Source organism: Dactylosporangium sp. McL0621 (genome assembly GCF_049995355.1).
Lineage (GTDB): Bacteria > Actinomycetota > Actinomycetes > Mycobacteriales > Micromonosporaceae > Dactylosporangium.
In genome coordinates this window covers 6,221,151-6,332,986 of the sequence record NZ_CP188259.1, presented here as the reverse complement: position 1 = coordinate 6,332,986, position 111,836 = coordinate 6,221,151, and the positions used below count along the sequence as shown (strand labels likewise).

Sequence of the window (111,836 nt, the reverse complement as noted above, 5' to 3'; positions counted from 1 at the left end):
CCGCCCGCGGGCTCACGGTCGCCGCCGGGGCCCAGCACACCGCCGAGACCGGCCGCCGGACCGTGTGGATCGTCGGCATCGCGGGGCTGCTCGCCGCCGCGGCCGGTCGGCGCCGAGTCCTCGGCCGCCCGGGCCGCCGCGGCCACCACCGCCACCGGGGACATCTCCCGCAGCGTGCAGACCTTCGCGGCCGGAACCGAGGAGATGGGCCAGTCGATCTCGGCCATCTCGGCCAGCGCCCAGGAGGCGGCCGAGGTCGCCACCGCGGCCCACGGGCTGGCCGCGGCCGTGACCGGGACGATGGACCAGCTCGGCGAGTCGAGCCGGCAGATCGGCGAGATGGCCGGCGTGATCAGCGGCATCGCCCGGCAGACGAACCTGCTCGCGCTCAACGCGAGCATCGAGGCGGCCCGGGCGGGGGAGAGCGGCCGCGGGTTCGCGGTGGTCGCCGGGGAGGTCAAGGATCTGGCGGCCGAGACGGCCCGGGCGACCGAGGAGATCTCGGCCCGGATCGGCGCCATCCAGCACGACACCGCGGGCGCCGCCGGGTCGATCGGGCGCATCGCCGAGGTGATCCGGCAGATCAACGACCTGCAGGTGACCATCGCATCGGCGATCGAGCAGCAGAGCGCGACCACCTCCGACCTGACCCGCACGATCAGCGGCGTCGCGGTCAGCAGCGACGACGCCTCGCGCGCGGTGGCCGCGGTCGCCGACGCGACGCGGGCCACGACGGTGACCGTGGCCGGCGTCGGCGCCGCGGCGGGGAGTCTCGCCCGGGTGTCCGAGGACCTCCAGGGCCTGGTGGGCCGCTTCCGCTACTGATCGGCCAGTGCCTTGCCCGTCTCGAGGAGGGACTTGAGGTCGCTGAGCACCCAGGCCCAGCCGCCGCCCGCGCCCATCTCCTCGAACTCGCCGGCCATGAGCCGGGCCATGTTCGGCGCGTCGGCGAGCTCGTGGGTCACGGTCAGCGCGGTGACGCCGTCCTTGCCCTCCTTCAGCTCGTACGTCAGCCGCGTGAACCCCTCCGCCGCGATGCCCGGGTCCATGAGCATGCGGAAGGTCTGCACCAGGCGGTGCGGCGGGTCGGCCTCGACGACCTCGCCGTCGGTGCCGATCTCGGGCGCGCCCATGGCCAGCATGCCCGGGTTGGACCGCCCGGCGATCGCGCCGCCCGGGCGCAGGTCCATCTCCGTGCGGCCGCGGTACCCGTAGCGGGAGTTCCACTCCGGCGAGGTGATCGCGGCCCAGACCCGCTCCGCGCCGGCCCTGATGTACACCTTGTAGACCTGTGTTCCGCTCATGCCACGACCTCCGCTTCGCTCCGGCCGTGGCATGCCGAATTCTGTGCTTGCCGATGACCGGCCACTCCGCTTCGCTCCGTACCGTTCATGTGTCGTCGCTCTCCAGTCCGCGCTTGAGGTCGAGCAGTGCCGAGGCGTTGTCGCTCGTGTACTTGTCGATCCAGCGGTCGTGGATCTGCCGGATCGGTACGGCGTTGAGGAAGTGCAGCTTCTCCCGGCCCTGGCGCCGGGGCACCACGAGGTTCGCCTCCTCGAGGACCTTCAGGTGCTTCATCACCCCGAAACGGGTCATCGCCAGCTCGGACTCCAGCTCCGTGAGCGTGCGGCCGTCGCGCGCGAAGAGCAGGTCGAGCAGGAACCGCCGGGTCGGATCGGCAAGGGCCTTGAAGACGCGATCGTCGTCCACGCCTCGAAGTTATGTGACCAAATGGTCACGTGTCAAGGGCGGTCACCCGGCGCGCCGCGATCGCGGCCTGCATGCGGCTCTGCAGCCCGAGCTTGGCGAGGATGCGCGAGACGTGGGTCTTCGTGGTCGCCTCGGCGATCCCGAGCCGGGCCGCGATGGCCGCGTTGGACAGGCCCTCGCCGAGGCACTCGAGCACCTCGCGCTCGCGGGCCGTGAGCAGGCCCACCGGCACGGCGACCGGCGTCGGGGCCTCGCTCGGCGGCCCCGCGAAGGCCCCGAGCACCCGCCGGGTCACGGCCGGCGCGACCACGCCCTCGCCCCGGGCCACGGTCCGCACGGCGCTCACCAGTTCGTCGGCGGAGGCGTCCTTCAGCAGGAAGCCGGCGGCGCCGGCGCGCAGGGCGCCGAAGAGGTACTCGTCGAGGTCGAACGTCGTCAGCGCCAGGACCCCGGTCACCCCGCCCGCGACCAGCTCCCGGGTCGCGGCGACCCCGTCGAGGCGGGGCATGCGCAGGTCCATCAGCACCACGTCGGGGCGCAGCCGCAGCCCGATCTCGACCGCCGCCGCGCCGTCGGGCGCCTCGCCGACGACCTCGATGCCGGGCTGCGAGCGCAGGATGAGCACGAGCCCGGCGCGTACGGCCGGCTGGTCGTCGGCCACGAGCACCCGGACGTTCACGCCGTCTCCCACGGCAGGCGGGCCTCCACCAGCCAATGATCCCCCCGCGGGCCGGCGGTGAGGGTGCCGCCGAGCAGCGCGGCGCGCTCGTGCATCCCGACGAGGCCGGCGCCCTCGCCGCGCTGCTCGTGCTCCGGCCGGCCCGAGGTGACCCGGATGCCGACGGCCGTCGGCTCGCGGTCGACCTCGACCGTGACCGGGCCGCCGTCGCCGTGCTTCATCGCGTTGGTCAGGGACTCCTGGACGATGCGGTACGCGGTGAGGTCGACGCTCACCGGCACATCCCCGGTCGCGCCGCGCACCTCGAGGCGGACCGTTAGCCCGGCGCGGGCGACGAGGTCGTCGAGGGTCGCCAGGCCTCCGGGCGGGTCATCGGGCAGGGCGGCCGGGTCCCTCAGGAAGCCGACCATCCGCCGCATCTCGGCCAGGCCCTGCACGCTGTTCTCCCGGATGACCGTGAGGGCGTCGCGGGTGCCGTCCCGGCCGAGGTCGGCCGAGAGCGCCGCGGTGGCGTGGATGGCCACCGCGCTGAGGTGGTTGGCGATGACGTCGTGCAGCTCCCGGGCCATCCCGGCGCGCTCCGCGGCGACCGCGTTGGCCCGGTCGGCCTCGGCCAGCCGCGTGACCTGCTCGGCCGAGCGGCGCGCGGCGGCGGCCTGGTCGCGGTGGTGGCGCACGTGGGTCCCGGTGAGGATCGGCACGACGGTGACGAGCGCGAGGAGCACGGCGAGCCCGACCGCGCGGACGTCGCGGACCACGACGAGGCAGGCGACCGCGGTCACCACGGAGCCGACGACGCTGCCGGCGAGCAGCAGCCGGGCCAGCCGCGCGCTGCCGTGCAGGCAGGCGTCGTAGAGCACCTGCGTGTACACCAGCGGGGTGGCGAGCGACGGCCCGATGACGACGTCGGCGGCGACCGCGGCGGTCCCGACGGCCACGGACGCCACCGGGGCGGCCCGGCGCAGCAGCAGGGCGCCGCAGCAGACCACGAGCGGCGCGAACAGCCAGCGCGCGTCGAGGCGGGCCTGGTACTGCCCGGTGACGAACATCAGCGCGCCGGCCGCGAGCCCGCTGCCGGCGAGGACCCAGTCGACCGTGCGCCCCTTCACCCTGCGATTCCATCACCGGCGCGGGCCCCGGCTCAATGAGACTTTCGTCGTACGCGGGCCCTGCTACCCGGCCGTCGCGAACTCGTAGAAGTCGCGGTGCTCGGGCTTGCGCAGCAGGAGCACGAGGCGCAGCGCGATGATGCCGAGCGCGACGACGGCGATGGCGTGCCCGCCGGTGAACCAGAGCGGGAACAGCTTGTCGGACGCGGCGGCGGCCTCGGCGTTGTCGGCGGCCGACGCTCCCCGCGAGTTGCCGCCGAGGCTGGCCGGGCTGTAGAGGACCGTGAAGAGGTTGACCACGAAGCAGGCGGGCAGCGCGTAGATGACCGCGAGCCGCGCGCCGGGCCGCGCCCGGTTCACCAGGAACACCGTCGCGACCCCCACCGCCGCGACGACGACGGCGACCGCGATGCAGAACACGAACCGCTGCCTGGTCCCGTCGTACGGCGGGTCGTCGATGACCGCCCAGCCGTACCGCCCGGCGTTGGCTACGAACGTCTGCCGGCCGAGCACCGCGATGACGGCGTCGGCCGCGGCGACGAACGCCGCGAGCCCGGCGAGGCGGTTGATGCGTGACCCGGCCATGTTCCAGTACCCCCGTGATCGATGAGACTCGCATCGTAGGACGGCGCCGGCGGCCGCGGGTTCAGCCGATCGTCTCGATGCCCGACACACGCTGGTCAGGCCCCGAGCCAGCCGCAGATGACGTCGCGGACCTGCTGGTTGCCGAAGTAGCCGGTGTGGGCCACGGCCGGCCGGGCGCCGGTCAGGGTCAGCGGGGCGTCGACCCGGTACTGCCCGGCCCGGTAGACGCCCTCGGCCGGCACGACGAGGTCGTTGGCGCCGGCGAAGAGCGCGTCGGCCAGGCCGTCGAGGACCTTCAGGGCCGGCGGCGCGTCGTCGCCGGGCTCGAAGTCGGCGGCGATCGCGTGCACCGCGACCCCGGCCGGGCGCGGCTCGTCGTTGAGGGCGGCCAGCCACGGGCCGCCGGGGTCCATGGCGGCGATGCCGGGCAGCCCTGCGAGCGCGCCGGTGGCGACGTCCTTGACGATCTCCAGTACCGGCTCGGCGGCGTCGTCCAGCCGGAGCGCGGTCATGTTGGTGGCCACGTCGAGCAGGTCGCGCAGCCGGTCGGGGCGGGCCAGCACGGTGCCGGCGTTGGGCGTGGCGACGTGGATGAGCCGCTCGACCAGCGGCGGCGGCCGGCGGGCGGCGGCGGCCAGCCCATGGTCGCCGAGCAGCCGCGCGACCAGGCCGCCCCGCGAATGGCCCAGCACGTGGAAGCGCAGCGGCCGGCCGGCCGGCAGCCGCTCCAGGAGCCGGCGCACGTTGGCGGCCGGGTCGTCGTGCAGGGTCGGATGGTCAAAGGCCAGAACCGCGCCGCCGTACCGTTTCTGCGCACGCGACTGGAAGGCCGGATCGGCCGCGAGGCCGGCGAAGCCGCTGTACCCGGTGCTGAACGTCCCGTGCACCAGCAGCAGGATCGGGTCGGTGCGCCCGTCGAACCAGCCGGCGTCCAGGGGCCGGGCCGCGTGCTCGAAGTAGGCCGGGCCGGCCTCCCACAGCCCGTAAGGGCGGTGGCGCCGCTCCCACAGCGCCGACACGGACCGGGCCACGCCGCCGGCGCTCCACTCGACCGGGAAGCGCAGCACGTGCAGGATCTTGCCCAGGCCGAAGCCGAGCAGGGCGCGCCGGGCGGCGGTCGGGGCCGGGGGCGCGTACTGCTCGACCGGGATCTCGAACGTCTGGGTGGCGGCGCCGGACCGCCGCGCCGCGGTCGTGGTCACCGGGCGCGCGAAGTGCCAGCGCACGATGCCGGTGTCGTCGGCCTCGAGGACGACCTGGGCCTCGTCGACCGGCGGCGCGGGGACGGTGAGCTCGACGGCGGCCCGGGTTCCGGCCGTGGCCGTGGCGCGTAGGTCGCGGACCGGAACCGACAGCTCGGTGCGCAGGCCGGCGCGCTCGAGTGCGGCGCCGAGCGGGCCCTCGATCTCGGCGCCGCCGAGCACGGGGGCGCGGGCCTCGCCGCCGGTGTGGCGCGCGGCGATGACGACGCCGAGGGGCAGCGCAACGATGTGGCCGGGCCGGAAAACGGGCATGGCGACTCCTTTGTCGCGGGCGCGGCTTCCATCGATGACCGTAACGCCGCGGAGCGGCCGGTCGTCATCGGCCGAACGGCCGCCGGTGCGACAAAGGATGTAGGCGAACCCTCAGTACTGCCGACGCGCCGGGCCGGTGCGGCGGCGAGGCTCGAGGGCATGCTTATCGCTTGGATCGTCGGATGTGAGATCGCCTTCTGGGTGCTGCTCGGGGCGGGGCTGGCGTGCCGGTACCTGCTGCGGCGCCGGCGGGCCGGGGCCGTCCTGCTCGCCGCGACCGCCCTCGTCGACGTCGTGCTGCTCGTCGTCGCCGCGATGGACCTGCGCGGCGGGGGTGTGGCCGGGCGCGCGCACGCGGTCGCGGCGGTGTTCCTGGGGTTCTCGGTGGTGTTCGGGCCCTCGATGGTGCGGTGGGCCGACGTCCGGTTCGCGCGGCGGTTCGCCGGGGGGCCGCCACCGCGGGTCATCCCGAAGCGCGGGCCCGAACGGGTCAGGTACGAGTGGCGCGAGTGGGGCAAGGCGCTGCTCGCCGGGGCGGTCGCGGTCGGGCTGCTGCAGGGCGGCCGGTGGTGGATGGGGGTGCCCGAGCGGACCGGGGCGCTGCAGGGGATGACGCAGTTCGTGGCGTTTGCGCTGGTGGTCTGGTTGCTGGGGTGGCCGGTGTGGGTTTCTGTGGTTCAACTCTTGACGGCCCACACAAACGGGCGTAAACAAAACACAAGCAAATCGAAACGGCGGTGAAACCACATCATGTACGCCGAGGAGCGGCAGCAGGCCATCGTGCGCATCGCCCGCGAGCAGGGGCGGGTCGAGGTGGCCGGGCTGGCCGACGAGCTCAACGTCACGTCGGAGACGATCCGCCGCGACCTCACCACGCTCGAACGGGCCGGCGTGTTGCGCCGGGTGCACGGCGGGGCGATCCCCGTCGAGCGCATCGGCTTCGAGCCCGCCCTCGCCACCCGCGACGCGGTGCTCGTGGAGGAGAAGGAGCGCATCGCCAAGCTCGCGCTCGCCGAGGTCCCCGAGGAGGGGGCCATCATCCTCGACGCCGGCACCACCACCAGCAAGCTCGCGAACCTGCTGCCCACCGACCGGGAGCTGACCGTCGTGGTCAACTCGCCGGTCATCGCCACCGCGCTGGGCCCCCGCGCCAACCTCAACGTGCTGCTGCTCGGCGGCCGGGTGCGGGGCAAGACCCTCGCCACCGTCGACGACTGGTCGCTGCGGCCCCTCGCCGACCTCTACGTCGACGTGGCGTTCCTCGGCACCAACGGCGTCTCGGTCGAGCGCGGGCTGACCACGCCCGACCCGGCCGAGGCCGCGGTCAAGCGGGCCATGATCCGCGCCGCCCGGCGCACGGTCCTGCTGGCCGACCACACCAAGCTCGGCAACGACTACCTGGCCCGGTTCGGGGAGCTCGCGGACGTCGACCTGTTCGTCACCGACGGCCGCGCCGACCACGACCTCGTGGGGGACATCGAGGCCACCGGCGTCCGGGTGGTGCGGGCATGAACGCGCCGCACGCGGCCAGACCCGGGGTGGTGCGGGCATGATCGTGACGGTCACGCTCAACCCGAGCCTCGACCGGGCCATGGACGTGGGCCGGCTGGCGCGGGGCGAGGTCATCCGGGCCACCGGGGCCCACCTGGACCCCGGCGGCAAGGGCGTCAACGTGTCCCGGGCGCTGCTGGCCAACGGCCTGCCGTCGGTCGCGGTGCTGCCCTGCGGCGGCGACGAGGGCGGCCAGCTCGTACGGCTGCTCAAGGCCGAGGGCGTCGAGGTCCTCGCCGTGCCGATCTCCGGCCGCACGCGCTCCAACATCACCCTCGCCGAGCCCGACGGCACCGTCACCAAGGTCAACGAGCCCGGCCCGAAGCTCGTGCGGGCCGAGTTCGACGAGATCACCGAGCGCGTGCTGACCCGGGCCGGCTCCGCGGACTGGGTCGTGCTCTGCGGCAGCGTGCCGCCCGGGCTGCCCGCCGACGCCTACGCGCAGCTGTGCCGCCGGCTGTGCGCGGCCGGCATCCGGGTCGCCGTGGACACCAGCGGCCCGGCCCTGCGCGAGGCCGCGACCGCCGGCGCCACGCTGCTCAAGCCCAACCGCGACGAGCTGGCCGAGGTCGTCGGCGCCCCCCTGGCCGACCTCGGCGACGTCGTCGCCGCGGCGCAACAGCTGCGCACGTGGGGCGCACAGACCGTCCTGGCCAGCCTCGGCGCCGACGGGGCGGTCCTCGTCGACGCCGACGGGGTCGTCACCGGCACCTGCCCGGTCGCCCGGCCGCGCAGCACCGTCGGCGCCGGCGACGCCCTGCTCGCCGGGTTCCTCGCCGCCGGCGCGCGCGGGGCCGCCGCGCTCGCCGAGGGCCTCGCCTGGGGCGCCGCCGCGGTCAGCCTGCCCGGCAGCAGGATGCCCGGCCCCGCCGACCTGATCCGCCACAACGTCACCATCCACCCCCGCCCGGACGAGCTCCGCCCGCTGCTCTCCGGTCCGCCCTCCTGAAGGAGACACCCCGTGTCGAGTTACACACCCCAGGTCACCGGCTCGGGATTCCGAGCCTCCGTGCAACGAGTCGGCGGCTACCTCGCCGCGATGGTCATGCCGAACATCGGCGCGTTCATCGCCTGGGGTCTGATCACCGCCCTGTTCATCCCGACCGGCTGGATTCCCAACGCGCACATCGCGCAGCTGGTCGGCCCGATGATCACCGTGCTGCTGCCGCTGCTCATCGGCTACACCGGCGGCCGGCTGGTGCACGGCCAGCGCGGTGCCGTCGTCGGCGCCGTGGCCACCATGGGCATCGTGATCGGCGCCGACGTGCCGATGTTCCTCGGCGCCATGATGATCGGCCCGCTGGCCGCGTACATCCTCAAGCTGTGGGACGGCCTGGTCGAGAACCGCATCCGGCCCGGCTTCGAGATGCTCGTCGACAACTTCAGCGCCGGCATCATCGGCGGCGCGATGGCCATCGGCGGCCTCTACGGCGTCGGCCCGGTCGTCGAGTGGCTGACCAAGCAGGCCGGCAAGGGCGCCGACTGGCTCGTCGGGCACGACCTGCTGCCGCTGACCTCGATCGTGGTCGAGCCGGCCAAGGTGCTCTTCCTCAACAACGCCATCAACCACGGCGTGTTCGGCCCGCTGGGCGTCGCCGAGGCGGCCGACAAGGGCAAGTCGATCCTGTTCATGATCGAGTCGAACCCCGGCCCGGGCCTCGGCCTGCTGCTCGCGTTCTTCCTGTTCGGCCCGCGCAACCTGCGCCCGAGCGTGCCGGCCGCGATCATCGTGCAGTTCCTCGGCGGCATCCACGAGATCTACTTCCCGTACGTGCTCATGAAGCCGAAGCTGATCCTCGCCATGATCTGCGGCGGGGCCGCGGGCGTCGGCACGTTCATGCTCACCGGCGCCGGCCTGGTCGCCACCCCGTCGCCGGGCAGCATCTTCGCGTACATGGCGGTCACCCCCAAGGGCGGCTACTTCGTCGTGCTCCTCGGCATCTTCGTCGCCGCCGCGGTCACGTTCGCGGTCGCCTCGGTCCTGCTGGGCTTCGGACGCGGCGAACCCGCGGAGGACCAGGCGATCGGGCCGGACGAGGAGACCGTCGTCAACCCCGACGAGGCCGAGAACGTGCAGGCCAAGCTCAGCCGCCAGGAGGCGTGAACCCGATGCCGAGCATCAACGGTACCGACATCAAGAAGGTCGTCGTCGCCTGCGACGCGGGGATGGGCAGCAGCGTGATGCTCGCCAGCCAGCTCAAGCGCCAGCTCGCCAAGAACGCGGTCGTCGTCGAGCACACCCCGGTCAACTCGATCCCGGCCGACGCCGACGTCGTGCTGTGCCACCAGGGCCTCGCCGCCCGGGCCCGGGTCAGCGCCCCCGACAAGGTGATCATCGCGTTCCAGGTGTTCATCGGCGACCCGGCCGTCACCCGCGTCGTGCAGGTGGTGCAGCGCGGCGGTGAACTCAGTGGGTGACCTGCTCGCCCGCGACGCGATCCGGCTCGGCGAGCGGGCCGGATCGCGGGACGAGGCCGTCCGCCGCTGCGGCGAGGTGCTGGTCGAGATCGGGGCGGTCGGCCCGGCGTACGTCGAGGCGATGCTCGAGCGCGAGCAGAGCGTCTCCACGTACATCGGCGAGGGCGTCGCGATCCCGCACGGCACCCTCAACAGCAAGGAGACCGTGGTGCGCGACGCCCTGGCGGTGCTCGCGTTCCCCGACGGCGTCGACTGGGGCGGCGAGGACGTGCGCGTGTGCGTCGCGATCGCCGCCGCCGGCGACGGTCACGTGGACATCCTCGCCGCGCTCGCCGAGATCCTCATGGAGCCCGACCAGGCGGCCCGCCTGCGCGGGGCGACCACCGCCGACGAAGTGCTCAATCTGCTGGTTATGGAGCGATCGTGAGAGTTGTACGGTTCCACGCCCCCGGTGACGTCCGCATCGAGGACGCCCCCGAGCCGTCGCCGGGCCGCGGCGACGTGAAGATCCGGGTGCGGGCGTGCTCGACCTGCGGTACCGACGTCAAGATCTTGAATTTCGGCCATCACCACATCGTGCCGCCGCGGGTCATGGGCCACGAGATCGCCGGCGAGGTCGTCGAGGCGGGCGCCGACGTGGACGGCTGGGAGCCCGGCGACCGGGTCCAGGTCATCGCCGCGATCCCGTGCGGGCGCTGCGGCGAGTGCCGCCGCGGCCGGATGACGGTCTGCCCCAACCAGGTGTCGATGGGGTACCACTTCGACGGCGGCTTCGCCGAGTACATGATCGTGCCGCCGAACGTGCTCGCCGTCGACGGCCTCAACCGCATCCCCGACGGGCTGAGCTTCGCCGAGGCCTCCGTCGCCGAGCCGCTCGCCTGCGTGCTCAACGGGCAGAATCTGGCCGGCGTGGGCGAGGGCGACGACGTGGTGGTCATGGGCTCCGGCCCGATCGGCTGCCTGCACGTGCGGCTGGCCCGGGCCCGCGGCGCCGCCCGCGTGTTCCTGGTGGACCTCAACCGCGAGCGCCTCGACCTGGCCGCGAACCTCGTGCGGCCCGACGCGGCGATGTGCGGCGCGGAGACGGACGTGGTCGACGCGGTGCTGAAGCTCACCGAGGGCCGGGGCGCCGACGTCGTCATCACCGCCGCCGCGGCCGGCGCGGCCCAGGAGCAGGCGGTGCAGATGACCGCGCGGCAGGGCCGGATCAGCTTCTTCGGCGGCCTGCCCAAGGACAAGCCGGTCATCGCCCTGGACTCCAACCTCGTGCACTACCGCGAGCTGACCATCGTCGGCGCCAACGGCTCCAGCCCCGCCCACAACAAGGAGGCGCTGCGGCTCATCGCCGACGGTGCCGTCCCCGTCGCCGACCTCATCACCCACCGGCTGCCGCTGGAGAACGCGCTCGACGCGTTCGGCATCGTGGCCCGCGGCGAGGCGATCAAGGTAACCGTCGAGCCGTAGGGGCTGTGTCGAAGTGGATGGCCGGGCTGCGGGCGGACTCAGACGCCGTCTGGACCCGCGCCGGTCACACCCCGATACAACCCCGGTATCGGGGCGCGCCCGGCGCGGCCCCAGCCGACGCCTGAGCCTCGCCTCGCTCCGACCCCCACTTCGACACAGCCCCAAGGAGGTACCCCCGTGCCCATCCGGACCGTCGTCGTCGGCTCGGCCAGCGGCCTGCACGCCCGCCCCGCCGCCCTGTTCGTCGCCGCCGCGGCGAAGCAGCCCGTCCCCGTGACCATCAGCACCGAAGGGGCCAAGAAACCGGTGCCGGCCCGTAGCATGCTTGGCGTGCTGTCCCTCGGCGCCAAGCAGGGCACGGAAGTCACCCTCGAGGCCAGCGGCGACGGGGCGGACGCCGCCCTGGACGAGCTCGCCGCGCTGCTCGCCCGCGACCTGGACGCCCCCGATGCCTGAGCTGTCCGGCATCGGCGTCTCGCCCGGGCGCGCGGCCGGCCCGGTACTGCGCCTGGCCCCGCCGCCGTCGCTGCCGCCCCCGCCCGCCGTCGTCGACGCGGAGGCGGAGCGGGCCGCGGTCCGCGCCGCGGTCGCCGCGGTCGCCGCCGAGCTCACCCGCCGGGCCGACGCCGCGGCCGAGGCGGCCGTCGCCGAGGTGCTGCGGGCCCAGGTGCTCATGGCCACCGACGAGATGCTGACCGACGCCGCCGACGCGGCGATCGAGGCCGGCGCGGCCGCCCCGCACGCCCTCGCCGCGGCCCTGGCCGAGCACCGGGCGGCGTTCGAGGCGGCCGGCGGCTACCTGGCCGAGCGGGTCGCCGACCTCGACGACCTGCGGGACCGGCTGGTCTCGGCCTGCCTCGGCCTGCCGATGCCGGGCATCCCGTCGCCCGGCCACCCGTTCATCCTGGTCGCCCGGGACCTGGCCCCGGCCGACACCGCGGGCCTGGACCCGGCGGTGGTGCTGGGGCTGGTCACCGCGGAGGGCGGCCCGACGAGCCACACCGCGATCCTGGCCCGGATGCTCGGCATCCCGGCCGTCGTGCGCTGCGTCGGCGTTGCCGGCATCGCCGACCTGACGGTCGTGTCGGTCGACGGCGCCTCGGGGGCCGTGGCGGTCGGGCTGTCCCCGGAGGAGGCGGCGGCCGTCAACGCCGAGGCCGTCGCGCGGCGTGCCCGGCAGTCGGCGTCGTCCGGGCCGGGGCGCACCGCCGACGGGCACCCGGTCGCGCTGCTGGCCAACATCGGCTCCGCGCGCGACCTGACCGGCGAGGTCGAGGGCGTCGGGCTGTTCCGGACCGAGCTGCTGTACCTCGACCGCGCCGACCCGCCCTCGGAGCAGGAGCAGGTCGCCGCCTACGCCGCGGTGTTCGCGGCGCTGCCCGGCCGGAAGGTCGTGGTGCGCACCCTCGACGCCGGGGCCGACAAGCCGCTGCCGTTCCTGCGCATGGCCGACGAGCCGAACCCGGCCCTGGGCGTGCGCGGCCTGCGGGTCGCCCGGCGCAGCCCCGAGGTCCTCTCGACCCAGCTCGCCGCGGTCGCCACCGCCGCCGCCGCGAACACCGCCGACGTGTGGGTGATGGCGCCGATGGTCGCCACCGCCGCCGAGGCCGCCGAGTTCGCCGCCGCCTGCCGGGCCCACGGCCTGCCCTCGGCCGGCGTGATGATCGAGGTGCCGGCGGCGGCGCTGCGGGCCCCGGCGATCCTGCGCGACGTGGACTTCCTCAGCCTCGGCACCAACGACCTGAGCCAGTACACCTTCGCCGCCGACCGGATGGCCGGTGACCTGGCGGAGCTGCTCGACCCGTGGCAGCCCGCGCTCATCGCGCTCATCGCCGCCTGCGCGGCGGCCGGCCTGGAGGCGGGCAAGCCGGTCGGGGTGTGCGGCGAGTCGGCCGCCGACCCGGACTTCGCGCTGGTCCTCACCGGGCTGGGCATCTCCAGCCTGTCGATGGCGCCGCGCAGCATCCCGGCGGTGCGCGAGTCCCTCGCCGCGCACACCCTGGAGGAGTGCCGCCGGATCGCCAAGGCCGCCCTGGCCGCGGACACCCCGCAGGCCGCCCGGTCCGTGGTCCGGCGGGCCTCAGCGTAGGGCGACGAAGCGCAGGCCCCGCGACTGCAGGGCCGGGATGACCGTGCGCAGCGCGGCCAGCGTCTGCGAGCGGTCGCCCCCGCCGTCGTGGCACAGCAGGATGTCGCCGGCCCGGGCCCCGAGGAGCCGTTCGGTGATCGCCGGCGTGCCCGGCCGGGTCCAGTCCCGCGGGTCCCGGTCCCAGTTCACCGGGGTCATCCCGGCCCGGGCCGCCTCCGCGAACACCGCCGGCGAGCACGCGCCGCCCGGGGCGCGGAAGATCGTGGGCGTCTGGCCGGTGGTCTCGTGGATCTTCTCCTGGGCCCGGTCGAGCTCCTGCCGCACCTGCTCCGGCGGCATGGTGGCGAGCTGGGCCGGGTGGCTCCACGTGTGGTTGGCGACCTGGTGCCCGGCCTCGGCCACGCTGCGCGCGACCGCCTCGTGGCCGAGGACCTGGTTGCCGATGAGGCAGAACGTGGCCGGCACCTGGTGGCGCTCCAGCAGCCGCAGCACCTCGGGGGTCCAGGCCGGGTGCGGGCCGTCGTCGATGGTGAGGGCCACGGCGTTGGGCGCGAAGTCGGGGCCGGGGACGAACTGGCGGAACTCCTTGAGCGTGTACACCGGCCTGCTCAGCGGGGCCGGGCCCGCCGACGGGCTCGCGGAGGGCGACGGCCGGGCCGGCGGCGGCAGCAGCATCGGCGGCGGGGACGCCGACAGGTTTGACTCGCCCGGGTGCGGGGCAGTGGCATCTCGGGCGAGTAGGCCCGTCGCCACCGTGGCCAGGCCGGCGCCGATGAGGCGGCGGCGGGACATGCTCGTCAAGGATCCTCCGTCAGGTTCGGTGCGCCGTGCACTGGTCCAGACGTTTTGCGCCGATTATTCGTTGCACCGTACCTGTTCGAGCCGCCCGGCCAGAAAGGCGCGCTCGACCTCGTTGTCGGTCAGCGCCAGGGCCTCGGCGTAGGCCAGGGCGGCGTCGGCGCGGCGCCCGAGCCGGCGCAGGAAGTCGGCCCGGGCGGCGGCGAGGTAGCCGTACCCGGCCAGTGCGGGCTCGTCCAGGAGCGGTTCGAGGGCGTCCAGGCCGGCCGCGGGCCCGTCGCGCAGGCCGAGGGCCACGGCGCGGTTGAGCCGCACGACGGGCGAGGGCCATAGGGCGAGCAGTGCGTCGTACAGGCCGCAGATCTCGTTCCAGTCGGTCGCCTCCCACGTAGGCGCCTCGGCGTGCACGGCGGCGATCGCGGCCTCCACGGCCCACCGGGTCGGCGGGCGGCGCAGCGCCTCGCCGAGCAGCGCGGTGCCCTCGGCGATGCGCCCGGCGTCCCAGCGCGTGCGGTCCTGCTCGGCCAGCAGCAGCATCCGCCCGTCCGGGGCGGTGCGGGCATCGCGGCGGGCGTCGACGAGCAGCAGGAGCGCGAGCAGGCCGGCGACCTCGGTGTCGCGGGGCAGCAGCAGGCGCAGCATCCGCGCGACGGCCACGGCGCCGTCGATCAGGTCGGCGCGCTGCAGCCGGGGGCCGGCGGGGGCGGTGTGCCCGGTGGTGAAGACGAGGTGGACGACCTCGCAGGCGGCCGAGACGCGGGCCGGCAGCTCGGCCGGGCCGGGCACCCGGAACGGGATCCGCGCGGCGGCGATCTTGCGCTTGGCTCGCGTGATGCGGGCCGCCATCGTCGGTTCGGGTACCAGATAGGCCCGGGCCGCCTCGGCCGTGGACAGGCCGCCGACCAGCCGCAGGGTGAGGGCGACCTGGGCGTCGCGGGACAGCGCCGGGTGGCAGCACATGAGGATGAGCCCGAGCCGGTCGTCGGCGGGCGGGGCGACCTCGTCGGTGACCAGCTCCGGCAGCATCCGGCGCAGGTGGGCCTCGCGGCGCAGGCGGTCCAGGGCGCGGTTGCGGGCGACAGTGGTCAGCCAGGCCCCGGGCCGGTCCGGGACGCCGGCCTCCGGCCACACCCGCAGGGCCTGGGCGAAGGCGTCCTGGACGCACTCCTCGGCCAGGTCGAGGTCGCGGGTGAGGCGGACGGTGACGGCCAGGACGCGGGCCCACTCCTCCCGGTGGGCCCGCTCCACGGCCGCGGTGACCGTCACCCGTGGTCCACGATCGGCCGGACCTCCACGCCGCCGTGGCCCGCCGCCAGCTCCGGCAGCCGCTCGGCGAGGGCCAGCGCGGCGTCCAGGTCGGGGGCGTCGACGACGTAGAAGCCGCCCAGCGCCTCCTTCGTCTCCAGGAACGGCCCGTCGGTCGGGGTGGGCCGCTCGCCGGTGGTGGAGCGCAGCGTCGTCGCGGTCGCGGACGACTCGAGCTCGTGGCCGGACACCAGGCGCGGGCCGGCCGCGGCGGCGAACGCCCGGTGGCCCGCGTCCTTCGCGGTGCGCTGCTCGGCCGTCTCGGCGTCCCAGCGCTGCTCGTCGCCGTAGATCAGCAGGAGGTACTTCGCCATGGTGGAATCCCTTCGTCGGTCCGGTGCCTGCCTGCTGACGACGAACGGGGCGGCGCGGATTCGACACGCCCGCGGCCGTACGATCGCCGGATGGATCGCCGCACCCTGCTTCGGGTCGCCGCCGCCGGTGCCGGGGCGCTCGCGGTGGGCGGCGCCGGGGCCTGGTACGCCCTCCGCGCCGACGAGAGCCCCTCCGTGCCCGGCGCCGTGTCGGACGGGCGGCGCTGGCGGGTGACGCTGCCCGACCAGCCCGACGCGCTGCTGGTCGCGGGCGACACGGTGCTCGCGCTGGGCAACGGGCTGACCGCCTACGGGGCCGGCGACGGGCAGGTGCGCTGGCGGCAGGAGCTCGGCCGCAACACGGTGCAGACCAGCCGGGCCGGCGACGCGCCGATCCGGGCGGCCGGGGACGCGTTCGTGCTCCGCACCCAGGAGAGCGGCGCCGCCCAGGTGCGCGTGGCCGCCCTCGGCGACGGCCGGGAGCGCTGGCGGCGGGCGTTCAACGGGTACCTCGGCGACGTCGTCCTGACCGACCGGGGCGCGGTCGTGACCGTCGCCGACGGCACCGGCGGCCGCGGCCTGACCGGCTTCTCCGGCCCGGCGGACGCGTGGCGGCAGCCGGTGACCGCCGCCGACGGCCCGTTCGACCTGCTCGCCGCGGGCGGCACCGTCCTCGCCGCCGCGCACGAGCTCGCCGCCCACGACGCCGCGGCGGGCACCCGCACCTGGGGCGTGGCCGCGGCCGAGGGCCACGTCTACGGCCGCCCGGTGGCCCTCGGGCCGCTCGTGGTGGCGCTCGGGATGCGGTACGTCGACGACGACTACCTGTACCGCAACGAGTCCGTGCACGCGTTCGACGCCGCGTCGGGGGAGCAGCGCTGGAGCTACGACGCGCCGGGCGGCTTCCTGGCCGACGGCGCGCCGCTGCTGACCGGCCGCGGGATCGTCGCCGTGCACGAGAGCGGCCGGCTCACCGGGCTCGACCCGGGCAACGGCGCCGAGCGGTGGAACTTCGACTGGGACTTCGCCGACATCATCGCCCTGGGCGACCGGGTGTGCGTGGCGACCGTGGACGGGGTCGCGATCGTCGACCCGGCGACCGGAAGGCGCACGAAGCAGCTCGACGAGCCCGAGGCCTACAAGCTCGCCGGGTCGGGGTCGCGGCTGTGCGTGGCGGCCGGGAATACGCTCACCGCCTACGACGTCTGAGGACGGTCCCGCTTGGGCAGCTTGGACACCACCCAGCGGTAGGACTCGTCGACGGCCTCGTAGAGCTCCTCGTCGGGGATGGCGCCGGCGATCCGCAGCGAGTTCCAGCCCGAGCGGCCGATGTACGCCATCGCGGAGGCGTCGCCGGGGTACCGGTGCAGCCACTCGTCGGCCGCCTCACGGCTCGGCGCGCACTTCACCCCGACGGTCTCCGCGCCGATGAACGCGAAGATCTTCGGGCCGACCTTGACCACCACGTCGCCCTCCCACGGCTGGTCCTCCCAGGCGCCGGGCCGGGCCAGGCAGTGCTCGAGCAGCTCGTCCCGGGTCACGGTCGTCTCCCCAGGAAACACAGGAAGCGGGTCTGGGCGTCGGCGCCGGTGGGCGGCTCGACCGGCGGGTCGAACGCGCCGGTCGCGAGCAGGCCGGCCGCGTAGGGCCCGGCGGCGGCGTGCACCCGCGCGACCTGCGCCGGGTCGAGGGTCTCGTCGCCGCCGGTGGCGCGGGCCAGGTCCCAGGTGTGCACGAGCACCTCCACGCTGCCGACGACGGACACGGCCTGCGGGATGGGCACGGCGCCCATCGGCCCGCCGGGCAGCCGGAGCGCGGTCCGCGCCGGGTCGGCGAGCATGGCCAGCATATCGTCGCGGACGTGCGCGAACGCGGCGGCCAGGTCGGCCCCGGGGGCGACGGGCGGGGCGCCGGCCATCGGGCCGACCCCGACGCCGTCGGCCGGCGCGGGGGCCGGGCCGGCGGCCATGAACAGGAAGCCGCGGTGGCCGTTGACGAGGTGGGCGACCACGTCGCGGGCGGTCCAGCCGGGGCAGGGGCTCGGGTTGTCCCAGGCCCCGGCGGGCACGGCGCGGATGCGGGCCAGGAAGCCGTCGGCCAGCTCGGCGTAGTCCCGGGCCACAGAGCCGCCGCCGGCCGACCGCGTCTCAGCCGACGTGGCCTGTGTCTTTTCAGAGCCCATGCAGTACCTCCGAGAGTCGTCCGGCGATCCGGCCGCGCCAGCCGCCGCGCATGATGCCGGCGGCGCGCTCGAGGCCCGGGCCGCCGGTCTGGTGCAGGAAGAGCCGGGTGCCGTGGCCCTCGGCGTGCAGGGTCCAGGCGAGCGTCCACGTCTCGCCGCTGACGGCATCGGTCCAGGCCACGCGCAGCGAGCGCCCGGGCTCGAAGCCGAGCACCTCGGCGTCGACGGTGCCGGAGAACCCGGCGGCGGGCAGCGGCGGGACCTGCATGCGGTACCGGTGGCCGGCCTCGAGGCGGAAGTCGCCGGGCATCAGCCAGCGGGCGATCAGGTCCGGCTCGGTGAGCGCGCGCCACACCTTGGCCGGCGGGTGCGGGTAGAACGTGTCGGTGGCGAGCTCGGTCACGCCCCCTCCCCGCTTCGCTCCGGACCGGTCACGGCAGCTCGTCGAGGACGGCGCCGAGGCCGGCGAGCCGGGCGGCCCAGAAGTGCTCGAACGGCTCGAGCCAGGCGCGGACGTCCTGGAGCGCGGCGGGCTCCAGACGGTACACCCGCTGCCGCCCTTGGCGTGTCTGGCTGGCGAGGCCCGCGTCCCGCAGCACCTTGAGGTGCTCCGAGAAGCTCGGGCGGGCGAGGTCGAAGCGGGCCGACAGGGCGGCCACGGGCTGGGGGCCCTCGTCGCGCAGCACCTGAAGGACCTGGCGGCGGACCGGGCTGGCCAGCGCCGCGAAGACGGCGGTCTCGGGCATGCGCCGACTATACGTCGGAAATTTCCGACGTGTCGATCGGGGTGGGCGCCCCGCCGTGCGGCGGGGCGCCCGGTCGTGCCTAGGAGCCGATCAGCAGGCCGTAGTCGGCCATCGCCATGGCGATGTCGGACTGGGCCCAGAACCGGTGGAACGTGAACGTCGGGGCCGAGCCGCCGTTGAGGTACGACTGCACGGCCGGCCAGTTCGGGTCGTTCTTGTAGAAGGAGCGGATGTCCAGGAAGGACTTGCCGGGGGCGATCACGTCACCGTTGGGCATGACGCCGCTGTACCCCGACGGGATGTACAGACCCTGCTGGTTGGACGAGGACCACACGTCGTCGAAGCGGTTGTAGTCCGTCCGGGTCTCCGGAATGCCCACACCCTGCGTGTCGGTGTGCAGCCAGATGCCGTCCAGCAGCTTCTTGGCCGTCGTCTTCGCCGAGGTGTTGTTCGCCTTGGCGCCGTAGTACGTCAGCAGCCGGGCGTACGCGGCGGCCACGCCGACGTCGGTGCCGGTGCTCACGACCGAGACGTGCAGGTTGGTGTTCGCGGCCGGGCTGGACGGGTTCCAGGTGGCCGGGGCGCCGGTCCAGGACAGCGTGTCCGGGATCTTGAAGTCGCCGTTCGCCGCGAAGGTGGTGTTCGCGATCGCCCAGCTGACCCACTTGTCGAGCATCGTCTTGGCCTTGGCGTCACCGGTCGCGTAGTAGTACTCCGCCACGCGCTCGATCGACCAGGCCTGGAAGCCGAACCACTGGTTCGACGGCGGGTCGTGGTACACCGGCTGCACGTCGTAGGCCATGCCGTAGAACGTCGGCGTGCCGGCCGGCGGGGCCGAGTAGTTGCCGCCCCAGCTGTTCGTCGCGCCGCCGGCGAAAGCGCCCTCGGACGACTGCAGCCACTGGTAGAACTCGAGCTGGCGGCCCAGGCTGGTCTGCCAGTCGGCCTTCGCGCTCGGCGACTTCGGGGTCAGCGCCGAGACGTTGGACAGCGCCCACGCCGCGAGCGGGTTCTGGTAGCCCTGGTGGTTGTGGCTGGAACCGATCCGCCACGCCCACTGGCCGCCCGCGTCGCCGCCCCAGGCGTAGTACCAGGACATCAGGTACGCCGCCGAGTCCTTGCCGGTGCCGGCCGCGCAGGTCGGCGAGGTGCAGCCCGGCTTCTTGAAGTACTTGTCGTACATCGCGTAGCGCAGGTAGTCACCCATCTTCGCCGCCTTGGCGACGGTCGCCGCCACGTCGGCCTGCTTGTTCTGGGCCGTGGCCCACTGCAGCGCCCAGTAGGCCGCCTCGACCGCGCGGGCGTCGGCGTCCGGGGCGTCGGTGTAGCGCCACTGCTTCGCCGGGGTGCCGTCGATGAACAGCGGCAGGTACCCGCCGTTCTGCTTGGCGCCGTAGGCGAACGTCTCGCAGGACGGGTGGGCGACGGTCTCCCACACCGACTCCTGCGGGCCGCGCTGGTACGTGTTGATGAACGACACCTTCGAGCCGGCCACCGGGGTGCAGGAGCTGTAGCCGTAGACGTTGTCGACGTCCTCGATCCAGTGCATGGCGTACACGTCGGTGTTGCCGTACGTCGACGTCAGCTCGCTGTACAGCGGGTCGGCGCCGACCTTGATGGACGAGTCCAGGTGACCACCTTGCTGCGGGTACAGGCTGGGCTGGTCGGCCTCGGGGGCGTAGTCCGCCGGGTCGCTGGCGTTGTAGCCGCCGGTGGTCTGGTTGGCGTGGGTCGGGATGATGTACTTCTCCATCGTGTCCCAGGCCTTGTTGAACGGGGCCCAGTCACCCTTCACCCGGCCGTACTGCGCCTCCATCCAGATCCAGAAGCTGAAGGCCTCCGAGGTCGTCTCGTGGCCCCAGTCGGGCGCCTCGACGACGAGGGTCTCGATCGCGTGGTACGGGACACCCTCCGAGGAGAAGTACCCGTTCGCGTGGATCTTGGTGTACTGCTCCAGGAAGCGCTGCACGTACACGCCGCCGGCCACGTCGTCATCGCTCTCGTTCGCGGTGACCGTCGCCGACTGCCAGCCGGTGGCGCTCAGCGTGAGCGTCGCCGTGCCGTTCGTCGTGTCCGCGTCCTGCGCCCCCGCGAGGGTCACCGTCTGCGCGGTGTTCCAGTTCGCGGTGGTGAAGCTCAGCGAGGCCGGGGTGGCGGTGATGTCGGTGTCGCCGGTCTTGGCCACCGCCACCGTCACGCTCGCCGTCGGCGCCTGGTTCAGCTTGACCGCGAAGGTGGCGGAGCCGCCTTCGGGCACGCTCAGCGAGGTGGGCGTGGCGATGATCGACGGCCCGGTGACCGGGTCGACGAAGACCGGCACCGCGGTGGAGGTGCCCACCGCGCCCTTGCTGTCGTAGGCCTTGGCCTGCAGGCTGTACGCCGCCGTCTGGGCCGGCACGCCGGTCCAGTTGTACGTGAACGGCGCGGTGGTGTCGGAGCCCAGCAGCAGCCCGTCGTGGTAGAACTCGACCTTCGCGATCGAGTCGCCGGTGTCCGGGTCCGTGGCCGTGGCCGTCATCGGGATCGTGGCCGGCGCCGAGTAGCGGGTGTTCGCCGCCGGGGCCGTCAGTGAGACGGACGGGGCCTGGTTCGGGCCCGTGCACGGGGTGCCGTTGAGCGAGAAGCTCGTCGGGTTGGTGTTCGTGCCGCTGTAGCTGGCGTTGAAGCCCGGGTTGACCGTCCCGCCCGAGGGCAGGTTGCCGTTCCAGGCCGCGTTCTTGATCGTCACGTTCTTGCCGGACTGGGTGAAGTCGCCGTTCCAGCTCTGCGTGACGGTCTGGTTCCCGGCGTAGGTCCAGGTGACGTTCCAGCTGGACACGGCGTCACCCAGGTTGGTGACGACCAGGTCGCCGGTGAAGCCGGTCGGCCATTGGCTGCGCACGCTGTACACCACCGAGCAGCCGGTCGCGGCATGGGCGGTGCCGGCCGGCAGTGCGACAAAGCTGGCGGCGATCAGTGCGCCGACGGCCAACGCGCGGAGCCGGCGTTTCGGCCCGCGTTGGGGTGTGGTCATCTCGCTCCTCGTGAAAGTTACGAACCGGGGGGCAGGCACCGCACAGCGCAATGGCGTTGGGTGGCAACGGCATTGCTGGCAGTGCCCCGGCGGCTCCCATCCGCGAGGTGACGTGGATTCTGGCATGGGAGCGCTCCCGGGACAAGCGGCGTTACCGTCACCGCACCCATCGACAGCCATGGAGGTGATGCCGAACCCCCACTCGCGGCTCCCACGCGAAACCAGCCGGACGTGGCGGAGCAGGGCGTTCGCAGCGCCGGCCCGCCGCGTCCGGTCCGCAATAGTTCAGCCCGGCAAGAGTGTTAGTTCCACGCGTCTCGGGTTAGTCCAACCCTCATCCGACCGGAAGGGGGTCGTCATGGTCCGACCCATCGCAGACCTCGAAGGGCATCCGGACATCGTCGAAATGCGCGCACGGTACGACCAGGTGGCGGAGACGCCCGCCGCGCGCATCACCGACGGCGCCCTGATGCTGGCGGGGCTCTACCTCGCGGTCTCACCGTGGATCGTGGGGTTCCCGCCCTTCGAGGCGAACCTGTCCGTCAACAACTTCATCTGCGGCATCGCGATCGCCGTCCTCGCGGGCGGGTTCGCCGTCGCCTACGGCCGTACGCACGGCCTGGCGTGGCTGCCGGTGGTGCTCGGCGTGTGGACGATCGTCGCGCCGTTCGTCATCCTGCGCGGGTACGCCACGGGCGGCACGATCGCGAACAACATCGTGATCGGCGTCATCACGGTCTGCCTTGGGCTGGTCGCCATGCGGCCGGGGATGGTGGCCAGCAAGCGAAGGTGACGGACGACGGCTCGGCTGAGCCCGCCCGCCGCGGGCTCGGCCGGTCTCGCCGGCTTCCGCTGGTCCCGCCGGCCTTTTCGATGGTCGCTCCGGGCTCAGCCGGTCTCGCCGTCGATGCGCTGGCGCAGCAGGTCCGCGTGGCCGTTGTGCCGGGCGTACTCCTGGATGAGGTGCAGGTACACCGCCCGCAGCGACATCGGGCCGCGCTGGGCGTCCTCGAAGGCGTCGTCCAGGCGGCTGTCCGCGACCGCCGCGCGCGACGAGCGCCACTCGTCGATGAGCCGGGTGTAGTCCCGCTCGGCGTGGGCGGGGTCGACCTCGTCGAAGGCGGCGTCCTTGGCGTCGGGGCGCCGGTACTGGTACTGCACCGTGCGCCCGTGGAAGCGGGCGTGGAACCACTCGCGCTCGACGTCGGTGAGGTGGCGCACGAGGCCCAGCAGCGACATCGTCGAGGGCGGGACCGACGGCTCGGCGAGCTCGGCGCCGGTCAGGCCCGTGCACTTGCCGGCCAGCACCGCCCGTTGCCAGTCGAGCCAGCCCTCGAGCAGGGTCCGCTCGTCGGCGACGAGCGAACCTCCGAACGGCGGTGCTTGCGGTGCGACCCAGGTCATGGGGTCGATCCTAGGCGGTCACGATCTCCGCGCGGACCGCGTTGAGCGTGTCCTCGACCGCGGCCACCACGTCGCGCGGGGCGTGGGCCTTGAACAGCGCGGCGAGGGCGAGGTCGACGACCCGGGTGTAGTGCTCCTCGGTGATGTGCAGGCCGTCGTGGGCGGGGCCGAGTTCGCGCCCGCCGTACTCCTGCGGGCCGCCGAGCACCTGCGCCAGCAGGGCCGCCATGTGCCGCTTGAGCTCGTGCACCGTGACGTCCTCGAAGTACGGGCTGAGCTGCTCGTCGGCCAGAATCCACGTGTAGAGCAGGTCGACGACCTGCTTGACGGCCGGGCCCCCGCCGACCCTGGCATACATCGTCGTCGTTGTCACGGCGGCAGTGTACGGCGGCGCGGGTTGCGCCCGCTGCCCCGTCCGCCGTGTGCCGGGCGTTGGGACGTGGCAACGTATTGGCCATGTCCGTCCATCCCCGCGCCGGTCAGCCCGCGCAGCGCTCCGATCTCGTCGACGTGCCGCGGCTGATCACCAGTTACTACGCCGTGCACCCCGATCCGGCCGACCCCGCCCAGCAGGTCGCGTTCGGGACCTCCGGTCACCGGGGTTCGAGCCTGCGCGGCTCGTTCAACGAGGACCACATCGTCGCGACCAGCCAGGCCATCTGCGATTATCGGGCGGCCCAGGGGTACACCGGCCCGCTGTTCCTGGGGCGGGACACCCATGCGCTGTCCGAGCCCGCGACCGTGAGCGCCCTGGAGGTGTTCGCGGCCAACGGGGTGAGCGTGCTCATCGACAGCCGGGACGGCTTCACGCCCACGCCCGCGGTGTCGCACGCGATCCTCACCAACCGGCACCGGGGGGCCGACGGGGTCGTGGTCACCCCGTCGCACAACCCGCCGGAGGACGGTGGCTTCAAGTACAACCCGCCCAACGGCGGCCCGGCCGACACCGACGTGACCAAGTGGATCCAGGACCGCGCGAACGAGCTGCTGCGCGGCGGCCTGGACGGGGTCCGGCGCGTCACCTACGCGCGGGCGCTGGCGGCGGAGACGACGCAGCGGTACGACTTCCTCGCCTCCTACGCCGACGACCTCGGCTCGGTCATCGACCTCGAGGCCGTGGCCGCGGCCGGGGTGCGGATCGGGGCCGACCCGCTGGGCGGGGCGAGCGTGGCGTACTGGGCGTACATCGGGGAGCGGTACAACCTCGACCTGACCGTGGTGAATCCGGTGGTCGACCCGGCGTTCGGGTTCATGACCCTCGACTGGGACGGCAAGATCCGGATGGACTGCTCGTCACCGAACGCGATGGCGTCGCTCATCGGGCGCCGCGCCGACTACCAGATCGCCACCGGTAACGACGCGGACGCGGACCGTCACGGGATCGTCACCCCCGACGCGGGGCTCATGAACCCCAACCACTTCCTCGCGGTCGCGATCGACTATTTGTACCGCAACCGCTCCGGCTGGCCGCTCGGCGCGGCGATCGGCAAGACCCTGGTGTCGTCGTCGATGATCGACCGCGTGGCCGCCGACCTCGGCCGGACCCTCGTGGAGGTGCCCGTCGGGTTCAAGTGGTTCGTGCCCGGGCTGCTGGACGGCACGGTCGGGTTCGGCGGGGAGGAGAGCGCCGGGGCGTCGTTCCTGCGCCGCGACGGGTCGGTGTGGACGACCGACAAGGACGGCCTCCTGCTGTGCCTGCTCGCGTCGGAGATCCTGGCCCGCACGTCCCGCACGCCGTCGGAGCACTACCGGGACCTGGTGGGGCGCCACGGTGAGCCGGCGTACGCGCGGCTCGACGTCGCCTCGACCCGGCAGGAGAAGGCGGTGCTCGGCAAGCTGTCGCCGTCGCAGGTGACGGCCACGTCGCTGGCCGGGGAGCCGATCACGGCGAAGCTGACGGAGGCCCCGGGGAACGGGGCCGCCATCGGGGGGCTAAAGGTGGTCACCGGCTCGGGGTGGTTCGCGGCGCGGCCGTCGGGGACCGAGGACGTCTACAAGGTGTACGCGGAGTCCTTCAAGGGGCCCGAGCACCTCGCGCTGATCCAGCAGGAGGCGCAGGGGGTCGTGTCGGCCGCGCTGGCCTCGTAGCGTCGGCTTCCGGGCCCTTTGAGGATTTTGGTCCTTTTGAGGCTTTAGGGCGTTTGGTGGCTTTTGCGGTTGGTCAGGCCACTGCCTTGTCGGCGGTGGCCTGACGTACGTGCGTGTTGGGGCGCTTGAAGGCGCGCTGCAGCTGCACGATGATCGACCACGTCACCTCGGACACCGGGCGGGCCCCGTTGACCTGGATGAGCAGCTCGCGGGACTGGTAGTACTCCAGCAGCGGGCGGGTCTTCTCCTCGTACACCTTGATCCGGTGCCGGATGACGTCCACGGTGTCGTCCGCGCCGCGGGCCCGGGCCAGCATGCGGCGGATCAGCTCTTCCTCGGGCACCTCCAGGTGCACGGCGATCTGGACGCCGACGCCGAGGCTGCCGGCGGTGCGGTACGCGGCCTCGGCCTGCTCGACCGTGCGCGGGAAGCCGTCCAGCACGTAGCCGCCGGTCTCGCTGGCGGACAGGACGGGCTTGCGCAGCATGTCCATGATCACGGCGTCCGGGACCAGCTCGCCCTTGTTGACGATGTCCTCGACGGTCTTGCCGATGGTCGTGCCGTCCGAGATGTGCTTGCGCAGCAGGTCGCCGCTCGCGATGTGCGTGATGCCGAACTGCTTCGCGATCGCGTCGGCCTGGGTGCCTTTTCCGGCACCCGGCGCTCCAACCATCAGGATCCGCTTCGCCCGCGGTGACGCCGACTGCATCGTCATCTGCACACCCCTTCGTATGCCCGCTCATCGGCCCGCCGCCGATGGTCCAGCATCGCATCTCGATCTGCCGAGTGCGCTGTGGGACGGCTGTGAATTTCCGCATTCCCGGCTGTGGGAATTTTGTCCCGACAGCCGGGAATGGGGGTGCTTCTTCCGGTGTTGACCACCAGGTTCGGAGCTATTTCCGGTCTTCGCTGCGTCCCGCGTTTTGGTCGCGCGGCGGTTCCCGGCCTCCGTTGCGGGCCGAGGCTCAGTTGGTGCCGAGCAGGTCGACGACGAACACGAGGGTCTCGCCGGGCTTGATCACGCCGGCCGCGCCGCGGTCGCCGTAGCCCAGGTGGGGCGGGATGACCAGCTTGCGGCGCCCGCCGACGCGCATGCCCGCCACGCCGCGGTCCCAGCCGGCGATGACCTGACCACGGCCGAGGCCGAAGTCGAAGGCGCCGCCGCGGTTCCACGAGGCGTCGAACTCCTTGCCGGTCGACAGCGACACCCCGACGTAGTGGACACTCACCTGCTGACCGGTCACGGCCTCGGGGCCGTCACCCACGGTGATGTCCTCGATGACGAGGTCGGCCGGCGGCGGACCGTCGGGCAGGGTCACTTCGGGCTTGCTCAGGGCCATGCGCTTGACTCCTTCGTTACGAAACGTCGGCTCCATCCTGCCCTATACCGTCGTACCGTCGGCGTGTGCATCCCGTCCGGGTGGCTTTCCGGCTGGTGACGGCGTGCGCCGTGCTGGAGCTCGGCCAGGCCGCCACGGCGGGGTTTCTGCTGCTGCGGTACGAGGGGCTGGTCGACGCCCTGGGCCCGTGGTCACGCAACGAGGCCCTGCTGATCGAGACTGTCTATGTGCACCTCACGGGCGCGTCGGTGCTGGCCGCGGGCCTGGCCGGGCTGCTGTCGGGCACGGCGATGGCGATCCCGCGGCGCACGCCGTACACCCGCACGGTGGTCGGCTGGATGCTGCTGCTGGTGACGCTGTCCCTCCTGCTGGGCGTGGTCTTCAGCCCCGACGCGGTGCTGCTGCCGGACAACCAGCTCCAGCTGGACCATCTGCAGCCGTTGCTGCCGCTGTGGTACTCCGCGCAGCAGGGCCTGACGGTGACAACGGTGATCGGCTGCGCGACGGCGGCGGTGATCCGCCTGGGCGGCGAGACGGCGGGGGAGTATTACCAACGCCACGACCCGACCGCCACCTGGCACGGTTTCACGTCGTGGCTGGACGTCCGCTTCCAGGATTGAGCGGGCCTTCCGGCCACGGAGAGTGACCGCTCCCGATTTACCGGATTAGCGAATCCAGTAATCCAGTAATCCGCTAATTCGGCAATCCCGGCACCGCCGGCCCACGCCCGCCGCGCGGCGGGTTCGTGTCAGCGGGTTTGTGTCAGCGGCGCGCTGTCCCAATACCTCATCGACCAGATCGACGCCGTCGACCACATCCAGGTCCACCCGTGTTGCGGCAAACGAGGGGCGGTGTCGCTGGCGGTCGACCGGCCGCGTCGCCGGGGGCGACGGCGTGCGTTGCCGACGCCCGACGGTCCACGTCACTTGCGCCCGGGGGCCCGCGTCGCGGCGGTCGATCGGCCGGCCGGCAGCGTCGGCTGGGGGCGATGTCAGTGCTCGGTATTGCCGGAAATCTCGCGAGGGATGTCGAACCCTGCTTGCCGGCGTCGACCGGTTGGCATGATGAAGCGCTCACCCTGGCTGGGCCTGGCCGTGCTCGCCCTCCCGGCCCTGCTGGTCTCGATCGACGTGTTCGTGCTGCTCCTGGCCATGCCCCGCATCGGCGCCGACCTGCACGCGAGTAGTACCGAGCAGCTGTGGATCCTCGACGTGTACGGGTTCCTGCTGTCCGGCTCCATGATCACCATGGGCACGCTGGGCGACCGCATCGGGCGGCGGCGGCTCCTGCTGCTCGGCGCGGCGGCGTTCGGGGCGGCTTCGATCGTGGCCGCGTACAGCACCGGGCCGCTCATGCTCATCGCCGCCCGTGCCCTGCTCGGTATCGCGGGGGCCACCCTCGCCCCGTCGGCTCTGGCCCTGATCAGCGGTCTGTTCCCGGACCCGCGCCGCCGCGGCCTGGCGATCGGCGTGTGGATGGTCTGCTTCATGAGCGGCGCGATCATCGGGCCGGTCGTCGGTGGATTGCTGTTGCAGCATTTCTGGTGGGGGTCGGCGTTCCTGCTGGGCGTACCGCCGATGGTTCTGCTGCTGATCCTTGGTCCGCTGCTGCTGCCGGAGCAGCGGCATCCGGGTGCGGGGCGCTTCGACCTGCCGAGCGTGGCCCTGTCGTTGGCCGCCATCCTTCCGCTGGTCTACGGCGTGAAGGAGCTCGCCCGTGACGGCTGGCGCCCGCTGCCGGTTGCGGCCCTGCTGGTCGGGGTAGCTCTGGCCGTCGTCTTCGTGCGCCGCCAGACCAAGCTCGGCGCGGACATCCGCTCGGCCGAAGCCGCGTCCGAGCCCGACGCAGAGGGCAAGTTCGCCACGAATGCGTTCGTGCCGGGCGGGGCGGAGTCCGTGCGGGCGGGGAACGCGTTCGAGACGAATGCGATCGACGCGGATGAGTCTGCGCGCGCAGGGGGCGCGGCGGTGGAGGCGCCGGACGTGTTTGACACGAACGTGACCGGCGACGGCGACGGCGACGGCGGTGGCGGTGGCGGCGGTGACGGTGGCGGCGGTGACGGCGGCGGGAGCGATGGCGACGGCTACCGCGGGAGCGAGCGCCGGCGGGTTCGGCGGCGGGAGCCGTTGCTCGATCTTCGGTTGTTTCGCGATCGGGCGTTTGCCACGGCGCTCGGTGGGATGTTTGTCGGCACGATGTTGACCGGCGCCATGATGGTGTTCATCACGCAGCATCTGCAGCTCGTCGATGGGCTTTCGCCGCGCGATGCCGGGCTCTGGATTCTGCCCGCCGCTATCGCGACCGCGGGCAGTTTTCAGGTATCGCCGTTGCTTGCGCGGCGCGTTCGGCAAGGGTGGCTCATCGGCGGCGGGCTGTTGTTGTCCGCGGCGGGGGTGGCGAGTGTCGTGTTCATTCCGGCTTCGGCCGGGCCCTTGCCGATCATCGCGGCGTTCATTGTCACGAATCTCGGGATGGGGCCGATGGTCACGCTCGCGACCGGGATTGTGCTCGGGGCGGCGCCGGTGGAGCGGGCCGGGGCCGCGGGGGCGCTCAATGAGGTCAGTGGGGAGTTCGGGTACGCGCTCGGGATTGCGTTGCTCGGCAGTCTCGGGACGGCGGTGTACCGGGCGGTGGTCGAGCTGCCGGGTGGGCTCTCCCCGGATGCGGCCGGTGGGGCCCGGGACACGGTCACGGAGGCTACGGCCGTTGCGGGGACGCTGCCCGGGCCGATGGGGGAGCGGGTGCTGGGTGCGGCCCGGGACGCGTCCACGGCGGGGCTGCACGTGGTGGCGGCGGTCTGTGCGGTGATGCTCGTCGGGCTGGCCGTGGTGACGTTCCGGATGTTGCGGGATCTGCCGCCGTTGACCTCGGCCTCCGGAGGCGTGGGAACTGAGCCGGCCGCGGAAACGAGCGAAGGGGAGCCGGCCGCGGAAAGGAGCGACGGGGAGCCGGCCGCGGAAACGAGGGACGGGGAGTCGGCCGCGGAAAGGAGCGACGGGGAGTCGGCCGCGGAAAGGAGCGACGGGGAGCCGGCCGCGGAAACGAGGGACGGGGAGCCGGCCGCGGAAAGGAGCGACGGGGAGCCGGCCGCGGAAACGAGGGACGGGGAGCCGGGCGAAGAACTCAGGACGGGGAGCGGGGGCGGCGGCGCAAGTGGTACGTGATGGCGGCGGTGCCCAGCGCCGCCCCCCACACCACCCACAGCAGGCCCGGCGCCGTGACGCCCCAGGTCGAGGCGGTGATCGGCAGGCGGGCGTTCATCAGGCCGGCCGGGATCAGTACCACCGCGACAAGCATCGCCGGTGCCACCGCCAGCAGGGGCGGGACCCGGCGGCCCGACAACCACAGGGTCCAGCGCGGGAAGCGTTCGCCCCACGGGCGGACCAGGCCGTGGGTCAGGACGCCGCCGCCGATCGAGGCCACCGCGCAGCCCAGGCCGACCTCCAGCATGCCGTGCGTGGACTGCATCATCGTGAGGAAGTCGCGCGGGATGCCCAGCGGGACGCCCAGGAACCAGGCGATGCGCGTGACCTCGTACGGGACCGGGGCCAGCACGGCCACCCACACGGCCCGGCGGCCCCGGCGCAGCAGGGTCTCCGGGGGCGTGGCGGACGCGACCGCGCGGCGGGACGACCGCAGGGTCGCGGCCGCCCACAGCAGGCCGCCCGCGAAGAGGATCAGCAGGTTCGTGCGGTGCCAGTACATGATGTCGCCCAGGCCGTCCTGCGGGCCCGGTACGCCGGTGAAGGCGAAGACCAGCAGGAGCGGTGCGAAGGCCACGAACGCCAGCAGCGAGTAGTCGGGCAGCAGGAGCGCCAGGACCGCCGCGAGGGTCCAGCCGAAGGCGAGCGCGGCGCGGGCCCGGCCGCCGCGGGCGAGGTACACCCCCAGCAGCGTGGCGGCCAGGCACACCAGGGCCATGATCGGGGCGACGACCGCCGGTGCGGTGCCCTCCAGGAGCGACTGCGAGCTGTGCGCGTCGTCGACGCGGGCGAACGGGTAGTCGCCGCGGCCGGCCCACCAGGTCACGGCCAGCGCGCCGTAGCCCGCGGACCAGGCGGCGGCCGCCCACGCCGGCAGGGTCCGGGCATCGAGGATCGTCATACGGCGATCCTCGATGTGACCGACTGTGACGGTACTGAGTCAGGCTGAGAGGGCCATCAGGATCGCCTCGGCCACGCCCTGTGCGCTGGCCGGGTTCTGGCCGGTGACGAGGCGGCCGTCGCGGACGACGTTCGCGGCGAACGGCGGGCCGGGGCGTACCACGGCGCCGCGGGCGGTCAGGCGCTGCTGGAGCGAGAACGGTACGACCTCGGTGAGGCCGACAGCGGACTCCTCCTCGTCGGTGAACCCCGCGACCTCGCGGCCCGCGAGGAGGTGGGCGCCGCCGGGCAGCACGACCTCGGTCAGGCCGGCCGGGCCGTGGCAGACCGCGCCGACGACGCCGCCGCGCGCGTACACGGACGCCAGGAGCGCGGCCAGGGCGCCCGACGTCGGGAAGTCCCACATGGTGCCGTGGCCGCCGGCCAGGAAGACCGCGTCGTAGCGGGCCGGGTCGGCACCGGCGACGGGCAGGGTGCCGCCGGCCGCGACCGGGCGGAAGTCTTCGAAGCCGTCCCAGTCGCCGTCGGACGGGGGCGTGCCGCCGGCGATGGAGGCGAGGTCCACGGTGTGGCCGGCGGCGGTGAAGGTGCGCCACGGCTCGGCCGCCTCGGAGACGTAGTAGCCGGTCGGGCGGCCCGTCTCGCCGAGGGAGGCGTGGCTGGTCAGCACGGTGAGGATGGTCGACATGAGAACCAGGCTGCCGCGCCCTGTGCCATCACGACCAATAGGGAGGCACCGGCGGTACCATCGGAAAGGTTATGGCTTTGTCTTTCGATCTGTTGCGGACCTTCCTCGCGGTGCACCGGGAGGGGTCGGTCACCGCGGCCGCGCGGCGGCTCGGGCTCTCGCAGCCGGCGGTCACCGGGCAGGTGCGCTCGCTCGAGGCCGCGCTCGGCAAGCAGCTGTTCGTGCGCCAGCCCCGCGGCGTCGCGCCGACCCCGGCCGCGGACCTGCTCGCGCGGCAGGTCGCCGGGCCGCTCGACGCGCTCGAGGCCGTGGCCGACCCCGCGCCGGACGCGGTCACCGGGACCGTGCACCTCGGCGGGGCGGCCGAGTTCATGACCGAGAAGGTGCTGCCCGCGCTCGCGACGGCGGGGATCCGGCTGCGGGTCACGCTCGGGCTCAACGACGACCTCGTGCGCGGGCTCGAGTCCGGCGCGCTCGACCTGGCCGTGCTCACCACCCGCCCCCGGTCGCGGCGGCTCGTCGCCGAGCCTCTCTACGACGAGGAGTTCGTGCTGGTCGCGGCGGTGGCGGGGGACCCCGGGCGCATGCCGCTGGTCGCCTACGCCGAGGAACTGCCGATCATCCGGCGGTACTGGCGCAGCGTCTACGGCACCCGCGCGACCCGCACCGCCGAGGTGGTCGTGCCCAACCTGCACGCCGTGCTTGCGGCGGTGCGGGGCGGCGCGGGGTTCAGCGTGCTGCCGGAGTACCTGTGCCGGGCCGACCTCGCCGAGGGGCGGCTCGTGGTGCTGGAGCATCCGGAGGTACCGCCGCTGAACACGCTGTTTCTCGCACACCGGGCGGGCACGGCGTCCCCCGCGGTGGTTGCGGTGCGCGGCCGGCTCCTGGAGGCGGCGGGAACCTGGTGATCGGCCCCGGTGCGGCGGTCCCGCAGCGGCCGCGCGGTGCCCGGGTGGTGGGCGTGGTGCGGGGCGCGCGGCCGGAGGCGGCGGGAACCTGGTGATCGGCCCCGGTGCGGCGGTCCCGCAGCGGCCGCGCGGTGCCCGGGTGGTGGGCGTGGTGCGGGGCGCGCGGCCGGAGGCGGCGGGAACCTGGTGATCCGAGATAGTGTTCGCTGATGTGACTGTGACGCCAGACCAGCCCCTGGACCTTCCCCGCACGGTAGGCGAGCTCCGGGCGAGCGGCCACCGGTTCCGCACCGTGAAGGAGGAGCTCCGCGAGAACCTCCTCGACCGGCTGCGCTCCGGCGAGCCGCGCTTCCCCGGCATCGTCGGCTACGACGACACCGTCCTGCCCGAGCTCGAGCGCGCCATCCTGGCCGGCCACGACGTCGTGCTGCTCGGCGAGCGCGGCCAGGGCAAGACCCGGGTCATCCGCGGCCTGATCCACCTGCTCGACGAGTGGACGCCGATCATCGCCGGCTCGGAGCTCAACGAGCACCCCTTCGAGCCCATCACGCCCGCCTCGCGCCGGCTCGCCGCCGAGGCCGGCGACGCGCTGCCGGTCGACTGGGTGCACCGGTCGCTGCGGTACGGCGAGAAGCTCGCCACCCCCGACACCAGCGTCGGCGACCTCATCGGCGACGTCGACCCGATCCGGGTCGCGCAGGGCCGCACCCTCGGCGACCCCGAGACCATCCACTTCGGCCTCGTGCCGCGCACCAACCGCGGCATCTTCGCCGTCAACGAGCTGCCCGACCTCGCCGAGCGCATCCAGGTGTCGCTGCTCAACGTGCTCGAGGAGCGCGACATCCAGGTCCGCGGCTACCAGCTGCGCCTGCCCCTGGACATCCTGCTCGTGGCCAGCGCCAACCCCGAGGACTACACCAACCGCGGGCGGATCATCACGCCGCTCAAGGACCGGTTCGGGGCCGAGATCCGCACCCACTACCCGCTGGACCTCGAGCTGGAGATGGATCTGGTACGCCAGGAGGCCCAGCTCGTCGCCCAGGTCCCCGACCACGTCATCGAGGTCCTCGCCCGGTTCACCCGCGCGGTGCGCGAGTCCCCGTCGGTCGACGCCCGCTCCGGCGTCTCCGCCCGCTTCGGCATCGCCGCCGCCGAGACCGTCTCCGCGTCGGCGCTGCGCCGCTCCGGGCTGCTCCGCGAGGACCTGCCGGTCGCGCGCATCGGCGACACCGAGTCGGTGACCTCGACGCTGCGCGGCAAGGTCGAGTTCGACAGCGGCGAGGAGGGCCGCGAGGTCGAGATCCTCGCCCACCTGCTGCGCACCGCGACCGCGGAGACGTTCCGCGGGCGGCTGGCCGGGCTCGACCTGTCCGGCTTCACCGACCTCGTCGCCGAGGGCCAGGTCATCGAGACCGGCGAGCTGGCCGGCGCCGACGAGATCCTGCGCCAGGTCGGCACCGTCCCGGGCCTGGCCAAGGTCCTCGACCGCCTCGGCCTCGGCGACGCGCCCAGCCGCGGCGAGGCCGCCGCGGCCGTCGAGTTCGCCCTGGAGGGCCTGCACCTGACCCGGCGGCTGTCGAAGGACCTCACCGACGACGGCCGCACCGTGTACGGAGGCTGATCTTGCGCCACAACAGGTTCCGCTACGGTGCATGGCGCGGCGGGCCCGACCCGCTCGCCCCGCCCTACGACGTGCGGGCCGCCGTCGACCAGGTCGGCCAGGAGGTGCTGGAGGGCGGCAGCCTGCGCGACGCCCTGCGCAACCTGCTGCGCCGCGGCCCTCAGGGCGGCCGGGGCCTCGACGACCTGCTCGCCCGGGCCCGCCGGATGCGCCGCGAGGCCATGCGCCGCGGGCAGCTCGACGGCGCGGTGACGCGCTCCACGCAGCTGCTCGACCAGGCGCTGGCCTCCGAACGTGACGCGTTGAGCCGGCTCGACTCCGACGACGCCCGATTCGCCGAGGCGCAGCTGGACGCGCTGCCACGATCGACCGCACGGACCGTTTCGGAACTGTCCGAGTACAACTGGACATCTCCGGAGGCGCGGCAGCTGTACCAGCAGATCCTCGACGAGCTCCGCCAGGAGGTCGTCGAGCAGCGCTTCCAGGGCATGCAGCAGGCGTTGCGCGACCCCGAGGCGCAGGCGGCGATGCGCGAGATGCTCCAGGACCTCAACGCCCTGCTCGCCAAGCACGCCCGCGGCGAGAACACCGACGACGCGTTCGCCGAGTTCATGAACCGCCACGGCGACTTCTTCCCGGAGAAGCCGGCCAACGTCGACGAGCTCATCGACGCCCTCGCCCGGCGGGCCGCCGCGGGCGAACGGCTCATGCGCTCGCTCTCGGCGCAGCAGCGGGCCGAGCTGCAGGACCTCATGGCCCAGTCGCTCGGCGACATGGCGGGGGAGTTCGCCGCCCTCACCGACAACCTGCGCGCGCTGCGCCCCAACCTCAACTGGGGCCGCGGCGAACGCGTCCGCGGCGAGAACGACCTCGGCTACGGCGACGCGGCCGGGGCCCTCGAGGAGATCGGCGACCTCGACGACCTGCTCGACCAGCTCGGCCAGGAGCACCCCGGCGCGACCCTGGACGACGTCGACGTCGAGGCGGTCGAGCGGCAGCTGGGCCGGGCCGCCGCCGACGACGTACGCCGGCTGCGGGAACTGGAGCAGCAGCTGCGCCGGCAGGGCTGGGTGACCCGCGGCGACGACGGGCTGACCCTGAGCCCGAAGGCGCTGCGGCGGCTGGGCGGCACCGCGCTGCGGACCGTCTTCGGCCAGCTGCACGCCGGGCGCCAGGGCCAACACGACCTGCGCGACGCGGGCGCCGCCGGGGAGCTGACCGGGGCGTCACGGCGCTGGCAGTACGGTGACGAGCAGGCCCTGGACGCGGTGCGCACGATCGGCAACGCCGTGCGCCGCCAGGCCACCGGCGGCGCCGCGGTCCTGCCGATCGGGCTGGACGTCGAGGACTTCGAGATCGCCGAGACCGAGCGGCGCGTGTCGGCCGCCGTCGCGCTCTGCGTCGACCTGTCGTTCTCGATGATGGCCGACGGGCGGTGGGGTCCGATGAAACAGGCCGCTCTTGCCCTGTCCCACCTCGTGGCGACCCGGTTCCCGCAGGACGCGCTGCAGATCATCGGCTTCGGGCGGTACGCCTCCACGCTCTCCCAGGAGCAGCTCGCCGCCGTGGAGCCCGACATGGTGCAGGGCACCAACCTGCAGCACGCGCTCAAGCTGGCCGCCCGGCACCTGCGCCGCCACCCGGCGTCCGACCCGGTCGTCCTCGTCGTGACCGACGGCGAGCCGACCGCCCACCTGCTCGACGACGGCGAGTCGTACTTCATGTGGCCCTCGACCCGCGAGACGGTCCGCGCCACGGTGCACGAGGTCGACCAGCTCACCCGCTACGGGGCGGTGCTGAACTTCTTCATGCTCGGTGAGGACCCGGGCCTGCGGCGCTTCGTCGACGCGGTGGCCCGGCGCAACGGCGGGCGGGTCTTCACCCCGGACGCCGACGACCTGGGCCGTTACGTCGTCTCCGACTACATCCGCGCGAGGCGGGGCCGCCGCGGGTGAGTTGTGTTTGATACCCGGGGCCTTGGGGGTACCAGATCCACGTAGATCGGTACCCCCACTCCTCCCGGGAGCTGACAAAATGATCGTCCTAGGTCTCATCCTGTTCCTCGTCGGCCTGTTCCTGCACGTCGGCATCATCGAGACGATCGGGATCGTGCTGCTGATCGTCGGCGCGGTGCTGTGGATTCTCGGCGCGGTGGGCCGTCCGATCGCCGGCCGCCGCCACTATTGGTAACCAGCGTTCGTGAAAAGGGCCGGCCCATCGGGCCGGCCCTTTCGTGTTGCATGAGCCGTTTGCGTCTTGACGGTATGGCCACTTGGCCATACTATGAAGCCGAATAGGCGCGCCCAATTGTGCGGACCGGAGGTTTGCACAATTTCCGGCACCGACCCCACCTGCCCGGACTCCGATAAATGTTCGGCTCCGGATGATGCCGTGATTTCCCGGGCATTGTGATCTCCGTAACGCGTTACCGCCGGTGTGACGATCACCCGCGGCGCACGGGCCGACCGTGCGCAACGGTTGATCGGAGGATCGAGATGGCACGACGCATCGTCGACGCAGTGCTCGGGCTGGCCGCGCTGGCCGGGGTGTTCGGCCTGGCCGCCCTGGCTCTCGGGGCCGGCTTCTCGGCCGGCAGCATCGCCGCGATGGTGGTGGCGGTGGCGGCCGCGGCCGGACGCCTGGCCGCACGGGTCGGGCGTGGTGGGCGGGATTGAAGTGGGGGCCTCCCGCTGCAACGGAAGACCCCGTCCCGCGACCGCTGAACCCTCTTGCCAGGCCGGACCGGGTGCCGCGAACGTTACCGCACGGTCGCGCTGAGCCACACCCCCGAAAATGTGAATCGACATGCGACTATTCATGCGAATGTTTCACGCGACCCGGGTGGCGCGATCCCGCGCGGCGGTGGCACGATTCCGGCAGCCGGGCGGCGCCGGTCGGCTGCAACCGCCGGCGTGCGTGCGAAACCCCCGGCGGCACATGCCGACGCTGAACCCCTCCGGGGACGACGCCCCGCCGCAGCGGTGGGGCGTCGCCCCGACGCACCGCGCGAGAGCGAGCTGAGTCGATGGCCGCCCCGACCACGGGCCCGGACGGCGCCGCCAAGAGACGGCGCGGCCGCAAACGCGGCGACATCCAGGGCTTCGGCCCGGCGGCCGGCTGGGCCGGCCGGCTGCGCGACGCGCTGGACCTCGTCGGGCCGCCCACGCGGCGAGAGCTGGCGAAGCGGCTGTTCGTCAGCACCAGCACCCTGTCCGAGATCGACGACGGCCGGACGCTGCCGGAGTGGGACAAGTGCCGCCGCTACCTGCTCATCGGCTGCGCGGTGCCGGAGGCCGAGCTGGGGCAGTGGGAGCGGTGGTACGAGCAGGCCGCCGCCGAGGCCGCCCGGCTGCGCCCCGACCTGCGCCGGTTGCGCACCCGCGCCGACGTGCGGCCCGAGCTCCTGCGGATGCTCGACGTCGCCGGCGTCACCCTGGCTACGTGTGCCGAGCGAGCCGGTGCGCCCGCACCCAGGTTCCTGCCCGGATCGGCCCCCGGTGCGGCGGACCTGGTGGACGAGGCCCGGTTCGACGCGCGGGTCCTGGCCTGGATCGTCTATCTCGCCGGCGGCACGCAGGCCGACGTCCGGCATTGGCAGCGCCGCTACGACCAGCTGCCGGAGCCGTGGCCCGACGACACCGCCACGGCGCCGCCACGGCCCGAGCCGCACCCGCAGCGGCCGTCCCCGCTTCCCGGGCCGGCGTCCGAACGGCCGCGCGGGCGGGCCCCGGTGCTCGGCTGGGTCGCGGCCGGTGCGCTCGGCGCGACCCTCGCCGGCGTCCTGTTCGTGGCGGTGCCGGGCGGGCGCACCACCGCGCTCGGCGGGCGGGGCGCCCCACCGGCCCTGGGGCTCGTCGCCGACGGCGGTCCCGCGGGCGACGCGCTGCGCCGGCTCGCCGAGAGCGCCGAGGCGCTGCCGGCCGAGGCGGAGGCGCGGTACCGCTGCATCCACCGTGTCGCGTGGACCGACGAGCGCGCCGCGCGGGTGCGCACCGACGAGCAGGTGTGCTGGGCCAACGACGCCCCCGGGCGGCTCACCGAGACGGTGTCGGGGCGCGGCCCCGCGCCCGTGACCCGGGTCGAGCGGCTCGAGCCCGGGCTGCCGCCCGGCACCGTCGACGCGCCCGGCACCGACCCCGGTGCGCTGTTCGCGCTCGTCGCGCGGCAGCGGCCGAAGCCCGACGGTGACGTACGGCCGCTGCTGCTGTGCCTCGACATCGCCGACCGGTATCCGCTCGGCCCGGCCCAGCGCGGAGCAGTACTGCGGATGCTCGCCGCCCGGGACGGGATCGTGCTGCGCGGGCAGGGCGCCGACGGGCTCGGCCGGCCCGGCCTGGCGGTCAGCGCCGACGGGGCCGCCGGCTCACGCGTGACGCTCTTCTTCGACCGCGAGGACGGGCGGCTGCTCGGGGGCCAGACGGTCCGCGCGGTACCGGCGGCCGGGGGCGCCACGACGACCGAGGACGTGGCCTACGCCGAGGCGGGGTGGTCGGCGACGCTTCAGCAGTAGCGGTACACGTCGGTGGCGCGGTTGCGGCCCGAGCCCGCGTCGCCGATCGCCCGCGCAGCCGTGCCGATCTGGAAGAGGCCGGTGCCGCCGTCGAGGAACTGCACCGAGCCGCGAGACAGGTTGTAGTACGCCGACTCGACCCGGTCCTGCCAGCCCCACCAGGCCAGGCTCTGCCAGCCGCAGTCGCTGAGCTTGCCCCGCGGATAGCCGTAGTCGGGCCGGTCGTAGAAGCAGAACCAGCCCGACGGGCAGTCGATGAGCGCGTCGGTCCGCGGCGGCGCGTGCAGGGTCACCACGAACGCGCCACCGCCGTAGGCGATGTCGCCGCCGATGAGCCGGCCGCCCGGGTGCACGACGAGGTAGGCGGCCGCGTCCGCGGCGACGGGCGCGGCGCCCGCGGCGGCCCCGGCGAGGGCCAGGACGGCGAGAATACGGACGATGGGGGTCATGGGCTGACCGTACGTGACCGTATCGCTGAGTAACTATGCCGCTTCATACTGTGGCATGAGTGAATGTGCGCCCGCGGTGGCCAGCGCGGCCGCCGCTCCGCCGAATTGTGCGAAGGTGCTGCCCGCACAATTCGGAGCGGCCATTGTCGTACGGACCGTAACGGTCCGCTGATGTGCAACTTGCAGATGTCAGCGCCGGCCGAACCAGCGTCGTTTCCGGCCCGGCGCGGGCACGGCCGCCGGTGGCGTCTCGTCCGGCTCGTCGGCGCGGCTGAGCAGTTCGCGGGCCAGGCCGGTCACCTCCGGCGCCATGTCCGGCGTGGCCAGGACCAGCGTGGCCAGCGACTCGCGGATCGTCACCACCCGGGCGCGCGACTGCTGCATCGCGTCGAGGAAGCGCCGCCCGATCGTCTCGCGCACCTCCGGGCGGCACACCGGGTCGAGCCACGCGGCCACGACCAGGGCGAAAACCGCGGCCTCGGTGGTCCAGTCCTCGACGCCGTAGACGATCGAGGTGAGCAGCTCGCGCGGGCGGGCGGTGTCGCCCGGCTCGGCGCCGGCGCGCAGCTCGTCGCAGTGCAGCAGGCCCAGGCAGCTGTACGCCTGCGCCGCCCGCTCCCACACCCCGTCGGGCAGCTGCTGGTCGCGGCCGGCCGGCGGGTGCACGAGCAGCGCGACGAGCTCGGCCGCGGGCAGCTGGCCCAGCGGCAGCGCATGGTCGTAGGCGGCCACCGGGTTGGGCCAGAACGGCCAGACGACGCCCTGGAGGAGCTCCAGGGATCGCGGTGACGGCAGCGGTACCGCCGGCGACGCGACCAGCCCCGCGTAGGTCCACAGCACCCGGCCGCCGGGCCGCTGCGGCGCCACCATGTCCGGCGGCGGGTCGCCCTCGATCGTGAGGTCGAGGCCGGGCAGCTCGCGGTGCACGACGCGCAGCGCGCTGGGCACCTCGAGGGCGGAGACGGTTGCGGTGCCGGCCATGGCGCGGTCGGTGCGCGGGATCTGGTGCAGCAGGTTGATGACGGACTCGGCGGGGCCGTTGACCATGCCGAGCCAGGGCCGGCCCCGGCAGGCGCCGTCGAGGTCGCTGTGCTCGTGGCTGGTGACCGGGTGCTCGCGCATGAAGTCGACGAGGCCCACGAGGTGGCGCACGTCGGCGTCGCGCTGGAAGCGCAGCCGGGCGGCGGTGTGCACGGCGCAGTCGTACTCCGGGGCCCGCCGGATCGCCGCGTCGAGCAGCTCGAGGGCCTCGTCGAGGCGGCCGGCCTCGGCGAGCCAGTTGGCCATGTCGGCGCACAGGTCGACCTCGTCCGGCTGGGCCTGCCACGCCTGGCGCATGACCTGCAGGGCCTGGTCGAGGCGGCCGTCGGCCTTGAGGGCGTACGCGTACCAGACGGCGGTGAGCTTGTCGGGGTGCAGCCGGTGGCCGTGGGCGCCCCACCGGACCGCCTCGGCCAGGACGCCCGGCACCAGGGCGGTGAAGCGGCGGGCCAGGCCGGCCGCGGCGCCGTGCAACAGCGCGCTGCCGGGGTGGGCGGCGCAGGCGCGGCGGGCCAGGTCGAGGTACACCTCGTTGACCCGGGCCACCGCCTCGCCGGCCGGGTCGCCGAGGCCGGGCATGACCGCCACGAAGAGCCGGGCCAGCTCGTCGGGGTCGAGCCGGCGCGGTTCGAGGGCCCGCACCCAGGTCACGTCGGCCCAGGGCTGGGCCGGGTCGAACCGGGTCGCCTGGGCCAGCATCCGCAGGCCGCCCATCGGGTCGTGGCGGCCCTGCAGGTGGGCGCGGGCGACGACGGAGCCGATGAACGCCGGCTGCTCGACAGGGAACAGCGCGATGGCGCCCTCGTCGCCGGCCCGGGCGACGAGGGCGGCGAGCAGTTCGTGCACCTCCGGCAGGCGCGGCGCCCAGGCGATCGCGCCGGCGACGTGACCGGCCGCGTGCCCGAGGTCGCCGTCGGCGAGCGCGATGCGGGCCAGGGACAGTTCGCCGTGGGCCTGCGCGGTCGGGTCGTCGCGCTGCTCGTCGGTCACGCCTGGAGCGTATTGCGTTCCGCCCGGATTCGGTGGCCCGCCCGGTCCGCCCGATTTTGCGTGTCGACGTTGGCGGTCAGCGCGGCGAGCACGGCGGGCAGGGCGGCGACCGTGTCCGCGGGCAGCCCGGCGACGGTCTCCTCGGCGAGGTCGCACCAGAGCGCCTTGACCCGCTGGGCCAGGGCCCGGCCGCGGTCGGTGAGCGCCACGACGGTCGCCCGCCTGTCGGTGGGGGCGGGGCGGCGGCTGATGTGCCCCGACGCCTCCAGCTTCTTGGTCATGAGGGTGACGCTGGGCGGCTCGCAGCCGAGCGCGTCGGAGAGCTGGGCCTGGATGCGGGGCCCGGTCCGGTCGAGCTCGAGCAGCAGGGCCTCCTGGCCCGGGTACAGCCCGAGCGGGGCCAGCAGCGCCGCGGCGCGGGCCCGATGGCGCAGGCTGAGCAGCCGGATCGCCTGGTTGAGCGCGTCGGCGGCGGCGAAGTCCACGACCCCTCCTTGACAGAAATAGTTATGCGCATAACGTTATGCGCGTAACTAAATCCTACACGGGGAGCCCATCGTGCCGAGAACCGCCTGGCTGGTCCTGCCGCTGGTGTGCGCGTGCCAGTTCGTGGTGATCCTGGACGCGTCGATCGTGAACGTCGCCCTGCCCTCGATCCGCCGCGACCTCGGCTTCACGCCGACCGGCCTGGCCTGGGTCGTCGACGCGTACCTGCTGACCCTCGCCGGCTTCATGCTGCTCGGCGGCCGCGCCGCGGACCTGGCCGGACGCCGCCGCCTGCTCGCCGGCGGGGTGCTGCTCTTCGCCCTGGCCAGCCTCGCCGCCGGCCTCGCCCCGACCGCGGGCGTGCTGGTCGCGGCCCGCGCGGTGCAGGGGCTCGGCGCCGCGCTGCTCGCCCCCGCGACCCTCGCCGTCATCAACACCGCGTTCACCGCGGGCGCGGCCCGGGCCCGGGCGTTCGGCGCCTGGTCGGCCGCGGGCGGCGTCGGCGGGATGGCGGGCGCGCTGGCCGGCGGCGCGCTCACCACCGCCCTGTCCTGGCGCTGGGTGTTCCTCGTCAACGTGCCGATCGGCGCCGCCCTGGTCGCCGCGGCGTTCGCGGCACTGCCCGGCGACCGGCCCGGCCGGCGGGAGCGCCTCGACGTGCTCGGCGCGGTCACCGGCACCGCGGGCCTGGCCGCGCTCATCTACGGCGTCATGCGCGGGCACGGCGGGACGGTCGCGGCCGGCCTCGGGCTGCTCGCCGTCTTCGCGGTCGTCGAGTGGCGCGTCGCCGCGGCGCCGATGCTGCCGCTGCGGCTGCTCGCCCGCCGGGGCCCGGCCGCCGCCGACGCGATGCTGCTGCTGTTCGGGGCGGCGGCGATCGGGCTGTGGTACTTCTCGTCGCTGCTGCTGCAGAACGTCCTGGGCTACAGCGCGCTGCGGGCCGGGCTCGGCCAGACCCCCGCGGCCGTCCTGTTCGTGGTGGTCGCGCACTGGGCGGCGGTACTGCTGCCGCGTCTCGGTCCGCGCGTGCTCGTGCTGTGCGGGTCGGTGTGCCTCACCGCCGGATTCGCGTGGCTGTCGCGGGCCGGGACCGGCTACCTCGCCGGGGTCCTCGGGCCGACGCTGCTCGTCGCGGCCGGGATCGGCCTGGTGTTCCCGACGCTCATGGCCGCCGCGACCGCGGGGGTGCCGGAGGGTGACGCGGGGACGGCCGGCGGGCTGGCCAGTACGGCGAGCCAGGCCGGGTCGTCGATCGGTCTCGCGCTGCTCGCCACCGTCGGCGGCTTCGACCGGGTGTTCGTCGCGGCCGCCGGGATCGGGGTCGTGCTGGCCGTGGCGAGCACGCTCCTGCCGCGGCGTGAGAACGCCGGAGCCGGCGTCGGTGGGGGCAGCGGCGATGCGTCGGCCGGGCTTCAGCCGCGCCGCGTCGCGTGAGGGTGCCGGTGGCGCGTCGGCCGGGTTTCAGCCGCGCCGCGCCGCGTCGCGTGAGGGTGCCGGTGGCGCGTCGGCCGGGTTTCAGCCGCGCCGCGCCGCGCCGCGCCGGGTGAGGGTGCCGGTGGCGCGTCGGCCGGGTTTCAGCCGCGCCGCGCCGCGCCGCGCCGGGTGAGGGTGCCGGTGGCGCGTCGGCCGGGCTTCAGCCGCGCCGCGCCGCGCCGGGTGAGGGTGCCGGTGGCGCGTCCGCCGGGCTTCCGCCGCGCCGCGCGGTGTGAGGGGTGCCGGTACTCGTCGCCGGCCTGCCGCGGCGCGCCGCGTGACGGGAGCGCCGACCGGCGCCGGTGCACGGTATGTTGCCCGGCATGAGCGATGTCCCCTCGCCGCCCCCGGCCCGGCCGTTCCGCGAACTGCTGCCGCACTTCATCTGGGAGGGCGTCCTCCTGCTGGCCGCGATCGGCGTGACAATCGCGCTGTACAGCGGCAAGGGTCAGCGACTCTTCGAGACGGGCAGCATCTGGCTGCCCATCGCCTCGCTCGGCTTCGCCGCGGCCGGGATGTCCCTGTCGCTGCGCACCGGCACCCCCAACCTCGCCATCGGGTCCCTGGCCCAGCTGTCCGCGTACCTGTACGCCGACCAGGGCATGGGCGTCGCCCTGTTCGCGGTCGCCGGCATCGGCCTGGTGCTCGCCCTGCTCGTCGGGCTCACGGGCGTGCCCGGCTGGGCCGTCACGCTGCTCGGCGGCCTCCTCGTGCAGGCCATAGTGATCGGCCTCGACGACGGGAAGACCATCATCCTGCACGACCGGCCCGACACCTACTGGCCCTGGGGCGTCGCCTTCATCGTGCTGTCCATCGCCGGCGGGGTCGCCTTCGCGTTCCCTCCGGTCCGGCGGTACCTCTCCGCCAACCGCCCCGCCGGCGGCGAGGCGGGCGCGTTCAGCCTCGCCAAGCTCGTGGGCGCGCTGGTCGGCGTGTTCGGCTCGAGCGTCGCCGCGGCCCTGGCCGGGGTCGTGCTGACGATCCAGCTCGACTCGGCCAGCCCGATCGACACCGGCCTGACCCTCGCCGCGCTGGCCACCGTGCTGCTGGCCGGGGTGAGCCCGCTCGGGCGCCGCGCCGGTGTCCTCGGCGTCGTGCTCGCCGTCGTTATCTACGCCTGCACCCGGTACCTGCTGGTGCTGCAGAACCTCAGCGCGTGGCAGATGTTCCTCGTCGAGGCCCTGTTCGGCCTGTTCGGGGTCCTGGTCGTGTGGCTGCTCGAGCTCATCGGGCGGCGGGCGTCGCCGTTCGTCGTGGCGCGGCCGGCCCCGGTGCTCGCCCCGGGCTTCCCGCCGCCCGGCGCTTTCCCGCCGCCGGGTGGTTATCCGGTACCGGTGGGCGGCTACCCGGCCCAGCCCGCGCCCGGATATCCGGCTCAGCCCGGCTATCCGGCCCAGCCGGCGCCCGCCTCCCCGTATGCGCCGGCCGGTCCCGTGAGCCCGGCCCCGCCCACGCCGCCGTCGTCGGCCCCGCCCGCCTACGGTCCGCCCGCCTACGGTCCGCCCACGTCCGCACCGCCCGCATCCGCGCCTCCGGCCTCGGCCCCGCCCGCGTCGGCGCCTCCGGCGTACGGTCCGCCCACCTCGGCCCCGCCCGCTTCCGCGCCGCCGTCCTCTGCGCCGCCGTCCTCCGCGCCGCCCGCGTACGGTCCGCCCACGTCGGCGCCGCCGGCGTACGGGCCGCCGCCGGCCGGGATTCCGCCGCTGCCCGGTTCGCCGCCGCCGCCCTCCTCGGGGCCGAACTGGCCGCCCGCGCAGTGAGGGCCGCCGGTGCTCGGCGGGATCGATCGGGCACCGGCGGTACACCGGAAATCGGTTCGAAAAATCAGACGGCGTTGCGCTCCCGGATCGCGGGGTGTTTCGACCCCGGGGCGGTGAACCACGCCGCGGGCTCGTCGCGCAGGGCCTGCTCGATCCGCAGCCGGGCGAACGCCTCCAGCGGCGGGAGCCCGCCGGGCGCGAACCAGCGCATGTCCAGCGACTCCTCGTCGTTGACGCGGGCCTCGCCGGAGACGTACCGGCAGCGGAACCACACGTTGAGGTAGTCGCACTGGTCGCCGTTGGGGTAGGTGACCGGGTGCATCGCGACCCCGGCGAGGCGCTCCACGGCGATCTCGACGCCGGCCTCCTCGCGCACCTCGCGCACGATCGCGTCGGCGGGCTGCTCGCCGGGGTCGACCATCCCGGCGAGCAGTGACCACGTCCCGGTGTCGCTGCGCCGGCCGAGCAGCAGCTCCCCGGCGTCGTTGAGCACCACCGCCGACACGCCGGGCAGGAGCACGAGGTCGTGCCCGACGTGCCGGCGCAGGTTGCGAAGGTAGCTAGACATCCCCATGCGCGGGGACCTTAGCCGACTCCGGTACCGCCGCGGGGTCCTCCACGCTGTCGGCGACCAGCACGGGGCCCTCGCCGACGCCGACGGTGACCGTGTCGCCCGGCTTGATGCCCGCCGCCTGCGGGGACGGCAGGTCGACCAGGGCCTCGTCGCCGTCGCAGAGGCGTACCGACAGGCGGGTCAGCGCGCCGTGGAACGTGCGGACCACGACGAGCGCGCCGCCCTGATCCGACGCCTTCAGGGTCATCGCCTCGGGCCGCACCAGCACGACCACGGCGCCCGGGGTGGCCTGGCTGGCGTCGGCGAGCGGGCGGTCGGCGCCGAGCACGCGGACGGTGCCGTCGGACCCGAGGACGCCGGGCAGGCGGTTCATGGTGCCGACGAACTCGCCGACGAACGGGGTGGCCGGGCGGTGGTACAGCGTGTCGGGGTCGGCGAGCTGCTCGAGCCGGCCCGCCTTCATGACCCCGACGCGGTCGGCGACGCTGAGCGCCTCGCCCTGGTCGTGGGTGACGAACAGCGTGGTGATGCCGAGCCGCTGCTGGATGCGGCGGATCTCGTCGCGCAGCTGGACCCGGACCTGCGCGTCCAGCGCCGACAGGGGCTCGTCGAGCAGCAGCACCCGGGGCTCGATGGCCAGGGCGCGGGCCAGGGCGACGCGCTGCTGCTGGCCGCCGGAGAGCTGGTGCGGGTACCGCTTCCCGACCGGCCCGAGCCCGACGAGCTCCAGCAGGTCGGCGGCCCGCTTGCGCCGCGCGGCGCCGTCGACGCCGCGCACGCGCAGCCCGAAGGCGACGTTGTCGGCCGCGGTGAGGTTCGGGAAGAGGCTGAACGCCTGGAACACCATGCCCATGTCCCGCTTGTTCGGGGCGAGGCCGGTGATGTCCTTGTCGCCCACCCGGATCGTGCCGGCGTCGGCGGTCTCGAACCCGGCCAGGACCCGCAGGGCCGTGGTCTTGCCGCAGCCGGACGGGCCGAGCAGGGCGATGAACTCGCCGGGCTCGATGACGAGGTCGAGGCCGTCGAGCGCGTGGACGGCCCCGAAGCTGCGGCGCATGCCGAGCATGCGCACACCGACGGCGCTCATGCGTCACCTCCGCTTCGTTTCGTACCGCTCATGTGTCACTCCGTGAGGTTCGGCGCCGGTCCGCCAGGGACACGACGAGCAGCAGGACCCAGGTGAACAGCAGGCTGGCGGTGGAGACGGAGACGGACAGCTGCCCGTTCTCGCCCGATATCTTGACCAGCCACGTGGGGAGGGTGTCGAAGAGCAGGATGCTGGCGATCGTGTACTCGCCGAGGACCAGCCCCAGCGTGAGGAACGCCGCGCCGAGGACCGCGCCGCGCAGGTTGGGCAGCAGCACCCGCCACACCACGTCGAACCAGGACGAGCCGAGTCCGCGCGCCGCGTCCACGAGCGTGCGGGCGTCGATGGCGCGGATGCCGGCGTCCAGCGAGCGGTACGCGAACGGGGTGGCCAGCACGATGTACACCACGATGAGGATGATCGGCAGTTCCGGGTCCTGCGAGGAGACCAGCGCGTCGCCGAAGGGCGTGCCGGCGAGCTGGTCGGGGCCGAGCGCGAGCATGTCGCGCACGCCCGCCACGAGCGCGATCGGCGGGATGACCAGCGGCAGCAGCGACAGGCCCTCGACGATCGGGCGCAGTTTCGGCAGCCGCAGCGTGACGGCGAGCATCGCGGGCACGGTCACGAGCAGGACGCCGAGGACGGTCAGCACGGCCAGCGACAGCGACCGGCGCAGCGCCTCGGCGAAGCCCTCGGCCTGGGGGATGCTGGTGTAGTACTCGCCGGTGACCCCGCCGTTGACCTTGTCCTGGATCGTGAACCAGATCGCGGCGGCGAGGGGGACCAGGAAGTAGACGCCGGCGATGGCGAGCACGACGATCCGGCCGAAGTTGGTCCTCCGCCCGGGCTTGCGGACGGCCTCGGCGACCGGCCGGGTCAGGACCGCGGTCATCGCAGCCACCTCGCGGTGCGCCGTTCGATCGTCCAGTACGCGGCCATCACGACGCCGACCGTGACGATCATCTCGATGGCCAGGGCCGCGCCGACCCCGGCGTTGTCCGCCGACACGTTGCCGGACAGCGCGTTGGCGATCTGCAGCGTGACCAGCGGGACGGTGCCGCCGACCATCGCCTGCGCGGTCGCGAACGCCGACAGGGAGCCGCAGAACAGCAGCAGCGCCCCGGCCATGACCGGCGGGGCCAGCAGCGGGCCGGCGACGTGGCGCCAGTACTGGGCCCGCGTCGCGCCGAGGTTCTCGGCGGCCTCCGACCACTCCGCGCGCACGCCGTCGAGGGCGGGGGCGATGACGATGACCATCAGCGGTACCAGGAAATAGAGGTAGACGACGGCGAGGCCGCCGAACTGGTAGAGGCTGAACGGCGAGTCGGCCAGGTCGAAGCCGGTCCAGTCGTGCAGCAGGCTGGTGACGATGCCGGCGTTGCCGATCGTGGCGATGAACATGAACGCCAGCGGTACGCCGCCGAAGTTCGCCAGCACCCCGGACGCGGTGAGCACCAGCCGGCGCAGCACCGTCCCGCCCGAGAGGACGGCCCGCGCGACGAGCAGCCCGGCGCCGGCCCCGAGCACGGCGCAGACCACGGAGAGCTTGACCGAGCCCCAGAACGCCGAGCGGTACCCGGAGTTGAAGGAGCTGGCGAACGAGTCGCCCTCGAACGCGCCGGTCGCGAGCGCGATCACCGGCAGCACGAGGCCGACGAGCATCACGATGAGGAACGGTGCGACCGCGAGCCACGGGCCGCACCGCCGGACACGGCCCGCGAGGGACCGTGTCCGGACGGCGGGTGCTGCGGGGGTCGTCACCCGGTCAGCGCCTTCGTCCAGCCGTCGGTGAGGACCTTCTTGGCCGCGTCGATCTGGTCCGGGCTGGGCAGCTCGGACTTGCTGGCGTCGACCTTCGGCAGGGCGGCGACGAGGGTGGCGTCGGCCTTGCCGGACGCGGTCATCTTCGGCAGCCGTACCGGCCGGGCCGAGCCCTTGAGCCACAGGTTCTGGCCCTCGTCGGAGAACAGGAACTCCTCCCACAGCCGCGCGGCGGCCGGGTGCGGGGCGGTCTTGTTGATCGCCTGGCAGTAGAAGTTGCCGTAGACGCCGTCGGTGGGCACGGCGACCTTCCAGTCGATGCCCTTGGCCTGCAGCTCCTTGGTGTAGCCGGCGTTGAGGTAGTCCCAGTCGATCGAGATCGGGGTCTCGCCCTTCTCGATGGTGGCCGGGGTGGACTCGACCGGGATGTAGTTGCCGGACTTCTTCAGCGCGGCGAAGTAGTCGATGCCGGGCTGGATGTTGGTGAAGCTGCCGCCGTTGGCCAGGGCCGCGGCGAAGACGCCGGCGAACGCCGAGCCGGACTTGGTCGGGTCGCCGTTGAGGGCGACCTTGCCCTTGTACTCGGGCTTCTTCAGGTCGGCCCAGGTCTGCGGGCAGTTGGCGATCTTCTTGGCGTCGCAGCCGATGGAGATGTAGCCGCCGTAGTCGTTGAACCAGGCGCCGGTGGCGTCCTTCTGGTTTTCCGGGATGTCGGCCCAGGTGGCGACCTTGTACGGGGCGAACAGGCCCTCCTTCGCGCCCGACTGGGCGAACGCGCCGCCGAGGTCGAGCACGTCGGGCGCGCGGTCCTGGCCCTTGAGCGACTTGACGGCGTTGATCTCGTCCTGGCTCGAGCCGTCGGGGTTGTCGCTGTTGACCTTGATGCCGTACTTCGTGCTGAAGGTGTCGATCAGCTCGCCGTAGTTCGCCCAGTCCCGCGGCAGCGTGATGACGTTGAGCTGGCCCTCGGCCTTCGCCGCGGTGACGAGGGCGTCGAGGCCGCCCAGGTCCTGCGCCGACGTCGCCGAGGCGGCGCCGGTCTTGTTGTTCTGGGCGTCCGCGGCCTTCTTGGACGAGCCGCAGCCGGCCACGGCGGCCACCACGGCCACCGACAGCAGGCCGGCGACGAGTCCGCGCCGGACGATATTGCGCTGCATGGAATGCTCCCGATGATGAGGAGCCGAAACGGCTTCGGCGGGCTCAGCGTCGGGTCGGGTGCTTGCCTGTTGTTGAACGCTGGATGTCAGTTCGGACGATAGGTTCCCAACACCCTCAGTACCGTGACCATGATCACGACGCGGTCGGGATTCTCGCGCGGCTGCTTGTATCTACGTGCGTATCTGCGCTCGGCGTCTCGCACTGCTTCCGGATCGCGTTCGATCACGGCGTAGCCCTCTATGGTGCTCCAGCGCCGTCCGTCGATCTGACAGATGGCGATTTTGCCGGTGTACTCGATATTGCGGACTTTTTGCGATTTGCCGGATGTGATGATCCAGGCCTTCGCGGTTTCCGGGTCGTAGATCGCGCCCACCGGCACGCTGTGCGGCGTCCCGTCGCGGCGGATCGTCGTCACCGTGCACAGGTGGCGCTCGGTCCAGAACTCGGCCAGCTCGCTCACGACGCGGTCACCTTGCCGTCCTCGACCCGGATGTGCCGGTTCGTGTGTACCGCCTCCAGCATCTGCCGGTCGTGCGTCACCAGCAGCAGCGTGCCCGGGTAGTTGTCCAGGGCCGACTCCAGCTGCTCGATCGCCGGCAGGTCCAGGTGGTTGGACGGCTCGTCGAGCACGAGGAGGTTCACGCCCCGGCCCTGCAGCAGCGCGAGCGCGGCCCGGGTCCGCTCGCCGGGGGAGAGGGCGGCGGCCGGGCGGTTCACGTGGTCGGACTTGAGCCCGAACTTGGCCAGCAGTGTCCGCACATCGGCGGGATTCTGCTCCGGTACCGCCAGCCGGAACGCGTCGAGCAGCGAGTCCCCGCCCTCGAACAACCGCCGGGCCTGGTCCACCTCGCCGACGACGACCCCGGGGCCGAGGTGGGCCCGGCCCTCCTCCAGCGGGATGCGGCCGAGCAGCGCGCCGAGCAGCGTCGTCTTGCCGGACCCGTTGGCGCCGGTGATCGCGACCCGGTCGGCCCAGTCGATCTGCAGGTCGACGGGGCCGAGGGTGAACGTGCCGCGGCGTACCACCGCGTGCGACAGGGTGGCCACGACCGCCCCGGCCCGCGGCGCGGCGGCGATCTCCATCCGCAGCTGCCACTCCTTGCGCGGCTCGTCGACGACCTCGAGGCGCTCGATGAGCTTCTCGGTCTGCCGCGCCTTGGCCGCCTGCTTCTCCGTCGACTCGATCCGCTTCGACTTGCCGATCTTGTCGTTGTCGGGCTGCTTGCGGCGGGCGTTCTTGACGCCCTTCTCCATCCAGGCGCGCTGCATGCGGGCGCGCGCCTCGAGGTCGGACCTCTGGTCGGCGTAGTCCTCGTAGCGCTCCCGGGCGTGCCGCCGGGCGATCTCGCGCTCCTCCAGGTAGGCCGAGTAGCCGCCGCCGTAGAAGCGGATCAGCTGCTGGTGCAGGTCGAGCTCGAGGATCGCGGTGGCGGTGCGGGTCAGGAACTCCCGGTCGTGGCTGACGATCACCGCCCCCGCCCGGAGCTGTTCGGTAAAGCGTTCCAGCCGTTCGAGGCCGTCGAGGTCGAGGTCGTTGGTGGGCTCGTCGAGGAGGAAGAGGTCATAGCGCGACAGCAGCAGGCTGGCCAGGCCCGCGCGGGCCGCCTGACCGCCCGACAGCGCGGTCATCTCCAGGTCGAGGTCCACGGCCAGGCCCAGGTCGGCCGCGGTCTCGGCGGCCCGCTCGTCCAGGTCGGCACCGCCCAGCGCCAGCCAGCGTTCCAGGGCGACGCTGTACTCCTCCGCCGCTCCCTCGTCGCCGCTGAGCGCCTCGGCCGCGGCGTCCATACGCGCCTGCGCCTCGGCGACGCCGGTGCGGCGGGCCAGGAACGCGCGCAGCGTCTCGCCCGGGTGCCGGTCGGGCTCCTGCGGCAGGTAGCCGATGGTGGCCGTGGGCGGGTTGAGCTGCACGACGCCCTGCTCCCGGGGGAGCAGCCCGGCGATGGTGCGCAGCAGCGTGGACTTGCCGGCCCCGTTGACCCCGACCAGGCCGATCACATCTCCGGGGGCCACCACCAGGTCCAGGCCGCTGAAGAGCGCCTTGTCCCCGTGTCCGGCCGCGAGATCCTTGACCACGAGCGTTGCAGCCACGCCGTCTTTCCTCCATTTTTGTCGTACCTCGGGTCTAGTGTCCCTGGTGCATTCAGGGTGGTCGCCGCGCCCCTTCGGCGATCGAGGAGTAGCGTGAATTCTGAAACGCTGACGGATCGAAACGGCTTGCTCTAACAGGAGAGACGCCTTGAGCACAACAGCACCTGCGGCCGCGGGGGAAGACACCGAACTGACCCACCGCCAGATCGTCACGATCCTGGTCGGACTCATGATGGCGATGTTCCTGGCCGCGCTAGACCAGACCATCGTGTCGACCGCGATGCGCACCATCGCCGACGATCTCGGCGGCTTCTCGTTGCAGGCGTGGGCGACGACGGCGTTCCTCATCACCTCGACGATCTCGACGCCGCTGTACGGGAAGCTGTCGGACATCTACGGCCGCAAACCGTTCATCCTGTTCTCGATCGGCATCTTCATCGTCGGCTCGGTGCTGTGCGGCATCGCGACCTCGATCTACGAGCTGGCCGCGTTCCGGGCGGTGCAGGGCATCGGCGCCGGCGGCCTGTTCTCGCTCGCCTTCGCCATCATCGGCGACGTGGTGCCGCCCCGCGAGCGCGCCAAGTACCAGGGGTACTTCCTCGCCGTCTTCGGCACCTCCAGCGTCCTGGGCCCGGTGCTCGGCGGCTTCTTCGCCGGCGCCGACAAGATCGTCGGCATCACCGGCTGGCGCTGGATCTTCTACATCAACGTGCCGATCGCGGCCGCGGCCTTCTTCGTCGTCATGCGCTTCCTGCACATCCCGCACCGCCGCCAGGACCACCGCATCGACTGGCCCGGCGCGGTGGCGCTCATCGTCTGCCTGGTGCCGCTGCTGACCGTCGCCGAGCAGGGCCGCGAGTGGGGCTGGGGCTCCGGCCGCTCGCTGCTGTGCTACGGCATCGGCGCCCTCGGCCTGGTGCTGTTCCTGCTGGCCGAGGCCGCCTACAAGGACGAGGCGCTGCTGCCGATGCGGCTGTTCAAGGGCCGCACGTTCTCGGTCGCCTCGATCGCCAGCTTCATCCTGGGCATGGCGATGTTCGGCGGGCTGCTGACCCTGCCGCTCTACCTGCAGATCGTCAAGGGCGCGACCCCGACGAAGGCCGGCCTCATGCTGCTGCCGCTCGTGCTGGGCATCATGACCGGCTCGATCGTCTCCGGCCAGACCATCGCCCGCACCGGCCGCTACCGCCTCTTCCCGATCGTCGGCTCGGTGCTGATGCTGGCCGCCCTCGGGCTGTTCTCGCAGATCGGCGCGGACACGCCGCTGTGGCGCACGATGCTCATCATGGCCCTGATGGGCCTCGGCCTCGGCGGCAACATGCAGCCGGTCATCACCGCCGTGCAGAACGCGGCCAACCCGCGCGAGATCGGCGTGGCCACGTCGACGGTGACGTTCTTCCGCTCGATGGGCGGCACCCTGGGCGCCGCGGTCTTCCTGTCGGTGCTCTTCAGCCTCCTGCCGGACAAGATCAAGGGCGCGTTCGGCGCCGCCCAGTCGAGCCCGGACTTCCAGGCGGCGGCTCGGGCCCACCCGGACCAGGCCCAGGCGATCCAGCAGATGTCGAAGGCGGGCTCGGCGGCCACCTTCAACGACACGTCCTTCCTGAACAAGCTCGTCGCCCCGCTCGCGCACCCGTTCAAGGTCGGCTTCTCCGACTCGATGAGCATCGTGTTCATGGTGGCCACGGGCATCATGGTCGCCGGCCTGATCGTCATCCTCTTCCTGCCGGAGATCCCGCTGCGCTCGATGTCGGCCGCACAGCAACGGGCGGCCGAGGACGCCGCCGAGTCGGGCGCGGGCTCCGCCCAGGCTCCTTCGGGCGGCGCCGCGCCGTCAACCACACCGGCGTCGCTCAGCGGTGCCGCGCCGTCGACCGCATCCGCGTCGCTCAGCGGCGCCGCGCCGTCGGGCGCACTCGCATCACCCAACGGCGGTTCGCTGTCCGGCGCCTCCGCGTCGCCCGGCGGCGGCTCGGTGTCCGGCGCGCACAGGTCTTCGAACGGCGGCTCGTCCGTGTCCGCCGACGATGGCTCGCCCGCGTCGCCGAACGGTGGCCCGGCTGCTTCCTCGCTCGCCGGCTCGTCAGCTTCTCCGGGCGGCGGCTCGACTTCCTCGGCGGCGGCCGGCTCGCCCGTGTCGTCCAACGGCGGCTCGGCTGCTTCCTCGCTCGCCGGCTCGGCTGCTTCGTCGGTCGCCGGCGCGCCGGCTTCTTCCGGCAGCGGCTCGCCCGTGTCTTCCAACGGCGACTCGGTTTCCTCGGCGGCGGCCGGCTCGCCCGCGGCCGCCGGCTCCGCCGCTTCCGCGGTTGCCGGTTCATCGGGGTCCTCAGCCGGCGGCTCGACGGCACCCTCCTACGGCGGCTCCCCGACAACGGCCTTCGACGCGACTGCGTCAACCGGCGGCAACGGCGCCACGTCGGCGGGCGGCGCCCACGAGGCCGACGGGACGGCCCCGCCGATCGACCACACGCCGTCGCATGCGGCAGACGGCGGTGCCCACGAGGCCGAGGGCCAGGCGACCCCGTCCCCGGAGACCCCGCCGCGCCACGCTCGCTGACACCTTCGGCAACGCCGGGCTCTGCTTGAGGCCCACCCGCGCCGCCGCCCGCTGAAGATCCGCCAGCGGGCGGCGGTTCGCTGGGAGCGCGCCCACGCCATGTTCGCTACTGCGCGGCGCTGCCCACGCCGGAGGCCGCCCGCACCTCGTTCGTTGCCAGTCGGCCAGCGGGCGGCGGTTCGCTGGGAGCCCGCCCGCGCAATATTCGCTGCCGGGCGGCGCTGCCCCGTTGGAGCCCGCCCGCACCTCGTTCGCTGACAAACAAAGACGCGGCGGCTCCCTCCATTGGAGCCGCCGCGTTCTTTGGTCTGGTAGTTGTGACGGACCGGCCCGAGCACGAGCTGACTCGCCGCCGTTCCAGTCACTGACGTTGCTCGTACTCGGGCGCGGCTGGCCCTGGTCGCGCCGTTGTCCACGTATCGCCGTCCGTGACCGGATCATCGGAATCTGGAACAGGTCGCATGTCCCGTGGTGTCGGTGCGTGTTCGGTCGAGACCCTCTACACCGACTACGTCGTCGAGTGGCGACGCACCTGTTCCGTTCAGTCACTTAACCTAGCATCCTAGGATGCTCTAGCGGGTGTGGCCCGGGTCCCGTGCTGGTCTTGTCACCGCTCATGCCCGGCCGCGAGCCAGGCGAGGTAGTCCGCGACCGCTCGTTCGAGAGGCCACTGCGGCGTCCAACCTTCGGCGGCGAGCCGATCGGTGTCGAGGTAGGGGAGTGGCCCCGGGCTGGAGGCCCCGTCCGCGAGCGCCGGCTCCGCCTCGGGGTACACGGCAGCAATCGCCGCGGCCACCTCGGCGTTGGTGGTCGCACGCCCGGACCCCACGTTGTACACCCGATGCCGCAGCGCCGGAGCCGTGGCCAGCAGCGCGAGGGCGGCGCCACAGTCCCGGGCGTACAGAATGTCGACCCCATCCCCGGCGTACACCGTCCCCGGCCCACCCGCGCCCCGACGACCACCGCCTCCTTGGCCGCCGTCCCGGCCGGTGTGGTCATGCGCTTCCTCGCGGGGCGATTGCGCGTGGTCGCGGAGTCCCTCGTCGCGCTGCTCTTTGCCGTGGTCCTGGAGTTCGGCGCCGCGTGCTTCGGCGCGGTCCTGGGCTTGTTCATCGGTCTGGTCCTGGGCTCCCTCGCCACGCGGTTGGGTGCGGAGCTGGTCGCCCTTGTCGCCCTGGTGCTGGGCTTCGTCCCCGCGCCGTTCGCGTTGGGCGGCCGCGGCGTGGATCAGGGCCGGGGCCGCGATGAAGGGACTGGCGGTGCGGCCCTGCGGACCCCAGATGCCGCCGATGCGGGCGACCACGACGTCCAGACCGCTGGCCAGGGCGAGGATCTCCGCCGTCTTCTTCGACGCCGGGATGGGGTGCGGCGACGCGAGGGGGAGCGGGGCTTCCTCGCGCCAGGGGTACTCCTCGACGCCCGCGTACACCCCGATCGTGCTCGCCAGGACCACGCGCTGCACATCCCACTCGGCCGCGGCGCGAAGGATCGCGAAGGTCGCCGCCGTGTTCTGTTGCAGGTCGTCCAGCGGTGTCCCGCCGAGCGGCGCGGCGGCCAGGTGCACGATCGTGGTGATGCGGTGTTGCCGGCCGAGCGCGGAGAGTGACTGCGGGTCGGTGCAGTCGACGACCGCCGTCCCGACCCCGGAGGGTATGAGCGATGATGACTTCGGGTGACGGGATGCGGGCAGGGCGGGCGCGCCGAGGTCGAGCACGGCGCGGGTGGTGTGCGTGCCGATGAAGCCGAGGCCGCCGGTAATCAGGATCAAGGCGCAGGTCTCCCCAGGTCGCAGCGATCGATAGCGTGCTAGCGAAATGTAGCCGGGAAAGTCGTTAGCATGCAAACGTGGCTGACCTGATCCGATTGCTGACCCGCGCCCACAAGCTGCTCCGTGCCGCGGCCGACGAGGCGATGAGCGCGCACGGCGTACGGATCGGCCAGAACCTCGTCCTCGAGGTGTTGTGGGACCGTGACGGCCTGTCACCGGGAGAGCTGGCCGCGCGCCTGAACGTCACCACGCCGACGGTGGTGAACACGGCGACACGCCTGGTGAACGACGGCCTGATCGAGCGCCGCCCCGACCCGAGCGACAGGCGTCTGGTCCGGCTGTACCTGACCGAGAAGGCCCGCGCCGCCCAAGCCCCCATAACCGAAGCCCGCCGGAACCTGGCCGATCACGCGTTGGCGACGCTGACCGAGGAGGAGCGCGAGGTCATGGCGGTCGCCCTCCAGAAGATCATCGACCGCATGCAGTCACCGCCGACGCCGACGTAGTGGTGCGCGCGCCCGCCGCTGAAGGGCGTGCAGGCTGTCCGTGACAACGCGTCGGTCGCGCCTTCCGGGAGCTCGGACGGTTCCGGTAGTGCCTGCGCCGCGCTTCGACCCGTTGGTTGTGAGCACGTGGCCGCCGTGCCATTGCTGGCGCGGCGGCCGGCGTTCAGTTCGCGGCGCGCCAGTTCTGGCGGGTGATGAGGACGCGGGCCTCGTCGGAGTACTCGGCTTCGACCGTGACCGCGTACTGCCCGGCCTGCAGTGAGCTGCGCGAGGTGAAGTCCCGGCGGCCGCCGGTGAGCGCGTGGGCGATCGCGCCGAATACGCCGCCCCACAGTGCGCCGATGAGGATCGTCGTGAGCAGGACGCCGAGCCAGTTCGAGTTGCTGAACAGCGTGAAGAGGATGCCGACGAAGAGCCCGAACCAGGCCCCGCTGGCGACGCCCGCGAGCGCGGCCCGCCCGATGGTGAGGCGGCCGAGGACGTTCTCGACCAGGCGGAGGTCGGTACCGATGATCGCGGTCCGCTCGACGGGGAACCCATTGTCGGAGAGGTAGTCGACGGCCTGCTGCGCCCCGGCGTAGTCGGCGAAGCGGGCGACGGTCACGGTGCTGCGGTCGAGCTCGACGAGCTCGTCGATGTTCGGGTCGGGCTCGGGGGGTTCTTCCAGTGGAGGCGTCGTCATGCGGGTCAGGGTAGAGATGTCCGGGTCATCCCGCCCGTCACGCCACGACGATTTGAGCGGACCGTCATCGCCCTGGCATCCAACAGCCCTCTCCGCGAGCCGGCCCTCACCGAGCGTGCCGCAGCCAGCCGGACGAGTCACGCAGGCCGCCGACCCTGAGGTCGTGGGCCGCCCCCTCGGGGTCGGTCGCCGGGCGACCGCGCCATCACACTGCGGAAGCATCCGGGGCGTGACTCAGGGGTTCTTCGGGGCGTCACCCGAGGTTGTCGGGGAACGTCAGCGGGCAACCTTGCAGGCATGACCGACATCAAGCGCCTCCGCCGATCGCGATCCGACCGAACCGTCGCCGGCGTGCTGGGCGGCATCGCCGAGTACCTCGGGACCGATCCCACCATGGTCCGCGCCGTGTTCCTGCTGTCCATCCTGCTGACCGGCGGCCTGGCCGTCCTGGCGTACCCGATGCTCTGGATCGTCATGCCCGACTCCCCGCCGTCGCCGGTGAGCCCCGCACCGAACGATCACCTGACCTACGGCGCGTGAGCACCAGCGGACTTTTTGGGTGTACCTCCGGCAGCAGACCGCCCGCGCAGACGCGAATGCGGAGCGCCCGCTCCTACGCCCAATCGGCCCGCCCGCTCCTACGCCCAGCCGAGCCCGCCCGCTTCTACGCCTAATCGGCCCGTCCGCTCCACGCCCAACCGGGCCCGCCCGCTCATACGCCGAATCGAGCCCTCCCGCTTCTACGCCCAGTCGGGCCCTCCCGCTCCTACGCCCAGACGGACGGTGCGGCCCGTACGCCCGCTCGACGCACCGCACGTAGGCCGTCTCGGAGGCGTCCCGTACGCCCAATCCGGACACCCCATCCGCAATCGATCCGGGAAGCGACCGTGCAGCACGGTTCGAGGCGCCGCTGTTGCCGGTGAGCACTGCGCCGGACGATCATCTGCCCTATGGTGCGTGAGTGGCCCGTGACATCTCCGTGACGATTCAGTCGCGGATCGTGCCGCCCTCGGTGCCTCCGGTGAGCGAGACGGTCCTGCTGGCGCACGATGGGCCGGAGTATGAGCGAGTTGCCGGCCTCACCGGCCGCTTCCCGCACGAGCACGTCGCGCTGCTGTCACCGGGCAGTCGCAATGAGTGGTACTCGGCCAACCCGGCTTACGCCACCGCTCTCACGCACAATGTGTTACCGAAGCTTCCGCCCGGGCCGGTGGTCGGCCTCGGTGCGAGCCTCGGCGCGCTGGCCCTGCTCCACGCCGAGACGCGCCATCCGGGCAGCTTCGCCGGGCTGTTCCTGCAGTCGGGGAGCTTCTTCACCGCGGAGCTCGACCCGCAGGAGGCGGGCTTCCCGTGGTACCGCCGCATTCTTGCCTTCGTCCAACGCGCCCGTCCCGTCCGATCCCGCGTCGTGCTGACGTGCGGCAAGGACGAAGAGAACCTGCTCAACAACCGGGCGATGGCGGCCCGCCTCGGCGTGCCGCTGCTCGAGGTGCCAGGGGGTCACTCAATGACCACCTGGCGTGACGCGCTCGATCCGCACCTGCACCGTCTCCTGCAGGAGGTCAACGATGACCACGTCAGAACCCACCGTGACGATCCCGCCGCCGACCACCCAGACGCCGGCGGGACCGCCGTTGTCTGATCCGCCAAGTACCGGAGCTGTGCCAGGCCGACGAGCCGGCGGCGCCGAACCGACGCCCTCGACCCAAGGTGATCCGGACCGCGCCGGTTTCACGGACCGCGCCGGTTTCACGGACCGCGCCGGTTTCACGGACCGCGCCGGTTTCACGGACCGCGCCGGTTTCACGGACCGCGCCGGTTTCACGGACCGCGCCGGTTTCACGGACCGCGCCGGTTTCACGGACCGCGCCGGTTTCACGGACCGCGCCGGTTTCACGGACCGCGCCGGTTTCACGGACCGCGCCGGTTTCACGGACCGCGCCGGTTTCACGGACCGTGACGGTGTTGCGGCGCCCTCGGAGACGGTGACCGCTGATGATGTCGGCGCTGCGGCCGAGGTTCGGACCGGTGGGGGCGTGCCGCGGCAGCGGGTGGCCGGCAAGCCTTCGCCGGCGGGGGAGGGCGGCGACCCCGGCGTGCGTGAGCATCTCGTCGGGCTGCTGCTGGGCACGGAGCAGGACTGGCCGCGGGCGTACGAGGCGCTCGTCGGACGGCTCGGGACGGTCACGGCCGGTGACGGGAGCCGGCATCGACTGCGGACCGAGCGGGTCACCATCGAACCGTTCAGTCTTCGTGACCGTCCGGCCCATCAGCTGGTCATCGACCGGCTCGCCTACTGGTACTACCACCCGCGCGAGTGGCTCAAGAAGATCGCGCTCATGGACGACGTGTACCTGCTCAACAGCCCGTTCACGTTCCAGTCCATGGAGAAGCACGCGGCCTACTGCGCCATGATGCGGCTCGGGCTGCACGTGCCCGAGACGGTCCTCGTGCCGTACAAGAACCCGGTCGACCATGCGAAGTGGGCGTACACCGCGGAGCGATACAACCGGCAGTTCGACCTCGACGCCGTGGCGGAGCGCCTCGGGTACCCGCTGTTCATGAAGCCGTACGACGGCGGCGCCTGGGTCGGCGTGTCCCGAGTCGCCGACAGCGAGCAGTTGCACACCGCCTACGACCAGTCAGGCGAGCGCCTGATGCACCTGCAGCAGTCGATCGAGCACTACGACGTGTTCACGCGGTCGCTCTCGGTAGGCCCCGAGACCATGGTCATGAAGTTCCGGCCCTCGCTGCCGATGCACGAGCGGTACGAGGTCGCGCACGGGTTCCTCACGGACGAGGTCGGCGACGAGGTCGTCACGATCTCGCGGCTGGTCAACGCGTTCTTCCGCTGGGAGTTCAACTCCTGTGAGTGCCTGGTCCGTGACGGTGTGGTGTACCCGATCGACTATGCGAACGCGTGCCCGGATGTCGCGCTGACGAGCCTGCACTACTACTTTCCGTTCGCGATGACGGCGTTGCTGCGCTGGTCGGCGTTCTGCGTGGTGACCGGCCGGCCGGCGCGCCTGGACATGGACTCGGCGCGCTACTTCGAGATCGGCGACAACACGCCCGACTACCGTGAGAAGCTGCGTGGCTACCGGGCGCTGGCCGACGAGTACTTCGAGATCGACCGTTACCGCGAGTTCTGCGACACGACGCTGCGTCACGTCCCCGAGCTGGTCGCCGAGTGGGTGAGCTCCGCCGAGTTCGACGAGCTGCTCGTGAGCACCGTCCGCACCACGTATCCGGCCCACGAGCACGATCGGTTCATCGCCCACTTCCGCGGCCTCCTCGGACAGTGGCGGCACGAGAACGCATCGTAGCCGGCGCGATGCCGCTGGCTGGCGGCCCGCCCTCGGGGTGTTAGGCCCGCCCTCGGGGTGCTACTGCGTGTGGCGGCCCGCCCTCGGGGTGTTAGGCCCGCCCTCGGGGTGCTTCTGCGTGTGGCGGCCCGCCCCCGGGGTGTTAGGCCCGCCCTCGGGGTGCTTCTGCGTGGCAGGCCGCCCTCAGGGTGCTACTGCGCGGCAGCCTGCCCTCCATGAATGGTGCGAACCGTCTGTGCCGTTGCGGTGCCGTGGCGGATTTGTGCGATGAGCGGCTGACGGTGTTGCAGCGCGGCGGGGAGGGCAGAGGGCGTGCACGGTAGCGGCACTGTGCGTGGTGCGTCGGCGGCGTGATGTGGTTCACGAGGAATGTCGCTCGAACCGGTGACGCTGTGGTAGTGCACGTCACAATCCGTAGTTTGGGCTGGTGGTGGTCCGTAACGTCGGTGGTGTCAATCGTTTCCGATCGTTTGAAGGAAGTCCTGCATGGGTCCGTACGAGCACCCCGCCTGGTGCGCCAGGGGTCACCGCTGCAACCTCGGTGAACACCGGGCGCACCCGATGGTCATGGAGGTCGACGGGGTCGGCAAGGTTCTGATCACCCGGGTACTCGGGAACAACGGACGGGAGCGGGTGGAGGTCGCCGGGTCCGCATACCTCACGGCCAAGGGGCCGGCGGCGAACCGTCAGGTTGACCGCACGCTGCGTGGCTTCGCCCACGTGATGGCCAGTGCCGCCGCTCGGTGAGCGTTCCGTCAGTTGATCGATACGCCCCGTGTCGAGGGGTGGTTGCGGCGAACGCCGTCAGTAAGGGGAGCGGCCGGCGGTGTCAGCGGGGCCAGTCGCGCAGGCGGAGGCGCAGCGCGGCGATGCGCGACTCGTCCAGGCCGTAGAAGGCGAACCGGCCGTCGTCCAGGCGGTCCAGGTAGCGGCCCGCGGCCACCACGTCGTCGAACTCCAGGGCGGGATCCTGACGGCGGGCCAGTTCCAGGAGCTCGCCGACCGAGTACCGCTCCATCGCCGCGGCCACGTCGATGTAGTCGCGCACCTCGCGGCGGTTGACCAGTGCGGCGACCTTCGTGGCGATCAGGTCGTCCAGGTGCATGACGGGGCCGACGTCCATCATGACGGGACTGTGGCGGCGATCGAGGCGAGAGAGCGTCAGCCGTACCGTGCGCGCTCCGTCACCCACCGTGAACTCTCGCTGGTCGAAGCCGGCGAACAGTTCGAGCAGGTCGTCGGCCTCTTCCTCGTGGACGGTGTACCCGGCCTCGCGCAGGGCCGCGCAGACGGCGTCCGCGGCCGCGCCCGCCGCGCCGTCGGTGTCCGTGAAGAGGTCCACGTCCTCGGTCGGGCGCTCGACCAGCCCGTTGATGAGCCAGGCGAACCCGCCGCCCAGGACGAAGCCGTGCCGTTCGGCCACGGCGAGCGCGACGCGGGCGACGTCGGTGTAGAAGGGGATCACGTGACGCGCTGCGGGATCACCGGGCGCGCAGGGCGGTGTGACGGGCCTCCCACGCACGGCGTACGCCGTCGGGCAGGTTCAGCTCCGGCCAGACCCGCACCAGGATCTTCTTGTTGAGGAAGCGGCGCAGCTCGTCGTGGCGGATCGCCTCGCGCAGCACGTTCTCGTACATCCACAGGAGCAGGTCGTGGTTGTCGAGGTCGAACGCGCGGTGCGGATTCCACATCAGCCGCTGCGGCAGTTCGACGATGCCGCGGACGGGTCCGCGCAGCTCATCGAGGGTGCGGGCGACGAGCGCAGGGCGGTGCGGCCGGGCCAGATAGGCCAGGGGTCCGCGGGCCGGCTCGTCGTGCATGGCCGAAGTGTACCTGTATTCCGCTTTCGCAGAACCTCAGCGCGCGTTCTGCCGCGGAATGACGACCTCGCGGAAGATGAGCTGAATCGCGGCGACAACCGGAATGGCGATGAGCGCGCCGACGACGCCCATGAGGGCCACGCCGACGAGTACCGAAATGATGGCCGCCAGGTCGGAGACCTTGACCGCGCGGCGCATCACCGTCGGGTAGATGAGGTAATTCTCGACCTGCTGGTAGATGACGAAGAAGATGACGCACGCGATGCCGGCCTGCAGCGAGGTCGCGAAGCCGACAATGGAGACGACGACGGCGCCGAGCGTCGCACCGATCTGCGGGATGAGGTCGGTGATGGCGACGAGGACCGCGAGGGCGTACGGATAAGCGACGCCGAGAATGAGCAGGAACACGAACGACGACAGGCCCGCGACCACGGCGATCGCCAGCGCACCGCCGAGGTAGGCGCCCACCTTGGCCAGGATCTCGTCGCCGAGCAGCCGCACGCGCTCGCGGCGGGTCGCGGGGACGAGCTTGTAGCCGCCCTCCTTGAGGCGTTCGAAGGCGCCCATGAAGTACACCGTGAGAATGATGACGGTCAAGATGTTGAACAGTGCCGAAAACGCGACCTGGACCCCGCCCCAGACCCCTCCCAGGGCCTTCGTGATGTTGCCCGCGGTCGCGACGTTCTTGAGCTGGTCGAGCAGCTGGTAGTCGTCGTTGAGCTTGTTCAGCTGGTCATTGCGCTGGAGGTTGTCGATGTACTGGGGCAGGTTCTCGACGAGGTCGTTGCTCTGCTGCACCAGCGGCGGAATGAGCGCGACGATGCCGCCGCACAGGACCAGCATCGCGCCGATGCCGACGGCGGCGACCGCGAGCCCGCGGGGCATGCCCCACTTCACCAGCCGTACAACTGCGGGATTCAGGCCGATCGCCAGGAACATCGCGATGAAGATGAGGATGAGAATCGAGCGGACGTTTTGTACGGCGAGATAGGCGCAGTAGGCCAGGAGCAGGCCGAGCCCGGCGGTGAAACCGATGATCAGCGGCGAGCGGCGCATCGGCGGCCCGGGCGTGCCGAAGCGGGGCGGCTCCTCGATGACCACGACCTCGACCTCGACGTCGGGCGCGTCGTCCTGGGCACGCTCGGCGGGGGCGGGCGGCTGCAGCACCTCGTCCTGCACTGTGAACTCCCTGGGAAGTCAGATGGTCTTGGGGCAGGGTACCGGGTGCGCGCACGGGAGGACCGCTAGCGTTATGACATGGCAGATCTGGTGTACCCACCGGTCATCGCGACCGCGAGGACCGCGTTCCGCGCGCTCAACATGAAAATCACGATCGCGGGCGAGGAGCACGTCCCCACGAGCGGGGGCGCCGTGATCGCCTGCAACCACATCTCGTACCTGGACTTCATCTTCTGCGGCCTGGGCGCGCGCAAGTCCAAGCGGTTCGTGCGCTTCATGGCCAAGGAGTCGATCTTCCGCAACCGCATCGGCGGCCCGCTCATGCGCGGCATGCACCACATCCCCGTCGACCGCGACGCCGGGATGGCCTCGTACAAGGCCGCCCTCAACGCACTCAAGGCGGGCGAGGTCGTCGGGGTGTTCCCCGAGGCTACGATCAGCCAATCGTTCATGATCAAGGATTTCAAGAGCGGCGCCTCCCGCCTCGCCGCGGCGACCGGCACGCCCCTCGTGCCGATGGTCCTGTGGGGCACGCAGCGCTTCTGGACCAAGGGCCGGCCGCGCGACCTCACGAAGCGTGGTGTCGCCGTCACCATCATGATGGGCGAGCCCCTGCACCCCGAACGGCGCGACAATCAGGACTCCGTCAACGAGGAACTGCGCGCACGCATGACGTCGATGCTGGATCGGGCGCAGCGGGCGTACCCGCAGCAGCCCGCCGGCCCCGATGACTCCTGGTGGTTGCCCGCTCACCTGGGCGGCACCGCACCCCTTCCAGCCGTTTACGAATCGGAGGCCCAGTGAGCCCGGCCGAACCCACCGACCTGCTCGTCCTGCTGAGCGAGCTCGAGCCCGTCGTCGAGGAGAACCTCAACCGGCACCTGGCCACGGCCAAGGAGTGGTTCCCGCACGAGTATGTGCCGTGGAGCGAGGGCCGTGACTTCGACGGTGTGCTCGGCGGCGAGGCGTGGGAGCCGGGGCAGTCGAAGCTGTCCGAGGTCGCCCGGATCTCCCTCGTCGTCAACCTGCTGACCGAGGACAACCTGCCCAGCTACCACCACGAGATCGCCACGGTGTTCGGCCGTGACGGAGCGTGGGGGACCTGGGTGCACCGGTGGACCGCCGAGGAGGGCCGGCACGGCATCGCGATCCGTGACTATCTGCTTGCTACGCGTGCGGTCGACCCGATCGCGCTGGAGCGGGCCCGGATGGCGCACATGGAGGGCGGCTTCCAGAACTCGTACGAGGGGCTCATCGAGTCCGTCGCGTACGTGTCGTTCCAGGAGCTCGCCACGCGCGTGTCGCACCGCAACACCGGCGCGATCTCCGGCGACCCGATCTGCGAGCAGCTCCTGGCGCGCGTCGCCGCCGACGAGAACCTACACATGATCTTCTACCGCAACCTGCTCAACGCCGCGTTCGACGTCGCGCCCAACACGGCGATGCGGGCCGTGGCCAAGGTGGCGTCCTCGTTCCAGATGCCCGGGCACACCATCGAGAACTTCGGGCGCAAGTCGGTGCAGATCGCCAAGGCCGGCATCTACGACCTGCGGCTGCACCACGACGATGTGCTCACGCCGGTGCTGCGGCAGGTCCGCGCGTTCGACCGTCCGCTGTCCGGTGACGGGGAGGCGGCGCGGGAGGAGCTCGCGACGTTCCTGGCCGACCTCGACACGCAGGCGACGCGGTTCGTGGAGCGCCGCGACGCACAGCGGGCGCGGGCCGCGGCTCACGCGTGATCGGTCTGCTCTAGCGCGGTTCGCTCCCCGCGTTCCCTGTGGTTCGTCCCGCGGGCGTCGCCTTTCCACTGGCGGCGCCCGCGTTTCCATGTGCGGCGTTTGTTCCTCGACTGCTCGGCGCCGACGGCTCGGCGCTCGGTTGTCCGCTTGCCGCCCGGAAGGCGTGGGCCGGCGCCGACGGTTTAGCGCTCGGTCGTCCGCTTGCCGCCCGGAAGGCGTGGGCCGGCGCCCACGGCTCGGCGCTGGGTCGTCCCTAGCCGCCTCGGCGCGCGCTCTGCTCGGCCCACGCCTCGGCGCCCGGAATGCACGGCTCGGCGCCGGGGGCCCGGCGCCCGGCGGCTTCTCCTGGGCTCCCGCTGTCCGTCGGGCACCTTGACCGGTCGCGTCGATCGCCCAGCTCGTCGCCGCTACTCGGTGTAGTCGACGTTGGCGATATCCGTCACCGGCGCCGTTGCCTGGCGTTGATGTGGGGACCATCACGTTGCGTGGACGATAGGGATGCTCGCCGTGGCTGCGTTGCTTGTCAGGCGGGGTGTGGACATCGAGGGCGCCGGTTGCCTTCCGTGAGCGTTGCAGTAGGCTGCGACGACCGTTCCGTGCCTCTCACTGCCCGTCTGACCGATTTCATCGGGTCCGGCGGCGCGATGGGGGCTGCGGAATTTCACTCCCCGTATTCTTATCGGAGGGCAGCATCGCCATGGCCAGACGCGTGATACATGAGCTGATCGATGACCTCGACGGCGGCCTCGCCGATGAGAGCCTCAGCTTCGGCCTCGACGGCGTGCAGTACACCATTGATCTGTCTGCGAAGAACGCCGCCGATCTGCGCGACGTCCTTGCGCCTTTTGTCACGGCCGCCACGAAGCTCGGCCGAACCTCGGCGTCGATCGTGCCGGGGCGTGGCGGCCGGGTCCGGCCGGTTCTGTCGGCCCGCGCCGAGCGGGAGCAGAACCGGGCGATCCGTGAGTGGGCGCAGGGCAAGGGGCTCGAGGTTTCCGACCGCGGCCGGATTCGAGCGGACATCGTGGAACGGTTCCACGCCGAAGCGGGAAGCTGAACAGGGGGCGCCCAGCACGGGCGCCCCCTCTGTATGTGGGACCGCGGTACGCGATCGAGCGCCTTCCCTCCCTGCGGCGCCGCGGTCCGCGGCCGCACCTGCTCCCATGCGGCCGCGTGCCCCCGTCCGTTTGCGGCGCCGCGGTCCGCGGCGTGCGCCATGCGACAGCAGCGCCGCGGTCCGCGGCGGCCGCGCACCTGTTGCCACGCGATCGCGTGCCCCGTCCGTTTGCGCGCCGCGATCTGCAGTCCCACACCCTGCTCCGGCGCGATCGCGTGGCCCGTCCGTTTGCGCGCCGCGAATCTGCGGTCACACCCCTGCTCCCACGCGACCGCGCGCTCCTCTGTTCTGAGCGCCCCGAACTTGCGGCCGGGCTCCCGCTCTTCGTCAGGCGGTCTCGTCGGTACCCGCCGGCACGTCGACCGCGAAGCGCAGTCGCGCCAGCGTCACGAACGCGAACCCGGCCAGCAGCAGGCACAGCCCGAACATCGCGATGCTGCTGATCGGGTCACCCGTCACCGCCAGCGTCCCGCTCGCACTCACGTCACCACCGGTAGCGGCACCGTGACCACCCGGCTCGGCCCGCAGCGGACCCGTGTGCTCGACGATGTCGACACCCAGCGTGAGGAAGCGTGGCGTACCCGTGCTGTCGACGCCCGACGCGACAAGCGTGTGTGAACCCGTGTACCCGGCCGGCACCGTTACCGGGATGCTGAACGCGCCGCTGCCGTCCGTCATCGTCGTGGTGAGGGTCTGCGGCGCCGCCCGGCACGTGCCACCGCCGGTCCCGCCCGCCCACGCGACCCGGGTCGAGCGGCGCCGTGCCGAGTCCGAGGCCCGCCGCGTACGCGTCCCGCTGCCCGTCCTCGCCGCCGGCGGCGGCATCATGCTGCTGGCCGCGGGCCCGACCCTGCTGTCCGTGGCCCTGGCGACGGAGCTGCACGGCCAGCGTGCGGTCGCGGGCGCCGCCGCCGCGTTCAGCGCCGGCTGCCTGCTGTCCTCGTGGGCCGTGGACCGGGTCGGCCGCCTGCGCCTGCCCGCGGCGGTGACCTGGCCGCTGTGGGGCGTCGGCATGCTGCTGGGCTGGCTGCTCGCCCCGGCGCACGTCGCCGGGCTGTTCCTGGCCCAGTTCCTGTCCGGGCTGAGCATGACCGCGTTCGAGGGCGGCATGGACGCCCGGCTGGCCCAGGCCGCCCGGCCCGGCACGGTCACGACGACCCTGGCCTGGAGCGCCTCGACGCGCGCCCTGGGCAGCGCGGTCGCCGTGCGGACCCTGCCGGTGCTCGTGGCCGCCCCGGCGGTGGGCTCCGTGGCCGGCGTCGCGGCGGTGACCCTGTCGCTGGCCTCCCTGGTGGCCCTGACCCGCGTCCGCGCGAGAAATCCGGCGCATCCCCCGTCGGGGTATAAGTCCGAAATGTCGCGGCGCGGCAGCGCCCGACATTTCGCGCCCCCGTGACGATCTACCATCGTCGGCATGGCGACGCGGCTCGTTCAGGTCAACATGAAGGCGCACGACGACGCTGCGCTCGGCGGTTTCTGGGCGGCAGCGCTCGGGTGGGCCCTGTCCAGCGAGGGGCCCGGGGTCACCAACCTCGAGCCCGAGGGCTTCGTCTACCCCGACCCCGTCGCCGTCTGTCTCGACCTCGTGGCCTCGCCGGAGCCCAAGACGGTGAAGAACCGGGTGCACCTCGACCTCGCGACCACGTCGGCGGCGCATCAGGCGGAGCTGGTCGCGCGCCTGCAGGGGCTCGGCGCGACCCTCGCCGACGTGGGCCAGGGTGACGTGCCCTGGACGGTGATGGCCGACCCGGAGGGCAACGAGTTCTGCGTGCTGGACTCGCTCCACGACGACACCGGGCCGATCGCGACGGTCGTGGTCGACTGCGCGGACCCGCCGGCCATGGCGCGTTTCTGGGGCGAGGCCACGGACTGGGTCCCGCTCACGGTGACCGACCACCACGCGGTGCTGCACTCGGCCGCCGGCGTCGGGCCGTACCTGCAGTTCCTGCGCACGCCCGACGTGAAGACCGGGTGGAACCGTGTCCATCTCGACGTGCGGCCGTACCCGGGCGACGACCCCGAGGCCGAGGCGGCCCGGCTGCTGGCGCTCGGCGCCACCGCCATCGAGCTGGATGTGCCGTGGACGGTCCTCGCCGACCCGGAGGGCAACGAGTTCTGCCTCCTCGCCCCGAGCTAGGCGGACTCGAGCGGGTCGGCGAACAGCGGCTCGAAGGCGAGCTCCGCCGCGCCGATCAGGGCGGCGTCCTGGCCCAGCTGCGGGGTCCGCAGCCGGACGTGCTCGCGGCACGCCGGCAGGCCGTTGCGGTTGAGGCGGGAGCGGACCTGGGCGGCCGAGGCGAGGTACACCTCCCGCAGCGTGCCGCCGAAGATGACCATCTCCGGGTTGAAGATGTTCACCAGGTTGGCCACGCCGAAGCCGAGCCAGTCGCCGACCTGGCGCATGGCCGCCTGCGCGGTGTTGTCGCCGCGCGAGGCCGCGTCGACGACGGCCAGGATGCCCTCGCGGCCGGCGGTGGCGTTGCGCCCGGCGGCGGTGAGGAGGGCGTGCTCGCCGATCTCGGTCTCCCAGCAGCCGCGCGAGCCGCAGCTGCACGCCTTGCCGTTGGGGTTGACGACCATGTGGCCGACCTCGCCGCCGTAGCCGCCGTGTCCGGTGACCGGGCGGCCGGCCGCGATGATGCCGCCGCCGATGCCGGCGTCGCCGTAGAGGTAGACGAGGTTGTCGCAGCCGGCCGCGGCGCCGCGGGTGTGTTCGGCCAGGGCGGCCAGGTCGGCGTTGTTGCGTACCGCCACCGCGCGGCCCTCGCCGACCAGGCCGCGCAGGGCCTCGCCGAGGGGCTGGTCGGCCCAGCCGAGCTGCGGGCCGAGCCGGACGAACCCGTCGTCGCGGCGCACCATGGCCGAGACCGCCGCGCCGCTGCCGATGAGGCGGGCCCCGGCCGGGGCGGAGAGCTGCATCTTGCGCACGAAGTCGGCGATCGGGGCGATGACGGTGGCGGCGTCGTGCTCGCCGCGGGGGCGGGCGGCCTCGAAGCGGTCCAGCACCGCGCCGCCGAGCCCGACCCGGGCGGCGACGATCCGGTCGACCTCGACGGCGAAGGCGAAGACGTACACCTTCTCCGACTCCGGGCGCACCACGAGCGACGGGCGCCCCGCGCGGCCGCGCTGCTCCCGCGGTACGCCCTCGCTGACCAGTCCCGCCGCCGCGAGGTCCGCGGTCAGCGCGCCGATCGTGCTGCGGTTGAGGCCCAGGCTCGTCGTGAGATCGGCGCGGGACATCGCACCGTGGAGGTGCACGGAGCGCAGGAGCGCTCCGAGGTTGCTCCGCCGGATCTCCTCCTGGCTGGGGCCAACGCGCATGCTCGGCTTTCTTCGATCGGGGTGGCGTAAGCAGAGTAGTTCAGCGCAGGCCCGCCGCGGCCGCCCGCCGCCGGGTCAGCGCGTCGATGCCGGCGGCGAGCAGCAGTACGACGCCGGTGACGACGTACTTCGTGCCGGGGCTGTACTCCATGAGCCCCATCCCGTTCTCGATGACCGCCACGACCGCGCCGCCGAGCACCGCGTTGAGCACGCGGCCCTTGCCGCCGAAGAGGCTCGTGCCGCCGATGACCGCCGCGCCGACGGCGTAGAGCAGCACGTTGCTGCCGCCGGTGTTCGGGTTGACCGAGGCGTCCCGGGACGCGGCGACGATCCCGCCGACCGCGGCCATCGTCGAGCAGATGACGAACACGGCGATCCGGATGGCGTCGACGTGGATGCCGGCGCGGCGGGACGCCTCCCGGTTGCCGCCGACGGCGTACACGTGCCGGCCGAACGCGGTGCGGTTGAGCACGAACGTGCACAGCCACAGCAGCAGCCCCAGGATCGCTACCACCATCGGCACGCCCCGCTGCGAGATGGCGTCGTTCTTGGAGCGCTCCAGGTTCAGCGTCCAGACGGCGGCGCCGAGCAGCACGGCCGCGGTCAGCACCCGCAGCGCGACCACCGACAGCGGGTCCGCGGCCAGGCCGTGCCGGACCCGGCTGTAGCGCTTCCACAGGTGCAGGGCGAGCATCCCGGCGATGGTGACGCCGTAGAGCACCCAGCCCTGCAGCGGCGTGAACCGCCCGTCGAAGTTGATCTTCTTGATCGTCGGGTCGTCGACGGCGACGATCGTGCCGCCCTTCATGAGCAGCAGCACCGCCCCCTGGAAGGCCAGGAACGCGGCCAGGGTCACCACGAACGACGGGATACCCAGCTTCGCCACGAGCAGGCCGATGACCAGGCCGATCGCCGCGCCGGTGGCGACCGCGCCGAGCACGGCGACGTACCAGGGCAGCCCGAAGTTCGTGAGCAGCACCGCGAGCACCGAGGCGCAGACGCCGCTGGCGAACCCGGCGGACAGGTCGATCTCGCCCAGCAGGAGCACGAACACCAGGCCCATCGCGATGACGGTGACCGCGGCGCCCTGGTGCAGCAGGTTCGCGAGGTTGCCGGCGGTGACGAACTCGGGCCGGGCCACCGAGAAGGCGACCACGAGCGTCAGCAGGCCGAGTACCGCGGGCAGCGCGCCCATGTTCCCGCCCCGCACCCGCGCCAGGTAGTCGCGGGTGTAGGCGCCGAACCCGGCCGACGGGTGCCGGCCGGTGCGCTCCTGGGCGTCGAGCATCGACACGCTCATACGGTGGCTCCTTGCCCGCGCAGGCCCAGCTCGCCGCTGCGGCCGGTGGTGATGAGCTCCACGACCTGCGAGTGGGTGACGTCGGTGGCGCGGACCTCGGCGGCCAGCTGGCCCAGGTACAGCGCGGCGATGCGGTCGGCGACCGCGAACACGTCGTTCATGTTGTGCGAGATGAGCACGACGGCCAGGCCGTTGTCGGCCAGCCGGCGCACGAGCTCGAGGACCTGGGCGGTCTGGGCCACGCCGAGGGCGGCGTTGGGCTCGTCGAGGATGACGATCCGGTTGTTCCACAGCACGGCCTTGGCGATGGCGACCGTCTGGCGCTGGCCGCCGGAGAGGCTGGAGACCGGCTGGCGGACCGATGCGACGGTCCGCACCGACAGGCTGGCCAGGGTCTCGGCGGCCTTCTGCTCCATGGTGATGTCGTCGAGGACGAGGCCCCGGCGGATCTCCCGGCCGAGGAACATGTTCTGCACGATGTCGAGGTTGTCGCACAGCGCCAGGTCCTGGTAGACGATCTCCACGCCGAGCGCGGCGGCGTCGCGGGGGCCGTGCACCGACACCGGGCGGCCCTCGTAGAAGTACTCCCCGGCGTCGATCGAGTAGATCCCGCCGACGCACTTGACCAGCGTCGACTTGCCGGCCCCGTTGTCCCCGACGAGCGCGGTGACCTGCCCGGCGTACACCTGGAAGTCCACGTCGCGCAGCACCTGGACGGGCCCGAAGCTCTTGCTGAGCCCCCGGATCTCCAGCAAGGGTGTTTCGGTCACAGTGCTCCTTCAAGCGGCCGGATCCCCAGGTGAGACCGGTACCTTACTTGATACCCGCCGCGGCGCACTTCGCGGCGAAGTCCGCGGTACAGACCTCGTCGGCCGACACGTAGCCGTCGTCGACCACGTCGCGGACGTTGTCCCTGGTGATCGCCTTGGGGTCGAGCAGGATGGCGTCGACGTCGCGCTTGCCGATCCGGTCGTACACCTTGCTCGTGGTGACGCCCGTCTCATGCCGGGCCAGCGCGATCGCGAGCTTCGCCGCGGCCGCGGCCTCGCGGCGTACGTCCTTGTACACCGTCATGCACTGGTCGCCGTTGAGGATGTTCTGCAGGCCCTGCGCGGTGGCGTCCTGCCCGGTGACCGGGATGTGGCCGTTGAGGCCCTGCTTCTTGAGCACGTTGATGGCGGCGTTGGCGACGCCGTCGTTGGCCGCGATGACCCCGCCGATGTTCGGCTGGGCGGTCATCATCTGCTCGAACGCGGTCCCGGCCCGGGTGTTGTCCCACTCCTCGATCCACTGGTCGGGGCCCTTGACGTACTCCCCGGAGGCGAACTTCGGCCCGAGGAAGGCGTCGTAGCCGTCCTTGAACAGCGTCGAGTTGTTGTCGGTCTGCGAGCCGTTGAGCTCGGCGATCACCGGCCGGGTGGCCTTCGCCGCCTCGAGGCAGCGGACCAGGCCCTGGCCCTGCAGGGTGCCGACGGCGGTGTTGTCGAACGACACGTAGTACCGCGCCGACCCGCCCAGCGTGAGCCGGTCGTAGTCGATCGTGGCGACCCCGGCGTTGCGGGCCTTGTCCAGCACCGCCTTGCCGGTCCCGGAGTCCAGGTTCACGATCATGAGCACGTCCACGCCCTGGGTGATCATCTGCTCGGCCAGGGTGGTGAAGGCGCTCTTGTCGTTCTGCGCGTTCTGGATCTCGTAGTCGACGCCGGCCGCCTTGAACGCGGCGGCCAGGTACTTGCGGTCGGCGGTCTCCCACCGGGCCGAGGACTTGCTGTCGGGCAGGATGACGCCGATGCGCGGCTTGCCGCCGGGCTCGCCGGTGCCCGACACGTTCGCGGTGCAGGCGGCGGCCCCGCTCATGGCCAGCGCGCCGACGGCCAGCAGGGACAGGATCCCTCTGCGCATCTGCTCGGGTCCTTTCGGGTGTCGACGCTGATCGTGTGTCGGGCACCGTATGGCGCGCCCGTTCGCCGTGACCAGTCGCGGCCCGTAACAATTCCGCAATACATTGTCCGCTACCCGGCGGCGAAGGCGTGGACGGCACCCGCCCGGGTGCCGAAGTACAGCGAGCCCTTCCACACCGCCGGCGTCGACTCGATGCAGCCGCCGATCTTCACCTCCCACAGCGGCCGGGGCTCCGCGTGGGTGTCGGCGACGTCGTAGGCGTGCAGCACCCCGGTGCAGTCGCCCATCAGCAGCACGTCGTCGACGATCACCGGCGACTGCCAGGTCTCGCCGCCGGGCAGGTGGAACCGCCACCGTACCGCGCCGGTGGCCCGGTCCAGGCCCAGGACGTCGCCGCCCGCCGTGTCGTAGACGGCCAGGTCGCCGTAGAGCGCGGGCGTGCCCCAGATCCCGCCCGGCTTCTGGCCCTGGTCCTTCACCGCCCAGACCACGGGGTTGTCGGGCTTGGACGGGTCCAGTTTGAGCATCTGCCCGACCTCCCGGGACCGCGCGTTGCCCTTCTCGTACTCGGAGCCGACGTACAGGAAGCCGTCGGCGTCCACGACGATCGACGCGTCGGTGTCGTCGCCGGTCCAGAACCGGAAGGTGCGCGCCGGGGCCCGGCCCGCCTTCAGCCCGGAGAGGTCCCAGCCCTGCACGAGGCCGCCGGAGTTGGCGAAGTACACCGTGTCGCGGTACACCGCCACCGAGTTCTCGATCGACACGTTGGTGTCGCCGGCGTCCTTGAGCTCCTGCTCGTCCCAGCCGGGCGTGTTGAACACCAGCTGCGGCGCGACCGTCACCTTGCCGTCCGGGCCGTACCCGCGGTTGAGCTTCACGACGTGGAACTGGCTGTTCTCGCCGCCCTCGAGCAGGTAGTCGTCGATGACGAGCCCGGAGCCGTCCCAGTCGTCGTTCCACAGCGTCGGCTTCACCGCGTCGGCGGCGAGCTTCCACAGCTCGGTCGGCGTGCCGCGGTCGATGGCCAGGACACGGTAGTAGCCGTCGCGGGAGCCGGAGTAGACCAGCGGGAAGCCGTCGGGGTCGACGGTGACGCTGCCCTTGATGATGTCGCCGGTCTTGAAGTCGGGCAGGATCCGCTCGCCGGTGGCGGCGTCGAGGAAGTGGATGGAGCGGTCGTAGGCGCCGAACACCACCCAGGTGCGGCCGTCGCGCTCGAACACGGCCGGCTGCCCGGTCCAGCCGGTGCCGCACCACTCGCGGGTCTCGCCCTTGTCCGCCGACATCGCGCACATCCCGCCGCTCTTCGGGAACTGCCAGCGCTGGGCGGGCGTGACGCGGGGGACGGGGCCCTGGCCGTAGTAGGTGCGGGTCGGGTTGCCGCGGAATGTGAGCAGGCCCTGGACCTTGGTGCCGTACGGCCGGCCGACGCCCGCCGGGTCGGACCAGCCGGCGAACGGCGGGGCGCTGGGCGAGGCCGCCGGGGAGGGCGAGGCGCTCGGGCCGGTCGCGGCCTCGGCGCCGGGCCCGGGCCGGGGCTCGGCGCGGTGCAGCGCCCAGGCGGTCGTGGCGACGCCGCCGACGATCAGCACCAGCATGCCGGCTACCAGCAGCCGGAACACGCCCATCCGGGGTTCCATGGGCACAGTATGGTGCCGGTGATCACGCGGCGGCGCAATGTGACGTGTAGCGGATTCCGCATCCCTTTTTAGGGCTTTTCGAAGTGCTGGTAGTCGGTTCCGGACTTCCAGGCGCCGCCCCAGGCGAACCCCTCGGCCTGGAACGCCTTCACCGTGGCGTCCCCGGCGACGATCATGCCCGGGCGCACGTCGCGCCGGTCGAGGAAGGCCCGGCCGGCCGGCGGCATGACCTGGCCCTTCGGCAGGTACGGGTTCTCGACGGTGTTGACGTCGATCGCCCGGCCGTAGGCGTGGTTGGACCAGTGGCTGGTGCCGGGCACGTTGCGGCAGTTGAACGCCGAGGTGTTGTCGGCCGCCATCGAGGTGTCGTCGCTGCCGCCGTAGTGCTCGATGAGCTGCATCCCGCGGATCGGGAACCGCCCGGCCCGTAACCGCTGGAACACCCGCAGGGTCGCGTCGGCGATGGCCTTGTGCACCACCAGCTGCCCGGCCTGGACCTTCCCGTCGAAGTCCACATAGGACACGTGCACGAGCCGGAGATCGTCGAGCCCCACCGGGCACCCGGCCCGCCACGAGACGCCGGTCATCGCCTGGCGCAGCGCCGCGGGCAGGGCCTCCACGAAGTCCTCGGGGGCCGCCGATGCGGATGGTGTACCCGTTGAGCCGTCCGGCGCCGCGGCCGACACGCTCGGCACGCCCGCGGACGCCGGCGCGATGCCCGGCGCGCCGTCGCAGCCGGCGGCGACGGCGAGGACGCACACGGCCGCGAGCCATCCGGCCACGCGGCGTGTCGCCGGATTTGTCCGGAAGCTTGCGCCCATGCGGTAGATACTATTGGTCGTGCCGGTCGACCAGCCCCGACGCCGCCCGGAGGTCATCCTGGCGGTGCTCGTGCCCCTGCTGCTGGCGGCGGGCTGCGCGCGGGGGCCGGACAGGGCCGCCGCGCCCGCGTCCGGCGTCGCGACCCCGCAGCCCGGCCGCCCCGCGTCCGGCCCGGCCGACCCGCTCGCGCCGGCCTCCGCGGACCCTTCCACCCCGGGCGGCCCGGCCCCGACCGGCGCCGCGGCCCCCACCACCGGCGCGGCCCACCCGACCGCCGCCGCCCCGGCCCGGACCACGCACGCCCCGGGCCCGCCGAAGGAGGACGACCCGGCCGGCGACCCGGCCCGGCTGCGCACCCTGCCGGCGAACACCACCCAGGTCGTCATCGTGCAGTCGGCGAGCCCGTCGGCGACGACGGCGACGCTGCGCACGTACGCGAAGTCCGGCGGCGCCTGGCGGCCGGCGTCCGGGCCGGTCGCGGTCCACCTGGGCTCGCGGGGCTTCAGCGACGCCAAGCGCGAGGGCGACCGCACGACGCCGGCCGGCGTCTACGCGATCGACGCCACCATGTACGGCATCGCCGCCGACCCCGGCGTCCGCTACGCCTACCACCAGCTCGCCGCCGACGACTGGTGGAACGAGAACAGCGACTCGCCCGGCTACAACACGTTCAGCCACGGCCCGAACCCGGGCGGCCCGAGCGAGCCGCTGTGGCAGGTCAGCCCGCAGTACACGTACTTCGCCGTGATCCGGTACAACATGCCGGCGACGGCGGGCCGGGGCAGCGGCATCTTCCTGCACCAGTCCAACGGCAACAGCACGCTGGGCTGCGTGAGCCTGCCCCAGGGCGACCTGCTGGCGGTGCTGCGCTGGCTCGACCCGGCGGCGAACCCGCGCGTCGTGATGGCCCCGTCCGGTTGGCTCGGCCGGTACTGACGACCCGTCCGATCCTAGCATCCTAGGATGCCTTAGCGAGCGTGCCTGACGGCACGCCGGCAGAACCTCCTTGCCGCTACGCGGCGGGCGGCCGTGCCGGGTCCGGGTGGACGGCCGCCGTCAGGCCGCGGGTGAGGCCGGACCGGCCGAGGACGTCGGTGCAGTCGGCGAACTGGTCGATCGCGCCGATGGCGAACCCGGGGGCGAGGGCCTCGGCGAAGCGGCCGGCGTCGATGACCGGGTAGGGGCGGTCGAAGTACGGGCGGCGGGTGGCGTCGACCGGCGGGGCGAGGCCGAGCCGGTTCTGCCGGTCGCCGCAGGCCTCGTAGGCGTCGCAGAGGGCGTCCTGGCGGGCGGTGGCGTCGCCGGCGGCGACGGCCCGGGCCAGAGCGGCGGCGACCGGGGCGATGCCGGGCAGGGCGGCGAACGCGGTGCCGAGCCACTTGCTGTACGGCGGGTAGCGGCGCTGCAGCAGCAGGCTCAGCCGCATCACGTCGCGGGCCAGGCGAGCGGCGACGATGCGGCTGCCGAGGTCGTCGCCGAGCTCGGCGGTGCGTCCGGCGAAGGCCTCCTCCTGGGCGATGCGGACCCACTGGGCGGCGAGGACGCGCTTCCAGAGGGGCTCCGGGTACCAGGCGAGGTTGGCGCGGAGGCGGGTGAGCTCGCCGGTGTCGTCGTGGTAGACGGCGCCGGCGGTGGCTTCGGCGAGCAGCTGGGTGGGGGTGGCGAGCCAGTCGGTGGCGGTGGCGGGGTGGCGGGCGTCGAAGCCGAGGTGGTCGCGGGACCAGGTGGCGACGTCGGTGATGTCGACGCGGTGGTGGACGGGGCCGGTGGTGGCGGTCATGACGCGGACCCGGGCGCCGGGCGGTTCGAAGCTGGTGGGCCAGCCGTGGATGTCCTTGGGGAGCCGGTGGCGCAGGGTCGCGGCGAGCTCGGCAGGGTCGGCGTCGGCGGGGTCGATGAACAGCTGCAGGCGGGGGCCCCAGTCGTGGTCGGTGGAGCGGGGGGTGTCGAAGCCGAGGACCTCGGAGCCGGGGCCGATGCGGGCGGCGGCGTGCGGGAGGCCGCCGAGGAGGGGACGGACGCCGAGGTGGTAGAGGTCGCGGCAGAGCTGCAGGCCGGGCTGGAAGGTGGGCGGCACCCGGCCACGGTAGGGGGTTCGGCGGCGCCGTGCCGCCGGTTTTTGCGACGCTTGACGCATGGCGGACGTGATCGTGGTCGGGGGCGGGCCGACCGGCATGATGCTCGCCGGGGAGCTGCGGCTGCGCGGGGTGGACGTGGTGGTGCTGGAGCGGGATGCGCAGCCGCCGCCGTTCGTGCGGTCGCTGGGGCTGCATGTGCGCAGTGTCGAGGTGCTGGACCAGCGGGGGCTGCTGGAGCGGTTCCTGGCGCACGGCCGGCAGCATCCGGTGGGCGGGTTCTTCGCGGCGATCGACAAGCGGGCGCCGGAGGGTCTCGATACGGCGCACGGGTACACGCTGGGGATTCCGCAGACGGTGACGGACCGGCTGCTGGCGGAGTGGGCGGAGGAGCTGGGGGCGCGGGTCCGGCGGGGGTGTGCGGTGGTGGGGCTGGAGCAGGACGGCGACGGGGTGACGGCCATGCTGGACGGTGGGGAGGCGGTGCGGGCGCGGTTTCTGGTGGCGTGTGACGGCGGGCGCAGTACCGTGCGGAAACTGGCGGGGATCGGGTTTCCGGGGGAGCCGTCGCGGGTCGAGACGCTGCTGGCGGAGGTGGAGCTGACGGCGCCGTGGGAGTCGGTGGTGGCGGTGGTGGCGCGGGTGCGGGAGACGGAGAAGCGGTTCGGGGTGGGGCCGGTGGCGGGCGGCTGGTACCGCCTGGTGGTGCCGGCGGCGGGGGTGTCGCCGGATCCGGGGGTACCGCCGACGCTGGAGGAGGTGCGGGAGCGGCTGGTGGCGGTGGCGGGGACGGATTTCGGGGTGCATGCGCCGCGGTGGCTGTCGCGGTTCGGGGATGCGACGCGGCTGGCGGAGCGGTACCGGGCGGGGCGGGTGCTGCTGGCCGGGGATGCGGCGCATGTGCATCCGCCGGTGGGCGGGCAGGGGCTGAACCTGGGGATGCAGGATGCGTTCAACCTGGGGTGGAAGCTGGCGGCGCAGGTGGGCGGGTGGGCGCCGGAGGGGTTGCTGGACTCGTACCAGGCGGAGCGGTATCCGGTCGCGGAGGACGTGTTGCAGCATGCGCGGGCGCAGATGCTGCTGTTGTCGGCGGAGCCGGGGCCGCGGGCGGTGCGGCGGCTGCTGGCCGAGCTGATGGAGTTCGAGGAGGTGAACCGGTTCCTGGCGGAGAAGCTGACGGGGATCGCGGTGCGGTACGACTTCGGGCCGGGGCATCCGCTGGTGGGGCGGCGGTTGCGGGATGTGATGTTCAAGCACGGCCGGTTGTACGAGTTGCTGCGGTCGGGGCGGGGGCTGCTGGTGGATCAGACGGGCGGGTTGTCGGTCGCGGGGTGGCAGGACCGGGTCGATGTCGTGGTGGACACGAGCGAGGGTCTGGGGGTGCCGGCGGTGCTGCTGCGCCCGGACGGGCATGTGGCGTGGGCCGGCGACGATCAGCTGGAGCTGTCGGGGCAGTTGCCGCGGTGGTTCGGTGGCGCGCGGTGAGGTTGCGGTGACGCCGGCCGCTCCTGGGGTACAGGTGCGGCCGGCGTCTTTGTTCTGGTTGTTGGTCTTGTTCTGGTTGTTGGGTTGTTCAGCGTTTGAGGCCGTGCTCGACGGCCTCGATGATGCGTGGGCGCAGTTCGGCGGCGCTGATGATGGCGTCGACGGAGCCGACCTCGACGGCGCGCTGGATGCTGTGGACGCGGTCGAACTCGGCGGCGACGGCGCCGAGCTGTTCGGCGCGGACGGCGGCCTGGACCTCGGCGAGGCGGGCGTTGAGGGCGGCGCGTTCGGCGCCACTGGCCGCGGCGACCTGGGCGTGCAGGGCGGTGACGCGGGGGTCGTTGCTGGTGCGGTTGTCGACCTCGCCGGCGAAGACGACGGCGGCGGCGGGGGCGCCGCCGAGGACGGAGGCGAAGGAGCCTTCGAGGGCGAGGACGGTCAGGTTGGGGTTGAGGGCCTTGGAGAACACGACGAAGGCGCCGCCGTGGTAGCGGGAGATGACGCAGAAGACGATCGGGCCGGTGAAGTTGACGATGGCGCGGCCGATTTCGGCGCCGTACTCGAGCTGGAGCTTGCGCATCGACTCCGGTGAGCCGTCGAAGCCGGAGAGGTTGGCCAGGACGACGAGGGGCCGGTTGCCGGAGGCGGCGTTGATGGCGCGGGCGACCTTCTTGGAGGAGCGGGGGAAGAGGGTGCCGGCGGTGTAGGTGTCGGGGCCGTCGGTGGGCGGGAAGCCGGTGCGGGGTACGGAGCGGGACTCGATGCCGACGAGGCAGACGGGCCAGCCGCCGAGGCGGGCGTCGGTGACGACGGCGGTGTCGGCGTCGGCCATGCCGGCCCAGCGTTCGAGGGTGGGGTGGTCCTGGTCGGCGAGGGCCCGCATGACGGTGCGAATGTCGAAGGGCTTCTTGCGGTCGGGGTTGTGCTGGGTGGAGAAGATCTGCCCGACGGTGGTGAAGTCGCTGCCGTCGATGGTGTGCGGGTAGGGGGAGACGTCGCGGTCGGCGGGGTCGGAGGTGGGGGCGCGGCGGGGGCCGGCCTCGCCGGGGACGATGTAGGTGTGGTCGTAGTGGGCCATGAGGACGTCGCGGGCGCCGGCGAGGCTGGGGGCCCAGTACTGGGCCTGGCCGTTGGGGCCCATGATCCGGTCGTAGCCGCCGATGCCGTAGTTGTCCTCGGCGGAGACGCCGCCGGAGAAGTCCAGGGCTTGTTTGCCGGTGAGGACCATGGCGGAGTCGGGGGTCATGACGAGGATGCCCTTGGTGTGCATGAGCATGGTCGCCTCGGCGTTCCAGTAGGGCTGGGCGCCGACGTTGATGCCGGTGACGACGATGTTGATCTCGCCGCCGGCCTGGGTGAAGGTGACGATGCGCTTGAGGGCGGCGGCGACCCAGTCCATGTTCTCGGTGCCGGATGCCATGGAGATCCGGGCGCCGGCGGACAGGGCGAACCATTCCAGCGGTACCCGCATCCGCTCGGCGAGGTCGAGGGCGGCGATGACGCGACTGCACTCGGGTTCGGCGAGGGCGCCGAGGGCCTTGGTCGGGTCGCCGAGGAGCACGACGCGGGTGACGCCTTCGGGGTGGCGGGGGGTGGGGGTGGTGACGACGCCGGCGATGATGGCGGCGCTGTTGCGGCCCTTGGGGCGCTGGACGGGGGCGAGGGTGCCGTGTTCGTCGAGGTCGTGTTCGGTGAATGTGCCGTTGTGGCCGGCGAGGAGGCCGGTGAGCTCGTACGGGTACACGTTGCCGCGGCGGGCGGCGCGCAGGACCTTCTGCCGGTAGTCGTCGAGGGGCTGGACGGGTTCGGTGGAGGGCTTGTCGACGTTGAGGCGGGCGCCGTGGCCGGGGTCGAGGGTGATGCGGACGGCGACCTCGGACAGTTCGCCGGCGGCGTTGCGTTGCCGGGCGAGGAACTGGACCTCTTCGAGTCCGGCGCCGGCGGTGGTGGGCAGGAGCCGCTGGACGAGGGTTTCGATCTCGTCCTGGGTGAGCTCGGTGGCGGGCCAGACGTACATCATGATGCGGTTGGTGTCGAAGCGCTTGTTCTGGGGGCGCTGGGCCTGGATGTTGCGGATGGCGTCGAGGCAGCCGGTGGTGATGTCCTCGAGGGCGGGGAGGGCGACGAGGCGGCCGTCGGCCTCGCGCAGGGGGGTGAGGTCGCGGACCTGGCCCATGGCGATGAGGCGTTCGTCGGCGGGGTTGGTCTTGGCGACGGCTTTGAACAGGTAGATCTCCTCGTCGGCGGAGGGCAGCCGGGTGAGGTCGAACTCGCGGAGCCGGTACAGCTGGAGCCGGTTGGCGATCTGGGGGTGCAGGCCGCGGATGAGGCGGTCCTCGGCGAAGGCGCCGCCGTCGGGGCGGAAGGTGAAGTGGTGGTGCATCACGGCGCCGGAGGTGCCGGCGACGGTGATGGTGATGCGGCGTACGGCGGTGGGCTGGGGGTGCCGGCCGAGGACGTCGCCGAGGCGGGCGGCGATGGTGGCGGCGTCGGGCTGGTCCTCCCAGGCGACGTAGAGGTCGGCGACGAGGGCGGGGGTGTCGGCGGCGAAGCCGGCGACGGCGTCGAGGGCGGCGTCGAGGGTGTCGATGTCGACGGCGGTGGTAGCGACGCGGGTCCGGTTGCCGGTGCGGCCGGTGTGTTCGGCGGTGACGAACCGTCCGCCGGCGGTGTCGGCGGTGGTGACGTGGCTGAGGCCGCGGTTGCCGTAGTAGCGGCGGGTGAGGACCTCGAGGAGGGGGGCGTGGTCGCGGCTCGGCCCGCCGGCGCGCAGCCTGTTGCTTTGTCCGATGCGCTGGCCGATGAGCCGGACGAGGGGTTCGGCGCTGGCGACCATGGACTGGATGCGGTCGGCGCGGTCGGGGGCGTCGGGGTGTTCGTCGAGGTAGCGCAGGTCGGAGCGGATGCCGACGTACACCTCGGCGCGGTTGCGGCGCAGGAGGGGCTGGGCGAACCAGCGGAAGACGATGCCGCGGGCGAGGTCGGAGACGGCGGGGAAGCGGACCTGGGTGGCCTCGATGAGGTGTTCGAGGGTGAGGCCGGCGCGTTCGGCGAGGGGTTCCAGGGGCGGGGGGCCGGCGAGCCATTGGCGGAGCAGTCCGGAGACGACGGCGACGTCGGTGGCGGTGCGCTGCTGGGCGAGGAAGATGCGGAAGACGGCGGCTTCGAGGTCGGGGGTGCGGTCGAGGCGGTCGATGCCGTAGTGGGCGAGGACCTTGGTGAGGCGGGCCTGGAACGCGGCGGGGACGCCGGCGCGGTCGACGTCGAGGCTGCCGAGGTAGCGGTGGAAGTACTCGCGGGGGGAGTGCACGGCGGTGTTGGCTTCGAGGTCGCGTTCGCCGGCGGCGCTGTTGCGGGTGAGGTCGGCGAGGTCGGCGAAGACGGTGAGGAGCTCGAGTTCGCCGGTGGTGGGCCGGGTGTCGGCTTCGGCGCGGGCCTGCAGGTAGTTGGTGAGGGTCCGGCCGCGGTCGTGGGGGTCGGTGTCGAAGCCGAGGAGGAGGGCGCGGAGGTCCTGCAGGCGGTGGGCGAGGCGTTCGGCGGTGGTGCCGGTGGTGATCTCGGGGGGCAGGTCGATGTCGACGGCTTCGGCGGCGGGCCCGTCGGTGGCGGTGTCGTCGGTGTCGTCGGCGAGGGGTTCGAGGCGCATGAGGGGGGCGCCGGTCTCGACCTGGCTGCCGACGGAGACGGGCAGTTCGCGGACGCGGGCGCGGAACGGGGCGCGCAGGGCGGTCTCCATCTTCATGCTTTCCAGCACGAGGATGGGGGCGCCGGCCTGGACCTCGTCGCCGACGGCGACGGGGGTGGCGACGACGAGGGCGGGGGCGGGTGAGCGGACGACGCCGCCTTCGTCGCGGCTGATGCGGTGGGTGACGCCGTCGACCTCGATGAGGTGGATGGGGCCGTGGGTGGCGGAGACGAGCCGGAAGCGGCGGCCGTTGACGGTGATCTGGCCGCGGTGGGTGTCGAAGCGTTCGATTTCGACGTCGGCGGGGTGGGGGTCGGCGCCGGCGGCGACGCCGACGCGGTAGCGGGTGGGGCCGACGCGGGCGACGGCGACGCGGTAGCCGACGCCGCGGAGTTTGAGGTCGAGGGGGCGGCCGGATTCGTGCTGGACCTGGGGGCGGCCGCCGTGGGCGGTGGTGAGGAGGCGGGCGCGGGCGATCTGCTCTTCGTCCTGGTAGGCCTCGATGGCGGCGGCGGCCAGGGCGATGGCGGAGTGGCGGTGGTTGACGAGGCGGCCTTCGGCGCGGACGCGGTCGATCCAGCCGGTGTCGGCGGTGGCGTCGATGACTTCGGGCTGGTTGAGCAGGTCGATGACGAAGCTCTTGTTGGTGGCGCCGCCGTCGATGATGACGGTGGTCTCGGCCATGGCGCGGCGGAGCCGGCCGAGGGCTTCGTCGCGGTCCCGGCCGTAGGCGATGATCTTGGCGATCATGGAGTCGAAGTCGGAGGGGATGCTGTCGCCTTCGCCGACGCCGCTGTCGACGCGGATGCCGGGCCCGGCGGGCAGGACGAGGCGGGAGATGCGGCCGGGGGCGGGGGCGAAGTCGCGGTCGGGGTCTTCGGCGTTGAGGCGGGCCTCGACGGCGTGGCCGGCTTCGGCGGGGCGGACGCCGTCGAGCTTGCCGCCGGCGGCGACGTGCAGCTGCAGCTTGACGAGGTCGGTGCCGGTGGTGATCTCGGTGATCGGGTGTTCGACCTGCAGGCGGGTGTTGACCTCGAGGAACGCGAAGATCCGGTCGGTGGGGTGGTAGAGGAACTCGACGGTGCCGGCGCCGCGGTAGTCCACGGCGAGGGCGAGGCGTTCGGCGGCGGCCTTGAGCTCGGCGGTCTGTTCGGGGCCGAGGACGGGCGACGCGGACTCCTCGATGATCTTCTGGTTGCGGCGCTGGACGGAGCAGTCGCGCACGCCGAGGGCCCAGGCGGTGCCCTGGCCGTCGGCGATGACCTGGACCTCGACGTGGCGGGCGCCGGTGACGAGGCGTTCGAGGAAGACGACGCCGGAGCCGAACGCGCGCAGGGCTTCGGCGCTGGTGCGTTCGTAGGCGTCGGCGAGCTCGCCGGCGGAGGCGACCTTGCGGATGCCGCGGCCGCCGCCGCCGGCGGTGGCCTTGAGCATGAGCGGGTAGCCGATCTGCTCGCCGGCGCGCAGGGCGTCGTCGAGGGTGGCGACCTCGCCGCGGCTCCAGGGGGCGACGGGGACGCCGACCTCTTCGGCGATGAGCTTGGCGCCGATCTTGTCGCCGAGCTTGCGCATGGCGTCGGCGCTGGGGCCGATGAAGGTGATGCCGATGGCGTCGCAGAGCTCGGCGAAGGCGGGGTCCTCGGCGACGAAGCCCCAGCCGACCCAGGCGGCGTCGGCGCCGGTGGCGCGCAGGGCCCGGCCGAGCAGGTCGTGGTTGAGGTAGGGGCGGGCGGCGGCGGGGCCGAGGGGGTAGGCGAGGTCGGCTTCGCGGACGAAGGTCGCGGTCCGGTCGACGTCGGTGTACAGGGCGACCGTCTCGATCCGTGTGCCCGTTTCCGCGGACAGGTCACGCACGGCGTGGATGAGCCGCATGGCGGCCTCTCCGCGGTTGACGATGGCGATACGACTGAACACCGGTTGAGCCTCCTGGATTTTCCCCGCGTGTGCCGCGACGATCTACACCCTGCTTGATTACTGCCGAGTACACCAATGCGTCTGTCGACGCATCCTATGGCCGTCCCGTTGTGGGGTTTCTACAACATTTCTTGCTGGTTCGGAGCACAAATCCTAGCATCCTAGGACGCGTCAGGCAGCGTGCCTGACGGCACGCCAAGAACAATAACGATCGGCGCTACGCGCCGACCTGCAACAACTCAAAGGGCGGCCGCTGGGACGGCCTCTCGCAGGGGCAGCACGACCGTGAAGTGGGTGTCGCCCGGTTCGGAGTTGACCCGGATGTCGCCGTGGTGCTTCTTGACCACGATGCGGTAGCTGATGTCGAGGCCGAGGCCGGTGCCCTCGCCGACGGGCTTGGTGGTGAAGAACGGCTCGAAGATGCGGGGCCGGACCTCGGGCGGGATGCCGGTGCCGGTGTCGGCGATGTCGACGGTGAGGCAGTCGCCGTTCGGGTCGAGGGCGGTGGTGATGGTGAGGGTCCCGGAGCCGTGCATGGCGGCGACGCCGTTGTCGATGAGGTTCGTCCACACCTGGTTGAGCTCGGCGGCGTACGCGGGGATGTTCGGCAGGCCGCGGTCGTAGTCGGTGACGACGCGGATGCCGTTGGGGATCTTCGCGTTGAGCATGATGAGGGTGGCGTCGAGCAGCTCGTGGACGTCGACGACCTGGAACGGGCCGCGGTCGAGCTGGGAGTACTGCTTGGCGGCGGAGACGAGGCCGGAGATGCGTCCGACGGCGTCGTCGATCTCGCCCATGAGCAGCTCGGTTTCGATGGTGTAGCACAGCCAGCGGACGGCGGGTTCGAGGTCGATGTCGCCGATGCTGGTGGCGACGTCTTCGAGCCAGGGCAGTTCGACGCCGCCGGCGACGAGGGTGGGGGCGAGGTCCCAGGCGCCGGCGACGTCGTGTTCGTCGAGCCAGTCGCCGATGGTGTCCTCGGCGTCGGAGATGTCCAGGGCGGAGCGTTTGGGGGTGTTCTGGGCCTTCTTGACGGCGGTTTCCTGGAGTTCGACGAGGCCGTGGAGGCGTTCGCCGTCGAGGCGGCCGTCGGCGATCATGGCGAGTTTGTGGCGCATGCCGGCGACCTTGTCGCGCAGCACGGCGGTGGCGCGGACGGCGGCGGCGGCGGGGTTGTTGAGTTCGTGGGTGAGGCCGGCGGAGAGGGAGCCGAGGGCGAGGAGGCGTTCGCGTTCGGCGACGGCGTTGTTGCTGTTGCGCATGCCGAAGAAGAGGCCTTCGAGCAGGTGCATGGCCATCGGGAACCATTGGCGGATGACGGGGCCGAACTCGGCGGCGGGCAGTTCGAGGACTTCGGCGTCGGTGATGGCGTGCATGGTGTTGTTGTAGAGCTGGGGGACCTGGTCGCCGAGGTAGGCCTGGGTGGCGCCGCCGTAGACGCCGGTCTGGTCGGTGCGGGAGAGCTCGACGTCGTCGCCGCGGATGTTGCGGCTGAGGGCGACGGTGCCGGAGATGAGGACGACGAAGCAGGTGGCGGGCTGGCCTTCGGTGTAGATGGCGTTGCCGGCGGGGTGGGTGACGGCCCAGCCGCGGGCGGCGAGCCAGTCGAGCTTGTCGTCGTCGAGGGCTTCGAAGAGGAAGAGTCCGCGGAGTTGTTCGGGGGTGAGGCGGCGGCCGTTGGTCATTGGGACTCCAGGAGGTACCGGTGGACGAGCGAGACGGCCATGGCGCCTTCGCCGACGGCGGAGGCGACGCGTTTGACGGAGTCGGCGCGCACGTCGCCGGCGGCGAAGACGCCGGGGATGCTGGATTCGAGGTGGTAGGGGTCGCGGGGGAGGAGCCAGCCGGGTGGGGGGCCGTCGCCGGTGAGCAGGTCGGGTCCGGTGAGGACGAAGCCGCGGGGGTCGCGTTGGACGGTGCCGTCGAGCCAGTCGGTGCGGGGTTCGGCGCCGATGAAGATGAACAGCCAGGAGGCGTCGACGGTGTGGCCGGGGCCGCCATCGAGGGGGCGGAGTTCGAGGCGTTCGAGGTGTTCGTCGCCGTGGGCGGCGGCGATTTCGGTGCAGGGGTGGACCTGGATGTGGTCGACGGCGTCGATCTGGTCGATGAGGTATTGGGACATGGAGGCGTCGAGGTTGGGGGCGCGGATGACGAGGTGGACGCGGCTGGCGTAGCGGGAGAAGAACATGGCGGCCTGGCCGGCGCTGTTGGCGCCGCCGACGATGTAGACGTCCTGGTCGGTGCAGGAGGGGGCTTCGGTGGCGGCGCTGCCGTAGTAGACGCCGCGGCCGTGGAGGTCGGCGAGGCCGGGGGCGGTGAGGCGGCGGTAGGAGACGCCGGTGGCGAGGATGACGGCGTGGGAGGCGATGGTGGTGCCGTCTTCGAAGTGCAGGACGCGGGTGTTGCCGTGGCTTTCGAGGCGGGTGACGCGGCAGGCGGTGAGGAGTTCGGCGCCGAATTTGATGGCTTGGCGGCGGGCGCGGTCGGTGAGCTGGGCGCCGGAGACGCCGTCGGGGAAGCCGAGGTAGTTCTCGATGCGGCTGGATTGGCCGGCTTGGCCGCCGGTGGCGCGTTCTTCGAGCAGGACGGTGCGGAGGCCTTCGCTGGCGCCGTAGACGGCGGCGCCGAGGCCGGCGGGGCCGCCGCCGACGACGACGAGGTCGTAGAAGTCGGTGGCGGGGGTGGTGGTGAGGCCGACGTGGGCGGCGAGTTCGGCTTCGGTGGGGTTGAGGAGGGTTTTGCCTTCGGTGGTGATGACGAGGGGGACGTCGTCGGGGGTGAGGCCGGCGGCGGTGAGGAGGCGTTGGCCTTCGGCGTCGTCGGTGGTGTACCACCGGTAGCTGATCATGTTGCGGGCGAGGAAGTCGCGGACGGTGAAGCTGGGGGCGCTCCAGCGGTGGCCGATGATTTTGACGTCGGCGCTGGGCCGGTCGGGGGCGGCTTTCCAGGCGTCGAGCATGGCGTCGATGACGGGGTAGAGCTTCTCCTCGGGTGGGTGCCAGGGTTTGAGGAGGTAGTGGTCGAGGTCGACGATGTTGATGGCCTGGATGGCGGCGTCGGTGTCGGCGTAGGCGGTGAGCAGGATGCGGCGGGCGCGGGGGAAGAGGTCCATGGCGGCCTCGAGGAACTGCAGGCCGTTCATTTCGGGCATGCGGTAGTCGGCCACCAGGACGGCGACCTGTTCGCCGCGCAGCTTGAGTTCCTTGAGGGTGTCGAGGGCTTCGCGGCCGGAGTCGGCGCGGACGATGCGGTACTGCTCGCCGTACTGCCGGCGCAGGTCGCGGGCGACGGCGCGGGAGACGGCGGGGTCGTCGTCGACGGTCAAGATCGCTGGCTTGGCCATGCGGTCAATCCAACCACGCGTCTGGCCGCGCGACGAATGTGGTGCGGGCTACGGTGGTGCGATGCAGAGTGTTTGCGCGCATTTGGATCTGGTGGAGCCGGTGGAGCCGTCGGCGGATGGGTGTGAGGACTGTTTGGCGGTCGGGGGGCGGTGGGTGCATTTGCGACTGTGTTTGACGTGTGGGCATGTGGGGTGTTGTGACTCGTCGCCGTCGAAGCATGCGTCGGCGCATTTCCGGTCGGCGGGGCATCCGTTGGTGCAGTCGTTCGAGCCTGGTGAGGATTGGGTGTGGTGTTACGCGGATGAGGCGTTGGTGGGGGTGGCGGGGTTGCCGTCGCGTTCGCACAGCTGAGCGCTTGCTGGCTGTTGGCTGCTCTTGCGGGCCGTCTTCGTCGTTGCTGTGATCGTCTGCCCGCGGGCGGGTGCTTCCGCTAAGCGGCTGTCCCGTCTGCGGCTGTCCCGTTTGTCGGTGGTCCGCTGTCGGTGGTCCGCTTCGGTCGTGCGGTGCGGTGCGGTGCGGTCGTGCCGCGTGGTCGTCCGTTTGGTTTCCGCGCTGTCGGGCCGTCCTGGCCGATGCCGCCGGGCACCATCCCGGCCGGGGCCCGGCGGTATCGGACATTTCCGATTTTCCGGTTATGGGAGTTCGACCTCGAGGCTGCCGTTGACCTGGAGTTTGCGGCGGGCGCGTTCGTAGAAGGTGGTGTAGCCGAGGCGCACCACCTTCGCGGCGGCGGGGGCGGCGGAGACGGTGAGGGTGTCGCCGGGTTTGACCTCGCCGACGACCTCGCCGTCGACCTCGACGACGAGGGGGCCGCTGCTGGGCAGCAGTTCCAGGTCGAGGTCCTCGTCGGGGGAGAGGACGAGGGCGCGGTTGAACGCGGAGTGCGCGGCGGCGGGGACGACGAGGATGCCTTCGACGGTGGGGGAGACGATGGGGCCGCCGGCGGAGAAGCTGTAGGCGGTGGAGCCGGTGGATGTGGCGACGATGAGGGCGTCGGCGGCGTAGCGGACGAACGGGTACCCCTGCATCGAGATGGCGATGGCGGCCAGGCCGTGGCCGGGGGTGCGGACCAGGGCGATGTCGTTGAACGCGGTCACGGCGGTGCCGTCGGGCAGGGTCGTGCGGACGGCCATGCGGGGTTCGACGGTGAAGCGGTGGGCGTCGATCGCGGACAGGGCGCCGGGGAGTTCGTCGACGGAGACTTCGGCGAGGAAGCCGAGCCGGCCGAGGTTGACACCGAGGACCGGGGTGGGTTTGCCGGACAGCAGGCGCATGCTGCGCAGCATGGTGCCGTCGCCGCCGAGGCTGACGACGAGGGACGAGCGGCCGACGAGTTCGTCGGCGGTGACGGCGACGGCGGTGCAGTCGATGCGGTCGACCTCGTCGGGCAGCCCGAGGACGGTGGTGTCGCGGTTGCGGGCCCAGTCGATGACGGCATCGATGGCCGGTTTGGAGTCGCGGCGTGGATGCAGGACGAGTCCGACGGTGTGCACCATCCCCATTGCTGCAACTTTACGGGGTCCAGGCGGGTTCCGGCTGCGGGGTGGTGGAGGTGCGGGACCGGCGTTTGCGGGGCGGTACGGCGCGCAGGACGACGGCGGCGGCGACGAGCGCGACGGCGGGCAGGGGCCCGAGCCAGGGTGCGCGGTCGAGCAGTAGCGCGGCGGCGGCGGCGCCGGCGGGCATGGCGATGAGGGGTGCGCCGTCGCCGGCGAGGCGGATGCGGCCTTCGGCGACGCGGATGAGGGGTCCGGTGAGGTGGCCGGTGGGGGTGTCGCCGTCGCGCTGGGAGGCGGCCTGCAGGGCGACGGCGATGACGGCGAGGGTGAGCAGGGGCAGTTCGGCGGGGCCGTGGGGGTCGTGGTGGGTGGCGACCCAGCCGCCGGTGAGGGTGCACAGGGCGGCGAGTTCGGCGACGAGGCACCGGGCGGGCGGGATGTTGCGGGCGGCGGCGACCGTGGTGGCGTAGACGGCGACGGCGAGGGCGGCCCGGCCGGCGGTGCCGGCGAGATGGTGGGGGTCGGTGGCGGCGGTGACGCCGACGAGCAGCAGGTTGCCGGTGACGACGCTGGCGAAGACGCCGCCGAGGTACAGCAGGGCGAGGCCGTCGACGTAGCCTGCGGCGAGGGCGAGGATCCACACGGTTCGGCGCACAGGTTCGGGGCTTCCCCGGCGGCGGTGTCCGTCCCTCACCCACCCCGGGTGACTGTGGTTGCCGGTCGGCAAACATAACCCGAGGGGGGTTGCGGGTACCGTGACGGTACGGGCCGGGCTGAGGGGGTTGCGTGTCGATCGCGTTACGGCTGGCGCTGCATCTGCCCCGCGATGCGGCGACGGTGCCGGTGGTGCGGCGGCTGCTGGACCAGGCGCTGCGCACGCTGGGGGTGGAGCCGTCGTGCCGTGACGACATCAGCCTGATCCTGACCGAGGCGTGCGCGAACGTCATCGAGCACGCGTTGCAGATCGACGACTACGAGATCACGATCGACGTGACGAGCGCCCGGTGCATGATCCATGTGATCAACGCGGGTGCGGTGGTCGATCCGTCGCGGTTGTCCCCGTCGGCGGCGGCGCCGGTGCCCGGGGATGCCGGCTTCCCGTCCGTGCCGCCGGCGCGTGGCGGTGACGAGGTGGATCTGAGCGTGGACAGCGACGGGCCGCGGGGCGATCTGGTGTTCGACCCGGTCCTGGACGAGCACGGGCGGGGGTTGCACATCATCCGGTCGCTCGCCGATGAGCTGTACCTGACGCCGTCGCTGTCCGGGGGTCTGGTCCTGCAGGCTGTCACGACGCTGCGCTGGACCGCTGAGGCCGATGTGTGGCAGCGCCACTGACGGCCTGTTCGGCTGTCGTGTGTGAGGTTCCGCCGGTCTGGCCGTCTGATGGCCCGCCGGTCTGGCCGTCTGATGGCCCGCCGATCTGGCCGTCTGATGGCCCGCCGATCCGGCCGGCCACGTCGGCGCTCAGGGCGAGGACTGCCCCGGCGAGGGCGATGAGCAGCGCGGCCTGGGGCGACCACTGCTCGACGGCGGCGCCGGCGGCGGCGGTACCGAGGGCTGTGCCCGCCGTCGTCGCGGTGCTCGTCCACATCCGTGCCTCGGTCGCCGTGCCGGGTGGTGCCGCGGTCTCCGTCACCTCGTACGCGACCGCGTTCAGCGGCGCGACCGGCGCGCCCGCGACGGCGAACAGCACCGCCAGCCACCACAGTCCGGCCGGTGCGAACAGCGGCAGCACCGCGGCGCACATGACGGCGGCCAGCAGCGTCGGGCGGAGCCGCAGCGCGACACTGCCGGCGAGGCTGCCGACGGCGAGGGCCCCGAGGAGCACCCCGGCGAAGCCGGGGTGCCCGTGCGCGGCGGCGTACCCGGCGGCGGTCACCTGCAACGCCCCGATCGTCACACCGAGTGCGGTTCGGGACACGACGAGTGTGCGAATTGCCGGTGATCGCAACGCCCCGAGCAGATCACGCTGAGTCTTCTTTGTCCTCACCGTCTGTTGGTCGGTAGCGGGGCCGGGCTGAGCGTGTCCGGCGACCGGACGGACCGGGAACTGCCCGGTCGGGACCTGCTGGGGGGCCGCGTGGACCGGGACTGGCCCGGCAGCCGGGACGGTCGGGAGCTGCCCGGCACCCGGATGAGCCGAGACCGGCCCGATGACCGTGCGGACCGGGTCGTGCCCGGCGACCGGGGCGATCGGGAGCTGTCCGGCATCCGGGTGAACCGGGACCGGCGCGGCGGCCGGGTGGATCGGGACCGGCGCGGGGGCCGGGTCGGGTGTCGGGCGGTGGCGGGGGTCGGCGGCCCGCGACGGTGGCAGCAGCGCGAAGACGGTTGACGCCGTGGCGGCGATCACGGCGGTCAGGGCCAGGCCCAGCGCCGGGCGGCCGACGGCGGCGACGAGGCCGGCGATCAGGGGGCCGGCGATGAAGCCGAGCTCGAGGAGGGCGCTTTCGAAGCGGTACGAGGCGCGGCGGTCGCGGTCGTTGTCCAGGATCGCCGCCCAGATGCCGCGCATCCAGGCGCCGACCGGCGGGCGGGCGGCGCCGGCCAGCACGGCGAGGGCCGCGGCGGCGGTGAGGGGGATTGCGGGCAGGGCGGCAATGGTCAGCAGGGCGGCGGCGTGGACGGCGGCGGTGCCGAGCAGGACGCGGGTCGCGCCGAGGCGGTCGACGAGCCGGCCGGCGATGGGGGCGCCGGTGGCGGTACCGACGGCGAAGCACCCGGCGAGAAGACCCGCGGCGGTGAACGAGCCGCGGGTGGCCTCGGCGAACAGGACCAGGGCCAGGGCGACGGCGCCGCCGGCGAGACGGACGAGGAGGTTCGTGGCGGCCAGGCCCGCCGCGTACGGCCGGCGCAGGATCTTGAACACTCCGGAGTTTCTACGTGGCCGGGGCCGGTCGTGGCCACCGGTTTTGCGCCGCCCTGCTCCGCGCGGGCAGGGTGGGGACCGCGGCCGCGGCAGTGGTGGCGGCGGGCACCCGGCGGCCGGACGCTACCGTCGAGGGAACACCTGGACCAGCCCCATCACCGCACCGGCGCCGAGCCCGGCCGGCTTGAGGAACACCTGGACCAGCCCCAACGCCGCATCGGCGCCGAACCCGGCCGGCTTGCGAGAGGTGTGGCCAGTGCGGACAGGGGGCCGCACCGTGGTGGCGGCACGGGGCGGCCCGGAATTATCGAATTACCATTACCGGATTGCCGTTAATTGATAATCCGCATCCAGGTGTTGATCGCCTTCGGGGTGTGGGTGACGCTGACCTGCTCGAGCTGGACCGGCGGGGTGCCGGGGGCGTCGAAGAGGCGGGTGCCGGAGCCGAGCAGGACCGGGGCGATGATCGTCAGGATCTCGTCGAGCTCGCCGAGGGTCAGGCATTGGCGGGCGATGTCGGCGCCGAGGATGTTGACGTAGCCGTCGCCGGCCGCCGCCCTTGCGGCGGTGACTGCCGTGGCCACGTCGGGGACGAAGGTGATGCCGTCGGCGGGTGGGCGGGGGTGGTGGGTGACGACGAACTGGGGGCCGTCCCAGCCGCCGCCGAAGGGTTTGCCGGCGCGGTCGGTGCCACGGTAGGGGTCGTCGCCGCCGAAGGTGCGGTTGCCGACGAGCAGGGCGCCGATGCGCGGGATGAGGTCGTCGACGAGGGGGTTCGGGGCGATGTGCGGGGTGAGCCAGCTCATGTCGCCGTCCGGGCCGGCGATGAAGCCGTCCAGGGACATGGTCGCGGAGTACAGCGTGGTCGCCATCGGTGCGGGCCGCCTTTCCTCATCCGGGATCGTTGCCCATGTGACGAGGCCGGCGGGGCGGAATCATCGGTGCCGAGAAAATCGGCAACAGTAAAAGGGTGAGGGCGGGTGCGGCTGCATCAGTGCGGAGTCCTGGCGGTGTGTGGCGGCGCGTGGATGGCGTAGAGCCGGGCGCGGGTGGCGGGCGCGGGTGGCGGGAGTCGGCGACGGTTACGTCAACATCCGCGGCGACCGCCCCGGCCCCGGGCCCCGGCCCCCGGTCGTCGACGCCGACGACCGGGGGGCCGACGTCGACGTCGGCGTCGTGCACATCTACCAGCGCTGGCCGCTCGGGCGGGCTGCATGCGCTAACCCATCCCGGTGGCCCTGGGTGATGCAACCCGGGCCGCCGCGACCGGCCGGCGATATCGGCGGCCCGTGACGCGGCGGGCGAGCCACCGCCGCCCGCCCGCCGCGCTCCACCGCGGCCCGCCCCGCGCCGCCGCGACCGGTCGGCGATGGTGCCGGTCCGGTGATACACGCGGGGCCGCCGCGATCTGCGGTGATCGCGGCGGCCCGGGTGAGGCAGGAGACGCCGCCGGACGTGCCGGGGCGGCGGGGGAGCTGGTGGGGATGGTGCCGGGGTTGCGGTACCGCTGCAGGAGCGCAACCCCGGCGGATCACTGTCAGTAGCGGTAATGCTCCGGTTTGTAAGGGCCGGCCACGTCGACGCCGATGTACTCGGCCTGCTCCTTCGTCAGCTCCGTCAGCCGCACCCCCAGGGCGTCGAGGTGCAGGGCGGCGACCTTCTCGTCGAGGTGCTTCGGCAGCCGGTACACCTGCCGCTCGTAGGCGTCCGGCTTCGTGTACAGCTCGATCTGCGCGATCGTCTGGTTCGTGAACGAGTTCGACATGACGAAGCTCGGGTGGCCGGTCGCGTTGCCGAGGTTGAGCAGGCGCCCCTCGGACAGCACGATGATCGAGCGGCCGTCGGCGCGGGCCCATTCGTGGACCTGCGGCTTGATCTCGCGCTTGACGATGCCGGGCAGCTGGGCGAGGCCGGCCATGTCGATCTCGTTGTCGAAGTGCCCGACGTTGCCGACGATCGCGTTGTGCTTGAGCCGGGCCAGCTGGGCGGCGGTGATGATGCCCTTGTTCCCGGTGGCGGTGATGACCACGTCGGCGGTGTCGATGACGTCGTCGAGCTGCACGACGGGCAGGCCGTGCATCGCCGCCTGCAGCGCGCAGATCGGGTCGATCTCGGTGACGACGACGCGGGCGCCCTGCCCGCGCAGGGCCTCGGCGGCGCCCTTGCCGACGTCGCCGTAGCCGCAGACCACGACGAGTTTCCCGGCCAGCATCACGTCCGTGGCCCGGTTGAGGCCGTCGAGGAGGGAGTGGCGGATGCCGTAGGTGTTGTCGAACTTCGACTTCGTCACCGAGTCGTTGACGTTGATCGCCGGGAAGAGCAGCTCGCCGGACTCGGCGAGCTTGTAGAGGCGCTTGACGCCGTTGGTGGTCTCCTCGGTGACGCCGCGGACGCCGGCCGCGACCCGGGTGAACCGCTGCGGGTCCCGGGCGAGGCTGGCGGCGAGGGTGTCGAGGATGATGCGGTACTCGGGGTCGTCGGTCTCGGCGGCCGCCGGTACCGTGCCGCGGGTCTCGAACTCGGCGCCCTTGTGGACCAGCAGGGTCGCGTCGCCGCCGTCGTCGACGATCATGTTCGGGCCGGCGGGTTCGCCGTTGTCGCCGGTGAACTGGAACAGCTGGTCGGTGCACCACCAGTACTCGGCGAGCGACTCGCCCTTCCACGCGAAGACCGGCGTGCCGGCAGGGTTGTCGGCGGTACCGGTGGCGCCGACGACGACCGCCGCGGCGGCCTCGTCCTGGGTGGAGAAGATGTTGCACGATACCCACCGGACCTGGGCGCCGAGCGCGACCAGGGTCTCGATCAGCACCGCGGTCTGCACGGTCATGTGCAGGCTGCCGGCGATGCGGGCGCCGCGCAGCGGCTGGGCCGTGGCGTACTCCCGGCGGGTCGCCATCAGGCCCGGCATCTCGTGTTCGGCGAGGCGGATCTGGGTGCGGCCGGCGTCGGCGAGGGACAGGTCGGCGACGGCGAAGTCGAGTCCGCCGCGACGCTGGAGGTACGGGTGCCCGTGCTCGACGAGCTGCTGCAGGGTGTGTTCGGACATACCTGAGGTCACCTCCCGGTGACAGGAGGCGCCCTTTGGGTCAAAGGGAGGTCAGTGGCTGGCCGAGCGTGGCGGACTCAACGGGTCCGTCGCAGCGCCTCTCGGCCCTGACCGCGGCGGTCACCCGCCGTCGTCGTCGACGTTACCGGCCGCGGCGGCGCGGCGGCAACCCCGCCTCGCGGTGGGTGACGGTGTGATAGGCGGCACGCAGCACGTCGGCGACGTCGAACCGGCCGACGGCGAGGGGCAGCGCGTCGAGCTGGTCGAGGATGGCGTCGCCGCGGCGCAGCGCCCCGGGAACCTCCGGTTCGGGCGGGTCGAGGCGGGGGCCGGCTTCCCAGAAGGTACCGCCGCCAAGGTTGTGGCTTGTCGGGGCCGGGTCCGGGCGCTTGGCGCGGGCGATGTGCGCGAGGGCGGAGACCCGGTGCGCGCGCAGCGCCTCCAGCAGCTCGTCGCGGCCGCGGCCCCGCCAGGCGAGGATCGCGAACGGGTCGGCGTCGAACTCCTCGGCCAGGACGTAGCAGGCGGCGGTCAGGTGCCGGCACGGCTTCTGCCAGCCGGGGCAGGAGCAGTCCAGGACGATCTCCGACAGCGACTGCGGGAACAGCGACAGGCCGAACCCGGCCAGGATCCGTTCCAGGTTGTCGGGCAGGTGCCCGGCGAGCAGCTTCGCGGCGTGGATCGCCTCACCGGCCAGGGCCCGTTCGATGCGGGCCCAGTCGGCGGCGGTGTACGCCTGCACGCCGATCCGCGCCCGGTACGTCTCGCCGTCCTCGTCGACAACCAGCGCCGTCACAATACTGGTCGAGATGGTTACGGAGCGTACCTGTCCGGCGCGGGCGTAGCGGCGGCCCGCCGAAAATGTCGTACCCATCCGCAACGATTCCAGCATGCCCAGGAACTGCTGCGACCACGTCGTCTCAGGCATCACCGACCGCCTCCGGCGCCAGCGACATCAGCTCGAGCAGGTCGTTCGTGGACAGGCCGGTGAGCCAGCCCTCGCCGGAGCCGACCGCGACCCCGGCCAGGTCCCGCTTGCTCATCATGATCTCCTCCACCCGCTCCTCGATCGTGCCGATGCACACGAACGTGTGGACCTGCACGTCGCGGCGCTGCCCGATGCGGAACGCCCGGTCCGTCGCCTGCGCCTCCGTGGCCGGGTTCCACCACCGGTCGACGTGCACGACGTGGTTCGCCGCGGTCAGGTTCAGGCCCGTCCCGCCCGCCTTCAGCGACACCAGCAGCACCCCCGGGCCCGACCCGGACTGGAACCGTTCGACCATCCGGTCGCGGGCGCCTTTGGGTGTACCGCCATGCAGGAACTCCACGCCCGTCCCCAACTGCTGCGCCAGGTGCGGGGCCAGCAGGTGCCCGAACCGCGCGAACTGGGTGAACACCAGGGCCCGGTCCCCGGCCGCCATCGCCGCGGCCAGGATCTCCTCCAGGCGGGCGAGCTTGCCCGACCGGCCCGCCAGCGGCGTGCCGTCGCCCATCAGGTGCGCCGGATGGTTGCACACCTGCTTCAGTTTCGTCATCGCCGACAGGACCAGGCCCTTGCGCTGCGGCCCGGCCCGGCCCTCCCGCAGCTTCACGAACAGCTCGTCGACGACCGCCTTGTACAGCGTCGCCTGCTCCAGCGTCAGGTTGCACCACTGGCGGCGTTCGAACTTCTCCGGCAGGTCCGCGATCACCGCCCGGTCCGTCTTCACCCGCCGCAGCAGGAACGGCCGTGTCACCCGCCGCAGCCGCCGGGCCGTGTCCTCGTCGCCCCACCGTTCGATGGGCACCGAGTACCGGGCCCGGAACAGGCTCGCCTCGCCCAGCAGCCCCGGGTTGAGGAAGTCGGCGATCGACCACAGCTCGGTCAGCCGGTTCTCCACCGGCGTGCCGGTCAGCGCGACCCGGTGCCGGGCCGGCAGCCGCCGCACCGCCCGGGCCGTCACCCCGGCCGCGTTCTTCACGTGCTGGGCCTCGTCGAGGACGACCCGGTCCCAGCCGACCGCGGCGAGGGTGTCGACGTCGCGGGTCGCGACCTGGTATGTGGTCAGGACCAGATCGACCCCGTCGACGGTACCGGCGCCGGTGAGGCGGGCCGCGCCGTGGTGGACGCGGACCGTCAGGTGCGGCGTGAACCGTTCGATCTCCCGCCGCCAGTTGCCCAGCACCGACAGCGGGCACACCACCAGCGTCGGCGGGCGCGGCCCCCGCGCCCGCAGATGCGCCTCCAGGGCCAGGACCTGGACCGTCTTGCCCAGGCCCATGTCGTCGGCGAGGAGCGCCCCGACGCCGACCGCGTCCAGGAACGCCAGCCACGACAGGCCCCGCCGCTGGTACGGGCGCAGCTGCGCGGTCAGGCCCGGCGGCGGGTCCAGCAGCTCCAGACGTTCCGCGGCCCGGCCGGTGAGCAGGTCCGCGAGCCAGCCCTCCCCGTCGACGCCGGTCACCGGCAGCGGCAGGTCCCCGTCCGGGACGAGCCGGGTCAGGCGCATCGCCTCCCCGGCCGTCATCTCGCCGCGGCCGCCGCGGCGCAGGAACGCCAGCCCCGCCCGCAGCCGCTCCCGGTCCAGGTGCACCCACCGGCCCCGCAGCCGCACCAGCGGCACCTTCGCCCGGGCCAGCTCGGCCAGGTCCGCCTCGGACAGGAACTCGTCGCCGATGGCCAGGCCCCACCGGTAGGCGACGATCGCCGCCCGGTTCGTCGTCGTGTCCCGCAGCACCGGCGCCGCCGGCTGGCGGGTCCGGACCGTCAGCGTCAGACCCAGGTCCTGCCGCCGCTGCCACTGCGCCGGCAGCAGCACCCCGAACCCCGCGTCGTGCAGCAGCGTCGCGCACGTCAAAAACCGGTACGCGCCGGGCGTGTCCAGCCGCAGCGACACCGGCCGCGGCACCCACAGCGCCTCGTCGAGGTCCGGCCACAGCCGCCCGGCCCGGCCCAGGTCGGCCAGCAGCACGTCCTGCGGGTAGTCGACCCACTTGAACAACGGCGACGCCCCGTCGTGCCACACGTCCTGCGCCGGGACGAGCAGACCCGGCTCGGCCGCGGGCTGCAGCAGGAACTCGACCAGCCACGAGCCGCCGTCGGGGTCGGCCCGGCCCGGCCCCGGCGTCTTGCGCTGGTCGCCGGCCGGGTCGGGGGCCAGGTCGTCGTCCTCGTCGGCGGCTTCGACGTAGGAGAGCCGGAAACAGGTCCGTACGGGGGCGGGGCGGCCGCTGTCCGCCCACCGCTCGAGGACCTCCCGCAGCCGGGCCACTTCGGGCCCGTCGTCCATCGCCGGCGCGGCCCTCACCACCGCATCCGCAGCCCGGTCCGCCTCGCCGGCCCGGGCTGGCTCGCCTTCCCCAGCCGGCGCTGCCTCGGCCGGGGCCAGCCCGGTTGTCGCCGTCCGCCCGGCCGGGGTGTGCTCCGCGGGGGGCAGCGACGGGACGGGTTCGCGGCGGGTGGCGTCGGACGGGCCCGCTTCGGTGACCGGCTCCGGGCGTGGCGGCGTCGTGGCCGTGGCCGGCTCGCCGGTGGGGGGCCGGGAATCGAGGCGGGCGATGGTCTCGTTGGCCGCGGGTTCGGGGTGGGCTGCGGTGGTACTGGTCGCGGGTTCTGTGGCCGGGGCCGGTTCGCGGCGGGCGGCGGCGTTGGCGATCGCGCGGGCCAGCGCGCGGCCGGACCCCGCCTCGGCTGTCGGCGGCGGGACGGGTTCGCGGCTGACGGCGGACTCGTTGGTGGGGGCCGGCCTGGTGGCGGGCGGCGGCGGGACCGGTTCGGGGCGGGGGGCGGGCCTCGGTTCGGTTGCTGTGGTCGGGACCGGCCCGGCGGTGAGCGGCGGGGCAACGGGTTCGCGGCGGGCCGCGGTGTCGTTTGCCGCGGTTGTCCCGGCTGCAACCGGTTCGCGGCGGGCGGCGGCCTCGGCGATCGCGCGGGCCTGGGCGCGGGCCCTGGCTGCCGTCACGCCGCCGGGCGCGCGGGAGGTGTGGGCCGGGGCGGCTGTGCGGAGGCGGGCGTCGGGGGTGGTGAGCGCGGCCAGCCAGGCGCGGACGGCGGTGTCGTTGCGGACCTGGCCGTCGCCGAGCAGCGGCTCGCCGGCCAGGCGGGCGCGGACCAGGTGGTCGACGGTCGTGTCGAGGGCCGTACGGGTGGCGTCGGCCGGGGACCAGGCCGGCCGGTCGGCGGGGAGGCGGAGCCGGCGCAGGGACGGGTCGGTGGCGGACGCGGCGACGCCGGGCATGGCGCGGCCCAGGGTGTCGGCCGTGGTGGCGTCGGCGCCCCACAGGGCCGGGCGCCACCTCGCCGCCGGGCCGCGGCCGGTTTCGAAGCGCTCGATACGGTGGCCGGGCTCAGGCTGGTGGCTGGTCTCCGAGCCATTGTCCGCGACCGCCTCCGAGCTGTTCCCCGAGCCGGTGTCCGCACCGGTCCCCGAGCCGGAGTCTGCGCCCGTTTCCGAGCCGGTTCCCGCGCCCGTTTCCGAGCCGGTCTTCGAGCCGGTGTCCGGGCGGGGGTCCGAGCCGGTGTCGGGGTGCGGGCCCGGCGACTCGGTGGTCAGGGCCGGGAGGAAGCGGCCTCGGTCGACCAGGTCGGTGGCGAACGTGACCAGGTCGGCCAGGGCGCCGATCGAGCTGCCGGGCGTTGTGTCCGGGGCCGTGCTCAGCAGCAGTTCGGGATCGGTGGCCGGGGGGAGGACGACGATCGGGACGGTCCAGCGGGTGTGACGGCGGGCGGCCGGGCGGCGGTGGCCGGCCGGGAGGTGCGCGGTGAGCTCCGGGGACGGGGCCGGGCGGTGCGGGGTCGAGGGCAGGAGCAGGTCGGCGGTGGCGACGGTGCCGGGCAGCGGCGGGAGGACCGCGAACGGGTGTACGGCCGTGGGCTGGGTGCCCGCGGCGGCGCGCTCTTCGGCCTGGGCGTGTTCGGCTGCCGCGCTGTGCCCGGACGGGTGCAGGGCGGCGTCCGGGGACTCGGCCCAGCAGGCCAGGGTTCCGTCCGGCAGTACCAGGCCGTGCACGACGATCACCGGTCCGACCCTAACGCGTGCCCGGCCGTGCAGTGGTCAGCGGCGCTGTGGGTGACCCGCCGGTGGCGTGAGGACATGTGGGATGCGGGCCGTCGCAGGTCGCTGTGGTGACCCGGCCCGTGTCGTCGCCACGCGTGCCGCCACGCGTGCCGCCACGTGGTGGTCCACGTCACGCGTGCCGCCGCGGGATGGTCCACGTCGCCGGTGGACTCGAGCGCCACCGCCGCGCTGGATTCGGGTGCCGGCGCCGAGCACGGCCCGGCCGGCGTGGCGCGCTCGCCGGCGGCGGCGGCGAAGCCGTGCTGGGCTTGGGCGGCGTGGCCGTGCCGGGCTCGCCGTCGGCGCCGAAGCTAGGCTGCGCTGGGCTGCGCGGCCGTTGTGTCCTGTTTGTCCCGTGCGTCGCGGCGTCCCGGGAAGGGTCGGGTGTCGCTGCCGGCTCGCGAGGTCAGCGCCACTCGGGGTGGGCGCCGGTGTCGACCAGTTTCCAGTCGCCGTTGTCGTACAGGTTGTTGTCGTAGTAGAAGACCGTGTCCGGCAGGAGGTCCTGGGCGGTGAACGCGGCCCGGGCCGTCTCGTGCAAGGCCGGCGGCGGGACCGACCACAGGGACTCGGCCAGCGACGCCACGTAGGACAGGGCGTGGTGGCCCATGAAGCTGTCGTACGTCAGGGAGAACACCTCGTCGGCCGCCAGCGGTACGTCGCGCGGGATGACGTTCGCCGGGGGCAGGGCGGCCGGCAGGGACTCGGCCGCGCGCAGGGTGCTGTCGACGTAGATGGCGCAGTCGCGGTACAGGATCGCGGTTTCCCGGGTTGCCGGGTCGAACGCGAACAGGGTGTTCTGGCCGTGGGTCTCCAGGGGGCAGCCCGTCGCCCGGGCCGCGGTCGACCACATGCGCACCATCGGCGCCACGATGCGTTCGGCGACGAACGACTGCGGCGGCTCGCCGAACCCCTCGACGAGCTGCTGCAGCAGGGTCGGGTCGGCCGGGGCCAGGAGGTCGGCGCCGTACAGGGCGAACAGCGGCACCGTGAACCGCGGCGCGGGCACCGCCGGGCGGGCGGCGCGGACCAGGAAGCCCCACGCCTGCTCGCCCAGGCCCGGGTCGAACCAGCCGCCGCCGATCTCCGGCAGGACCGGGATGCCGGCGCGTAGCAGCTCGGCGCAGACCCACAGCTGCAGCTCGATGACGGGGCGGCGCAGCCGGCGGGTGAACCGGGACAGGCGCCGCGGGTAGTGCAGCTTCACGAAGTGCGGCTCGACCGGGCGGCCGGCGGCGGCGGTGACGAACACGGTGCGGGCGTTCGCCGACGGGACCACCGTCAGCGTCGGGCCCCGCTGCAGGCCGAGGAGGACGTCGCGGGCGGCGAGGTCGGGACTGTCGAGGGTGTTCGGATGCACCGGCAGCAACATTCCGTCACCGTCCGTGTACAGGGACGTGTACAGGGAGGGCTGGCCGGAGTAGCCGGCAAGGGGCGCCGGGACCCGGAACGTCGGGAGCTCGAACGTCGCCGCGCCCCGCTGCGGGTGGTACGTGTCGGCGATGTCCAGGTCCGCGGCGTAGGGGCTGTACGTGCGGGTCCCGACACCGAGATACCGTTCCGCGTACTGCCACAACGCGATCGGGTCGCGGGCGTCGATGAGGCGCATCGGCGTGAGCCTACTGCGCGGGCCCGGCGCAGCTGAACGGAGTGCGGTGTCACCCAGCCCACGTGTGATCGAGGCCGCCCTCGCCGGGCCGCTGCCCGCCTACGTCTACGACCTCGACGTGGTCCGCGGCCGCATCCGGGCGCTGCGTGACGTCCTGCCGGCGGGGACCCTCGTGGCGTACGCCATGAAAGCCAACGGCCACCCCGACGTGCTGCGCGCCGCCGCCGCCGCGGCCGACGCGGTCGAGGTCGCCTCCGCCGGTGAGCTCGACGCCGCCGCCGGACTCGGCGTGCCGCTGATCCTGAGCGGGCCGGCGAAACCCGACGCGCTGCTGCGGCGGGCCGTCGACGCCGGCGCGGTCATCAACGTGGAGAGCCTCCACGAGCTGCGCCGCATCCCCGGCCGGGCCCGGATCTGCCTGCGGGTCAACCGGACCCACCCGGCCCTGCCCGGAACGCACCGGATGTCCGGTACCGCGACCCAGTTCGGGCTCGCCGAGGACGACATCCCCGCGGCCCTCGAGCTCGGACGCCGCCACGACGTGCAGGGCGTGCACCTGCACGCGGTGTCGAACAACCTCGACGCGGCCGCCCACGCCGCGTTCCTGCGCGACTGCCTCGCCTGGGCCGCCGGCCGGGGGATCGGGCCCGTCGTCAACGCCGGCGGCGGGTTCGGCGTCGACGTCACCGGCCGGGAGACCTTCGACCTCGACCGGCTCCGTGATGTTGATCTCCCGGCGGGGCTGACGCTCGTCGTGGAGCCCGGCCGGTTCGTCGCCGCCCCCGCCGGCTGGTACGCGGCCGAGGTCATCGACCTCAAATCCAGCCACGGCACCTGGTTCGCGGTCGTCAAAGGCGGCACCCACCACTTCCGGCTGCCGGCGTCGTGGGGGTACAGCCATCCGTTCACGATCCTGCCCGTCGAGGCGTGGCCGTACCCGTGGCCGCGCCCCGAAGTCCGCGACACCCGCGTGACCGTGGCGGGGGAGCAGTGCAACCCCCGCGACGTCCTCGCCCGCGACGAACCGGTGCCGCGGCTGCGGGCCGGCGACGTGCTGCTGTTCGCCCGGACCGGCGCCTACGGCTGGGAGGTCGCCCACCACGACTTCCTGCGCCTCGACCCGCCCCGGTTCACAACCCTCGACGGGCAGCGTCCGGACGGACAGCCGCCGGCCGGGGGAACGCGGCCCTGACCGCCCGCAGCGCCTGCCGCCGCACGTCGCCGGTGAGGGTGTCCACGTACAGCACCCCGTCGAGGTGGTCGCACTCGTGCTGCAACGCCCGCGCCAGGAACCCGGACCCGGCCACCGTGACCGGCTCGCCGCGCTCGTCGAACCCCGCCACCGTCACCTCGAGCGCCCGCGGCGTCGGAAACGCCAGGCCCGGTACCGACAAACACCCCTCATCCCCGGTCTGACCGCCGGAACGGGCCGTGACCTGCGGGTTCACGAGGTGGCCGCGGCCGGCTCGGGTGCCGTACACGAACACCCGCGCCGCCACCCCCAGCTGCGGCGCCGCCAGCCCCGCCCGGCCCGGCTCCGCGTCGAGGGTGTCGAACAGGTCCCGGACCAGATCCCGCAGCGCCGCATCGAACGCCGTCACCGCCGCGGCGGGGGAGCGCAGCACCGGGTCGCCGAGCAGCCGGATGGGTCGCGTCGTCACCTGCGCCAGCGTACGTCCGGGGCGGGGCACACCCCGTCTGACGAGGGCCTACACTATGCCGACTTCCCACCCCCGGAGGCACACCCATGGCCCACCCGGCCAACCGGGCAGATGTGCGGTCACACCGCCGCAGCCCAGCTCAGGACCACTTTCGCGGCACCCCGTGGATCGTCGGCGGGCTCGTCGCCGCCCTCGTCGCCGGTGGCGGCTGGTTCGCCTACGGCAAGCTCACCACGACCAGCTGCACCGGTACGGTCACCGCGTCCGTCGTCGCCTCCCCGGCCACCGCGACCCTGCTGGAAGACCTCGCCACCAAGTGGTCCGCGACCGACCCGGCCGTGGCCGGGCAGTGCGTCCACGTCGCCGTGTCCGCCCGCGACACCGCCGTCATGGCCCAGGCCCTGGGCACCGAATGGGACGCGAAGACCGGCACCCCGCCAGACGTGTGGGTACCGGACTCCACCGCCTGGGTCCGCCGCGCCTCCACCGCCGCCATCGCCGAGCGGATGATGCCCGACCTGCAGCCCAGCCTCGCCCGGACCCCGTCCGTGCTGGCCATGCCCAAGCCGATGGCCGAGGCGCTGGGCTGGCCCGACGGCGAACTGTCCTGGCAGGACCTGATCAACAAGGTGGCGGCGGACCCGCAGGGCTGGGCGAAGTACAACCAGGCCGGCTGGGGCCAGTTCAAGCTCGGCATGTCCGACCCGCTGCAGTCCACCGCCGGCCTCCTCGCCCTCATGGCGATCCTCGACGGCAACGACGACGGCGAAGTCACCCCCGACGAGCAGGCCACCCTCGCCAAGCTCAAGTCGGAACGGGCCGTGTACACCGACACCACCGCCCAGCTCCTCGACGGGCTGTCGAAGGCCGACCGGGCCGGCGCCGACGCGGGCCTGCGGTACGTGTCCGCGTTCCCCGCCCTCGAACAGGACGTCCTCACCTACAACAAGGCCAACCCGCACACCCCGCTCGTGGCCGTGTACCCGTCCAACGGCAGCGCCGACGCCGACAACCCGTACCTGATCCTCGAAGCGCCGTGGGCGTCGAAGGACAAACAGGACGCCGCCAAGGCGTTCCTCGCCTACGCCCGCGGGCCCGAAGGGCGCAAGGTGTTCCTCGACGCCGGGTTCCGCGACCCGAACCGCGTCGCCGGCACCGCCCTGTCCGGGTCCACGTTCGCGGCCCGGATCAAGACCGTGCCCCGGGCCGTGCTGCTGCCCGAGTCGGTGAAACAGTCGATGGACACCTGGACCGCCCTGACCCGCCCCACCAACGTCCTGCTCGTCCTGGACGTGTCCGGGTCGATGAACGAACAGGTCCCCGGCACCGGCAAGACCCGCATGCAGCTGGCCAAGGACGCCGCCCACGGCGCCGTCGCGCTCTTCGACGGCAACGTCGACGCCGGGCTGTGGGTGTTCTCCACGAAACAGAACGGCACCACCGACTACAAGCAGCTCGTCCCGATCGGGCGGGTCGGGGACAGCGTCGGCGGGAAACCCCGCCGCGACCAGATGACCACGTCGATCGACAAGCTCGCCGCGACCGGCGACACCGGCCTGTACGACACCGCGGCCGCCGCCCAGCAGGCCGTCGCCGACGCCTACCGGCCCGGCGCCACGAACCTCGTCGTGCTCATGACCGACGGCAAGAACGACGACAGCACCGGCGGGCTCAACCTCGACCAGCTGCGGGAGAAGCTGCAGGCCAACGCCGGCAGCGACAAGAAGGTCCCGATCGTCACCGTCGGCTACGGCAACGACGCCGACTTCGCGTCCCTGCAGGAGATCTCCCGCGTCTCCGGCGGCACCCTGTACACGTCCAAGACCGCGTTCGACATCAACGAGGTCCTCCTGACGGCGATCTTCGGGAAGGTCTAATACCCTCGGGATCATGCTCGCCAAGGAGATCTTCGGAGCCGGGGACGCCCCGCCGGTCGTGCTGATCGGCGGGGCGGCGTCATCGATGGACTGGTGGCACCCCGACTTCTGCACCCGCCTCGCCGGCGCCGCCGGCCGGCCCGTCATCCGGTACGACCACCGCGACACCGGCCGGTCACCCGCCTCGAAACCGGGGGAGCCGGACTACACCGCCGCCGACCTCGCCGACGACGTGCTCACCCTCGCCGGCGGGCCGCTGCACCTCGCCGGCGTGTCCATGGGCGGCGCCATCGCCCAGCGGGTCGCCATCGAACACCCCGACCGGGTCCTGTCCCTGGCCCTCATCGCCACCACGTTCGCCGCCGGCGCCGCGTTCGGGCTGCCCGGACCGCAACCGCGGATCCGTGACGCGTTCGGCCTGCCGGCCCCCGACTGGTACGACCGCGACGCCGCCGCCGCCCGCATCGCCGAAAACGCCGCCCGGTTCGCCGGCACCGTCCCCGCCGACCCCGACACGGTCCGGGACCTGGCCCGGCACATCTTCGACCGGACCACCGACATGGCCGCCGCCCAGACCAACCACTGGATCCTCGCCGACGGCCGGCCCCTCGACGGCACCTCCGCCTACATCCGCTGCCCGACCGTCGTCCTGCACGGCAGCCACGACCCGCTGTTCCCGCCCGAACACGGCCGGGCCCTCGCCGCCGCGATCCCCGGCGCCCGGTACGTCGAACTGCCCGGCATGGGCCACGAGGTCCCGCCCCGGCCGCTGTGGGACCAGGTCATCGGCGAGATCAGTGGTATCGCCGCAGCGGGTTCGGCACCGCGCACCACACGTCCGTGAGCGGGTCCGCGGCCAGCCGCATCGCCGTCGTCGCCTTCACCGGCCAGTCCTCGACCAGGAACGCGGCCCGGTCCGCGGCCGCGACGCACCGGCCGGTCACCGCGGCGACGTGCGCCCACAGCCCGTCGTCGCCGAGCGCCGCGACACAACTGCCCAGCACCGTCGCGAACGCCGACGCGAGGACCTTCGTGCGCAACGCCCCCTCGTCGGTGGTCGGCAGCGCCCCGATGAGCGGCGGCATCGCATGCCCGGCGCGGGCGAGGCGGCCCGGGTGCACATGGATGCCGCCCAGGTCGCGGTAGTACACCCGCACCGGAACACCGCCGCCGACCTCGACGAGGGTGTTCTGCCCGTGCGCCTCCAGGCCGACCCCCGAAGCCAGCAGTTCCAGCAGAGGCGGCAGCAGTACCTCGGTCAAGGCGCCGAAGAACGCCGGCGTCAGCAGGTCCGGGCGGTGGGGGAGCAGCGCCAGCGGCAGCACGTCGGCCCCGGCCGGCGGCGGCTCCCGCCACACGGCGCCGAGGGCCCGCTGCGGCCGCCCCGACCCGTCCAGGACCGTCCCCGCCGACACCTCCCGCAGCACCGTCAGCCCCGCCCCGAGCCCCGCGACGAGCTCCGACGCGAGGGGGCCGTTGTGAATCGCCGCCGCCGACAGGGTCCGCACCGCCGACGTCATCTGCACCTCCACCGCCGTCTTCACATGCCACCCGGCCCACTCGCCGCCGACGACCTCGAGCGTCCGCAACGACATCAGCGGCCGCGCCGGCACGTCCACACCGGTGTCGGTGACGAGACCGGTCGCCAGGGCCCGAGGCAGCTGCCACGGATGCACCGGGAACCGGGCCGGGACCGGCGCCCCCGCCGTCCGCCACCGGCCCGGGTCGGCCTGCACCACCCGCAGGAACACGTCCGGATGGTGCTCCGGCGCGTACGCGAGGACATCGGCGGTCGACATGCCGATCCGGGTGCGGCAGCACGGATGCAGCGGATGACCGTCCACGATGGACTGCTCGGCGCCGGCGAGGCCGCCGAACGGGCTCGGCGGCGCCGTCAGCGCCAGCGCCAGGTTCGCGACGCTGTTGTCCAGCTCCCGCCGGAACCCCGCCGCCAGCCCCAGCGCCGCCGCGAGGGTCCCCGGGTCGTCGAACGCGCGGCCGTCGGCGACCAGGCGGGGCAGCGGCGGGCCGAACAGCGGCGGGGGAGCACCCTGCAGCCGCCGCGGATCGACGACCTGTTCGCGCCACAACGCGCCGGCGAGCCGGGTCAGGATCGAAGCCCGGGCCGACGGTACCGCGGCCAGAAACTCGGCGGCGCGGGCCTCGGGCAGCGCCGCAGCCGTCGCGGCGACGTCGGGTGCATCCACCGGCCGATTCTAGTGAGGCCGCCGCGACGCCTGGGATCCACGTCATCCGTTCGGTCCGAAATGTCCGCGCCGACCGCCCGGCTCCGCGTTCACCTGCGGAAATGCTGTCATGTACGTGAGGATCAGCTTGGAGCACGGACGCTTCGGGAGGCCATTTTGGAGATGCGACAACTTAAGGCCAGCTTGCCGGCCACCACCCAACCCCCGGCACCACCGAAACCGGTGCCCGGCGCGGCGACGAACGCCGCGGTGGAGGCCCCAGCGCCGCCGCCCAAAGATGGCCTGCCCGCCTCGCCGCCGATGCTGAGCAAACTCACCCCCGGCGACCGCGCCGCCATCGCCGGCGCGACCGGGTACCACCTGTCGCAGACCGGGGCCGTCACGAACGCCTCCGATGCCGTGCCGCCGTGGTCGTTCATCCTGGCCTTCGCGGCCTCCCGGAGCGCCGTCGAGCCCGCGGCCCCATCCGACGACGCCAAGGGCGCCGCTGCCGCCGCGCCGGCCGCCTCCACCGACGACGGTCATCACGTCGACGTCACCGTCTGATCCCGGTCCCGCCGTGCCGGGGGATGCGCCGGCACGCCGACGGCCGGCGCATCCCTGCCACCAGTCTGCGCCCGGCCCGGCCCGGTTACGGTCCCGTTTCGGGGTGTAAACATCAGCCTGCGGGGCGTTGACCCGCCACCGTACGAGCCCGTGTGATGGACGCATGGGCGACGCGCCGGCGCTGATAGCCACTCTGCTCACCGTCATCGACCGCCGCGACTGGGCCGGGCTGTCCGGTCTCGTCACCGACGATGTCGTGTACCACCGTCCCGGCTGCCCGCCGATCGAGGGCGCCGACGCGTTCGTCGGTTTCTACCGGCGGCGGTGCATCGTGTCGGCCGGGCGGCATCAGGTGGACCGGTGCGTGTCGGCGGACGGGCAGGGCTTCTGCTGGGGCCGTTTCGACGGGATGTCGCACGCCGGGGTGCCGCTGAACGAGATCTTCGCGGACTGGTACGAAATCCGTGCCGGGCGCATCGCGCGCCGCCGCACGTTCTTCTACCGCCCCGCCATCTAGGTTGACATAATGTCCATTATCGAACATCCGCTGCGGCCGCGGCCCTGATCCCCGGCGACCTCGTCGTCATCGCGTCGTCGTCCGAGCCCCGCCGCACGAGCGAGTTCGGTCATGCGGGGCCGAATCTGCCGATGCCGGTCGGGGTGTGAGTCGCGCTGGATGCTGCTGCTTCGCGGAGGAGTTTGTCACTGCTCGAGCCCGCGGTGCGGTTGGCTGATGCTTGATATGTCGGGCGCTGGCGCGCCGCGACATATCCGCATTTTTCGCCCGACGGGGCATTCGCCGGGGTTCCCGGTGGCGTGGGCTTGGTCACGGACGGTTGCAGTTCTCCGGACGTTGGGACCCGAACGGCGCAGGCCGGCAGGAATGGCGCCCGATCGGGTGACGGCACGCTAGGTGAGCACGGTATGCGGGCGATACCCTGTGCGTATGCGTGAAGTGCGCAAGGAACGGGTGACGGTGACCATGCCCGCCGATGACGCCGCGGCAGTGCGGCGGTTCGTGGACGCCGGCGGTGCGGAGTCCGTGTCGGCGTACGTCGCGGAGGCGGTGCGATCCCGGCTGGCCCGGGACCGTGCGCTGCTGACGCTCAACGACCTGTACGCGCAGCGGGGCGTGCGGCTCGACCCGGAGCACCACGCGTGGGCGCGTGAGGTGCTGGGGGTGGCGCCGGCGAACGGGCCGGTGTCGTGACCGCGGTCGGAGGGCGGATCCTGGACAGTTCGGCGATCCTGGGATTCGTGGCGGGCAAGCCGTACAGTTCGGCGATCGTGTGGCACGCCGTGGACCAGGGTGTGGTCCTGGCGGTGCCGGCGGCCGCCCTCGCCGAGGCGTGGGCGCAGACGTCGCCGAAGGACTACGACGTGCTCAAGGTACTGCTGAGCCTGCCGGTGGTGGTGGTCGACGACCTGACCGCGGCGGACGCGGTCGACTCGGCGACGCTGTTCGCCGGTGACGGCGGACCGGCGACGGTCGCGGCGGCGCACGTGGTACGCCGGGCGCAGGCCCGGCCGGGCTGGGCGATCGTCACCGACCGTGCCGACGTGTTGCGGAACCTGGATCCGCAGGCGGAGATCGACGAACTCCCCTGACGGCACGTTCCCGGTCTGTCATACGGTGTGTCGCGTTCGGAAAATGTCATAGGTGGCTGGTATGACTGTTCCGACACATGTTCGATTGACGGGTTGGGGAGGGTGCGATGGTTGCCGCGCGGACCGCGGCCAAGGGCTTGTCGACGGTGGATCTGGAGCAGATCCGGGACACCCTCGCGGCCGGCCGGAAACCGAAAGTCGTATTCACCGAGCAGGCCGGGCAGATCGCCGGGCAGCTGGGCCAGATCGTCGCGTTGACGGACCCGGAGCTGTCCGACGAATGGGTCGTGGTCCGTTTCGGCCGCGACGAGCTGCCCTTCTCCCCCGCCGACCTGGCCATGGCGCCGAAGACGGTGCCGGCCAAACGTGCGCCCGCCGTTCCCGCACCTCGTGAGGAGAGCCCCGTGCCAGCCCCTTCCGTTGCCGACTCCCCCGCCGCCGTGAGCGACGCCGCCCCGGCGCCGGACTCCACCGGCTCCCCCGCCGCCGAGGCGTCCCCGGCCGCGGACCCCGCCCCGGCCCCGGCGCCGACCGGCTCGGGCGGCGATTCGTCCGATTCGTCGGCCGGGTCGAAGAACACCCCGGGCAAGCCGGCCGCGAAGAAGGCCGTCCCGAAGGCGAAGGCGCCGGCGGGCCTGACGGTCACCCTGGCCTACGCCGAGGGCGAGTGGACGGTGGCGGCGAACCAGGGCGCGAAGGCCCTCGCCAAGCCCTACGTCATCAAGGCCGGCGAGGCGTTGAAGATGGTCGCGATGCTGGACGTGCCGGGCGTGCACGAGGCGGTCGAGGAGATCGTCTCCGCGGCGCGGGCCGAGGCGGAGACCCAGGCGGAGCGGCTGCGGGCGGAGCTGGCCGAGATCGAGGCGCGGCTGGCCGAGCTGCGCGAGGCCGAGTAACGCCGGCGTCGCGCTCCGGGCCGTCCGGTTCATCGGGCGGCCCGGGGAGCGTCCGTCGTCTCCGGCCGGGTGCCGTTGATGCCGCACGGCTGGGTCGCGCGGGCGGAACTGAACATGAGCCGACGGGATGGTGTCGTCGGCGGGGCTCGGCGCTACCGTGTCCGGGACACGCACCTGCGGCCAGAACGGACATGAGCACGTGAGCGACGGGGAGCCAGCCGGGCGTACGGCCGAGGACAGCACCATGGCGGCGGCCCGGACCGTGGCTCCTGCGCAGCTGCGTCCGTCCGTCGATGCCGCGGGCGGGAGCGCATCGGTGGGTGGCGTCGTGGGGGGGCAGGCCCAGGTCGCCGGGGCCGATGGCGCCGCGGGCGGTTCGGTGGCGGGCGACGGGTTGACGCTGCAACCGGGCGCGATCGGCTCCGGGGCTGCCCCGGTGGACGATGGTGCCGGTGTGGCGGTGGTGGGCGGCGGCTCGGCGTCCGAACTGGACGTCGTCGGGACCCGGGCCTTCGAGCAGGGGGCTGCCGGAATCCAGGCCTTCGAGCAGGGCGTTGTCGAAACCCAGGTCGCCGGTCGGGGTGCTGTCGGATTGCAGGTCTCCGAGCAGGACGCTGTCGGCACTCAGGTCACCGGTCGGGGTGCTGTCGGACTTGCGGTAACCGCATCGCGCGAGGCGGCCGAGCCCGGTGCGGTTACCGCTGAGCCGGTCGGTGCCGTGGCGCGGTGGCGGGCGCCGCGTATCTGGCTCGTGTTGCTCGCGGTCGCCCGGGCTGTCGTGTTTCCCGTGGCTCGGCTGCGGGTCACCGGTGGGCTGCCGCCGCAGCTGCGGGACGGGCCCGTCATTCTCGCCGTCAATCACATCGGGCCGTTCGATCCCGTTGCCGTGACGGCCGCGTGCCGGGTCGCCGGGCTGGCGCCGCGGCTCATGGCGACCGGGGGGCTGTTCCGGGCGCCGGTCGTCGGGTCCGTGATGCGGGCCAGCGGGCATATCCGGATCAACCGGCGGCAGGCGAACGTGGCCGCCGCCGTCGACGATGTCACGCGGGCCCTTGCCGCCGGGTCGCATGTGCTCGGGTACCCCGAGGGGCGGATCACGCTCGATCCCGGGATGTGGCCGGAGCGTGGGAAGACGGGGCTTGCCCGGATCGCGCTCGGTACCGGGGCGCCGGTCGTCGCCGTCGCGCAGTGGGGGGCGCACGAGGTGGCGGCGTGGGGCGGGGTCGGGCCGACGATGCGGGCCCTGGCGCGGGCGTTGTTCCGGCGGCCGGTGGTGCGGGTGCACTTCGGGGCGGTGGTGGATCTGTCGGGGATCGATCCGGCGGTACCGGGGGCCGCGCAACGCGCCACCGACCGGATCATCGACGCGATCACCGCCGAGCTGCGGCCGTTGCGCGCCGATGAGCCGCGGCTGCCCCGCTACATCGACCCGGTCCGGCCGTTGACGCTGCAGCGCCGCCACCGGGCCGCCGGCGTCCGCTCCCCCAGCTGACGAACGCGTGCGGGGCGACGACCCGCGGGCCGGACCGGCGACGACGCTGGCCCCTCGTGGCCGGCCTGGCTACGACGCTGGCGCCTCGTGCAGCGCCAACCGGCGACCCGATGCTGCCGGCCCCGTCGCTCGCGGCGAGCCGATCGTGCGCGTTCGTTGCAGCTCGGCACGCCAGCGCTGCCGGCCCCGTCGCTCGCGGCGAGCCGATCGTGCGCGTTCGTTGCGGCTCGGCACGCCAGCCCGGCACCTACCCGATTCCCAGGACCGGAGACCGCGACGGGTCAGCGGGGCACCCGCAC

106 protein-coding genes (2 of these 106 cut by a window edge) are annotated in these 111,836 nt (G+C 73.0%); 47 read left to right on the top strand and 59 right to left on the bottom strand.

Going from position 1 to position 111,836, the window contains the following annotated elements:
• A protein-coding gene (locus tag ACPPVO_RS29960) for a hypothetical protein (RefSeq protein ID WP_426514467.1) crosses the window boundary here: on the bottom strand, window positions 1-227 show its 5' portion. The gene continues 631 nt to the left of window position 1, outside the view; 227 of the gene's 858 nt are visible here — the first part of the coding sequence; the start codon lies at window positions 225-227; its stop codon lies beyond the left edge, outside the window.
• On the opposite strand from ACPPVO_RS29960, the gene ACPPVO_RS29955 reads away from it, so the two are divergent.
• Complete coding sequence (locus tag ACPPVO_RS29955; RefSeq protein WP_426514466.1) at window positions 205-825, top strand: methyl-accepting chemotaxis protein; 621 nt, start codon at window positions 205-207, stop codon at window positions 823-825. The two genes, ACPPVO_RS29960 and ACPPVO_RS29955, sit on opposite strands and share 23 nt — an antisense overlap.
• Here the strand turns inward: ACPPVO_RS29955 and ACPPVO_RS29950 are convergent.
• From ACPPVO_RS29950 to ACPPVO_RS29925, 6 genes are all read right to left on the bottom strand, one after another.
• The gene (locus ACPPVO_RS29950) at window positions 819-1,304 is read right to left on the bottom strand and encodes an SRPBCC domain-containing protein (protein ID WP_426514465.1); all 486 of its coding nucleotides are present in this window, start codon (window positions 1,302-1,304) and stop codon (window positions 819-821) included. The genes ACPPVO_RS29955 and ACPPVO_RS29950 overlap by 7 nt on opposite strands.
• An 85-nt stretch (window positions 1,305-1,389) precedes the next feature.
• Window positions 1,390-1,710 (bottom strand): ArsR/SmtB family transcription factor, encoded by a 321-nt coding sequence (locus tag ACPPVO_RS29945; protein ID WP_426514464.1) that lies wholly within the window; start codon window positions 1,708-1,710, stop codon window positions 1,390-1,392.
• Between the two features lie 25 nt (window positions 1,711-1,735).
• On the bottom strand, window positions 1,736-2,389 hold the full coding sequence (locus ACPPVO_RS29940) for a response regulator transcription factor (RefSeq protein WP_360389197.1): 654 nt from the start codon (window positions 2,387-2,389) through the stop codon (window positions 1,736-1,738).
• Window positions 2,386-3,498 (bottom strand): sensor histidine kinase, encoded by a 1,113-nt coding sequence (locus ACPPVO_RS29935; protein ID WP_426514463.1) that lies wholly within the window; start codon window positions 3,496-3,498, stop codon window positions 2,386-2,388. The genes ACPPVO_RS29940 and ACPPVO_RS29935 overlap by 4 nt, the downstream gene beginning before the upstream one ends.
• A 63-nt stretch (window positions 3,499-3,561) precedes the next feature.
• A complete protein-coding gene (locus ACPPVO_RS29930; protein WP_426514462.1) occupies window positions 3,562-4,083 on the bottom strand; it encodes a hypothetical protein in 522 nt (173 codons plus the stop codon).
• Window positions 4,084-4,178: 95 nt separating this feature from the next.
• Entirely contained in the window at window positions 4,179-5,597 is a 1,419-nt protein-coding gene (locus ACPPVO_RS29925) for a lipase family alpha/beta hydrolase (protein WP_426514461.1), read from the bottom strand.
• Window positions 5,598-5,756: 159 nt separating this feature from the next.
• On the opposite strand from ACPPVO_RS29925, the gene ACPPVO_RS29920 reads away from it, so the two are divergent.
• The 9 genes from ACPPVO_RS29920 (at window position 5,757) to ptsP (ending at window position 13,119) form a co-directional block, all read left to right on the top strand.
• Window positions 5,757-6,338, top strand: coding sequence for a hypothetical protein (locus ACPPVO_RS29920; RefSeq protein ID WP_426514460.1), 582 nt, complete (start codon window positions 5,757-5,759; stop codon window positions 6,336-6,338).
• A gap of 9 nt (window positions 6,339-6,347) precedes the next feature.
• Window positions 6,348-7,109, top strand: coding sequence for a DeoR/GlpR family DNA-binding transcription regulator (locus ACPPVO_RS29915; protein ID WP_426514459.1), 762 nt, complete (start codon window positions 6,348-6,350; stop codon window positions 7,107-7,109).
• Between the two features lie 37 nt (window positions 7,110-7,146).
• Window positions 7,147-8,097 carry a 1-phosphofructokinase gene (gene pfkB / locus ACPPVO_RS29910; protein ID WP_426514458.1) on the top strand — a complete coding sequence of 317 codons (951 nt, stop codon included), beginning with the start codon at window positions 7,147-7,149 and terminating at the stop codon, window positions 8,095-8,097.
• Window positions 8,098-8,109: 12 nt separating this feature from the next.
• Window positions 8,110-9,252, top strand: coding sequence for a mannitol-specific PTS transporter subunit IIC (mtlA, locus tag ACPPVO_RS29905; RefSeq protein ID WP_426514457.1), 1,143 nt, complete (start codon window positions 8,110-8,112; stop codon window positions 9,250-9,252).
• 5 nt (window positions 9,253-9,257) lie between these two features.
• Entirely contained in the window at window positions 9,258-9,566 is a 309-nt protein-coding gene (locus ACPPVO_RS29900; protein WP_426514456.1) for a PTS lactose transporter subunit IIB, read from the top strand.
• Entirely contained in the window at window positions 9,559-9,993 is a 435-nt protein-coding gene (locus ACPPVO_RS29895; RefSeq protein WP_360389225.1) for a PTS sugar transporter subunit IIA, read from the top strand. The genes ACPPVO_RS29900 and ACPPVO_RS29895 overlap by 8 nt, the downstream gene beginning before the upstream one ends.
• Complete coding sequence (locus ACPPVO_RS29890; protein ID WP_426514455.1) at window positions 9,990-11,030, top strand: zinc-dependent dehydrogenase; 1,041 nt, start codon at window positions 9,990-9,992, stop codon at window positions 11,028-11,030. The genes ACPPVO_RS29895 and ACPPVO_RS29890 overlap by 4 nt, the downstream gene beginning before the upstream one ends.
• Window positions 11,031-11,207: 177 nt before the next feature.
• Entirely contained in the window at window positions 11,208-11,486 is a 279-nt protein-coding gene (locus tag ACPPVO_RS29885; RefSeq protein ID WP_426514454.1) for an HPr family phosphocarrier protein, read from the top strand.
• Window positions 11,479-13,119 (top strand): phosphoenolpyruvate--protein phosphotransferase, encoded by a 1,641-nt coding sequence (gene ptsP / locus ACPPVO_RS29880; RefSeq protein ID WP_426514453.1) that lies wholly within the window; start codon window positions 11,479-11,481, stop codon window positions 13,117-13,119. The genes ACPPVO_RS29885 and ptsP overlap by 8 nt, the downstream gene beginning before the upstream one ends.
• Here ptsP and ACPPVO_RS29875 read toward each other — a convergent pair.
• The 3 genes from ACPPVO_RS29875 to ACPPVO_RS29865 all read right to left on the bottom strand — a co-directional run bounded on the left by ACPPVO_RS29875 (window position 13,111) and on the right by ACPPVO_RS29865 (window position 15,536).
• The gene (locus ACPPVO_RS29875) at window positions 13,111-13,911 is read right to left on the bottom strand and encodes a polysaccharide deacetylase family protein (RefSeq protein ID WP_426514722.1); all 801 of its coding nucleotides are present in this window, start codon (window positions 13,909-13,911) and stop codon (window positions 13,111-13,113) included. The genes ptsP and ACPPVO_RS29875 overlap by 9 nt on opposite strands.
• Before the next feature lie 63 nt (window positions 13,912-13,974).
• Complete coding sequence (locus tag ACPPVO_RS29870; protein WP_426514452.1) at window positions 13,975-15,183, bottom strand: RNA polymerase sigma factor; 1,209 nt, start codon at window positions 15,181-15,183, stop codon at window positions 13,975-13,977.
• Window positions 15,180-15,536: a YciI family protein gene (locus tag ACPPVO_RS29865; protein ID WP_426514451.1), complete on the bottom strand. Its 357-nt coding sequence runs from the start codon at window positions 15,534-15,536 to the stop codon at window positions 15,180-15,182. The genes ACPPVO_RS29870 and ACPPVO_RS29865 overlap by 4 nt, the downstream gene beginning before the upstream one ends.
• Window positions 15,537-15,626: 90 nt before the next feature.
• On the opposite strand from ACPPVO_RS29865, the gene ACPPVO_RS29860 reads away from it, so the two are divergent.
• Entirely contained in the window at window positions 15,627-16,745 is a 1,119-nt protein-coding gene (locus ACPPVO_RS29860) for a PQQ-binding-like beta-propeller repeat protein (protein WP_426514450.1), read from the top strand.
• Here the strand turns inward: ACPPVO_RS29860 and ACPPVO_RS29855 are convergent.
• From ACPPVO_RS29855 to ACPPVO_RS29835, 5 genes are all read right to left on the bottom strand, one after another.
• A complete protein-coding gene (locus tag ACPPVO_RS29855; RefSeq protein ID WP_426514449.1) occupies window positions 16,733-17,077 on the bottom strand; it encodes an MmcQ/YjbR family DNA-binding protein in 345 nt (114 codons plus the stop codon). The genes ACPPVO_RS29860 and ACPPVO_RS29855 overlap by 13 nt on opposite strands.
• Complete coding sequence (locus ACPPVO_RS29850; RefSeq protein ID WP_426514448.1) at window positions 17,074-17,718, bottom strand: TIGR03086 family metal-binding protein; 645 nt, start codon at window positions 17,716-17,718, stop codon at window positions 17,074-17,076. The genes ACPPVO_RS29855 and ACPPVO_RS29850 overlap by 4 nt, the downstream gene beginning before the upstream one ends.
• The gene (locus ACPPVO_RS29845; RefSeq protein WP_426514447.1) at window positions 17,708-18,121 is read right to left on the bottom strand and encodes an SRPBCC family protein; all 414 of its coding nucleotides are present in this window, start codon (window positions 18,119-18,121) and stop codon (window positions 17,708-17,710) included. Before ACPPVO_RS29845 ends, ACPPVO_RS29850 begins: the two co-directional genes overlap by 11 nt.
• Window positions 18,122-18,149: 28 nt before the next feature.
• Complete coding sequence (locus ACPPVO_RS29840; RefSeq protein ID WP_426514446.1) at window positions 18,150-18,464, bottom strand: ArsR/SmtB family transcription factor; 315 nt, start codon at window positions 18,462-18,464, stop codon at window positions 18,150-18,152.
• 79 nt (window positions 18,465-18,543) lie between these two features.
• On the bottom strand, window positions 18,544-21,477 hold the full coding sequence (locus ACPPVO_RS29835; RefSeq protein ID WP_426514445.1) for a glycoside hydrolase family 48 protein: 2,934 nt from the start codon (window positions 21,475-21,477) through the stop codon (window positions 18,544-18,546).
• Between the two features lie 358 nt (window positions 21,478-21,835).
• On the opposite strand from ACPPVO_RS29835, the gene ACPPVO_RS29830 reads away from it, so the two are divergent.
• Entirely contained in the window at window positions 21,836-22,270 is a 435-nt protein-coding gene (locus tag ACPPVO_RS29830; RefSeq protein WP_426514444.1) for an SPW repeat protein, read from the top strand.
• A gap of 95 nt (window positions 22,271-22,365) precedes the next feature.
• On the opposite strand, the gene ACPPVO_RS29825 is transcribed toward ACPPVO_RS29830, so the two are convergent.
• Window positions 22,366-22,881 carry a DinB family protein gene (locus tag ACPPVO_RS29825; protein ID WP_360371618.1) on the bottom strand — a complete coding sequence of 172 codons (516 nt, stop codon included), beginning with the start codon at window positions 22,879-22,881 and terminating at the stop codon, window positions 22,366-22,368.
• Window positions 22,882-22,891: 10 nt separating this feature from the next.
• The gene (locus ACPPVO_RS29820) at window positions 22,892-23,254 is read right to left on the bottom strand and encodes a group I truncated hemoglobin (RefSeq protein ID WP_426514443.1); all 363 of its coding nucleotides are present in this window, start codon (window positions 23,252-23,254) and stop codon (window positions 22,892-22,894) included.
• 83 nt (window positions 23,255-23,337) lie between these two features.
• Here ACPPVO_RS29820 and pgm point away from each other — a divergent pair, with 83 nt between their 5' ends.
• Entirely contained in the window at window positions 23,338-24,969 is a 1,632-nt protein-coding gene (gene pgm, locus ACPPVO_RS29815; protein ID WP_426514442.1) for a phosphoglucomutase (alpha-D-glucose-1,6-bisphosphate-dependent), read from the top strand.
• Between the two features lie 73 nt (window positions 24,970-25,042).
• Here pgm and ACPPVO_RS29810 read toward each other — a convergent pair whose 3' ends face one another.
• A complete protein-coding gene (locus tag ACPPVO_RS29810) occupies window positions 25,043-25,684 on the bottom strand; it encodes an adenylate kinase (protein WP_426514441.1) in 642 nt (213 codons plus the stop codon).
• A gap of 250 nt (window positions 25,685-25,934) precedes the next feature.
• A complete protein-coding gene (locus ACPPVO_RS29805; RefSeq protein WP_360371606.1) occupies window positions 25,935-26,309 on the bottom strand; it encodes an FKBP-type peptidyl-prolyl cis-trans isomerase in 375 nt (124 codons plus the stop codon).
• A 65-nt stretch (window positions 26,310-26,374) separates the two neighbouring features.
• Here ACPPVO_RS29805 and ACPPVO_RS29800 point away from each other — a divergent pair, with 65 nt between their 5' ends.
• Both ACPPVO_RS29800 and ACPPVO_RS29795 read left to right on the top strand, forming a co-directional pair.
• Complete coding sequence (locus ACPPVO_RS29800) at window positions 26,375-26,929, top strand: hypothetical protein (RefSeq protein WP_426514440.1); 555 nt, start codon at window positions 26,375-26,377, stop codon at window positions 26,927-26,929.
• 441 nt (window positions 26,930-27,370) lie between these two features.
• Window positions 27,371-29,473 (top strand): MFS transporter, encoded by a 2,103-nt coding sequence (locus ACPPVO_RS29795; RefSeq protein WP_426514721.1) that lies wholly within the window; start codon window positions 27,371-27,373, stop codon window positions 29,471-29,473.
• On the opposite strand, the gene ACPPVO_RS29790 is transcribed toward ACPPVO_RS29795, so the two are convergent.
• Window positions 29,433-30,413 carry an NYN domain-containing protein gene (locus ACPPVO_RS29790; RefSeq protein WP_426514439.1) on the bottom strand — a complete coding sequence of 327 codons (981 nt, stop codon included), beginning with the start codon at window positions 30,411-30,413 and terminating at the stop codon, window positions 29,433-29,435. The two genes, ACPPVO_RS29795 and ACPPVO_RS29790, sit on opposite strands and share 41 nt — an antisense overlap.
• Window positions 30,414-30,452: 39 nt before the next feature.
• Window positions 30,453-31,100, bottom strand: a complete 648-nt coding sequence (locus tag ACPPVO_RS29785; protein WP_426514438.1) for a type 1 glutamine amidotransferase domain-containing protein — start codon at window positions 31,098-31,100, stop codon at window positions 30,453-30,455.
• A gap of 77 nt (window positions 31,101-31,177) precedes the next feature.
• Here ACPPVO_RS29785 and ACPPVO_RS29780 point away from each other — a divergent pair, with 77 nt between their 5' ends.
• The 6 genes from ACPPVO_RS29780 to ACPPVO_RS29755 all read left to right on the top strand — a co-directional run bounded on the left by ACPPVO_RS29780 (window position 31,178) and on the right by ACPPVO_RS29755 (window position 38,139).
• Window positions 31,178-32,008 carry a LysR family transcriptional regulator gene (locus ACPPVO_RS29780; RefSeq protein WP_426514437.1) on the top strand — a complete coding sequence of 277 codons (831 nt, stop codon included), beginning with the start codon at window positions 31,178-31,180 and terminating at the stop codon, window positions 32,006-32,008.
• A 211-nt stretch (window positions 32,009-32,219) separates the two neighbouring features.
• The gene (locus tag ACPPVO_RS29775; protein ID WP_426514436.1) at window positions 32,220-33,629 is read left to right on the top strand and encodes a sigma 54-interacting transcriptional regulator; all 1,410 of its coding nucleotides are present in this window, start codon (window positions 32,220-32,222) and stop codon (window positions 33,627-33,629) included.
• A 2-nt stretch (window positions 33,630-33,631) separates the two neighbouring features.
• A complete protein-coding gene (locus ACPPVO_RS29770) occupies window positions 33,632-35,584 on the top strand; it encodes a vWA domain-containing protein (RefSeq protein WP_426514435.1) in 1,953 nt (650 codons plus the stop codon).
• Between the two features lie 79 nt (window positions 35,585-35,663).
• On the top strand, window positions 35,664-35,819 hold the full coding sequence (locus ACPPVO_RS29765; RefSeq protein WP_223092164.1) for a DUF6131 family protein: 156 nt from the start codon (window positions 35,664-35,666) through the stop codon (window positions 35,817-35,819).
• Window positions 35,820-36,124: 305 nt separating this feature from the next.
• Window positions 36,125-36,304 carry a hypothetical protein gene (locus ACPPVO_RS29760; RefSeq protein WP_426514434.1) on the top strand — a complete coding sequence of 60 codons (180 nt, stop codon included), beginning with the start codon at window positions 36,125-36,127 and terminating at the stop codon, window positions 36,302-36,304.
• A gap of 350 nt (window positions 36,305-36,654) precedes the next feature.
• The gene (locus ACPPVO_RS29755) at window positions 36,655-38,139 is read left to right on the top strand and encodes a hypothetical protein (RefSeq protein WP_426514433.1); all 1,485 of its coding nucleotides are present in this window, start codon (window positions 36,655-36,657) and stop codon (window positions 38,137-38,139) included.
• On the opposite strand, the gene ACPPVO_RS29750 is transcribed toward ACPPVO_RS29755, so the two are convergent.
• The 3 genes from ACPPVO_RS29750 to ACPPVO_RS29740 form a co-directional block, all read right to left on the bottom strand.
• Complete coding sequence (locus ACPPVO_RS29750) at window positions 38,130-38,588, bottom strand: peptidase inhibitor family I36 protein (RefSeq protein ID WP_426514432.1); 459 nt, start codon at window positions 38,586-38,588, stop codon at window positions 38,130-38,132. The genes ACPPVO_RS29755 and ACPPVO_RS29750 overlap by 10 nt on opposite strands.
• Before the next feature lie 189 nt (window positions 38,589-38,777).
• A complete protein-coding gene (locus ACPPVO_RS29745; protein ID WP_426514431.1) occupies window positions 38,778-40,619 on the bottom strand; it encodes a tetratricopeptide repeat protein in 1,842 nt (613 codons plus the stop codon).
• Window positions 40,616-41,104 carry a MarR family winged helix-turn-helix transcriptional regulator gene (locus ACPPVO_RS29740; protein WP_426514430.1) on the bottom strand — a complete coding sequence of 163 codons (489 nt, stop codon included), beginning with the start codon at window positions 41,102-41,104 and terminating at the stop codon, window positions 40,616-40,618. The genes ACPPVO_RS29745 and ACPPVO_RS29740 overlap by 4 nt, the downstream gene beginning before the upstream one ends.
• Before the next feature lie 73 nt (window positions 41,105-41,177).
• Here ACPPVO_RS29740 and ACPPVO_RS29735 point away from each other — a divergent pair, with 73 nt between their 5' ends.
• Both ACPPVO_RS29735 and ACPPVO_RS29730 read left to right on the top strand, forming a co-directional pair.
• Entirely contained in the window at window positions 41,178-42,539 is a 1,362-nt protein-coding gene (locus ACPPVO_RS29735; protein ID WP_426514429.1) for an MFS transporter, read from the top strand.
• A gap of 362 nt (window positions 42,540-42,901) precedes the next feature.
• A complete protein-coding gene (locus ACPPVO_RS29730; RefSeq protein ID WP_426514428.1) occupies window positions 42,902-44,338 on the top strand; it encodes a hypothetical protein in 1,437 nt (478 codons plus the stop codon).
• Window positions 44,339-44,402: 64 nt separating this feature from the next.
• Here the strand turns inward: ACPPVO_RS29730 and ACPPVO_RS29725 are convergent, their stop codons facing one another.
• From ACPPVO_RS29725 to ACPPVO_RS29695, 7 genes are all read right to left on the bottom strand, one after another.
• Window positions 44,403-44,906, bottom strand: a complete 504-nt coding sequence (locus ACPPVO_RS29725; protein ID WP_426514427.1) for an NUDIX hydrolase — start codon at window positions 44,904-44,906, stop codon at window positions 44,403-44,405.
• A complete protein-coding gene (locus ACPPVO_RS29720; protein ID WP_426514426.1) occupies window positions 44,899-45,999 on the bottom strand; it encodes an ABC transporter ATP-binding protein in 1,101 nt (366 codons plus the stop codon). Before ACPPVO_RS29720 ends, ACPPVO_RS29725 begins: the two co-directional genes overlap by 8 nt.
• Before the next feature lie 28 nt (window positions 46,000-46,027).
• Entirely contained in the window at window positions 46,028-46,891 is an 864-nt protein-coding gene (locus ACPPVO_RS29715; protein ID WP_426514425.1) for an ABC transporter permease, read from the bottom strand.
• Window positions 46,888-47,661, bottom strand: coding sequence for an ABC transporter permease (locus tag ACPPVO_RS29710; RefSeq protein WP_426514720.1), 774 nt, complete (start codon window positions 47,659-47,661; stop codon window positions 46,888-46,890). Before ACPPVO_RS29710 ends, ACPPVO_RS29715 begins: the two co-directional genes overlap by 4 nt.
• 95 nt (window positions 47,662-47,756) lie before the next feature.
• Complete coding sequence (locus ACPPVO_RS29705; protein WP_426514424.1) at window positions 47,757-48,917, bottom strand: ABC transporter substrate-binding protein; 1,161 nt, start codon at window positions 48,915-48,917, stop codon at window positions 47,757-47,759.
• An 86-nt stretch (window positions 48,918-49,003) separates the two neighbouring features.
• Entirely contained in the window at window positions 49,004-49,378 is a 375-nt protein-coding gene (locus ACPPVO_RS29700) for a pyridoxamine 5'-phosphate oxidase family protein (protein WP_426514423.1), read from the bottom strand.
• Window positions 49,375-51,009 (bottom strand): ABC-F family ATP-binding cassette domain-containing protein, encoded by a 1,635-nt coding sequence (locus ACPPVO_RS29695; RefSeq protein ID WP_426514422.1) that lies wholly within the window; start codon window positions 51,007-51,009, stop codon window positions 49,375-49,377. Before ACPPVO_RS29695 ends, ACPPVO_RS29700 begins: the two co-directional genes overlap by 4 nt.
• A gap of 148 nt (window positions 51,010-51,157) precedes the next feature.
• Between ACPPVO_RS29695 and ACPPVO_RS29690 the strand changes: the two genes are divergently transcribed.
• Entirely contained in the window at window positions 51,158-53,566 is a 2,409-nt protein-coding gene (locus tag ACPPVO_RS29690) for a DHA2 family efflux MFS transporter permease subunit (RefSeq protein ID WP_426514421.1), read from the top strand.
• 607 nt (window positions 53,567-54,173) lie between these two features.
• On the opposite strand, the gene ACPPVO_RS29685 is transcribed toward ACPPVO_RS29690, so the two are convergent.
• Entirely contained in the window at window positions 54,174-55,334 is a 1,161-nt protein-coding gene (locus ACPPVO_RS29685) for an NAD-dependent epimerase/dehydratase family protein (RefSeq protein WP_426514420.1), read from the bottom strand.
• A gap of 77 nt (window positions 55,335-55,411) precedes the next feature.
• Between ACPPVO_RS29685 and ACPPVO_RS29680 the strand changes: the two genes are divergently transcribed.
• A complete protein-coding gene (locus ACPPVO_RS29680; protein ID WP_426514419.1) occupies window positions 55,412-55,840 on the top strand; it encodes a MarR family winged helix-turn-helix transcriptional regulator in 429 nt (142 codons plus the stop codon).
• 163 nt (window positions 55,841-56,003) lie between these two features.
• Here the strand turns inward: ACPPVO_RS29680 and ACPPVO_RS29675 are convergent, their stop codons facing one another.
• Entirely contained in the window at window positions 56,004-56,522 is a 519-nt protein-coding gene (locus ACPPVO_RS29675) for a general stress protein (protein WP_426514418.1), read from the bottom strand.
• A gap of 297 nt (window positions 56,523-56,819) precedes the next feature.
• On the opposite strand from ACPPVO_RS29675, the gene ACPPVO_RS29670 reads away from it, so the two are divergent.
• Both ACPPVO_RS29670 and ACPPVO_RS29665 read left to right on the top strand, forming a co-directional pair.
• Complete coding sequence (locus tag ACPPVO_RS29670; protein ID WP_426514417.1) at window positions 56,820-57,062, top strand: PspC domain-containing protein; 243 nt, start codon at window positions 56,820-56,822, stop codon at window positions 57,060-57,062.
• Window positions 57,063-57,483: 421 nt separating this feature from the next.
• A complete protein-coding gene (locus tag ACPPVO_RS29665; RefSeq protein ID WP_426514416.1) occupies window positions 57,484-58,164 on the top strand; it encodes an alpha/beta hydrolase in 681 nt (226 codons plus the stop codon).
• On the opposite strand, the gene ACPPVO_RS29660 is transcribed toward ACPPVO_RS29665, so the two are convergent.
• Entirely contained in the window at window positions 58,100-58,630 is a 531-nt protein-coding gene (locus ACPPVO_RS29660) for a hypothetical protein (protein ID WP_426514415.1), read from the bottom strand. The two genes, ACPPVO_RS29665 and ACPPVO_RS29660, sit on opposite strands and share 65 nt — an antisense overlap.
• On the opposite strand from ACPPVO_RS29660, the gene ACPPVO_RS29655 reads away from it, so the two are divergent.
• Window positions 58,619-59,848, top strand: coding sequence for an ATP-grasp domain-containing protein (locus tag ACPPVO_RS29655; protein WP_426514414.1), 1,230 nt, complete (start codon window positions 58,619-58,621; stop codon window positions 59,846-59,848). The genes ACPPVO_RS29660 and ACPPVO_RS29655 overlap by 12 nt on opposite strands.
• 486 nt (window positions 59,849-60,334) lie before the next feature.
• Window positions 60,335-60,595 carry a hypothetical protein gene (locus tag ACPPVO_RS29650; protein ID WP_426514413.1) on the top strand — a complete coding sequence of 87 codons (261 nt, stop codon included), beginning with the start codon at window positions 60,335-60,337 and terminating at the stop codon, window positions 60,593-60,595.
• An 82-nt stretch (window positions 60,596-60,677) separates the two neighbouring features.
• Here the strand turns inward: ACPPVO_RS29650 and ACPPVO_RS29645 are convergent, their stop codons facing one another.
• Genes ACPPVO_RS29645 through ACPPVO_RS29635 form a run of 3 tightly spaced genes read right to left on the bottom strand, consistent with a single transcriptional unit; the run spans window position 60,678 to window position 62,769 of the window.
• Entirely contained in the window at window positions 60,678-61,313 is a 636-nt protein-coding gene (locus ACPPVO_RS29645; RefSeq protein WP_426514412.1) for a nucleotidyl transferase AbiEii/AbiGii toxin family protein, read from the bottom strand.
• Window positions 61,314-61,329: 16 nt separating this feature from the next.
• A complete protein-coding gene (locus ACPPVO_RS29640; RefSeq protein WP_426514411.1) occupies window positions 61,330-61,668 on the bottom strand; it encodes a hypothetical protein in 339 nt (112 codons plus the stop codon).
• Window positions 61,669-61,704: 36 nt separating this feature from the next.
• Window positions 61,705-62,769, bottom strand: a complete 1,065-nt coding sequence (locus ACPPVO_RS29635; RefSeq protein ID WP_426514719.1) for an AI-2E family transporter — start codon at window positions 62,767-62,769, stop codon at window positions 61,705-61,707.
• A 156-nt stretch (window positions 62,770-62,925) separates the two neighbouring features.
• On the opposite strand from ACPPVO_RS29635, the gene ACPPVO_RS29630 reads away from it, so the two are divergent.
• From ACPPVO_RS29630 to ACPPVO_RS29620, 3 genes are all read left to right on the top strand, one after another.
• On the top strand, window positions 62,926-63,651 hold the full coding sequence (locus ACPPVO_RS29630) for a lysophospholipid acyltransferase family protein (RefSeq protein ID WP_426514410.1): 726 nt from the start codon (window positions 62,926-62,928) through the stop codon (window positions 63,649-63,651).
• Window positions 63,648-64,586, top strand: a complete 939-nt coding sequence (locus ACPPVO_RS29625) for an acyl-ACP desaturase (RefSeq protein WP_426514409.1) — start codon at window positions 63,648-63,650, stop codon at window positions 64,584-64,586. The genes ACPPVO_RS29630 and ACPPVO_RS29625 overlap by 4 nt, the downstream gene beginning before the upstream one ends.
• 697 nt (window positions 64,587-65,283) lie before the next feature.
• Window positions 65,284-65,643, top strand: coding sequence for a histone-like nucleoid-structuring protein Lsr2 (locus tag ACPPVO_RS29620; protein ID WP_426514408.1), 360 nt, complete (start codon window positions 65,284-65,286; stop codon window positions 65,641-65,643).
• 387 nt (window positions 65,644-66,030) lie between these two features.
• Here ACPPVO_RS29620 and ACPPVO_RS29615 read toward each other — a convergent pair whose 3' ends face one another.
• The gene (locus ACPPVO_RS29615) at window positions 66,031-66,381 is read right to left on the bottom strand and encodes a hypothetical protein (protein WP_426514407.1); all 351 of its coding nucleotides are present in this window, start codon (window positions 66,379-66,381) and stop codon (window positions 66,031-66,033) included.
• Between ACPPVO_RS29615 and ACPPVO_RS29610 the strand changes: the two genes are divergently transcribed.
• Window positions 66,353-67,099, top strand: coding sequence for a hypothetical protein (locus tag ACPPVO_RS29610; RefSeq protein ID WP_426514406.1), 747 nt, complete (start codon window positions 66,353-66,355; stop codon window positions 67,097-67,099). The two genes, ACPPVO_RS29615 and ACPPVO_RS29610, sit on opposite strands and share 29 nt — an antisense overlap.
• 18 nt (window positions 67,100-67,117) lie before the next feature.
• The gene (locus ACPPVO_RS29605) at window positions 67,118-67,840 is read left to right on the top strand and encodes a VOC family protein (protein ID WP_426514405.1); all 723 of its coding nucleotides are present in this window, start codon (window positions 67,118-67,120) and stop codon (window positions 67,838-67,840) included.
• Here the strand turns inward: ACPPVO_RS29605 and ACPPVO_RS29600 are convergent.
• From ACPPVO_RS29600 to ACPPVO_RS29575, 6 genes are all read right to left on the bottom strand, one after another.
• Window positions 67,837-69,024, bottom strand: a complete 1,188-nt coding sequence (locus tag ACPPVO_RS29600; RefSeq protein WP_426514404.1) for an ROK family protein — start codon at window positions 69,022-69,024, stop codon at window positions 67,837-67,839. The two genes, ACPPVO_RS29605 and ACPPVO_RS29600, sit on opposite strands and share 4 nt — an antisense overlap.
• Before the next feature lie 40 nt (window positions 69,025-69,064).
• Complete coding sequence (locus ACPPVO_RS29595; RefSeq protein ID WP_426514718.1) at window positions 69,065-70,312, bottom strand: sugar ABC transporter permease; 1,248 nt, start codon at window positions 70,310-70,312, stop codon at window positions 69,065-69,067.
• A gap of 8 nt (window positions 70,313-70,320) precedes the next feature.
• Window positions 70,321-71,094, bottom strand: coding sequence for an ATP-binding cassette domain-containing protein (locus tag ACPPVO_RS29590; RefSeq protein WP_426514403.1), 774 nt, complete (start codon window positions 71,092-71,094; stop codon window positions 70,321-70,323).
• A gap of 43 nt (window positions 71,095-71,137) precedes the next feature.
• Window positions 71,138-72,226, bottom strand: coding sequence for a sugar ABC transporter substrate-binding protein (locus ACPPVO_RS29585; protein ID WP_426514402.1), 1,089 nt, complete (start codon window positions 72,224-72,226; stop codon window positions 71,138-71,140).
• A gap of 110 nt (window positions 72,227-72,336) precedes the next feature.
• Window positions 72,337-73,866, bottom strand: coding sequence for a PQQ-binding-like beta-propeller repeat protein (locus tag ACPPVO_RS29580; RefSeq protein ID WP_426514401.1), 1,530 nt, complete (start codon window positions 73,864-73,866; stop codon window positions 72,337-72,339).
• 68 nt (window positions 73,867-73,934) lie between these two features.
• Complete coding sequence (locus tag ACPPVO_RS29575; RefSeq protein ID WP_426514400.1) at window positions 73,935-74,687, bottom strand: M15 family metallopeptidase; 753 nt, start codon at window positions 74,685-74,687, stop codon at window positions 73,935-73,937.
• A 19-nt stretch (window positions 74,688-74,706) separates the two neighbouring features.
• Here ACPPVO_RS29575 and ACPPVO_RS29570 point away from each other — a divergent pair, with 19 nt between their 5' ends.
• On the top strand, window positions 74,707-75,624 hold the full coding sequence (locus ACPPVO_RS29570; protein WP_426514399.1) for a L,D-transpeptidase family protein: 918 nt from the start codon (window positions 74,707-74,709) through the stop codon (window positions 75,622-75,624).
• Window positions 75,625-75,700: 76 nt separating this feature from the next.
• On the opposite strand, the gene ACPPVO_RS29565 is transcribed toward ACPPVO_RS29570, so the two are convergent.
• A complete protein-coding gene (locus ACPPVO_RS29565) occupies window positions 75,701-76,765 on the bottom strand; it encodes a DUF4037 domain-containing protein (protein ID WP_426514398.1) in 1,065 nt (354 codons plus the stop codon).
• Window positions 76,766-76,823: 58 nt separating this feature from the next.
• Here ACPPVO_RS29565 and rox point away from each other — a divergent pair, with 58 nt between their 5' ends.
• Window positions 76,824-78,248 (top strand): rifampin monooxygenase, encoded by a 1,425-nt coding sequence (rox, locus tag ACPPVO_RS29560; protein WP_426514397.1) that lies wholly within the window; start codon window positions 76,824-76,826, stop codon window positions 78,246-78,248.
• Window positions 78,249-78,336: 88 nt separating this feature from the next.
• Here rox and ACPPVO_RS29555 read toward each other — a convergent pair whose 3' ends face one another.
• The 3 genes from ACPPVO_RS29555 to ACPPVO_RS29545 form a co-directional block, all read right to left on the bottom strand.
• Complete coding sequence (locus ACPPVO_RS29555) at window positions 78,337-83,847, bottom strand: carboxyl transferase domain-containing protein (protein ID WP_426514396.1); 5,511 nt, start codon at window positions 83,845-83,847, stop codon at window positions 78,337-78,339.
• 239 nt (window positions 83,848-84,086) lie between these two features.
• Window positions 84,087-85,532, bottom strand: coding sequence for an ATP-binding protein (locus ACPPVO_RS29550; RefSeq protein ID WP_426514395.1), 1,446 nt, complete (start codon window positions 85,530-85,532; stop codon window positions 84,087-84,089).
• Complete coding sequence (locus tag ACPPVO_RS29545) at window positions 85,529-87,190, bottom strand: FAD-dependent oxidoreductase (RefSeq protein ID WP_426514394.1); 1,662 nt, start codon at window positions 87,188-87,190, stop codon at window positions 85,529-85,531. The genes ACPPVO_RS29550 and ACPPVO_RS29545 overlap by 4 nt, the downstream gene beginning before the upstream one ends.
• Between ACPPVO_RS29545 and ACPPVO_RS29540 the strand changes: the two genes are divergently transcribed.
• The gene (locus tag ACPPVO_RS29540) at window positions 87,093-87,542 is read left to right on the top strand and encodes a ubiquitin carboxyl-terminal hydrolase 14 (protein ID WP_426514393.1); all 450 of its coding nucleotides are present in this window, start codon (window positions 87,093-87,095) and stop codon (window positions 87,540-87,542) included. The genes ACPPVO_RS29545 and ACPPVO_RS29540 overlap by 98 nt on opposite strands.
• A gap of 281 nt (window positions 87,543-87,823) precedes the next feature.
• Here ACPPVO_RS29540 and ACPPVO_RS29535 read toward each other — a convergent pair whose 3' ends face one another.
• Both ACPPVO_RS29535 and ACPPVO_RS29530 read right to left on the bottom strand, forming a co-directional pair.
• A complete protein-coding gene (locus ACPPVO_RS29535; RefSeq protein WP_426514392.1) occupies window positions 87,824-88,693 on the bottom strand; it encodes an NAD(+)/NADH kinase in 870 nt (289 codons plus the stop codon).
• Between the two features lie 10 nt (window positions 88,694-88,703).
• On the bottom strand, window positions 88,704-89,345 hold the full coding sequence (locus tag ACPPVO_RS29530) for a YoaK family protein (RefSeq protein WP_426514391.1): 642 nt from the start codon (window positions 89,343-89,345) through the stop codon (window positions 88,704-88,706).
• Between the two features lie 131 nt (window positions 89,346-89,476).
• Between ACPPVO_RS29530 and ACPPVO_RS29525 the strand changes: the two genes are divergently transcribed.
• Window positions 89,477-90,025 carry an ATP-binding protein gene (locus tag ACPPVO_RS29525; protein ID WP_426514390.1) on the top strand — a complete coding sequence of 183 codons (549 nt, stop codon included), beginning with the start codon at window positions 89,477-89,479 and terminating at the stop codon, window positions 90,023-90,025.
• On the opposite strand, the gene ACPPVO_RS29520 is transcribed toward ACPPVO_RS29525, so the two are convergent.
• The 6 genes from ACPPVO_RS29520 to ACPPVO_RS29495 all read right to left on the bottom strand — a co-directional run bounded on the left by ACPPVO_RS29520 (window position 89,976) and on the right by ACPPVO_RS29495 (window position 101,250).
• On the bottom strand, window positions 89,976-91,559 hold the full coding sequence (locus tag ACPPVO_RS29520) for an MFS transporter (protein ID WP_426514389.1): 1,584 nt from the start codon (window positions 91,557-91,559) through the stop codon (window positions 89,976-89,978). The genes ACPPVO_RS29525 and ACPPVO_RS29520 overlap by 50 nt on opposite strands.
• Window positions 91,560-91,891: 332 nt before the next feature.
• Window positions 91,892-92,431, bottom strand: a complete 540-nt coding sequence (locus ACPPVO_RS29515; protein WP_426514388.1) for a dihydrofolate reductase family protein — start codon at window positions 92,429-92,431, stop codon at window positions 91,892-91,894.
• A 665-nt stretch (window positions 92,432-93,096) separates the two neighbouring features.
• Window positions 93,097-94,605 carry an adenosylhomocysteinase gene (gene ahcY, locus ACPPVO_RS29510; RefSeq protein WP_426514387.1) on the bottom strand — a complete coding sequence of 503 codons (1,509 nt, stop codon included), beginning with the start codon at window positions 94,603-94,605 and terminating at the stop codon, window positions 93,097-93,099.
• Window positions 94,606-94,747: 142 nt separating this feature from the next.
• Window positions 94,748-95,533: a hypothetical protein gene (locus ACPPVO_RS29505; protein WP_426514386.1), complete on the bottom strand. Its 786-nt coding sequence runs from the start codon at window positions 95,531-95,533 to the stop codon at window positions 94,748-94,750.
• A complete protein-coding gene (locus tag ACPPVO_RS29500; RefSeq protein WP_426514385.1) occupies window positions 95,526-99,602 on the bottom strand; it encodes an SNF2-related protein in 4,077 nt (1,358 codons plus the stop codon). Before ACPPVO_RS29500 ends, ACPPVO_RS29505 begins: the two co-directional genes overlap by 8 nt.
• A gap of 445 nt (window positions 99,603-100,047) precedes the next feature.
• Window positions 100,048-101,250: a hypothetical protein gene (locus ACPPVO_RS29495; protein WP_426514384.1), complete on the bottom strand. Its 1,203-nt coding sequence runs from the start codon at window positions 101,248-101,250 to the stop codon at window positions 100,048-100,050.
• A 64-nt stretch (window positions 101,251-101,314) separates the two neighbouring features.
• Between ACPPVO_RS29495 and ACPPVO_RS29490 the strand changes: the two genes are divergently transcribed.
• Window positions 101,315-102,442, top strand: coding sequence for a type III PLP-dependent enzyme (locus ACPPVO_RS29490; RefSeq protein ID WP_426514383.1), 1,128 nt, complete (start codon window positions 101,315-101,317; stop codon window positions 102,440-102,442).
• On the opposite strand, the gene def is transcribed toward ACPPVO_RS29490, so the two are convergent.
• Window positions 102,381-102,911, bottom strand: coding sequence for a peptide deformylase (gene def / locus ACPPVO_RS29485; RefSeq protein WP_426514382.1), 531 nt, complete (start codon window positions 102,909-102,911; stop codon window positions 102,381-102,383). The genes ACPPVO_RS29490 and def overlap by 62 nt on opposite strands.
• Before the next feature lie 113 nt (window positions 102,912-103,024).
• Between def and ACPPVO_RS29480 the strand changes: the two genes are divergently transcribed.
• Window positions 103,025-104,788 (top strand): substrate-binding and VWA domain-containing protein, encoded by a 1,764-nt coding sequence (locus ACPPVO_RS29480; protein WP_426514381.1) that lies wholly within the window; start codon window positions 103,025-103,027, stop codon window positions 104,786-104,788.
• Between the two features lie 13 nt (window positions 104,789-104,801).
• On the top strand, window positions 104,802-105,632 hold the full coding sequence (locus tag ACPPVO_RS29475; RefSeq protein ID WP_426514380.1) for an alpha/beta fold hydrolase: 831 nt from the start codon (window positions 104,802-104,804) through the stop codon (window positions 105,630-105,632).
• Here ACPPVO_RS29475 and ACPPVO_RS29470 read toward each other — a convergent pair.
• Window positions 105,583-106,995, bottom strand: coding sequence for an IucA/IucC family protein (locus ACPPVO_RS29470; protein WP_426514379.1), 1,413 nt, complete (start codon window positions 106,993-106,995; stop codon window positions 105,583-105,585). The two genes, ACPPVO_RS29475 and ACPPVO_RS29470, sit on opposite strands and share 50 nt — an antisense overlap.
• A 300-nt stretch (window positions 106,996-107,295) precedes the next feature.
• Here ACPPVO_RS29470 and ACPPVO_RS29465 point away from each other — a divergent pair, with 300 nt between their 5' ends.
• From ACPPVO_RS29465 to ACPPVO_RS29440, 6 genes are all read left to right on the top strand, one after another.
• Window positions 107,296-107,541 carry a hypothetical protein gene (locus ACPPVO_RS29465; RefSeq protein WP_426514378.1) on the top strand — a complete coding sequence of 82 codons (246 nt, stop codon included), beginning with the start codon at window positions 107,296-107,298 and terminating at the stop codon, window positions 107,539-107,541.
• A 163-nt stretch (window positions 107,542-107,704) separates the two neighbouring features.
• Complete coding sequence (locus ACPPVO_RS29460; protein WP_426514377.1) at window positions 107,705-108,058, top strand: nuclear transport factor 2 family protein; 354 nt, start codon at window positions 107,705-107,707, stop codon at window positions 108,056-108,058.
• Between the two features lie 429 nt (window positions 108,059-108,487).
• Window positions 108,488-108,751 carry a ribbon-helix-helix domain-containing protein gene (locus ACPPVO_RS29455; protein ID WP_360371425.1) on the top strand — a complete coding sequence of 88 codons (264 nt, stop codon included), beginning with the start codon at window positions 108,488-108,490 and terminating at the stop codon, window positions 108,749-108,751.
• Entirely contained in the window at window positions 108,748-109,149 is a 402-nt protein-coding gene (locus tag ACPPVO_RS29450) for a hypothetical protein (RefSeq protein ID WP_360371422.1), read from the top strand. Before ACPPVO_RS29455 ends, ACPPVO_RS29450 begins: the two co-directional genes overlap by 4 nt.
• A gap of 107 nt (window positions 109,150-109,256) precedes the next feature.
• Complete coding sequence (locus tag ACPPVO_RS29445; protein ID WP_426514376.1) at window positions 109,257-110,045, top strand: hypothetical protein; 789 nt, start codon at window positions 109,257-109,259, stop codon at window positions 110,043-110,045.
• Window positions 110,046-110,763: 718 nt separating this feature from the next.
• Complete coding sequence (locus tag ACPPVO_RS29440) at window positions 110,764-111,537, top strand: lysophospholipid acyltransferase family protein (RefSeq protein ID WP_426514717.1); 774 nt, start codon at window positions 110,764-110,766, stop codon at window positions 111,535-111,537.
• A 281-nt stretch (window positions 111,538-111,818) separates the two neighbouring features.
• Here ACPPVO_RS29440 and ACPPVO_RS29435 read toward each other — a convergent pair whose 3' ends face one another.
• Window positions 111,819-111,836, bottom strand: the end of a protein-coding gene (locus tag ACPPVO_RS29435) for a hypothetical protein (RefSeq protein WP_426514375.1). 438 nt of this gene lie beyond the right edge of the window; only the last 18 of its 456 coding nucleotides appear in the window; the start codon falls outside the window, past its right edge; the stop codon is at window positions 111,819-111,821.

Bases quoted from the DNA above. Each gene is read 5' to 3' on its own strand.
- ACPPVO_RS29955 (WP_426514466.1), top strand. From the start codon at position 205: ATGGGCCAGTCGATCTCGGCCATCTCGGCCAGCGCCCAGGAGGCGGCC.
- ACPPVO_RS29950 (WP_426514465.1), bottom strand. From the start codon at position 1,304: ATGAGCGGAACACAGGTCTACAAGGTGTACATCAGGGCCGGCGCGGAG.
- ACPPVO_RS29930 (WP_426514462.1), bottom strand. From the start codon at position 4,083: ATGGCCGGGTCACGCATCAACCGCCTCGCCGGGCTCGCGGCGTTCGTC.
- ACPPVO_RS29925 (WP_426514461.1), bottom strand. From the start codon at position 5,597: ATGCCCGTTTTCCGGCCCGGCCACATCGTTGCGCTGCCCCTCGGCGTC.
- ACPPVO_RS29920 (WP_426514460.1), top strand. From the start codon at position 5,757: ATGCTTATCGCTTGGATCGTCGGATGTGAGATCGCCTTCTGGGTGCTG.
- ACPPVO_RS29915 (WP_426514459.1), top strand. From the start codon at position 6,348: ATGTACGCCGAGGAGCGGCAGCAGGCCATCGTGCGCATCGCCCGCGAG.
- pfkB (WP_426514458.1), top strand. From the start codon at position 7,147: ATGATCGTGACGGTCACGCTCAACCCGAGCCTCGACCGGGCCATGGAC.
- ACPPVO_RS29900 (WP_426514456.1), top strand. From the start codon at position 9,258: ATGCCGAGCATCAACGGTACCGACATCAAGAAGGTCGTCGTCGCCTGC.
- ptsP (WP_426514453.1), top strand. From the start codon at position 11,479: ATGCCTGAGCTGTCCGGCATCGGCGTCTCGCCCGGGCGCGCGGCCGGC.
- ACPPVO_RS29875 (WP_426514722.1), bottom strand. From the start codon at position 13,911: ATGTCCCGCCGCCGCCTCATCGGCGCCGGCCTGGCCACGGTGGCGACG.
- ACPPVO_RS29865 (WP_426514451.1), bottom strand. From the start codon at position 15,536: ATGGCGAAGTACCTCCTGCTGATCTACGGCGACGAGCAGCGCTGGGAC.
- ACPPVO_RS29860 (WP_426514450.1), top strand. From the start codon at position 15,627: ATGGATCGCCGCACCCTGCTTCGGGTCGCCGCCGCCGGTGCCGGGGCG.
- ACPPVO_RS29850 (WP_426514448.1), bottom strand. From the start codon at position 17,718: ATGGGCTCTGAAAAGACACAGGCCACGTCGGCTGAGACGCGGTCGGCC.
- ACPPVO_RS29840 (WP_426514446.1), bottom strand. From the start codon at position 18,464: ATGCCCGAGACCGCCGTCTTCGCGGCGCTGGCCAGCCCGGTCCGCCGC.
- ACPPVO_RS29835 (WP_426514445.1), bottom strand. From the start codon at position 21,477: ATGACCACACCCCAACGCGGGCCGAAACGCCGGCTCCGCGCGTTGGCC.
- ACPPVO_RS29830 (WP_426514444.1), top strand. From the start codon at position 21,836: ATGGTCCGACCCATCGCAGACCTCGAAGGGCATCCGGACATCGTCGAA.
- ACPPVO_RS29825 (WP_360371618.1), bottom strand. From the start codon at position 22,881: ATGACCTGGGTCGCACCGCAAGCACCGCCGTTCGGAGGTTCGCTCGTC.
- pgm (WP_426514442.1), top strand. From the start codon at position 23,338: ATGTCCGTCCATCCCCGCGCCGGTCAGCCCGCGCAGCGCTCCGATCTC.
- ACPPVO_RS29810 (WP_426514441.1), bottom strand. From the start codon at position 25,684: ATGACGATGCAGTCGGCGTCACCGCGGGCGAAGCGGATCCTGATGGTT.
- ACPPVO_RS29805 (WP_360371606.1), bottom strand. From the start codon at position 26,309: ATGGCCCTGAGCAAGCCCGAAGTGACCCTGCCCGACGGTCCGCCGCCG.
- ACPPVO_RS29795 (WP_426514721.1), top strand. From the start codon at position 27,371: ATGATGAAGCGCTCACCCTGGCTGGGCCTGGCCGTGCTCGCCCTCCCG.
- ACPPVO_RS29790 (WP_426514439.1), bottom strand. From the start codon at position 30,413: ATGACGATCCTCGATGCCCGGACCCTGCCGGCGTGGGCGGCCGCCGCC.
- ACPPVO_RS29785 (WP_426514438.1), bottom strand. From the start codon at position 31,100: ATGTCGACCATCCTCACCGTGCTGACCAGCCACGCCTCCCTCGGCGAG.
- ACPPVO_RS29765 (WP_223092164.1), top strand. From the start codon at position 35,664: ATGATCGTCCTAGGTCTCATCCTGTTCCTCGTCGGCCTGTTCCTGCAC.
- ACPPVO_RS29760 (WP_426514434.1), top strand. From the start codon at position 36,125: ATGGCACGACGCATCGTCGACGCAGTGCTCGGGCTGGCCGCGCTGGCC.
- ACPPVO_RS29755 (WP_426514433.1), top strand. From the start codon at position 36,655: ATGGCCGCCCCGACCACGGGCCCGGACGGCGCCGCCAAGAGACGGCGC.
- ACPPVO_RS29750 (WP_426514432.1), bottom strand. From the start codon at position 38,588: ATGACCCCCATCGTCCGTATTCTCGCCGTCCTGGCCCTCGCCGGGGCC.
- ACPPVO_RS29730 (WP_426514428.1), top strand. From the start codon at position 42,902: ATGAGCGATGTCCCCTCGCCGCCCCCGGCCCGGCCGTTCCGCGAACTG.
- ACPPVO_RS29725 (WP_426514427.1), bottom strand. From the start codon at position 44,906: ATGTCTAGCTACCTTCGCAACCTGCGCCGGCACGTCGGGCACGACCTC.
- ACPPVO_RS29720 (WP_426514426.1), bottom strand. From the start codon at position 45,999: ATGAGCGCCGTCGGTGTGCGCATGCTCGGCATGCGCCGCAGCTTCGGG.
- ACPPVO_RS29715 (WP_426514425.1), bottom strand. From the start codon at position 46,891: ATGACCGCGGTCCTGACCCGGCCGGTCGCCGAGGCCGTCCGCAAGCCC.
- ACPPVO_RS29710 (WP_426514720.1), bottom strand. From the start codon at position 47,661: ATGCTCGTCGGCCTCGTGCTGCCGGTGATCGCGCTCGCGACCGGCGCG.
- ACPPVO_RS29705 (WP_426514424.1), bottom strand. From the start codon at position 48,917: ATGCAGCGCAATATCGTCCGGCGCGGACTCGTCGCCGGCCTGCTGTCG.
- ACPPVO_RS29675 (WP_426514418.1), bottom strand. From the start codon at position 56,522: ATGACGACGCCTCCACTGGAAGAACCCCCCGAGCCCGACCCGAACATC.
- ACPPVO_RS29670 (WP_426514417.1), top strand. From the start codon at position 56,820: ATGACCGACATCAAGCGCCTCCGCCGATCGCGATCCGACCGAACCGTC.
- ACPPVO_RS29660 (WP_426514415.1), bottom strand. From the start codon at position 58,630: ATGCTCACGCACGCCGGGGTCGCCGCCCTCCCCCGCCGGCGAAGGCTT.
- ACPPVO_RS29650 (WP_426514413.1), top strand. From the start codon at position 60,335: ATGGGTCCGTACGAGCACCCCGCCTGGTGCGCCAGGGGTCACCGCTGC.
- ACPPVO_RS29640 (WP_426514411.1), bottom strand. From the start codon at position 61,668: ATGCACGACGAGCCGGCCCGCGGACCCCTGGCCTATCTGGCCCGGCCG.
- ACPPVO_RS29630 (WP_426514410.1), top strand. From the start codon at position 62,926: ATGGCAGATCTGGTGTACCCACCGGTCATCGCGACCGCGAGGACCGCG.
- ACPPVO_RS29620 (WP_426514408.1), top strand. From the start codon at position 65,284: ATGGCCAGACGCGTGATACATGAGCTGATCGATGACCTCGACGGCGGC.
- ACPPVO_RS29610 (WP_426514406.1), top strand. From the start codon at position 66,353: ATGCTGAACGCGCCGCTGCCGTCCGTCATCGTCGTGGTGAGGGTCTGC.
- ACPPVO_RS29615 (WP_426514407.1), bottom strand. From the start codon at position 66,381: ATGACGGACGGCAGCGGCGCGTTCAGCATCCCGGTAACGGTGCCGGCC.
- ACPPVO_RS29605 (WP_426514405.1), top strand. From the start codon at position 67,118: ATGGCGACGCGGCTCGTTCAGGTCAACATGAAGGCGCACGACGACGCT.
- ACPPVO_RS29600 (WP_426514404.1), bottom strand. From the start codon at position 69,024: ATGCGCGTTGGCCCCAGCCAGGAGGAGATCCGGCGGAGCAACCTCGGA.
- ACPPVO_RS29595 (WP_426514718.1), bottom strand. From the start codon at position 70,312: ATGCTCGACGCCCAGGAGCGCACCGGCCGGCACCCGTCGGCCGGGTTC.
- ACPPVO_RS29585 (WP_426514402.1), bottom strand. From the start codon at position 72,226: ATGCGCAGAGGGATCCTGTCCCTGCTGGCCGTCGGCGCGCTGGCCATG.
- ACPPVO_RS29580 (WP_426514401.1), bottom strand. From the start codon at position 73,866: ATGGAACCCCGGATGGGCGTGTTCCGGCTGCTGGTAGCCGGCATGCTG.
- ACPPVO_RS29575 (WP_426514400.1), bottom strand. From the start codon at position 74,687: ATGGGCGCAAGCTTCCGGACAAATCCGGCGACACGCCGCGTGGCCGGA.
- rox (WP_426514397.1), top strand. From the start codon at position 76,824: ATGGCGGACGTGATCGTGGTCGGGGGCGGGCCGACCGGCATGATGCTC.
- ACPPVO_RS29550 (WP_426514395.1), bottom strand. From the start codon at position 85,532: ATGACCAACGGCCGCCGCCTCACCCCCGAACAACTCCGCGGACTCTTC.
- ACPPVO_RS29540 (WP_426514393.1), top strand. From the start codon at position 87,093: ATGCGGTACTGCTCGCCGTACTGCCGGCGCAGGTCGCGGGCGACGGCG.
- ACPPVO_RS29545 (WP_426514394.1), bottom strand. From the start codon at position 87,190: ATGGCCAAGCCAGCGATCTTGACCGTCGACGACGACCCCGCCGTCTCC.
- ACPPVO_RS29535 (WP_426514392.1), bottom strand. From the start codon at position 88,693: ATGGGGATGGTGCACACCGTCGGACTCGTCCTGCATCCACGCCGCGAC.
- ACPPVO_RS29515 (WP_426514388.1), bottom strand. From the start codon at position 92,431: ATGGCGACCACGCTGTACTCCGCGACCATGTCCCTGGACGGCTTCATC.
- ahcY (WP_426514387.1), bottom strand. From the start codon at position 94,605: ATGTCCGAACACACCCTGCAGCAGCTCGTCGAGCACGGGCACCCGTAC.
- ACPPVO_RS29505 (WP_426514386.1), bottom strand. From the start codon at position 95,533: ATGCCTGAGACGACGTGGTCGCAGCAGTTCCTGGGCATGCTGGAATCG.
- ACPPVO_RS29495 (WP_426514384.1), bottom strand. From the start codon at position 101,250: ATGCGCCTCATCGACGCCCGCGACCCGATCGCGTTGTGGCAGTACGCG.
- ACPPVO_RS29475 (WP_426514380.1), top strand. From the start codon at position 104,802: ATGCTCGCCAAGGAGATCTTCGGAGCCGGGGACGCCCCGCCGGTCGTG.
- ACPPVO_RS29465 (WP_426514378.1), top strand. From the start codon at position 107,296: ATGCTGAGCAAACTCACCCCCGGCGACCGCGCCGCCATCGCCGGCGCG.
- ACPPVO_RS29460 (WP_426514377.1), top strand. From the start codon at position 107,705: ATGGGCGACGCGCCGGCGCTGATAGCCACTCTGCTCACCGTCATCGAC.
- ACPPVO_RS29455 (WP_360371425.1), top strand. From the start codon at position 108,488: ATGCGTGAAGTGCGCAAGGAACGGGTGACGGTGACCATGCCCGCCGAT.
- ACPPVO_RS29445 (WP_426514376.1), top strand. From the start codon at position 109,257: ATGGTTGCCGCGCGGACCGCGGCCAAGGGCTTGTCGACGGTGGATCTG.